Source organism: Pseudidiomarina sp., from assembly GCF_048267825.1.
Classification (GTDB): Bacteria; Pseudomonadota; Gammaproteobacteria; order Enterobacterales; family Alteromonadaceae; genus Pseudidiomarina.
In genome coordinates this window covers 1-84,593 of the sequence record NZ_JBLWWR010000001.1, presented here as the reverse complement: position 1 = coordinate 84,593, position 84,593 = coordinate 1, and the positions used below count along the sequence as shown (strand labels likewise).

Here is an 84,593-nt window from a genome sequence, read left to right as displayed (position 1 = left end):
AGATATAGAACACTTCGGCGGCGGCAGTTTTGCGTTAAACAAATGCCCTTTTGTCGCCCCGCTGAAAGTGATCGATGAGCATGCTCAAGCGCGCTGGAATATTAATTTTGAAGTGATTGAACAGCATCGGCAACAGCTTCTCGCCAATCCAGAATTGCGTGAGCGCTTAATTGCCGCAACCATTCACAGTCGGGAATTTGAGCCGACCAATGACCCCGATCTTATGCTATATAGCGGGGACTTTTTTAGTGATCAAGATCGTTCGAACATGGCCATAATTCGTGCTACCGAACCGAATCAACTGGCCGGCCTAGAGCTTAATTTTGTCGATAAACGTTTACCTGAAATGCTGTTCCGTTTTCGCGCGCGTAATTACCCAGCAACGCTTACTGACAGTGAGCTGCAGCGCTGGCGTACGTTCTGCCAGAATAGACTGATGGAGCCGCCAGGCCGCGCATTAAACGCTGAACAATTTATGCACATACTTGAACAACTGTCACAACAACATGCAAATTCCAGCAAGAATATGCGGTTATTGCAGGACTTGTACCGTTACGTACAAAGTTTGTAGTTTATAACAGAACACCAAAGGGATACGCCCATGAGCCCATCGTCACTGCATTTTGATTACATTGTTGTTGGCGGCGGTACCGCCGGGTGTGTGTTAGCAAATCGACTCACTGAAAACGGGCGCTTTAAAGTGGCGCTATTTGAGGCCGGTGGCGACGGTAAATCGTCTTTTAGCGACATGCCCGGTGGCGTCATTCGATTTATGCATAGTCGCGCGTTTAATTGGCTCTATCGCAGTCAGGACACCCCACCATTACGCAACGGTAAAGGCCTTTATACACCGCGCGGCAAAGGGCTTGGCGGCAGCAGTATGATTAACGCCATGATTTATACGCGCGGAGTGCCCAGCGACTACGAGCACTGGGCAGCAAATAGTTCATCAGACTGGGGTTGGGCGAATGTACTGCAGCGCTTTCGTAAGCTGGAATGCAATCAGCGGGGTGCCAACGCTTTTCATGGCGATAAAGGCCCTCTGCATGTCAGCGATGTGCCAACCTATTTCACCGCCGCCAAAAAGTTTATTGAAGCCGGTGTGGCAGCGGGTATTCCACATAACCCTGACTTCAATGGGGCCACACTGTATGGTGTGGGCGCGTTTCAGTTCACGATATACAACAATGCCCGCTGGAGTGCGCGCAAAGCATTTCTTGATCCAGCACGCGCGCGCCCAAATTTAACGGTGTTTACCAATAGCCTGGTTGAACGCATCACCTTTGAAGGCAACACAGCAACCGGCATCCAGTTTCGCCAAAACGGCAAGGCATACGTGGCGCGAGCGGAACGTGAAGTAATTATTAGTGGCGGCGCAATCAACTCACCGCAACTGTTGATGCTGTCGGGTATCGGCCCTGCCGAGCATTTGCAACAGCATAATATTCAAGTGATAGCGAACAGCCCTGACGTTGGCAAGAACCTGCAAGATCATGTTGATGTGATGGTGCATTATCGCAATCAGCGCAAAGACGGCATTAGCCTAACCCCACTTGGACTGCTCAAAATGGCTGCAGCCTGGTGGCAGTATCGCACCAAGCGTACCGGCCCGCTTGCGGTTTCGCCCGCTGAAGTGGGTGGGTTTCTAAAAAGCAGCCCCGAGCTGGCAGATCCAGATCTACAGCTGCATTTTGTTTCCACGCGGTTTAATGACAGCGGTTGGGACTTGCGCCCAGCTTTTCGTCACGGTTTTGCCTGTCACGTATGTGTATTAAGGCCAAAGGCCCGAGGCGAGTTACTATTAGCCAGCGACAATCCCGCTGAACCGCCGATTTTTCGTTATAACTTTTTAAATAATGAACAGGACCGTGCAGCCCTGCTTTCAGGTGTTCATCAAGTTAGAAAAATAATGCAGCAAGCGCCACTTAAACAGCACAATGGCGGCGAAGTATGGCCAGGCCCCACGCACTCCGACAAAGCGCTTTTGGAGCGAATTGAAAGCAATATTGGTTTGATTTATCACCCCACCAGCACGTGCCGTATGGGTAATGACGCGCACGCTGTGGTTGATGCCAAGCTTCGCGTCAATGGGGTCAGTAGTTTGCGCGTTATCGATGCGTCAATCATGCCGACGGTTTTGAGTGGAAATACGAACGCCCCCACCATGGTAATTGCCGATATTGGCGCCGACTATATTCTAGCCGACGCCGACATATCGAACTAAAAGTACTTAGTGGATAGGCTTACCGAAGCGCGCGAAGAAGCGCGCCAAGGCTGGAATGAGAATCAACGCACCCAGCATGTTCCATAAGAACATGAAGGTAAGCAGAATGCCCATATCCGCTTGGAATTTAATCGGTGAGAAAATCCAAGTTGCAACACCAATCGCTAACGTTAAGCCCGTGAAACCAACCGCTTTACCGGTGCTATCAAGCGCATACTTGTAGCTGTCATTCAAATGCATGCCCTGCGCCAAGCCCTCACGAATTTTGGTGTAAATATAGATACCATAGTCGACACCAATCCCCACACCAAGCGCAATAACAGGCAACGTCGCTACTTTCACACCAATACCGAGCACTGCCATTAGGCCTTGGCTCATTATGGTGGTTAGCATTAACGGTAAAATAATGCAGGTTACGGTGCGAATGCTGCGGAAGGTAATCAAGCACAACACAATAACCACGCCATATACCCACAACAGCATTTTGGTTTGAGCGGCTTCAATCACCGAGTTTGTGGCCGCTTCAATACCTGAGTTACCCGCTGCCATCAACAGCTCTAAACCTTCTTGCTGATATTGCTGATTAAAGGCATTGACCGATGCAACCACTGTTTGCAGCGTTTCTGCTTTATGGTCATTCAAGTAAATGATAATCGGCACCATAGAACAGTCGGGATTAATTAATCCTGGCGGCGTGCGCCCTGTGTTGGCGTTCAGCACATACTGGTTACGATTAAGGCTAAACCATTTAAGGTTACCCTCATTCAAACCAAACGAGCCCATTTTAGCCACGTAAACCACTGATTTTACGTCTTGCACACCCGGTGTGTTTTCCATGTGCCAGGTAAAACGGTCCATAACTTCAAGGTTGTCGTACGCAATGCATTGGCTCGGCGCCGTTTCAGCCATCACCACAAAAATGTCGGTACTGGAGCTGTAGTTATCAACAATAAACTTATTATCCAGATTATAACGGCTATCTGGGCGCAACTCCGGTGCCCCGGCGTCTAAATCACCAATTTTTAATTGCTGGCTATACACAAGCCCCCAGGTAACCCCAACCAATGCCAATATAAGCGCACTGTACGCCCATTTAGGCTGCGAAAAGCGGCTGAAGGTGGTTAGCACAGGATGATTTTGTTCGCGTGCTTTACGGGTGTATTCCGTTCCTTTTGGCGAAATGCCAACATACGACATGATAATGGGCAGCAAACCTAAGTTGGTCAGCACCACCACCGCAACACCAATACTCGCCGCAATTGCGAGCTCTTGTATCACCTCAATATCAATAACCATCAAGGTGGTGAAACCAATGGCATCAGAGATTAAGGCCGTTAAACCCGCAATATATAGCGAACGGAAAGCCAACCGAGTGGCTGCAAATTTGTCATGACCATCAACACGGTTGTTACTGATCGCATTGATGATCTGTACCCCGTGACTAACCCCAATAGCGAACACTAAGAATGGCACCAGCATTGAGTACGGATTAATACCCGAGCCAATCAGCTTAATAATTCCTAACTGCCATACCACAGCGATGATTGAACACGACAACACCGCAAACGCACTGCGCCAGCAGCGGCTGTACCAATAAAGCATCAGTAAGGTAATAACTATCGCGATAAAGAAGAACAAGCCAACTTGATACGCACCTTCAATTAAATCACCAATAACTTTGGCAAAACCGGTGATATGAATTTTAACGTTTTCAGTTTGGTATTTATCCCGAATGTTCTCTTCTAACTTTTGCGAAAACTCCTGATAATTTAGTGCTTCGCCTGTATCTGGATTAATTTCATTCAGCGGTACGAAAATTAGCGCTGACTTAAAGTTGTTGGCGACTAAATTCCCCACTTCACCTGAGCGCAGCACGTTGGTGCGCAGCTTATCCAGTGACTCTTCTGAGGCATCCCAGTTGTCTGGAATAACAGGCCCGCCCACGAAACCCTCTTCGGTTACTTCACTCCAGCGGACATTGGGCGTCCATACACTTTTTAGCCCACTGCGGTTAACACCTGGAATAAAAAACACTTCATCCGTAATTTCTTGCAGTGTTTTTTGGAATTCAGCGGTAAATATATCACCTTCAGTGGTTTCAACTGCAATTCGAACCACGTTGCCTAAGCTGGCCAGGTCTTCCTGATGGGTAAAATAATTCTGAATAAATTCATGCTGGGTTGGAATCATTTTGGTAAAGCTCGCCTCTGGGCGAACCATACTTGCATGCCAAGCTAAAAACGCGGTTGCAACAGCAAATATCACAAACCACAACGGGCGGAAGTTGAAGAGCGCGCGCTCTAACCATACGCTTTTAGTTTCAATAGACTGTTCAGACATCGGCTATTGTTCCTTTGTTATTGTAGTTTGTTGAATTGAGCTAAATTGCGGAATTTCTATCACACCACGCTGCCCCACTACCGTCAAACTGCCATCTTTATTGGTGATCAGGTCCGTTAGTGCAGCACCAGACGCGTGTGTCATATTTTCGATATCACCTTGCTGGTTTACCCAGCCAATCACACCGGCGTTACCAACTAAATAAACGCCGCCAGTCGCAGCATCAACAACGGCATTAATATTCACAGTGTCTTCGAGTTTGATCTGACTGAAGCTTTCACCGTGGTCAGTGCTCATGAAAATATTACCGCGTAAACCTACAATCCAAAGGTTGCCTTGCGCATCCACATGAAGCCCAAAGAACGACCCGTAATACGGCGAATCCAAAGTCTCCCACGTGGTACCTTGGTCGGCGCTACGAAATACCTGACCGCTTTCGCCAGCTAAATACACATAATCATTATCCGCAGCCAGGGCATTAAAATGAAAGCCATCTGGGTTCTCAACGTAATTATCCAGAATGTGCCAGCTGGCACCACCGTCCGTTGAACGAATTAGCGAGCCATAGGCGCCTACTGCTAAAATCACTTGCGAAGATAATGCACGCACATCTAAGAATGGTTTGGTCGGGCCATCTTCTTCGGCAAGTAATGCCATTTCGAGCGCAAACGTAGCATTATCCAAAGCAACGTATAATTCTTCTTCCGCGTCAGCATCAGAACCATCAAGCTCATCTTGCTGTGCAGTTAGTTCTGCCACCAAGTTTTCGAAATGCGTTTTTTGTAATTGAATGTACTCAAAGCCATCAAGTTGCCGCTGCCAGGTTTTGCCGCCATCGGTAGTGGCCGCAATCACACCATGGTGGCCCACGGCCCAACCTTGATTTGCGTCAGCGAAATCGACTGAGGTGAACAGTACACTGGTAGGAACTTCGGCTTGTTGCCAAGGTTGGTCATTGCTATCGCGGTAAATAATTACGCCATAATCGCCAACTGCGATGGTTCTATCGCCAGCGTAGGTAATTTCGGTAAGCACTGTCTTAGGCGCTTTGGTGGCCTGCATTGCTGGTGCATAAATGACTTCATAGTCAGTGACAGTATCGGCTTGTGCGGCCGGCAATAATGCATGCATTGCCGCCCCAACAAATGCCCCAGCATACGCTGTAGCTTTTATCATGGAACCCTCTTGATAATTCTGAGTCTTATAATTGTTTGGTAAATAGTTGCAAATTTCCAATTCGCGATACATGCTATGGAAAAATAACTAGAGGTCAAACCAGCTGCTACCTTACAACGAACCTCGTTCTAACGCTAGTATCAGTTGGGCATTTAAATTTGTTAAGATTTGATGTAGCTTTATTGCGTATAAAGAATGCGTATCTAGAACAACAAGGAAAAGCACAATGAATAAAATGATGCTGAAAGCCGGTATTTTCGCGCTATCTGTGGTGTCAGTGAGTGTCATGGCTAAAGTTAGCCCTGAAGAAGCTGCCCGCCTCGGTAATGACTTGACTCCGGTCGGTGCAGTAAAAGCAGCTAACCAAGACGGTAGTATTCCAGCTTGGGACGGCGGCTATAGCTTGCAAGCAGACGGCGAAGCGCCAGAGCGCCTTGCCGACCCGTTTGCTGACGAACAACCGCTTTACACGATTACTGCGGAAAACGTCTCACAATATCAAGATCTGCTTTCAGCAGGTCAGATGGCCATGTTTGAAAAGTACCCTGAGTACAAAATGCATGTCTATCCAACCCACCGCACAGCGGCTTATCCACAAGAAGTTTATGATGTGATTGCGAAAAACGCAGTTAACGCTGAACTGGTTGCTGGCGGTAATGGTTTATCAAATTTTGATAAGCACATTCCATTCCCTGTGCCAAAAAATGGTTTAGAAGTTATTTGGAACCACGTTACCCGTTATCGTGGTGGCGCAGTGCAACGTTTGGTTAACCAATTCCCAGTGCTTGAAAACGGCGATTTCGTTCCGGTACTTCTGCGCGAGTCATTGGTATTCCCTGAATACCTGAAAACTGGTCGCGAAGCAGCTGACGACAACGTATTGTTTTACTTCTTACAAGAAGTACTGGCACCGTCGCGTTTAACCGGTACCGTACTGTTGGTTCATGAAACAATCGACCAAGTAAAAGAATCACGTCGCGCTTGGCTGTACAACGCAGGTCAACGTCGTGTTCGTAAAGCACCATCAGTAGCGTATGACGGCCCGGGTACAGCTTCAGATGGGTTACGTACCTCTGACGGCCTTGACATGTTTAACGGCGCCCCAGATAAATACAACTGGGAACTGGTTGGTAAAAAAGAAATGCTGATTCCATACAACAACTACAAGTTGATGGATACCGACTTAAGCTATGACGATATCATTGGCCCGGGTCACATGAACCAAGACTACGTGCGTTATGAGAAGCACCGCGTTTGGGAAGTGAAAGGCACCTTGAAAGATGGTGAGCGTCATATCTATGCAACGCGCCACATGTTCATTGACGAAGACACCTGGACAGCATCGGTGATTGACCATTACGACGGTCGCGGTGAGTTATGGCGTGTAGCTGAAGCTTACAACACTCAGTTCTACTATAACGATACCCCGTGGATGGCTGCTGAAGCATTGTATGACCTGAACTCTGGTCGTTACATTCTGCTTGGTCTGGCGAACGAAGAAAGTGAATACATGAACTTCGATATCGAGCCAGAGCGTGGCGACTTCTCTACCGGCGCACTTCGCCGTATGGGTATTCGCTAAGCGTTAATGAAAACCGAATACATAAAAAAAAACCCAGCTTCGGCTGGGTTTTTCTTTTCTAACGCGCAAAAATTACTTACGTTCTAAACGTGCCAGCAAACTGGATGTGTCCCAGCGCGAACCACCCATTTTCTGCACCTCGGCATAAAACTGATCCACGAGTGCCGTCATTGGCATACTTAACCCCTGGCGTTCCGCTTCGCTCAAAGCAATCTTCAAATCTTTACGCATCCAATCAACTGCAAAACCATGCTCATAGTGTTGCGCCCACATGGTGTTATAACGATTTTTCATTTGCCATGAGCCAGCCGCACCCTGACTGATTGCATTAATCAAGGTATCCGGGTCCAAGCCAACTTTACGTGCCAGTTGCAGCCCTTCCGACAAGCCTTGTACCACTCCGGCAATACAAATTTGATTGACCATTTTAGCCAACTGACCATGCCCTGCTGGACCCATATATTCACGGGTTTTGGCGTAGCATGCTAAGGCTTCATCGGCGCGCTCTAAGGCGTCACGATCACCGCCAATCATGGCAGTCAGCACGCCGTTTTCTGCACCCTGCTGGCCACCTGACACCGGCGCGTCAAGAAAACCTATGCCGCGTTCTTTGGCTGCTTCTGCAATTTCCTTTGCAAGCTCTGCCGATGCCGTGGTGTGGTCAACCAAAATGCTGCCGGCTTGCATTGTCGCCAAAACACCGTCATCGCCATAAACAACACTACGTACGTCGTCATCATTGCCAACGCATAACATAACAAGGGATGCGTCCTTGGCAGCTTGAGCTGGCGTAGCGGCAGACTCGCCAGCGAATTCACTGGCCCAGTTTTGGGCTTTGCTTTGGGTACGGTTATACACCGTGGTGGTAAAACCGCCGCGCTGCAAATGACCTGCCATGGGATAGCCCATAACGCCTAAACCAATGAATGCGCATGTCATACTCATGTTACTACTCCCAGTTCGTTCAAAACCTAATCACTAACAGTGCCCTGTTCTGCAGGCACCGTCACATAAATTGCCTCAGTAAGTAGCGAAACGCTTACTGGACCCTGAAAATGAATATCGCCGTCTAGCTCTACCGGATGCTCGCTGTCACCTATAGAAAACTGCTTGGCCGTACTAAATTCGAGTGCTGGTGTTTGCTCAACTTTGTTTTGCACAACCCGCAATAATGCTTTGAGTTGCTGCCAGCGCTGCATTTGGGGAATACCAATGCGGGCGAGTAAACCTATGCTTCGATTCGCATTGGGATGTATCGGTATGCCGCCACCAATATAACGCCCTAACGCCACGATTTGTCCGTCGTCCCAATGCTGCTCATGATGCACCCGCGTGCGGTGATTAAACGAACCGAATAAATAACGCACCAATGCAATTGAATAGCTCAAGCGCCCAGCGCTTTGCTTTAGCCATGCTGGCTGTAAATGCATTAAATCAACACTCAAGCCCGTGCCAACATGGTTTACAAAATAGCAGGTGTTGGCAACGCCTAAACACTCGATAGACGTTGTAATGGGCGTTCGCATTCGCCAGCGCCAGGTGCGTAACCCGTGGTCACGTGCAAAGTCATTCCCGGTACCAACGGGGATAACCGTTAATTTTACCGGTGTTTTAACCACCACGTTTGCGGCAATATTGACGCTGCCATCGCCCCCAATCACCACACATTCATTGGCCGATTTGCAGGCTTGCCGCAGCGATTCAAGATCATGATGACGACTTGCTGAACTAGGCAACACCACCACCGAATTTACATCGTCCTGGCTCAAAAAATAGGCTTCATAGCGCCGTGCAAATCGTCGCGCACGGTTACTTAGTGCATTAAAATAGATAACAATGCTATCAGGCATGCTTAATCTGCCAGTGCAGGTAGCGGCCAATATCAACAAATGGCGACTGCTGGTTATAACGCAGCTCCAGCGCTAATAACTCGTCAAAACGCTGCTGGTCTTCACGGTTACGTAAATAGTCGTGAAAACAGCGCACGCCAGTTTTTTGCGTGACTCGCAAACCAAGCTTTGCCAACCATTGCACCACGTCTGCTGGTGATAACGGTTGCTGCGGACTCATTCGAACCGTCTTTTTAACCTTTAAGTCGGCTTGCACGTAATCAAAATTACCGAAGATAATGTTGGCCAATATTTTGGCATCGCGATTGTAAAACATCAGCGACAACTGCCCTGCCGGGGCCATTAACTGCTTTAACGTAACCAGCGCCTGTTGAGGGTCAGCAAGCCATTCCAACACGGCGTGGCACAACACCACATCAAAACGTTGCTGTAGCAAGTCAGGCAATTGCTGCAAGGGCGCAACATGATACTGGTAATGCGCTGCGAGCCCCTCGCGTTCATGCAAAACTTTTGCTTCCGCCACAATTTCCGGAGAAATATCTGTATGGGTTACGTGACAGCCCGCGCGCGCAAACATCTGTGACAATTGCCCCATGCCTCCGCCCACATCCAGCACGCGCAAAGGTTTATGCTGAGCAGCGTCCAACCATGGCTGTAAATCGCGTTGCAAAACAGCCAAACGCAATTTGCCTTTGTTGGTTGCATAAATATTACGAGAAAACTTTCCAGTTATTCCCTCAAAGCTATGATCGCTCGACATGATGTATTAGGCCGGATTATCGATATCAATAAAATGATGCTGCAGATCAAACCGGTTCGCCAAATGCTCACCCAGGGCTTTTATGCCGTACCGTTCAGTAGCATGATGGCCGGCGGCAAAATACGCTACCCCTTGCTCCTGCGCGCTGTGTGTTGTTTGCTCTGAAATTTCACCGCTAATAAAAGCATCAAAACCAGCGGCTGCGGCTTGATCTATATAGCCCTGCCCGCCGCCTGTGCACCAAGCGACTTTTTGAATCGGTGTGTCACGATCAATGCGTACCGTCAGCGTGCGTTGTAAGCAACTTTCAAGATGTTCGCCCAGTTCACGTGAGCTCATTGGCGAGGCCAGCGTGCACCCCATCACAACGCCTTCCGGTTCAGCTGACAACAGTGCTTGCGGCTTTGGCCAACCAAACAGCTTCGCCAATTGCGCGTTGTTCCCCAATTCCGGGTGTACGTCTAACGGCAAGTGGTAGCCAAACAGATTGATGTCGGCTTTAAGCAAAGCTTGAATACGGCGTTTTTTCATACCGGTAATAACGGCAGGTTCGTTTTTCCAAAAATACCCATGGTGAACCAAAATCGCATCAGCTTTAAGCGCAATTGCTTGGTCAACCAAAGCCTGACTGGCTGTCACACCTGTCACAATGGTTTTGACCTGCTCGCGACCTTCAATTTGCAAACCATTCGGGCAAAAATCACGAATATGGTCTATTTGTAATAAATCACTGAGATAATGTTGTAGCTCTGAACGTTGCACAATGTCCTCGTTTCAGCCTATGAATTTCGATGAATATCGGATGTTTTTAGCATATTTTGCAGACGAATGTTTCACACATTAGACAATATGCTCAAAAAACGGTATAAAAATGGCACACACTAACGTAATAGCTATAGGATAATATCCATGAGCAAACTTGATAAAGACCAAGTGCTTGCTGATTTTACTGCAGCATACCAGCAAGCTCACGGCAAAAAACCGAAAGTTGAAGCGAAAGGCGGCTGGTATAGCGTCGACGGCGGCAAAAATGTACGCCTAGCGCAACTTGCTGAAGAAGCCGAGACATTAGCTGGTGGCAAAGCAGCGAAACCAGCTGCCAAGGCAACCAAAGCGGCAGCTAAGCCTGCAGCAAAAAAAGAAACCAAGAAAGCTGCAGAACCAGCCAAGAAAACACCTGCTAAAAAGCCTGCTGCAAAAGCTGCAAAAGCAAAAGTTAGCAAGAGTGCAAATGGCGGGCTTACTGCAAAAGAATTGTGGCGCCAGCGCTTAAAGCAAGATAGCACGTTATCGCGTCTACCACGCGGCTATGATTAAGCTTTAAAGCCCGTCAAAAGGCCTACAAAAAAGGGAAATAAGCGTGCTTATTTCCCTTTTTCTATTACTGTTACCCGTTACTTCTTGCCAATATATAGGGTTATCTCACCCACTGGCAGGCCGTATTTATACATCTGGGTGCGATTAATCATGTTGTCGGAATCAACCAAATACAACCAATCGTCTAAGTTAACTGCAAAAGGCTCGCCATCGCGCTCAATGATCAGCGTGTAGCTCCAATTCAAAACATTTCCAGCCGTAGTACCTTCAGCCACGCCTTCTACATCACTAGCGCGCCCTTCATAGCTGTTCTCACCGGTTTTGGTGATGTACCAGATGCGCTCCTGCTCGGTACCATCGGCGTAATAAAACTGCTCGTCTAAAATACCCTCGCTACCGTTCCAGGTACCTTTTAAATCCGCATGAAAACGTTGAATAACTTTACCGCTATAGTCTTGCACCATACCGTAAGCAACCAAGTCGCCATTAAAAAATTCTTCAAGTTTTAACTGGGGTTGCTCGCCTTGGTAATCTTCAATTTGGGCTGAACACCCAACTAACAAAGCTACTATGGCAGCAACAAATGCTGTTTTTAATACCATCACGCGGTTCATTATTGTGCTCCTATGAGCGCATTACGCTCATCTTTGAATCGTGAGTTCTCAGACAACCAAATGGCTAAGAAATCATCGGTAAACCGTGCCGATTCAATGGTTCCCAATCGGCCTTCAGGGCCATAAAATTCGGCATGACCAGCATCATTTTCAACCACCGTAATGCAGTCGCCTTCGCGCACATCAGGCCACATATCACGCAATTCATTCAACCATTGCTGATGTGCTTCAGTGTTTTCAATTTTTAAGCGTTGCCATTCTTCCGCGGTGGTATCAACAAGATCATCGGCATCAATGTTACGCAGGTAGCTTAGTTGCAACGCGCGCTGCGCCGCGTCTTGGTAAGCGCCGGTGTCAGTACGAAGTTCGGCATCGTAGACATCCCAAAACCAAACCTTTAAGCGAGTTTCGCCCACCACCTTAAGTTCATCGAACGCAGCAACACTGCATTGGCTCGCGTAAACCGGCTGTATGCTCAATACCGCAACGGTTAGTGCCAACAAAAAGGCTTTAATTTTCATCGTGCCCTCCTTCCGAGTACGACTCCAGACTGCGACTGTGCGACAACGTAGCGTTGCATCAGCACAGCAAAAACGACCATATAAACGGCCCACAACACTGCATAGACAACCCAAAGCAGCCATTCCGCTCGTAATAATTCTGCCGCCCCCAAGCGTATTCCAATTGCATAGGTTAGCGGACCCGAAGCAATACCAAGCAGTGCTGCCCAAACCGGACGCCCAGCTAAATCACTTAACGTGTTCATGAGCATGCCGGCGAAACCCAGCCAGAGCAAAATTAACCACCACGGTAAAAAGCCACCGTTAAAGGTTAATATTCCGACCCCTACCACCGTAGCCTCGAGCGCTAGCCCCAACACCACGAACACCGCGTACAACCGCCAGTTAAAGGCGCTACTGCGTATTGCCAAAGCTACCTGAAGGCAAACCAATAATAGGGTCGCTAGCAGCCATTCAGAGCGCCCTGCTATGGCACTTATCCAAACTAAATCGAATAAAAATAAGCCGATGAGTTTGGGTAGCCACCGTTTAACGCGAGCTGACATTAACGGCATTGCGGCTTCGTCGCCACTAACTGAACCGCTGACACGGCACGTTCAAGAAAACCACCTTCGCAATAACACAGGTAATAGTTCCACATGCGCCCGAAACGCTCGTCATAACCGTGTTGCATCAGTTGCGGATGCGCCTTGTTGAACTTTACCCGCCAATCAGCCAAGGTCTTGGCGTAATCAAAACCAATATCATCGACATGACGAATCACCATATTGGTGTGTTTAGTAAACATTTCGCTCATCATGGTTATTGACGGCAAAAAGCCACCTGGGAAGATGTACTTTTGAATAAAGTCGACTGAGTTGGCGTAGCTCTTCATGCGCTGATCAGCAATGGTAATGGCTTGCAAAGCCATTTTTCCGTCAGGTTTCAACAAACGGTTGCAGGTGCTAAAAAACGTGGCCATGTATTTGCGACCAACCGCTTCTATCATTTCAACCGAAACCAGCTTGTCGTAGGTGCCAGTTAAATCGCGATAGTCGTTCTTTAATAAAGTAATTTTGTCGCCCAAGTTTTCCTGGGCAATAAGCGCCTCAGTGTAACGAAACTGCTCTTCTGAAATAGTTGTGGTCGTCACGTGGCAGCCATAATGCTTGGCCGCAAAAACCGCTAACCCGCCCCAACCTGTACCAATTTCCAACAAATGGTCTTCCGGTTTAAGCTCTAAGCTGTCGCACAGGCGTTTAAGCTTATGCTGCTGTGCCTCGGCTAAATCAGCATCAGCGCGCGGATAAACTGCACTCGAATACTGCAATGACGGGTCTAGAAACGCCCGATATAAGTCGTTACCCAAGTCATAGTGGGCCGAGATATTTTCTTTCGCTTGGCGTTTGCTGTTATTGCGACGCCAATGCTGAAATTTTTGAATCGGTAATAGTAGCCAGCTTAATTTAGCTTCAGCGGCATCAAGTGCAGGCAGGTTGCGCGCGAAAATTTGAATCACATGGGTCAGGTTCGGCGTTGTCCAACTTTCATCCATAAATAATTCAGCTGCACCAATACTGCCGCCGAACAAAAAACGACGATAAAAATCGCGCTTCTGGATGTCAATTTCAGCCTTGATGTTGCTTTTATCGGAGCCAAATTTGCCGACCACCTCGCCGCGCTCTTTCACAATCAAGTAGCCTTCAGTGAGCTTACCTAAAAGCCCGAGCACGATCTTTCGTAATACCTTGTCTACACTTGTTAAGTCGTTCTGCATAACCGCTAATGCATCTTCTTTGTACATGAAGCTAACCCTTATTTTCACTCATCTGGTTTGGGGTGCGCGTACACGGGGGTGCGCTTTAACCACAATCGCAAAGCCTGCCAGTAAATTGCACTGACAGTGCTTAACGTATTTATCGGATACCTTAATAATACGTTGCGAATCGATTTCGAGTTCAATTCAACCCGCGTTAATTTCACAGTCGCACTGAAATGGCGCTTTTCTTTGTGTACGTCTAAGTGAATCATCGCGCGATGATTAGGGGTTTGTTGCGGTGGGATAAGCTGCCAATGGTAGCGCATATCTAAAGGGTTAAACGGCGATACGTGAAACGCCTTGTCATGAACCAAAGCTTCATTTAAATCGAGCGCATAATAATGGCGCTCATTCCAGGGCGTATTGCTAACTTCGGCCAACATGTAGCTGTATGTGTCACTACCTTCCGGTTGCACGAAATAGCAATTAAGTGGGCTAAAATACAATCCAAAAGTGCGCACGGCACCTAAAAAGAATACGCGGCCATGAACAGGCTTGCCGATTCGTTTTGCGATTTCAAGGCGTACCGTTTCGGCAAGGTCGCCTTCGCTGCCGCGTATGTAGTCTTTGCGACGAAACCACAGGGGTGCAAACTTATCCACTGATAACCAGCGACTTTGGCTAGCCACTTGCTCCAGTTCGTCCAAAGCGAACCACCATTGGGTAATGCTGTACTCAAATGCATGTTTTGTGGGCCGATAACGCGCATGATGCACGCGACCACTCAAAATGGCGCTAGCCAACATACCAGTTTACTCCGAAGCGTTTCGCGACATCTACAGCACTGCGCACGCCGTCTTCATGGAAACCGTTGTACCAGTAAGCGCCGGTAAAATGAGTATGATTGTTCCCGCAGATACGCTCACGCTGCGCCCGCGCTTGCATTGACGCAACACTGTAAACGGGATGCGCATAATGGTAGGTGCCAAGCACCTTTTCAGGGCGAATAGCAGTGGTATTATTTAGCGTGACACAGAACACTTCTGGCGCCTCGATACGTTGCAGAATGTTCATATTATAGCTCACCGAACTTGGTCGTGTGCGCGCTTCAGAATCGGTATGCAGTAAATAATTCCAACTAGCCCAAGCCAACTTGGCGCGTGGCAATAAGCGCACGTCAGTATGCAGTACCACTTCGTTCATTTGATAGGGTATTGCGCCCAGTACTGCCCGCTCTTCTGCAGTCGGGTTCGCCAGCAAGGCCAGCGCCTCGTCACTGTGGCACGCAAAAACAACTTCATCAAAATCGTGCAGCGTACCGTCGGCAAACTCAAGTGTTATCGCACCCTCGCGGTCAGTTAATTGGCGATGGACCGCTACAATATTGGCATTGCAGTGAATATGTTCAGCAAATTTCTGCGTTAACGGCTCAATGTATGCGCTTGAACCACCAACAATGGTGTGCCATTGCGGGCGGTCAGCCACGTTCAATAAACCGTGATTGGAGAAGAAGCGCAGGAAAAACCCAAGTGGGAATGCTTCAGCCTCTTGCAAGCTGGCACTCCAAATCGCCGCGACCATTGGCAGAATATAAAGCTCACTCACTTCTTCGGCAATGTTTTGCTCACGCAAGAATTCACCTAAGGTTAGCTCATCAAGGTTAGCCTCAGTTTCGTACGCGAGCTTAGCGGCCTTATTGAAACGCAAAATGCCGTTAATAAGCCGATAGAATTTTGGTGAAAACAGATTTTTACGTTGCGCAAATAAGGTGTTGAGATTGTGGCCGTTGTATTCCAAGCCGCTTTTTGGGTCACGCACACTGAAACTCATTTCAGTATCTTGCCAGGCCACCCCTAACTCACGCATCAGCGCGCGGAAATTAGGATAAGTGCGGTCGTTAAATACAATAAAACCGGTATCAATGGCATAGTCCTTACCATGCACATTAACCGTTACAGTGCGTGTGTGCCCGCCAACATAGTCGTTCTTTTCAAAAACAGTAACCTGATGCTCTTTACTTAACAAATACGCAGATGTTAACCCCGAAATACCTGAGCCGATTATGGCAATATTCATGCAAGAACTACTCCGTTAGAAATTACGTCATGCGCTTGGAAAGCGCCACTTGCCATGCCTGCGGCAGGCGCGACATTAACTTTAAAAACAAACCGAATGTTGTTGGAAAAGTAATATCCGTGGTTTTTTTACGAATTCCCTTACGGATTCGATCAGAGGCAAATTCGACACTGACCCGCATCGGCATTTCAAAATCGTTGGCATCGGTCATTGGCGTTTCGACAAAACCTGGCGACACGGTTTGCACGCAAATGCCACGCGGTTGCAAATCAACCTGTAACGAACGCGCGATATACTGCATTGCCGCTTTTGAACCGCCATAGGCTTCGGCCCGTGTAAACGGCAACAGTCTAGCGGTACTGCCTACCAGCACCAACTGGCTCCCACGTTTTAAGTTCGGCAATAACGCTTCTATGCAGCGCATCATGCCAAATACATTCACGTTAAAAACCCGCTCAAACATTGCCGCTTCAAAACGCTCAATATCCACGTACTCACAAACGCCCGCAGACATGATCACAACGTCAATGTCGGTATAGCTGGATAATGCTTGCATGGTTTGGTCGGCATCGGTCACATCAAGGCGTTGGCCGGCAATCTTATCGGGAAACCGCTGTTCGAGTTCGGCGAGTACATCGGTGTTTCGCCCGCAGGCGATAACGGTGTGCCCTTCGGCGGCATAATCCAATGCAACCTGTTTACCAATACCTGATGTCGCGCCAGTAATTAAAATATTCATGACGATTTTACTCGCGTTTTCACTTTGTTAATCACGAAGCCAATAAATGGCAAGTGTTCATAGAGCATAGCGCCGGCATCGTAATAATCGGTTTGTGACAAAATTTTATCGTTCTCCAGTTTTAAATGACTGGTGCCCGGCACAATAATTTCGCGTCCCTCAGCTAGCTTGGGATGTTTCAATCGCATTTGCCAAGTCACAAAAACATCGTCGCCCTGGCGGGCCCGATCAGCAAAGGCAAAGTGGCAATACTCAACACCCTTAATCGTGTTGCGAAAATATGTTTTGAGATTATCCAGACCGTGCACATGGTGAATTGGGTCAACAAAGCTAACGTCATCACAATACAATGCATCTAACGCATCAATACTCTCGGCGTTTAAATCGTCATAGAGGCGTTCAAGCTGCTCAACAATATCTGCCACACTTGTCATGCTGTTCTCCTGTGCTGCTATTGGTTGTTCACCGAACCGCTATAGCGCTTTGAATGCTGCTAAAAACCGCTCCCTCGCCTGCTTGTGATCGACTATTGGAGTCGGGTAATCGTCGCGCCCTTGCTGTTTCAGCCACGCCGCTGGTGCATGAATCTGTTTGGCTGGACAATCTTTTAATTGCTTCACCCATTTACGGATGTAGCTACCGTCAGGATCAACTTTTTCGCTTTGCAGAGTTGGGTTAAATACGCGGAAATACGGCGCTGCGTCAGTGCCTGTTGAGGCGCTCCATTGCCACCCACCGTTATTTGCAGCAAAGTTGCCATCTATCAGGTTTTGCATAAAAAATTTCTCGCCCCAACGCCAATCAATCAGTAAGTCTTTCACCAAAAAGTGCGCAACAATCATACGCACCCGATTATGCATCCAGCCTTCGTTGGCTAATTGCCGCATGCCTGCATCCACAATTGGATAACCTGTTTCACCGTTACACCACGCCTTAAAAAGCGCTTCGTCCCGGTGCCAGCGCATCGCGTCGGTATGTTGTAAAAATGCTTTACCACGACTTAAGCGTGGCACATGCTGCATCAAGTGCAAATAGAACTCACGCCAAATCAGCTCGTTTAACCATGTATCAGCACCTTTATTGAGGCCTGCAGGAAATTGCGGGCTCATCTCAGCCAATAAACTCACGGCTTGCCATGGTGACAGAAGGCCTAATTCCCAGTACGGAGATAACCTCGATGTACTATCTAAACCCGGAATATCGCGCTCAGCAGCATAGTCCTCAACCCGTGTCGCCAAATAGTCGCGCAGCGCTTGCTGAACCGCTTTTTCACCCACCACCCAGGCACTTGAATCGCGGCGCGGGTAATCGACAACCGGCATTTTAGCTGGCGCAACGGCTGCGCGCTCCGGTAAGGCTTTTGCGCGCGGTATACCGTGTTGGCGCACGTACTCGCGCCAGGCACGCGAAAACGGCGTGAATTTTTGATAGATATTGCCGGTTTGAGTGGTCAAAACGGGCGGAACGACAAGGCTTCCATGATGGCGATGTACCTGAACACCGTGTTCTTCAAGCACGGCAGCTACGGCGCCATCGCGACTTCTTTCATGTTCCGGGTATTCGGCGTTGTAATGCAGTGCGGTTAATTCATGCTTTTGAGCGAAACGTTTCACACTTTTAGCTGCGTTTGCCCACGAATCAATCACTTCAATAGTTAACGAAACACCGTGGGTTGCGGCATCATGCACAAAACTCTCGAGGTGCCGACACAGTAAATCCCATTTTATCGGCGCCCAGTCGTGCGCTTCCATTTGTTGCGGACAAAGTAACAGCAAGGCTGGAATGTCACGCTGTTGCCCGTTGGTTACGCTGGCAGCCGAGACTGCTGGGTTGGCAGTTAACCGCACGTCGTTACGAAACCATACCCCTGCATAATCACTCATAATGCGTACCTCAGCTTTAAATCAGCCGGATACGGATTCAAATAACGCTGGCCTGCCAAATAGCTGTTCGGATACTCACGCAAATAATGCCGCAATAAGGTTAAAGGCGCTAATAACGGTTGCACGCCATCGCGATAATCGAGAATCAACTCACTTAACTCTGCTTTCTGTTGCTTGGTCAGTTCATCGCTAAAGTAGCCCTGAATGTGCTGCAATACATTGGTGTGATTGGCACGCGTTGCAGGTTTACCTAATGCAGCCATGATGGCTTCAATGTATTGCTTGGCAAACGCTTCATTAATCTCGCTTTGCTCAGCCACTACCCTGCCCAAACGCCGATACTCTTGCTGATTATGTGCAAGTAGCAATAACTTCAATTCAGTGTGAAAGCTTAATAAGTCTGATTTTCGCAGTGGTTGCGGCAGTTGCTGCCAAGCATTGAATACAAACACACGCATAATAAAGTTTTCACGCAACGGCGCATCATTCAGCCTGCCGTCTTCTTCTAAAGGCAGTGCAGGATGTAACTCGCGCAAACGTTGCACAAATATACCTTGCGCTTCTTTGCGGGCGTGCCCGGTTTCTGGGTCGTACAGCTTCACCCGTTCCATACCGCAGCTTGGTGACTTTGCACACAACACATACCCACTAATCTGTTTTAGATGCGCATTAGCTTTGTCGGCAAACTGAGCCAAACGCTCAGTAACATCGTCGCCAGTTTTTGGAATGACGGCGCGCACACCATGAGGGTGCTGCTCTAACCGAATGGTTGGCCGCGGTACTGGCAAGCCAATACCAACTTCGGGACACAATTTAACGAATTCAACATGCCGCTCCAGCTCATTTGCGCAAAAGTCTGAACGTTTATGCCCACCATCAAAGCGCACTTGATCACCCAACAAACAAGCACTGATACCAACTTTTATCGCCACCGGTACACTCCTTTTCGGTTGCTGTTATTACCTATAAAACGCCTATAAATCATGATCACTCGCTCTACAGTGATCAAAAATACGAAAAATTGCTACAAAAGTTCACCCTAAATGAATCCATTTAACCGCATGCAGCGTAAGTTCAACAGTGCAAATAACGAGGTAAAATTCAGTATGTCTGATGCGCAGCAAACTATTCCACTGTTTCCTTTGTCCGGCCATGTATTACCCGGCGGAACCATGCGCTTGCGCATTTTTGAGCCGCGCTACGTGCGCATGGTAAAAGAGTCATGCAATGGCACCAACAGCCGACCCATCGGTATGTGTATGTTAAATGATCAAGGTAATACCGGTAGCAATACCCACATACATCCAATCGGTACATCGGTAACCATCGTTGATTTTGAGCAACTCCCTGATGGCTTGCTCGGCATTACTGTAGCCGGCCAGGGCTTATTCCGTATTACCGACATGACGGTGGAAGAAGACGGCTTGCGCGTTGGTCATTTTGAAGACCATCCAGTATGGCCTTCACAACGTCTTAGCAGCGATAGAGCATTTCTGGCGGAACAATTGGTAGAGATTTACAAAACATACCCCGAACTGGCTGTGGATTACACCAGTGAACAGCTGCAGCAAGCCGATTGGGTTTGCTTACGTTGGTTAGAACTTATTCCAGTCAGTGCGCAGACAAAACAAGAATTATTGCAAAGCCCGAGCGTCGATGGCGCATTAACGTTTTTATGCGATTTAGTGGAAGCAAGCCAAGAATAAACAAAATTTGGTGATCCGCTTAAATTTATTACGCGTAAAAGAGAGTAATTGTTGAATATCCCAGTGGGTATAACTTACTATGCAGACAGCAACTGACCTAATAACAAAACGGAACACTATGCCTTCTGCGCAGCCGGACAATCCGGAACATGCTGCCGATTTGCTCGCGAAGATAGCTTCGGAGCAATCACGTGCTGCTTTTAGCGAATTATTTCGTTATTTCGCACCACGTTTGCAAGCTTATGCAACGCGTCAATTCGGTAACGAGCAAACTGCTATGGACTTGGTTCAAGAAACCATGACGAACGTGTGGCATAAAGCGCACTTGTTCAAGCCTGACCGCGGTTCTGCAGCTACCTGGATATTCACCATTGCCCGTAATATCCGCTTTGATTTATTGCGTAAGAACAAACACCGTCAAAACGATTTAAGTGCCGACGATTTATGGCCTGTGTTAGCTGAGCAAAATGATTCGCTTGACGACGACTACGCGCTGGATAACGACTTATTGATGCAGCAACTCGCTGTGTATTGTGAACAGTTACCCAAAGCACAACGGACTGTAATAGAGCTGATTTACGTTGAAGGCAAATCGCAGCAAGAAGTTGCCGATGCCCTTGAAATTCCGTTGGGTACGGTAAAGTCTCGCACCCGTTTAGCATTACAGAAGTTGAAAGAGTTGATAAAGCACGATGATTAAATTCCATCCTTCAGAACAGCACTTAGTGCTCTATGCCGCTGGCGAATTAACCCCTGCCATGTTGATGATGGTTGGAACGCATGTTGATATGTGCGCTCACTGCCAGTCACATGTTCAGGACATCGAAGAACAGATGGCCAGCAAACTGTTTGGTGACAACGAGCAGTTAGCTCGCCGCGCGAGCTTCGACGAGCAGCAAATGTTGCAGGCGATATTTAATTCGCAAGCACCTGCTGCCTCTGTACCAACAGCAGCGAACGACAGCTTATATCTTGAAGGGCAACGCTTTGCGTTACCGCCAACCCTGGCGCGTAACCATCACCATATTGGTGAGTGGAGCCGACTGCCAGGTAAGATATGGCGCGCCCCAGTTCGTGTGGGCGGTGAAGAAATGCTTAACTTCATTTATATGGCTGAGCATGCGTCACTCCCTGAGCATACGCATAAAGGTAATGAAGCGACGCTGGTGGTAAATGGCGTGTTTAACGACGAACATAATGAATACCGCGATGGTGACTTCATGTTATTGGACGGCAGCCACAAACACTCGCCAGCCACGCAAAATGAAGACTGCTTAACCATTGCCGCACTTGAAGGGCCGTTGCATTTCACAACAGGCTTAAGTCGACTGCTCAACCCATTCAGTAGTTTATTCTTTAAATAACTGCCGTTGCTGGAAACGAAAAAGCCGCTCAGATGAGCGGCTTTTTTAGTTAAACATTCGCTTATTCAGCGGTCTTTGCACGACTAACACGCTGCTTCAGCTTCTGACCTGGGCGGAAGGTAACCACCCGGCGCGCAGAAATTGGAATATCTTCACCCGTTTTTGGGTTACGTCCCGGTCGTTGGTTTTTGGTGCGTAACTCAAAGTTACCAAAACCCGAAAGTTTCACCTCTTCCCCGCTTTCCAGAGAACGTCTAATTTCCTCAAAGAAGTTTTCGACCAGATCTTTTGCATCACGTTTATTCAAACCAAATTTCTCGAACAAATGTTCTGCCATTTCTGCTTTGGTCAGCGCCATAGCTTACTCCCTTAGGGTTGCCCCAAATTCAGATGTGAGCATTTCAACCACTGCGGCTACCGCTGCATTGATTTCGTTGTCTTCAAGAGTGCGCTCTGGATGTTGCAGTGTCAACGATAAGGCTAAACTGCGATGCCCATCTGCTACGCCAGCCCCTTGATATACATCGAATAAGTTTAGGTCAACTAAATGATTTACGCCAATATTTTCAATTGCCGCGAGAATTTCGCCTGCAGCAATCGTATCTTTAGCCACAATCGCCAAATCACGGCGAATTGACGGATACTTCGAAATCGGCTGTGCTTGCGGCACGTAGCGCTGTTGTATCGCTGCAAGCTCCATTTCAAACACAAAGGTTCGGCCATTCAAACCAAGCTTTTTCTCAAACTGTGGATGCACAGCACCAATATAACCTACGCGTTTCTCGCCGCGGAAGATAGCCGCCGACTGACCCGGATGAAGTGACGGATGCAAATCTGCAACAAAGCGAAACTCATGCGCCGCACCCGTGAGTGCTAATAAGGCTTCAACGTCACCTTTAATGTCGTAAAAATCTACTGCACGTTCGCCGTCGCTCCAATGCTCGGCGTGAGCTTTACCCGCCCGAATACCGGCAATCATTGGTTGCTGTACCACACCATTCTCGGCTTTTTCATCTGGCAAAAAGCGTAACCCGGTTTCACAAAACGCCAAGCTTTGCTGCTGACGCTTTTGGTTATGTGCGACAGCACTGATAAGACCCGGCCACAGGCTTACTCGCATGGACGACATGTCCACTGAAATTGGAAATGGTAACGTCAACGCTGCCGTTTCATCAAACAACATGGCTTGATGCTTCGGGTCCACAAAACTATAGGTGATTGCTTCCTGATAGCCGCGATCAATCAACGTGTTCTTAAATGTGCTTGCGGTAAGCTGTGCTTCTTGGCGTGGAATCATCCGTAGCTGGGCCGCTGGGGCGGCAGCTTCGATACGGTGATAGCCGTAAATGCGCGCAACTTCTTCAATCAAATCTTCTTCAATGCTGATATCAAAACGGAACGTTGGTACCGTTACATCCCAGCCAGCGTCGGTAACCATCACGGTAAACCCTAAGCGTTGCAGAATTTCAGTCACTTCATTGGCAGCAATATTGATGCCCAACACGCGTGCTAAACGCTCCGCACGCAGGGTCACCTGTGCCGCTTGCGGCAGGTGTTCATCTGATTTTGCTTCAACAATTGGGCCCGCTTCACCACCACAAATATCAAGTAAGAGCGCGGTGGCACGTTCCATTGCCGTACGCTGCAATTCTGGGTCTACACCGCGCTCATAGCGGTGCGATGCGTCGGTGTGCAAACCAAACCGACGCGCCCGGCCAGCAATGCTGTCTGGGTCAAAAAATGCGCTTTCTAAAAATACGTTAGTGGTGGTTTCAGTCACACCACTGCCTTCGCCACCAAAAATACCAGCCATTGCTAAAGCTTTTGCTTCGTCAGCAATGACTAGAACGTCGTTCTGTAAGGTGACTTCGGTGCCGTCTAACAAGGTCAGTTTTTCATTGGCTTCAGCCATACGCACATGCACTGCGCCTTGCAGCTTATCGTTGTCAAACGCGTGCATGGGGTGACCCAGTTCAATCAACACGTAGTTGGTGATATCAACAACTGGGTCAATGCTGCGAATGCCACTGCGGCGTAAACGCTCTTGCAACCACAACGGAGTATCGGCGTTCAAATTAATGTTGCGAACAACACGGCCTAAATAACGTGGGCATGCAGCAGGTGCATCCAGCACTACCGCACGTTGCTCGTCATGGCTAGCGGCTATCGCCTTGATGTCCGGTTCGCTCACTTCTAAACGGTTTAGCACCCCAACTTCGCGGGCAATACCACGCACACCCAAACAGTCAGCGCGGTTTGGCGTTAAATCAACATCCAAAATTACGTCATTCAGGTCTAAATAGTCACGGTAGTCTGCACCCACCGGCGCATCAGCCGGTAGCTCAATGATACCATCGTGATCATCGCTTAAACCCAACTCTGAATTTGAGCACAACATGCCGTGTGAAGGCTGACCACGCAGCTTCGCTTTTTTGATTTTGAAATCACCAGGTAATACTGCGCCCACAGTTGCTACAGCAACTTTGAGGCCTTGGCGGCAATTAGGTGCGCCACAGACAATCGTTACCGGCTCAGCAGTACCTAAGTTTACTTCGGTAACTTGCAGTTTGTCGGCATCAGGGTGCTGCCAACATTTGACAACTTCGCCAACCACCACGCCAGAAAACACTTCAGCGACCGGCTCAATGCCGTCAACTTCAAGACCAGCCATACTCAACTGCTCTGACAACGCAACGCTATCAAGTGCAGGATTGACCCAGGTACGTAACCACTGTTCACTAAATTTCATCTGCTTACCCGGCTTTTAGTTGAATTGTTTCAAGAAACGCACGTCATTTTCAAAAAATGCGCGCAGGTCATTGACGCCATAGCGGAGCATGGTTAAACGCTCAACGCCCATACCAAACGCAAAGCCGGTATACTTTTCGCTATCAATACCAACGGCTTGTAATACACTTGGGTGCACCATACCGCAACCTAAAACTTCCAGCCATTTACCGTCTTTACGGCGTACATCCACTTCTGCCGAAGGCTCAGTGAATGGGAAATAGGATGGACGGAATCGAACTTCGAGCTCTTCTTCAAAGAAGTTGACCAGAAAGTCTTCTAAAATACCCTTCAACTGGGTGAAGCTCACGTCAGTATCAACCATCAAACCTTCCACCTGGTGAAACATGGGGGTATGGGTCTGATCGTAGTCATTACGGTACACGCGGCCCGGCGAGATAATGCGCAGCGGCGGCTGTTCCTTTTGCATGGTACGAATTTGAACGCCTGAGGTCTGCGTTCGTAGCATGGTTGTTGGGGTAAAATAAAATGTGTCGTGATCTGCTCGCGCCGGATGATTGGCCGGAATATTCAATGCATCAAAGTTATGGAAGTCATCTTCCACTTCAGGGCCTTCAACGGTACGGAAACCTAAATCACCAAAGAACGCCTCAATACGCTGAATGGTTTTAGTCACCGGGTGAAAGCCACCTACTTGCGCCCGACGGCCCGGCAGGCTCACATCGATGCGTTCTGCGGCGAGCTTTTGTGCCAGCTCTGCCTGCTTTAATTCATTATTACGCGCGTTGATGAGTTCTTGTACACGCTGCTTTGCATCATTAATTGCTTGGCCAGCGGCAGGACGCTCTTCAGGGCTTAGTTTACCTAGGCTTTTCAACTGTTCTGTAAGTTGACCTTTTTTACCCATGTAATCAACCCGAACTGCATCAAGTTCTTGCGGGGTGGTTGCCGTAGCAACGGCTGCTTCAGCGGCAGCTACAATGTCAGATAACGCCATGATCGTCCTCAGTTATGACCAACGCGGTTTCGCTTTGCTTTCGTCAAGATATCAAAGTGCTCAATGATACCGAAAAAGCATAAAAAAAGGGAGCGATTACGCTCCCTTTTTAAACTTTTCAACTTACTTACAGAGAGCCTTTCGCTTTCTCTACCAAAGCAGCAAAACCGTTTTGGTCATGAACTGCGATGTCAGCAAGAATTTTACGATCGATTTCTACAGATGCTTTTTTCAAGCCATTGATAAAGCGGCTGTATGACAAACCGTTTTGACGCGCTGCAGCGTTGATACGAACAATCCACAATTGACGGAATTGACGTTTCTTCGCACGGCGGTCGCGGTATGCGTACTGACCTGCTTTGATAACTGCTTGCTTCGCTACGCGATAAACACGTGAACGAGCACCATAATAACCTTTCGCCTGCTTCAGGACTTTCTTGTGACGCGCGCGCGCTGTCACACCACGTTTAACTCGTGCCATTTGCTATCTCTCCTTCCCTTACGCGAATGGTAACATACGCTGAACTAAGCCTACGTCAGACACGTGCACCATGCTTTTCGCACGTAGGTGACGTTTCCGCTTCGAGCTCTTTTTGGTCAGGATGTGACGCAAATGAGACTGTTTACATTTAAACCCGCCTGAAGCGGTTTTTTTGAAGCGCTTCGCTGCGCCTCGTTTCGATTTCATTTTCGGCATGAAAATAACTCCGCATTGTTAACAACAAGTGTAACAGGGTGAGTTTGGTTATTGCTGGCAAATTGCCATCACTAACCGCCCTACTTGCAAACCACAGTTACTTCTTAGCAGGGGCCAGAACCATAATCATCTGGCGACCCTCAGCACGTCTTGGGAACGATTCGCAAGTTGAGATTTCGGCTAGGTCATTCTTAATGCGCTCTAGCAGTTCGATACCCAACTCTTGGTGTGCCATTTCCCGGCCACGGAAACGGATAGTGACTTTAGTTTTGTCACCTCCCTCCAGAAAGCGAGTCAGGTTGCGCAGTTTTACCTGATAATCGCCCTCGTCAGTTCCAGGACGGAATTTAACTTCCTTAACCTGGATCTGTTTCTGGTTTTTCTTTTGCTCTTTCGCGTTCTTAGCTTTCTCGTAGAGGAACTTACCATAATCCATCAGACGACAAACTGGTGGCTCCGCATTCGGGCTAATTTCCACCAGATCAACACCAGCAGCTTCCGCTGCCTCAAGAGCTTCTTGAATACTCACGACACCAATCTGTTCAGCTTCAACGCCAATTAATCTTACCTCTTTGACGCGAATATCTTCGTTGATACGATTTTTGTCCGCAGCTTTCTGAGTTCTTTTTCCGCCTTTAATGGTCATTCCTCCAGTCAATTAACTAATCTTGCGGCTGTTTACTTCATCGCTAAGTTCTGCAATAAATTGCTTTAACCCTTTAACACCGTGGTCTTCACCGCGACGAGTACGCACCGCAACCGCTTTGTTCTCGACTTCTTTATCGCCGACAACCAACAAATATGGAACACGTTTTAAAGTGTGCTCGCGGATTTTAAAGCCTATCTTCTCATTTCTCAAGTCAGCAATGGCTCTAAATCCAAGTTTATTCAATTCTTTTACTGTTTCGATAGCATAATCACGCTGATTATCGGTAATATTCATCACCACAACCTGCGTTGGCGCAAGCCACGTTGGGAAATACCCCGCATATTCTTCAATAATAATACCCATGAAGCGTTCAAGCGAGCCCAAAATGGCACGGTGTATCATCACCGGTGTGTGGCGTTCGTTGTCTTCGCCCACATAAGTTGCACCTAATCGGCCTGGCAGCGCAAAATCGAGCTGCACAGTACCACACTGCCATGCACGACCGAGACAATCGTGCAAAGTAAATTCAATCTTCGGACCATAAAAAGCGCCCTCACCCGGCAAATATTCAAATTCAATGCCGTTGTTTTTCAATGCATCAGCTAATGCTTGTTCAGCACGGTCCCATGTCGCGTCGTCACCCAAACGTTTCTCTGGGCGGGTTGACAGCTTCACCACGATGTCTTGGAAACCAAAGGTTTTATAGGTTTCATAGACCATCTTAATACAGCCACTGACTTCTTCTTGCACTTGTGCGTCGGTACAGAACACGTGCGCATCGTCTTGCGTGAAGCCACGCACACGCATCAAGCCATGCAAGGCACCCGAAGGTTCATTACGATGGCACGAACCAAACTCAGCCATACGCAACGGCAAGTCACGGTATGATTTTAAGCCTTGGTTAAATATTTGCACGTGGCCTGGGCAGTTCATCGGCTTAATCGCATACTCACGATTTTCTGACGCCGTAGTAAACATCAGCTCTGAGAATTTTTCCCAGTGACCAGAACGCTCCCACAACACGCGGTCCATCATTAATGGGCCTTTTACTTCTTGGTAGTTGTACTCACGCAGTTTTTCGCGAATAAAACGCTCAAGTTCCAGGAATACAGCCCAACCATTGTTGTGCCAGAACACCATGCCCGGCGCTTCCTCTTGCCAATGGAACAAGTCTTGCGTTTTACCAATTTTACGGTGGTCACGCTTTTCTGCTTCTTCCAAACGCTGCAAATAGGCTTTTAATTGCTTTTTATCGGCCCACGCAGTGCCGTAAACGCGCTGCAACATTTTGTTGTCAGATTTACCGCGCCAATAGGCCCCAGCAACTTTCATAATTTTGAAATGCTGGCAAAAGCGCATGTTTGGTACGTGTGGCCCACGGCACATATCCACGTATTCTTCATGATGGTACAAACCTGGACGATCATCTTTGCTGATATCGTCATCAAGAATTTCAATTTTGTACGGTTCATGGCGGCTGACAAAAGTTTCGCGCGCTTCGGCCCAGCTCACCTTTTTCTTAACCACTTCATATTCAGTTTTTGCCAGCTCGAGCATACGTTTCTCGAGCGCTTGCAAGTCGTCTGCAGTTAACGTGTGTTCCATATCAACATCGTAATAAAAACCGTTGTCGATAACCGGACCAATCGCCATTTTTACATCTGGGAACATTTGCTTCAGCGCATGGCCAAGCAAGTGAGCACACGAGTGACGAATAATGTGAACACCATCGTCATCTTTCGGCGTAATGATCTGAACGGTTGCGTCGTCGGTAATTAAGTCACATGCATCTGCCAGTTCGCCATTAATGCGACCAGCAACTGTTGCTTTGGCCAAACCGGGGCCAATATCCAGAGCAACATCGAGAATAGATACAGGTTTATCAAATGTACGTTTACTACCGTCGGGAAGCGTTACTACAGGCATGAATTTGTCCTTTTCACAGTGGTGGCACCTACCAAGTGTCACTTGTTATTTTAGAAAGGCCACACTATAGCGTATGATGCCCGCCATGGAAAGCCTAGTCACCTCTTTGATTGGTCCAATTGCGGCCCTTACAGCGGCATTATTTTGGGCACTTGCGACGCTACTTTATAGTCAGGCGGGTAGTTTTTTGTCCGCCAGTCAATTGAATTTAGTAAAAGGTGTTATAGCCTGCCCGTTACTGCTGCTTGCTGGCTGGTTCACCGGGCAATTGGTTGCACTTGAAGGCAATACCGCCACTTACCTATTATTAGCCAGTGGCGTTATTGGTATTACCTTGGGTGATACGCTGTATTTTTCCGCATTACGTCGGTTGGGCCCCTGGCACACCATGCTGCTTGAATACCTGGCCCCGCCCTTTGCTGCTTTGCTGGCATGGATATTGTTGTCACAAGGCATGCGTGGCTATGAGATTTTGGCTGCACTGGTGATTATATTCGGGATTTTTGTGGTTATCAGTGAAAAGCCACGCCATGCTGAGCGCGTTGCACTGAGTGTCAGCGGTATAGCAGCAGGTGTGGGCGCCGCGCTCTGTCAGGCGCTTGGCCTCGTTATGTCCTTTCATGCACTGCAAGAGTTTGACATGAACCCGCTCAATGCCGCGTTGTTGCGTCTGTTGGCTGGCACCGTTGCGTTAACAATTGCACTGCTTGTGTTACGTCCGTCATTAATTGGTACTACCCGTGCAGCGCTTCGCCATACGTCCATTCCTTGGCTACTCACCGCCATTGTTATGGGCACTTTCTTGGCTATTTGGTTACAACAAACTGCCATTGCCTATATCAACCCAGGCCTCGCACAAACACTTTTAGCTACTGCACCGCTGTGGTTAATTCCCATTCAGTGGTTACGCGGCCAAGCGCTCTCGGCACGCAGCATTACCGGCGCACTCATTGCTGTGGCCGGAATTTCACTGTTGTTTGGAATTCAATAAGTTAGGCAGGCCTGCGTTAAATCGGCGTCAAATCACAAGCATTTTCTGCAATCTGGGCCATACTCATGGTAACAGTTAACACGCATTGGGAGGCTTATCATGAATGCGGATAAACTCTACGACGCTAGCCTAAGCTGTCCCTATTGTGGGCATCATATACACGTGAGCATCGACGCTTCGGCAGGCGACCAAGATTACCAGGATGAATGCCGCGCTTGCGGCGCTGATATTCATTTACTTGTCAAACTCGACGAAGTGAACGACAAAATATTAGTGCGTGTCGCCAGCGACGACGAAAATTTTTATTAACGTTGCACCACTTCAACGTGCATTGCAGCCAGCCGCTGTAGCAACTGCTTGTGACGAAACAAAGGCCACCATTCGTATAAAAATATTTGTAATGGTTGCCACATTGCCACCCAACAAACAATGAGTAACCCTTCAGAGACGAAGTCTAACGGTTTCGATTGTGGAAAATAATGTTGCAGTGCGTCGCTTGCTCCAAAGCAAACAATTAAAAATAGAATGCCAACTAATAAGCTGAAACGCCCACGCCGCATAAGACGGCTAAACTCTTGGCTTGCGCGCCCTACACTTGCAGTAAAATAGCTCTGTACGGCGTCACTTACTCGCGACTGAGCCCGTTCAATATCAGCAACTTCCGCAACCGTAATATGTAACTTAAATACACCGTCACTTGGGTGTTCTTGCGCCCAACTCAAAATAAATTCTTCTGCTGCTGGGTCAAGGTCGCGCCCAACAAAAGGTGACGGATCAAACGAATTGAAAAGTTGCTCTACGGTGCGTAACTGAAGCTTGATGATATGCTCGTTATTGCCCACACCTTTCTACCCCGCTAATTTAACGCGCTGTACGTTGCCGCAACACACGTTCAACAGTTTCGACAATTGTCATCGTTTGCTGATCGAACTCAAGATTAACTATTTTAGCATGCTCAAGATTGGTTAAGCGCAACGTTTCCGGTATTAAATGTAAGCTAAAACGGTTACTTTCTACCTGTCCAACCGTCAAACTTGCACCGTTTACGCTAATAAAGCCTTTCGGCAACACATAAGCTTGGAACTGCGCAGGAAACTCAATCCATAACGCGAAGTTATCTGCACTTTGTTCACGTTTTACAATTGAGCCCAGCCCATGAATATGGCCTGACACATAATGCCCACCCATTTCATCGCCAACCTTCAATGAACGCTCAAAGTTAACAGTATCACCCACCGCTAACTGGCCGAGATTGGTTAATCGTAGTGTTTCATCAATAATGTCAAAGCTTACCGTGTCTTCAGTAAAAGCAACGACCGTTAAACAACATCCGTTAATTGCTATGCTGGCACCCAATGCAACCTGCTCAAGATGTTTCGGCGCAACCTTCAGGGTTAACTGACGGAAGTTTTCACGATCGTTAAGCTGGGCAACGGTGGCTTGAGTTTGTACAATTCCTGTGAACATTGATTCTTCTTCAAAGGCTGTTGGAATGCGACGAATTGTAACGTTAAACGCCTTATTTGGCTATATAGTCCTGTTTATGGTGAGTGCCTGTAATCCGGCCCCAACAGGCTTACATCAGCTGCACGACTATCAACAGCGTGTCGCCAATACGTTAGCTGTAGAGCCTGTTATTTATAAGCCGTTAACTGCATTGCGCGCGCCAACCGCGCGAGACGTGCAACTCACCATACCAAGGTTGCAGCTGTCACTGCTTGACTCTATGCGCTTGGACACCTGCAAGGCGGGCCAACTGATTGCCGAACGCAATAGCGCCCTTGGCCGGCTTGAAGCTGGCATTATGCGCTACTATAACGACCGTAAGCTGTTAGCTGCGCTCTATGAATGCAGCACTCAGCTGGCCCAAGATAATCCGGATCTAGCGGCACGGGTGCTGGAACAGGCTCAAGCCAAAGCCGAACTTATGCCCATGCTGTTACTGCAGGCTCTAAGCAACGATAAGAGTGTTCGCAACGTTGTATCGATGGCCGACAGGCCGCTGGCAGTTGCCGACAGCAGCATTTTTGCCACGCGAATCGACTCACTCAATACGGTGCTGCGGGTCATCGACACTGATGCGGAACTGCCTACCGAATCTGAGCTTTCGGCAGCGCTTGAGCAACTGGAAAAAGACCGCTACATAGCGCAACTCTGGCGCGCATTGCAGGAAAACCGTAAGTACCTGCAGCAACTCCAACCGTTAGTGGCCGAAATGAGTGCCCCTGCTGGATGTTTGAGTGCTGGGGTGCCCACGCGTGCTCGTGTGTTGCGACAAGTGTTTATCAATAGGTTCTCTGGGCCCGTACAACAACATATTGGCGAACTGACACGACAAAGTCGGCAACTCACCCCATACGTAGAAGCCCTAGCTGTTGCTACCAACGCCGCTGACATATGGCAACAGCATCTGCGACAAATTGGCGCACTCGATGATCAACTGATTGACGCTACCCGTAGCCATGTTGAGTATTGGCAACAATTCTTTGCAGATTGTAATTTTGAACCCGGTGCGTAGGTTAAATGAACCCGCGCGAGCAGTTGGCGATTACTCAGAATTATGATAACTTATTGATAACGATTCTCATTTGTATGTGAGTGTTCAAATCAATCGCTTTGGCTGTAGGAGGCCCTATGAAACTTATTCCGTTACTAACCGCTTTGACCTTTTCTTTAGCTTTAACAGCAGCGCCTGCGCTTGCGAGCGACGATGACAAACGCCCCGATCATTTCAAAGGCAAACCGTCTGAAACCCTTGAGCAAGCATTAGATAACCTGCGTGAATACAATGCCAAATTAACGGAAGTAATGAATGGCGAATTAACACCGCAAAAAATGGCTGAAATTCATCAACTCACCTACACCCTTGAAGTTGCATTGCAACGCTTAGATGACGAAGTGGATGGCCTGAAAGACGTTTTAGAAAACGTGCATAAAGGCTCCGAGCACATGGACTTTGACAAAGTAACGAAGAACGCGAAACAATACCTGGACACATCCAACAAAATCGTGAACTAGTTGTTCTTCGTACAGAGGAAATCATGAGCTTTAAAAGCACAGAGAATTACATCGTGGCCGATGACCTCGGCCTTGCGGTTAATGCCGCTGTTACGCTCGAAAAACCTTTACTGATTAAAGGTGAACCGGGCACGGGTAAAACGCGCCTTGCTGAAGAATTGGCAGAAAGCTTAGGGGTTCCCCTGCTACGCTGGCAAATTAAGTCCACCACCAAAGCCCAACAAGGGCTGTACGAGTATGACGCGGTATCGCGTTTGCGCGACAGCCAGCTTGGTAGCGACAAGGTGCACGACATTGCCAACTACATTAAGCCCGGTAAGCTTTGGCAGGCCTTCACCGCACCTGAGCGGCCGGTATTGTTGATTGACGAAATAGACAAAGCGGATATTGAATTCCCAAATGATCTCTTGCACGAACTCGATCAAATGGAATTTCACGTGTACGAAACCGGCGAGCAAGTGCGCGCCGAACACCGCCCCATTGTCATCATCACGTCAAATAACGAAAAAGAACTTCCCGACGCCTTTTTGCGCCGCTGTTTTTTTCATTACATTAAATTCCCAGAAGCCGAAACCTTGGCACAAATTGTTCAAGTGCATTATCCCGACATTCGCAAGAACCTGCTCAGTACTGCACTCGAGGTTTTCTTTGACTTACGCGGTGTGCCAAATTTAAAGAAAAAACCTTCCACCTCAGAGCTTATTGATTGGCTGAAACTGCTCTTAGCAGAAGACATTAGCCCCGCTGAACTGAACAAGCGTGATGGCTTAATGCCCATGTTTGGTGCCTTGTTAAAGAACGAACAAGACGTGCAGTTAGTTGAAAAGCTTGCCTTTATGTCGCGCCGCAACGCGTAGGTTTTATTATGCTCATCGAGTTTTTTCTGTGTTTACGTAAACACGGACTTAAAACCAGCCTCACCGAGTTACTCGATCTACTGGGTGCGCTTGAACGTGGCCTCGTATTCGCCAGCGTTGATGACTTTTATACCCTAGCCCGCATGGTGTTAGTGAAAGATGAAAGCCAATACGACCGGTTCGACCGAGCCTTTGCCGAGTACTTTGAAGGCGTTGAACAGGTCGATCTGGCGCAAGCGATTCCAGCCGAATGGCTCGAGCGCAGCTTGCAGCGTCAGCTTAGCGATGAAGACAAAGCCAAACTCAAAGCCCTTGGCGGCCTAGATGATTTGCTCAAAACCTTTCGCGAACGCTTAGCTGAGCAGCAGAAGCGCCACGCTGGCGGCAACAAGTGGATAGGTACAGGGGGCAGTTCGCCGTTCGGTGCCTACGGCTACCATCCCGAAGGCATTCGCATTGGCCAGGACGGCAGCAACCAGCGCCGCGCCGTAAAAGTTTGGGACAAACGCGAATTCCGTGATCTGGATGGTGATGCTGAGTTAGCCAACAGAAATGTACAGCTGGCTTTGCGCAAGTTACGAAAGTTCGCCCGCACTGGCGCCACCGAAGAACTTGATCTGAACGCCACCATTCGCGCCACCTCGCAAAAGGCAGGCTTGCTCGATTTGAAATGGCAGCCCGAACGCCATAATGCAGTAAAAGTTCTGCTGCTATTCGACGTGGGCGGCTCAATGGATGATTACATTTACGAGTGCGAACAGCTATTTGGCGCGGCGCGAAATGAATTTAAACACCTCGAGTTTTTCTATTTCCACAACTGTGTGTATGAACACGTTTGGAAAGACAATAGCCGCCGCTACGAAGATAAGTTACCCGTGCTGGAACTGATCAATCGCTATGGCCGCGACTACAAATTGATATTCGTTGGCGACGCAACGATGGGGCCTTACGAAATTGCATACCCTGGCGGCAGCGTGGAGCACTGGAATGAGGAGCCTGGCGCCGTGTGGATGCAACGCTTACTGCATCACTTTTCCGATTCTGTGTGGTTAAACCCGCAGCCCACCAGCCATTGGCGTTACTATCAATCTATTGATCTCATGCAACAGCTAATGAGCCAGCGCATGTACCCGCTAACTCTAGACGGAATTAGCGCAGCGATTACGACGCTGTTGAAAAAATCTGTCGTAGCCGGGGTGCCTGCGCCATCAAACTCTTAAGTGTGTAGTCATTAAGATAGTTGTAGAACACCTCTTTACCACGGGCCACAATGCCTTTTAATTCGCAGGCGGGCAACGCAACACAATATGGATTTTCGCACTCTATCCACTTCTCGTCACCTTCAAGCTGACGAATAACAAACGCCAACGAGATATCTTCGGGGCGTTTTGCTAATAAAAAACCGCCGTTTTTACCGCGGCGTGTTTCAATCAGCTCCAACCGGCCTAAATGGTGCACCACTTTATTCACGTGATTTGCTGATAAACTGAAGGTATCGCATATTTCCCGAATGGTGGCTAATTTCGGCTTTTCATCGCTCTGCTCGGCATCAAAACTTGCCAGATACATGAGTATCCGTAATCCATAATCCGTGTATTTTTTTAATTGCATAACAAGTTCCAAGCTAGGCCGCACAGGCAGTAAGCAGAATCATAAGGTGCATTTCGAACGCATTATAGTACACAAGAATAATCCAATCACTCAATCCTTGATATTCATCAAACATACATTCATAATGCACGTATAAACATACATTAAGGATGTAGGTTATGAACAATTCAAGCTCAGCCAACTCACTTTTAAAACGGGCCAACACGGCAATGGTCGTCTTTTTAGTATTGTTTGTTGTTGTCGCTTACCTTGCATGGGGCCTTGAAGCTCAGTTCCCACTGATGCTGATTGCTGTTTTGCATTTTCTGCAGATATTGCTTGCTGGCTTATTCAAACTTTCCTACGTGGTGCGATTAATAGCGCAGAACCAACTTGGTCAGCCTCTGCGCTAGAATAGCGTTAATAACCTTCCATAGCTGCAAGGCCAATTCCGCCTAGTATGGCCATCAACATGAACAAGACTATCGCGATAACCACCCAGAGCAACATCGCCCGGGCCCAGTTTCGTTTACTTAAAGGTGTTGAATGACTCGATGCCCACACAATTAATAAAATAAGTCCGACTAACGGTATGCCCACTAAAAAAATAGATAGAAACCAGTTTCCGGTACTTGTGTGTTCCGGATTTACATAGGGGGCTGAGACGTTATTTGATGCGGGGGTATTTGATTGTTCCATGGATTTATTCCTGTTTTTATTATGATTTTTAAAGACTTTTCACAATTTTCATTGTGAATTTAAGCATAAGTTACCGGCTCAAATTTGCAAACAAATTAATTTTTGGGTAATTGGCTTGACCAAACTCAAAGAATTCTCGACCTATCAGCATATACTGGCACCCACATACACTTCAGTTGTGGAGGTGATCATGGACGTTGTGCTAACCCATCACCATGATGTACTCGCTGCGCTGCATGCGCCTGAGCAATTTAGTAACAAGGTTTCCTCGCATTTAAATGTTCCCAATGGCATGGACGGCTCCGAGCACCTCGCCTATCGCGCACTCATTGAACCGTTTTTTAGCGCCGCAGTGCTGACACAGTTTCAACCCAAATTACAGGTGGTCATTGACGAGCTGTTCGATAGTATTGCAAGTCATAACATCGTGGAGATATCAGATACTATTGGCCATCAATTTGCGCTACAGGCGCAATGTGCATTTATGGGGTGGCCGGTAGCACTCGAACAACGCTTAACCGCGTGGATGGCTGCGCAGAAAGCGGCAACCGTGGCACAAGATCGCCCTGCACTGCATGCTTTAGCCGCAGAATTTAGTGCTCTTGTTATAAAGCAGCTAGAGCGCGCGCGCCACGGCGAGAACGATCCTCAATCGATCACCGCAAAACTCACGCAGTTGCAACTAAATGGCGAACCGTTGTCAGATGAGTATCTGGTTAGCATTATTCGTAACTGGACCGTCGGCGAGCTGGGGACCATAGCGGCGGCCGTCAGTTCTATTATTGAGTTTTTAGCTGCCAACCCAGTGGTGCAAAAACAGTTACGTAAGGCGCCTGAGCACATTGATCATGCCATTGATGAACTATTGCGTATTGCCGCACCATTGCCAAGCAACCGTCGCCGCACCACATGCCCAGTGACGCTTGGTGATCAACATATCGACAGCGATACTCTGGTACGTATTGATTGGCGCGCAGCCAACCGCGACCCACAGGTATTTGACCAGCCCGAACAGTTTCAATGGCATCGCGACCCATCACTGAATCTACTTTATGGTGCAGGCATTCATGTATGCCCCGGTAAACCATTGGCACAGCTGGAATTACGTTTATTCGCTGAGGCGCTATTGATGCGCGTTCCGCATATTGAATAGATACCAACGATAGGCGTTGACGGAAAAACTCAATAGTGTTTCACTTCTTTAAATTGTTAGGAGTTAAACCATGAGTGATCGCGACAAGTACCTAGCCCAAACCCACACCGTGGAAAACCAGCCGCCGGCGCTTGAAAATTACAACTTGTATGCCGAAGATCACGCTCTGCAAGCCGCTGTAAAACGCGAGGGCGCAGCATGGGCCGAACAAGATATCGCGCGCTTCGGCGCCGAATGTGGCCTACCTGAGCGCATCGCACTGGGATTTGCAGCCAACGCCAATAAACCTTCTCTACAAACTCATGATCGCTTTGGTGAGCGCATTGATCAGGTCGATTTTCACCCCAGTTATCACCAGTTGATGGACATTGCCATCACCGAAGGCCTGCACGCCAGCCCTTGGTCGAAACCTGGCCCTGGCGCCCATGTGGCGCGCGCTGCTAAGTATTACCTGCATACCCAAGTGGAAGCAGCACACGGCTGCCCCATTACCATGACCTTTGCAGCAATTCCGGCGTTGCACCATCAACCCGATTTATTAGAACAATTTGGCGCAAAAATCATGGTACCGCAATACGATGGGCGCAATGTGCCGGATACGATGAAACGTGGCTTAACCATCGGCATGGCTATGACCGAAAAGCAAGGCGGCTCAGACGTACGCACTAACACCACCAAAGCCTATGCAATTGATGCGAGCGGCCCGGGCCAAGCGTATGAACTGGTAGGCCACAAATGGTTTGTTTCAGCCCCCATGTGCGATGCCTTTTTAGTTCTTGCGCAGGCACCCGGCGGTTTGTCGTGCTTCTTATTGCCCCGTTGGCGCCCTGATGGCAGCAAAAATGCCTTACAAATTCAGCAGTTAAAAAATAAGATGGGTAACGTGGCCAATGCCTCCAGCGAATGTGAACTGCGCGGCGCCTTGGCATGGATGGTCGGCGAAGAAGGCCGTGGCGTGCGCACCATCATTGAAATGGTTGCCATGACGCGCTACGACTGCATGATCGGTTCATCAGCGGGCATGCGCCAAGCCACTGTGCAAGCGCTGCACCACGCCCACCACCGCTCAGCATTTGGCGCCCGTTTAAGCGAGCAGCCATTAATGCAAAACGTGTTGGCTGATTTAGCCTTAGAAAGAGAAGCCGCAATGACGCTAACCATGCGCATGGCGCGGGCTATGGACCAGCAAGACAATGAACACGAACGGTTATTGGCACGCATCGCAACGCCAATTGGCAAATACTGGATATGCAAACGTGCACCAAACCACGCCTACGAGGCGATGGAAGCCATTGGTGGTATGGGCGTGATGGAAAATACCATTATGCCGCGCCTATTCCGCGAATCGCCAGTGAATTCGATTTGGGAAGGCAGTGGCAACGTGCAATGTTTAGACATTCTGCGCGCCATTCAAAAAGAGCCCGAAGTACTGGATGCTTACTTTGTTGAGCTTGCCAAAGCAAAAGATGCAAACATACTGTTTGATCGCTTTGTTGAAGCGCTGCAGCACGACTTTCGCAGCATTGCACCAGAACAATGGCAATATCACGCACGCCAATTTGCTGATCGCATGGCTGTCGCCTTGCAAGGTGCGTTATTGCTGCAACACGCGCCAGATTATGTCGCAGAAGCTTTTTGTGCCAGCCGCCTCGCATCGCAGGCTCACTTTAATTACGGTAGCTTGCCCAGTGGACTTGATGTGCGTGCCATTATTAGCCGCGCCACCCCGACTTTATAAAGGACAACCCATGATTATCCCAGCATACGTAGCCCGCAACGCACGTAAGTTTCCAGACTACGAAGCCGTGATTAATACCGGGGTGCGCAGCACTTGGCTTGAGCTTGACCAACACGTTAACGGCTTCGCTGAAGTTCTGGCCAATGACTACAACATTAAGCAGGGTGATCGGGTTTGTTTGGTGCTACCTAATAACTACGCCTTTGTTGTTGCCCATTTTGCCATTCAGCGCCTCGGCGCCATTGTTGCACCCGTAAACGTCAAGCTAACCGCGAACGAACTGGGCTATATATTTGACAATGCCGAGGCCAGCTTAATCATTACCTGCGACCTTACCAGCGCAGGCGCGTTGGCGGCGGCCAAACAAGCTAACATCAATCATTTGGTGATTAACGACATGCCCGCCTTTGTCACAACCAACAGCAGTGGCCGGGCCTTCAACAAACTTGACGAATACGCCATAACCGAATCGGCCACCCTACTTTATACCTCCGGCACCACAGGGCGCCCGAAAGGCGTGTTGTTTGACCACCGCGCACTACTATTTGTGGGCATGATGTTCGCCACCGAAATGAATTACGCCCCAGAAAGCCGATTGCTGTCGCTGATGCCGTTTACCCATTCGGCACCTTTGAACCTCTCGTTGGTAGGCGGCACGCTGATGGGCTGTACCCACATCATAGCGCCAACCTTTACACCTGATTTATTGCTTAATTTGGTGGAGCAAGAAAGCTGCACCCACTTCTTTGGCGCGCCAGTGGCCTATCTACTTACCGCTCAGCACCCGCAAGTGAGCAACTCCAACCTAAGCAGCATGACGCATTGGATATATGGCGGTGGCCCATTGGCCGGTGACCAAGCCCACCGTGTGCAAAAAGCATTTGGCAGCGATCAGTTTTATTGTGTGTACGGCTTAACCGAAGCAGGCCCAACCGGGAGCCTGTTACTGCCCCATGAGCATGCTGACAAAGCAGGTTCAGTTGGCCGTCGCGCGGCAGCCTTTACCGAAATACGTGTGGTTAACGCCGACGGCGATATTGCTGGTGTTGATGAAGCCGGCGAAATACATATTGGCGGCGAAGGCATCATGCGCGAGTACTGGCGCAATCCCGAAGCCACCGCGGAAATATTCACCGCCGATGGGTGGATACGCACCGGCGATATCGGTGTGCGCGACGCCGATGGTTTTTATTGGGTAAAAGACCGCATCAAAGACTTAATTATCACCGGCGGCGTGAACGTGTATCCGCGCGAAGTAGAAGACGCTCTGGCAAGCCATCCTGCGGTGCTTGAAGTGGCGGTTATTGGCGTGCCGCATGATCAATGGGGCGAAAGCGTGAAAGCCTATGTGGTGCTCAACGAGCCATTAGACGAAGACGCCCTACGCACCCATGTGGCCAAGCGCTTGGCCGATTATAAACGCCCGCGGGTGTATCAGTTTGTTAACGAACTGCCACACAACGCCAACGGCAAAGTACTCAAACACCAGTTGCGGTAATTGCTGGGGTTGCACACAAACTAGACACTCGGCACGCGGGCGGCAAAAAACGCTTGCGCCTGCGCGTCGAAATTACTAATATAGCGCCCGTTCCACGCCTGTGGAGCCACTTCCAAAAATGTGCGTCCGTAGCTCAGTTGGTTAGAGCACTACCTTGACATGGTAGGGGTCGGTAGTTCGAGTCTACTCGGACGCACCACTTTTCCAGAATTCATATCCCGATGTAACCATCACTACCCTAGTCGAATTTGTAGTTGACTTAATAAAGCTAACTTGTTCTTATCTAAAGCTTAATTGCATTTATAATAAGGACATTACATGTTGTTTAACAAAAAAGTTGCTCTAGTAGTCACCCTCTCATCGTTCATTATCACACCTTTAGCCTCTGCAAATGAAAACACCGCCCCGAGCTTCGATCATGTTGGTGCAAGTTATGTGAATTACGACATTGCTGACGAATCATTAAGTGGGTTCGGCATTCACGTTGAAAAAGCGTTTAATGAGCACGTATTTTTTAGTGCGAAACATACTGATGTCTCAGAAGAGTTCGCCATTGTCACAAACCAAGGCACGGTAAATACTGAAGTATCAGCGCTGCTGACACACGGTAATCTTGGCTATAAGTTTTTTAACAACGGTTCTACTGTAATGTACGGTAGCGTCGGTTACACACGCGCAAAAGCGTCTGGTTCTGCCACCGATACAACGGGCAGTTTTCTTGGTGAAATAAGCGAAAGTGACTCTGGCATGAACGCTCAATTGGGTCTTCGTTCACGTTTTGCCACAAATATAGAAGTTGATTTTTCGGTACGACATATCGATATTGCAGACGAAACGGATCAAGAGTTGAGCTTTATTGGCCGTTATTACGGACAGCAGAATTTGAGCTTTTTTGCAGGCTATCGTCATTTAGATAGTGATGCGAGCAGCTTTGAATTCGGTGTTAGTTATCATTTCTAAATTTTAAAAGCTCCAGTGCTTAAAGGCGCTGGAGCTTTGCTGTAAAACCACGACGTGTTGGAATGATTGTATCCATTGTCACCCCTCTGACATTCCAACTAATTCATGCATCACGCGTTCTATTTGCTCGCCATTTACCAAATGGTCTCCAAAAATTGCACACAAAGCTTGATCAATAGCCGCCTCCATGACCATGCCGTGGTGAATATGTTGAAACACCATAGATGCAATAGTCTTATATTCTTCCGTGAGGCCATTTTCTTTGCAGCACGTATTCATAGGGTCTGTCTCGTATAGTGCCGCATTGATTACCTCGACACTCATACGCTTCAATTGACGCGACGGACGCGATCCCGTGTAGCCACGTTTATCGAGCGCGGCATGCAGTTTATCAAATTGCAACTGACGACCGCGCACTGCGGTTGAGTTGGCATATGGCAACGTTTGCAGGCGCATGAGTTGATGAATGATTTGGTAGATAGAGGTTGTAGTCATTAATTTTCTTTTTAATTATTTTTCAATGTTTTTTAAACATCACTACTATACCTGACACTAGCGACACTATATGTCGTATATGTTCAGTCGGGAGCGCTCTGTGTGTTATCGCACAGTGAATTGAATTTTATCGGCGTAATCTCAACGATTCAGCCGTTCCAATTGAGTACCTTAGGAATACAAGTCATGACCACAGCTAAACTTCCGAAAGGATTACCTTCATGCCAGCGACGATTATCACGTCCGTGAAAAAACCTATAGCACTTATTGACAGTCATTCACCGAATCAAAACAAACTGCTGTATAGCCTTTCATTAGAAGTACAACAGCGTGTTTTCCCGCATCTTGAAATTATCGAGATGCCTCTGGGTAAAGTGCTTCACGAGTCAGGTGAATTGCTGCGTTACGTATACTTTCCCATCAGTTGCATTGTTACTTTGATACATGTATTGAAAGATGGTGCGTCTACCGAGGTTTCGGTTGTTGGAAACGATGGTTTAGTTGAGGTTTCGTTACTCATGAGTGGCGGAACCACCACCAGCCGAGCCGTGGTGCAGGGTTCCGGCTTTGCCTACCGCTTGGCTACAGAACACATTGAGCTGGAATTTCATCGTCATGGTGAATTGATGTTGTTAGTACTGCGTTATATTCAGACGCTATTAACCCAAATGTCGCAAACTGCCGTTTGTAATAGGCATCACAATATTGAACAGCAATTATGTCGCTGGCTGCTGCTGTCTTTAAATCTCGTCAAAGACAATCACTTAGCCATGACTCAAGCGCTAATCGCTAATACGCTCGGTGTACGCCGCCAAAGTGTCACGGAAGCTGCCAGGCGCCTTCATAAACACGGTGCCATTGATTATAATCGCGGTCATATATGGGTTACAAACCGCCATACAGTGGAACAACTGTGCTGCGAGTGCTACACCGTCGCTAAAACGGAGATCGATCGTTTAATGAACTAATCCCCAAAAGCAATTAACGCGGCATATTCACCAACTGCTTTTGGGTCTTGATTTTATTGCGGGGGTATCAACACTTCGCTAAGCGATAAACTTTTTCAGCTGAATTTTCATACGACTCAACATTTGAAGCGTCGTAAAGATAACAACGTCCGCTTTTATTGCGGAAACTGACACCGTGTTTATCTTCGTGGATAACGTAAGACATCGCCTCTTCTTCGCTGCGCGAACCCGAACTACTGCATTGCACTGGGCCGCATGCAAACCAATAACCGGATGAGTTCTGCCAAGTAATAACAACACCGTTACCCGCTATCGCCGAACCTGAGAAAAACCCAACAACCAAAGCCAAAACTGCAAATCCATGTGAACATTTCATGTCAGTGCTCCTTCGCTCTTCCGCGAAAATTTTAGGAGCATTATGTTTAGTCCAACATTTTGAATTGTGCAATTTTTGTACAGTAATTTATCTATTAATATGTAACTCGCCCAAAATAAAGTTTGACTTAGCTGTGAATAGGCGTACAGTGGCCCTCGTTGGTTAAGAAACAGCAAGTTAAATCTCCTCTACGTCGCATTATTAGCAGTATATCTTCGTCCTGTAGTTTTAAGTTTCATTTTTTACCCCGCATGATCCCGTTCATGGCATTGGCTATGGCGGCTAATTAATTAAAATTTTCAGGATAATATTATGTCTAATACAGTAAATGGCGTTGTAAAGTGGTTTAACGAAGCGAAAGGTTTTGGTTTTATTGAGCAACAAGGTGGCGCAGACGTATTTGCTCACTTTAGCGCAATAGCCAGCACCGGTTTCAAAACCTTAGCCGAAGGCCAACGTGTATCGTTCTCGATCACTCAAGGTCCTAAAGGCCCACAAGCTGAGAACATCGTAGCGATTTAATCGCCGTTGTTAGTTTGATAAAAAGGAGCGTATTCGCTCCTTTTTTTGTGCCTGAAATTCACCTATTCGTCGAGTGAACACTGCATGCAGCGTTCTTTACCGGTAATAAGTTTCGAGATGCCGTTTCGGTTACGCGCGAAATACAAATAGCCTTTATCGGCAAACCATCGAATCAATGGCCAACGTAACATAGCTGTCATCCAACCTCGCCCTACGGCTGACCAAGCGGCATGGGTAACGTCTAACCCATAAATCATTTCGCCATTTGCTTTTTGGCCATGCAAAATACGATTCGCTTCAGCAATATCAACCTGCGGATAACGCTCGGCAAAGTCAGACGCCCAAATATTCTCAAAGCGCAGCTTTTTTTGCTTGTCCTTTGCTTTTAAATGACGCATTTCTTTTACGCAAAGCGGACAACCGCCATCGTAAAACAAAACCAGCTGTGTTGACACAAATACTACCTCGAAGTGATTTAGTGCTCGCTTTAGTATACGCCGTTATTGTTCGCACCGATCACCGATTAACTTTTGACTTTAAGTAGGGTTATTCATAGAATCTGCGCCAGTGTATTTAAGGTATTACTAAACTACGGTAGCAAATGACAATGAAGAAGCTAATTTTCCCTGCATTAATGAGCTGTTACATGGCGCTTTTGATGACCTGTTTGATCACGTGGATAAACACGGGCTTTGACTCAGGTTTTTGGGGACGTTGGTTCACGGCATTTTACATTGCCTGGCCTATCGCTGGGCTGTTAGTTTTGCTTGGTGGCCAACGTATTCGTGCATTAAGCGAAAGACTCGCCCAGAAGTTTTAATAAATAAGGAGAACACTTTGAAATTAACCGTAGATATCAGCAAGTACCCGTTAACAGAAAATTACATTGAGCCAATTCGCGGCTTTATTGATGAACTGGCTAAGTTCGATAAGGTTCATATCATCACCAATACACTCAGCACGCAGCTGTTTGGTGATTACGATGATGTTATGGAAGCACTACAAGTTTGTATTAAATGGTCATTTAATAAATACGGCAAAGTCGTATTTGTTTGCAAGTTCCTTCACGGCGACTTACGTCCAGAATGAGAGACGTGCAGTCCAAGGACTGCACCCTCCTCTTACGCATGATAAACTAACGGCAAGCACGTAATCACCAAGGTTGTTGTTATGCCGTTTCGCCCAGAGCAAAGTTACCAAGAAATCTCCGATCAGCTATTCGCGCCCTGCGAGCCAACAGCAGTGCAGGCGCCGCAGTGGATAGCGTTTAATGAAGTCTTGGCGGCGGAACTCGAACTGCCGGATAATCTCTGGTTGTCCGAACACGGTTTGCAGGTGTTTTCTGGTAATCAAGTGCCCGACTGGGCAAAGCCGGCAGCGCTTGCCTATGCGGGCCATCAATTTGGAAATTTTGTCCCTCAATTAGGCGATGGCCGCGCGCTGCTCTTGAGTGAAGTGGTTGATAAACACCAACAACGCTTCGACATTCAGCTAAAAGGTTCCGGCCGCACGCCATTTTCACGCGGCGGTGACGGCCGCTCACCAATTGGCCCTGTGCTGCGCGAGTACGTGGTCAGTGAAGCTATGCATGCGCTTGGCGTGCCAACAACCCGCGCATTGGCGGCAATCGCCACAGGCGAGCCGGTGCGACGTGAACAAGCCGAACCCGGTGCTATTTTGACCCGTGTCGCTGCCAGTCATCTGCGCGTTGGCACCGCACAGTACGTATTGGCGTTAAAAGACTTTGAGTTGCTAAAGAACTTTGCTGATTATGTGCTACAACGCCATTATCCAGATGCTGTATCAGACGAGCAGCCCTATCTGGCACTACTGCATCAGGTCATGAACAACCAAGCGAAATTAATTGCGAAGTGGATGAGTATTGGTTTTATTCATGGCGTCATGAACACCGACAATATGACACTAAGCGGCGAAACCATTGATTACGGCCCCTGCGCATTTATGGAGGCTTATGATCCGGCCACCAAGTTCAGCTTCATTGACAAACGCGGACGCTACGCATACCAAAATCAGCCCGCTATTGGGCTTTGGAATATTGCACGATTCGCTGAAACTTTGTTGCCGTTGTTAGCAGACGACCCGGATCGAGCTGTCGCCATCGGTACCGCCGAAATTGAAAAATTCCAGGGCGTCTATGAGCAGTATTACTGGCAAAATATGAGCGCCAAGATTGGGTTACCTGTTGAAACCGCACAACCATTGGTTACCCGTTACTTAACACTAATGCAGCAACAACACATTGATTTTACTCTTGGATTTCGTTATCTCGGTGATGCCAACCAGGACCGTTTACAGAAACTATTTAACAACAGCGCAGATTGGCAGGCATGGCATGCAGATTGGCTAACGGCGATTGGTGAGCGCGATATTACAGCGTTGAAAACCAAACTGAATACCGTCAATCCGGCTTACATTCCTCGCAATCACTTGGTGCAGCACGTTATTGAGGCTGCAACCGAGCAGGGCTCATTAATCGAGTTTAACCGATTGAACAAAGCCCTCACTAAGCCCTATTTAGAACGCAGCGAGTTTGCCGACCTCATGCAACCTGCTGCCAAAGAGCAAGCTGTAACGCAAACCTTTTGCGGCACCTAGCCGAGCGAGCAAACACACCACCAGCTAGAAGCCAACCTGTTGGCAATAGCTATTACTTTGCTGCACAACACCATCGCGATAACATTGCTCCAAGTTGTTCAGTGCTGGGTCATGGTAATTAATAAAGCCGTCGTTGAGCCCATTGCGCATCACCGACGAAATTTGGCGCTTACCGTTAAGCCAGATTTCTAATTTCTCACGTCCATCTGAACGATAGGTGGTTTTGATCACCCGCGTGGAACGAGAATTCGGTATCGCTAACAACTGCAGCTCATCTTGCACCCGCTGGCCGTTGTTAAACTGCACCAAACTTGCGCCAACATCGGTGGCAGCCATGGAGCCTGACTTGGCTTGTTGCAGCCAAATACGTTTTAACTCACCGTGCAAACGCCCATCAATGAACTGCCCTTCAACACGACCATACATGTCAGATATTTGTTGGTAGGCGCCCGTACTGAACCGATGCGGATGCGTATAATGTGCCACGAATCGGCCCTGTATTGTTCCGTCCGTGCATTGCCCCTGGCTAACGATAATATCCGCGGCACCATCGTCGTAATCAAAGTTGTGTTTTCGCTGTGCAGTACGTTGCGCGGCATGTTCATCAGCGGTCAATTGAAACAAAATGTAGCTCTTAGTATCGGCATCGAGTACACACGCTTGTTGGCTATTTGGGGTCAACTGCGCGGCAACATTCCCAGCAAGTATTGTGGTGAGCTTAGGCATATAAGAGGCCGCGTTTGCACTAGCTAAGGTTGTATTTGAAGGTGGTTTCAGCCACGAATAAAAACCGACGGCTGGCACGTTCCATGTTCCGCCAGTGACAGACTCAGCGGATGCTGATGAGGCCGCGGTTGTGTTAGCGTCAGGCGTTCTCGAAACAGGTGCTGTGGCAACTTCTCCGAGCGATTCTACCCGCGCATAGTCAGCTGGTGCTTCTACGCGCTTAAGTTGCGCCAAACTTGGAGCTATTTGATGGCAATATGCAGTAACCGGCAGCTGCTTGCCCGCGCGGTAGCATGACGGGGAGTCTTTCAATACGGCACTGGCGAATTCCATCCAGCCATCAATTTGGCCATTCAAGGTATGATAACGCGTATTCGGTCGGCCATTCATCCAACTATTTATTAATGCACGGTTTTGCTCTAAATGCTGAGTTACTGTCACGGATCGTCCGTCGTCATTGCCGGCAACATTCACATGATCACCAACCGGCTTGCCATTGTCATAAACGCCAATATTAAAGTAACGTAGCTCACGCCATGCCCCATTAAAGTTTGACCTATCAATGGTGATAACGCGGGCTTCACCGTGCAGCACACCCTCTTTGAAGTGGCCATCAATACGACCTGTTATTTGGGTTTCGCCAGAGAAAAACTCGGTGCGCGAGTACGAATTATCCGTATACACCGCGCTAACTGGTCCATTTAACTTACCTTGCGCACAATCGCCGGAAAGCACAGTAATCGACTGACCGCGCTGCTCATGTTGCACTAAATCCGCCGTACTCTGACGCACACGGGCAATCGCTTCTGGTGTCATTTGGTGCATAACAAAACTTGAAGTCACGTCGTCGAGCTGGCAAGTCAGGCCATCACTCGCCTGCATCAAGCCATCGATATTTTGCTGCGTAAGTTGTTCTAAATAGGTGAGGTAACTCTGACTTTTGGTGTTGGGGATTTGCCATTTCGGCCCAGTCGCACCCGGTTCGTTATGATGCTTGTCCATCATCTCATTCCATTGGTGCGCTCGGGCGCGGTCCATTGCACGTTCGTGTTCTTCCATCCAACTGCTGCAACCCGTTAGCAAGGAAACGAGTACGGCAATAGATCCTATTTTTACGACTGTCATTGCGTTACCCCTTAAAAATTAAGTTGTTTTAACTTTAGTCGGGATTCAGCATTGATCAAAAATTAACTGACTTTATTCGGCACCTTCGCCGTCAAGGTAATACCAACGCCCATTTTCACGCACGAAATGTGATTGTTCTTCCATGACGCCAATGTCGTCATCAATCTGAAAATAAGCCTTGAAATGCACATAGCCGCTATTGCCATGGGTGCCGGTGGCCAAAATCTGTAGTTGCAGCCATGTTGGATTATCATCGGATAAGTTAAAATCACTCGGCAGACTGCTGGGATGCCACGTGGCACGCAGATATTGCTCGAGGCCTCGGGCATAGGCGCTATAACGCGATCGCATAAGCTCTTCCGGGGTTCGAGCATATTTCGTCCCCGCATGAAATGGTTCACAGCATTTCGCATATTTACCACCACCACACGGGCATTTTTTAGACACCGGCTTAGTCATACGGCCAGCCCTTCTTAGGTTTCACTGGCGGACGGCGCTTTGCACCAGGTTTAGCTGTATTGGGCTTTGCTGTACCGGGCTTGGGCCGACGGCTGCGATGCCCTTCTGGCGCTAAACCAGAGGAACCTTCAATAGACTGCATTAACTGTGACAGCTCTTTCTCGGTTAGATTTCGCCATTGCCCAACCTGCAAATTGCCAAGCCGTATGTTCATAATACGGGTGCGCTCAAGCTTGCGAACCTCATAATCAAAGTATTCGCACATGCGCCGAATTTGCCGATTCATACCTTCAACTAAGGTTAACCGAAACACAAAGGTGGACAGTTGCTCTACTTTGCAGCGTTTGGTCCGCGTGCCCAAAATTGGCACGCCGCTCGCCATGCCTGAGATAAAGTCAGGCGTAATGGGCCGATGCACAGTAACCACATATTCTTTTTCATGCTGATTACCAGCACGAAGAATTTTATTGACCAAATCGCCGTTACTGGTAAGGAAAATCAAACCTTGGGAGTCTTTATCCAACCGCCCAATTGGGAAAATTCGCTCACGGTGACGAACAAAATTAGTGATGTTGTTACGCTCAGCAGAGTCCGTTGTGCACACCACCCCAACCGGTTTGTTCAGCGCAATGAAAACAAACTTTTCTTTGTTCTGCGCTTCAATTAAACGGCCGTTCACCTTCACTTCATCGCCAGCGCCAACTTTATCGCCAACCACGGCAGTACGCCCGTTTAATGTCACCACGCCTTGCTCAATAAAGCGGTCTGCTTCGCGCCGCGAGCAGATACCGCTTTCACTGATGAATTTATTTAACCGAACTGATTCGCGCTCTTGCATCATGGTCCTAGACGTTTAGCTTTGTGGTACACGCACCCAGCCTTCCATGAGAACCCGCGCGCTGCGACTCATAATGGCTTTCGTGACTGTCCATTCACCATTTATTTTTTTCGCTTCTGCGCCAACGCGTAAGGTACCCGAAGGGTGGCCAAACACAACAAAATTACGATCTCCACCACCGGCAGCTAAATTCACCAAGGTTCCAGGAACTGCTGCTGCGGTTGCAATGGCCACGGCTGCTGTGCCCATCATTGCATGGTGTAACTTACCCATCGACATCGCACGCACCAACACGTCTATATCCGATGCATTGACGGGTTTGCCGCTTGAAGACACATAGTCAGCTGGCGGTGCAACAAAAGCAATTTTCGGCGTGTGTTGACGTGCGGCGGCTTCGTCTATGGAGTCAATTAAACCCATTTTAACGGCGCCATGTGCGCGTAACTTTTCAAACATCAACAGCGCATCCGCGTTTTCATTAATTGCACCCTGCAGTTCGGTACCGGTGTATCCGATGTCAGCTGCATTCACAAAAATGGTTGGGATACCTGCATCAATAAAGGTTGCCTGTAGCTTAACTAAGCCTGGCACCTCAAACTCGTCAACCACATTGCCAGTTGGAAACATAGAGCCGCCCTCGCCGTCTTCATCCGACGCGGGGTCCATAAATTCAACTTGCACTTCAGCGGCCGGAAAGGTCACGCCATCCAGTTCAAAATCACCGGTTTCTTGTACTTCACCGTTGGTAATGGGTACATGCACAATAATGGTTTTTTGGATGTTCGCCTGCCAAATGCGCACGACAGCAATACCATTTTCAGGAATGCGAGCAGCGTCAACCAAACCGTTACTGATAGCAAACGAGCCTACCGCAGCGGTTAAATTGCCGCAGTTGCCGCTCCAATCAATAAACGGCTTATCAATAGATACCTGACCAAACAAGTAATCCACATCGTGATCTGCGCGATCGCTGCGCGACAATATCACCGTTTTACTGGTACTTGATGTCGCCCCGCCCATGCCGTCGGTATGCTTGCCGTACGGATCAGGACTGCCGATGACGCGTAACAAGAGTTTGTCACGCGCCGGACCCGCAGTTTGAGCCGCTTGCGGCAGGTCATCTAATTTAAAAAAAACACCTTTTGAAGTGCCGCCACGCATATAGGTGGCGGCGATTTTCAATTGCGGAGGAAACGCCATACTAACTAACCTCACCAGCTAAGAAGTCTTGTGCAAAACGCTGCAAGACGCCACCGGCTGAGTAAATCGACATTTCTTCGGCGGTATCCAAACGGCATTTTACCGGCACTTTGACGGTTTCGCCATTGGCACGATTGATGACCAAGGTTATCTTCGCACCCGGTTGGATATCACCTTCAACATCGTAGGTTTCGCTGCCGTCAATGTTCAGCGTTTTACGTGTTGTGCCGGCTTCGAACTCCAGCGGCAACACGCCCATACCAATTAAATTGGTACGGTGAATGCGCTCGAAACCTTCGGCGACGATACATTCAACACCAGCAAGGCGAACACCTTTCGCTGCCCAGTCACGCGAAGAACCTTGACCATAGTCCGCACCCGCAACAATGATCAGTGGCTGTTTACGTTCCATATAGGTTTCAATAGCTTCCCACATACGCATGGTTTTGCCTTCTGGCTCAACCCGGGCAAGCGAACCTTGAATCACTTCACCCTGTTCGTCACGCACCATTTCGTTAAACAATTTCGGGTTGGCAAACGTAGCACGTTGCGCGGTTAAGTGATCACCACGGTGCGTTGCATACGAATTAAAGTCTTCTTCCGGCAAGCCCATTTTGTGCAGATATTCACCTGCGGCGCTGTCGAGCATAATGGCATTGGACGGCGACAAGTGATCGGTAGTGATATTATCACCTAGCACAGCTAACGGGCGCATACCCTTCAGACTATTCGCTGATGCGAATGAACCTTCCCAATACGGTGGCCGACGAATATAGGTGCTTTGCGGGCGCCATTCATACAGTGGGTTGTTCTTCTCGCCGTAATCCACACTCAAATCAAACATCGGGTCATAAACCGTACGGTACTGCTCTGGTTTCACCGCCGTTTTCACAATCGCGTCAATCTCTTCATCGCTTGGCCAGATATCTTTCAACGTCACTGGGTTGCCATTTTTGTCCAAACCCAACACATCTTTTTCAATATCAAAACGAATCGAACCCGCTATTGCGTAAGCAACAACTAAAGGCGGTGACGCTAAAAATGCCTGTTTGGCGTGCGGATGAATACGGCCATCGAAGTTACGGTTCCCCGAAAGTACTGCAGTGGCGTACAAATCACGCTTAATAATTTCATCTTTAATTTTCGGGTCTAACGCACCACTCATGCCGTTACAGGTCGTACAGGCAAAGCCAACAACGCCAAAACCTAAGGTTTCTAATTCAGGCAATAGTTTGGCATCTTCCAGATACATTTTTACCGTTTTAGAACCCGGCGCCAGTGACGTTTTCACCCATGGTTTGCGGGTTAAACCTAACTTGTTTGCGTTGCGTGCAATCAAGCCTGCCGCAATCATATTGCGCGGGTTACTGGTATTGGTACAGCTGGTTATTGCAGCAATGATCACCGCGCCGTCCGGCATGGTACCGTCGGTAGGTTTATCATAATCGGCAGCAATACCGCGTGAGCTAAGCTCTGAAGCGGGTAATAATGCATGCGGGTTTGATGGTCCGGCCAGGTTACGTTCAACCTTCGACAAATCAAACGTTAGCACGCGTTCGTATTTGGCCCCAATCATGCTGTCAGCCCATAAACCTGTGTGCTTCGCATACTTCTCAACCAGCTCAACCTGCTTATCGTCACGACCGGTTAGTTTCAAATAGTCGATGGTTTGCTGGTCAATGTAGAACATGGCTGCTGTTGCGCCGTATTCCGGTGTCATGTTGGAGATGGTTGCTCTATCACCCACTGACAAGGCGTCAGCGCCAGCACCGTAAAACTCTAAATAGGCACCAACAACGCGCTGTTTTCGCAAGAAATGAGTAATCGCGAGCACTAAATCCGTACTTGTAATACCTGGCTTCAATTTGCCCGTTAATTCAACACCAATGATCTCTGGTAGGCGCATGTACGATGCGCGACCTAGCATGACGCTTTCGGCTTCTAAGCCACCCACGCCCACTGAAATAACGCCCAAGGCATCAACCATTGGTGTGTGGCTATCGGTACCTACACACGTATCTGGGAATGCCACGTTGTCGCGTATTTGCACCACCGGCGACATTTTTTCCAGATTAATTTGGTGCATGATGCCGTTGCCCGGAGGAATCACATCCACGTTTTTAAAGGCTGTTTTGGTCCAATTGATAAAGTGAAACCGGTCGTCATTGCGACGGTCTTCAATTTCGCGGTTCTTTTCGAACGCATCTTTATCAAAACCTGCATGTTCAACCGCCAACGAGTGATCAACGATTAATTGTGTTGGTACGACTGGGTTTACTTTGGCAGGGTCACCGCCTTTATCCGCAATGGCGTCACGCAAACCGGCTAAGTCAACTAAAGCGGTTTGGCCTAAGATGTCATGGCATACTACACGAGCTGGATACCACGGAAAATCAAGGTCATTTCGGCGCTCAATAATTTGCGTCAGGCTAGCAGTTAAATCTTCAGGGTTGCAGCGACGTACAAGCTGCTCCGCTAGAACTTTTGAGGTGTATGGCAGGCCGTCATAAGCACCTGGTTTAATGGCTTCTACCGCGGCACGCGTATCAAAATACTCAAGTGTGGTGCCCGGGAGCTGTTTACGAAATTCAGAATTCATAACTGTCCCCTTCTGTTCATTTACAAAGAGGCACCGAAGCGCCTCTTTCCATCTGCTTAACGGTCTTCTAAAGCAGGTACAGGACGCGGTTCTGGGCCTATATAATCCGCGCTTGGACGAATAATACGATTATTCGCACGTTGCTCTTTAACGTGCGCGGTCCAGCCGCTAACGCGTGACATCACGAAAATTGGCGTAAACAATTTGGTCGGAATGCCCATGTAGTGATACGCCGATGCATGGAAGAAATCCGCATTCGGGAATAACTTCTTCTCGCGCCACATCACTTCTTCACAGCGCACAGAAACGTCATACAAACGGCTGTCACCAAACTCTTTACCAAGCTTCTCAGACCATGCTTTGATGATGTCATTGCGTGGATCAAATTCACGATACACAGCATGACCAAAGCCCATGATTTTTTCTTTACGCTCAAGCATACCCATTAATGTCTGCTCAGCATCGTCGGCGTCTTTCATATTCTCAATCAATTCCATCGCCGCTTCATTTGCGCCGCCATGCAATGGTCCACGTAACGAGCCAATTGCGCCAGTTACACATGAGAAAATATCTGACAACGTTGATGCACAAACACGTGCAGTAAAGGTCGACGCATTGAACTCGTGCTCTGCGTATAAAATCAGTGAGGTATTCATCACGTCAGTGTGTAGCTTAGACGGTGCTTTATCATGCAACAAATGCAAGAAGTGTGCGCCAATTGAATCATCATCAGTTTGCGTTTCAATGCGCTTACCGTCATGACTAAAGCGGTACCAGTACAACAGGATACTTGGGAATGCAGCGAGCATACGCTCAATTTTCGCATCCGCTTGGCTAAAGTCTTCTTCTGGCTCGAGGTTACCTAGGAAAGAGCAGCCAGTACGCATCACGTCCATTGGATGTGCGTCGGCCGGAATACGCTCTAACACGTCTTTCAATGCTTGCGGTAAACCACGTTGTTGCTTCAGGCGTGCTTTGAACTCGGCCAACTGATTTTTGGTTGGTAATTCGCCTTGCGCTAATAGGTACGCAACTTCTTCAAAGCTCACTTTGTCGGCTAGTTCTTTGATGTCATACCCGGAATAGGTTAAACCCGAACCACTTTTACCTACCGTACACAATGCTGTTTCGCCAGCTACTTGTCCGCGTAAACCCGCGCCTGTTAATTTCTTATCCGACATATTAACTCCTTAATTGAAAAGCCGTTGTTCGTTATTCGTTATTCGATCGCTGCGCTTGTCGTTAATGATTTAACGACTAACGATTAACGCATAACGTTTTTTATTTTTTAAATAATTGATCAAGCTTATCTTCAAATGCGTGGTAATTCAGAAAATCGTACAATTCCGCACGCGTTTGCATACTATCGACCACATCTTTTTGATGCCCTTTCGTTAGAATGCTTTCATAAACATTAAGTGCTGCTTTATTCATGGCACGGAACGCGCTCAACGGATACAGCACCAATTCAATGCCGACTTCCGCCAGCTCATCCTTGCTAAATAGTGGCGTGGCACCAAATTCAGTAATGTTGGCAAGTACCGGCACATTCAAGGCATCGGTAAATGCTTTATAGTCTTCCAAGGTGTGCACAGCTTCAGCAAAAATTGCATCAGCGCCAGCTTCAACACAAGCTTGAGCGCGCGCAATTGCAGCGTCCAAACCTTCCTGTTGAAATGCATCGGTGCGCGCCATGATAAAAAACTGATCATCAATACGGGCATCAACTGCAGCTTTAACACGGTCAACCATTTCTACTTGAGAAACAATTTCTTTGTTCGGGCGATGGCCGCAACGTTTTTGCGCAACCTGATCTTCAATATGAAAACCTGCCGCGCCAGCCCGGGTCATTTCTTTTACAGTGCGCGCAATGTTAAACGCTCCACCCCAACCGGTATCTGCATCAACCAATAAAGGTACATCGGTAGCGGCCGTAATACGACGAATGTCTTCACAAACATCGTTCAACGAAGTCATACCTAAGTCAGGCAAGCCGTACGATGCATTGGCAACGCCAGCGCCCGATAAGTATAGCGCTTGGTGACCCACGCGCTCAGCCATCATGGCCGTGTAGGCATTAATTGTACCTACTATTTGCAGAGGCTTGTTGTCGGCAATGGCCTGGCGAAACTTTGCGCCAGCACTATGAATCTGTGTCATGTTACTTCCCCAATTGTTGCAGTTTTAATTCAATATTGCCGCGCGACGCAGCAATGTGACGGCGCATCAACAGATCCGCCAATTCACCATCACGGCTCGCAATGGCATTAATAATTGCTTTGTGCTCATCAAATGCCCGCGACACCCGAGGCCCGTTCATACCCAATTGCACACGATACATGCGCACTAAAAAGTACAGTTCGTCGCACAGCATATTAATCAGATAAGGATTTTTGCTACCCAAGATGATGCGATAATGGAAATCTAAATCACCGGCTTCTTGGTAATAACTCTCACCTTCACGCACGCGTTGCGACGCTAAATGTTGGTCCAACAATTCGCGTAACTGATTAACTTCGTGCTCATCCATGTTTTCAGCAGCTAATCGGCAAGCTAATCCCTCCAGTTCCTCACGGATCTGATACAATGCTTTTAAGCCGTCAGCCGACAAGGTGACAACACGTGCTCCAGCGTTTGGAATGCGTTCAATTAAGTGACAACGCTCTAAGCGTGCCATAGCTTCACGCAATGGCGCTCGGCTTACATCAAATTTGCGCGCAAGTTCAGGTTCACTGATTTTGCTGCCCGCGGCAATTTCGCCCTCGACAATGGCGCGCTGCATTTCAAGCAGTAAGCGGTCGGACGAGGTTACTGGCGAGCGCCACAACGGACTCTGAAGGGTTTCTGTCATAATTGTCGACATGTATAAATGATAATGCGCATTTTACGAGGAATAAAGCCAAATTCCAAGCGCCATTTGGATTTTATTGTCGACAATCAACAAATGAACCACTTGACATTGTCCTACGTAATATAAAAAAACAACTCTAAGGCGCGTATGAACGAGCTGCTTAAAACATTTCTCGATTTTGGCCAGGCAAATCAAGGCGTGGTAATCGGTGATCATAACCTCCCATTAGTTCTGCTTTCGTATTTCGTTGCTTTACTGGGCGTTTACACGTCGTTACTGACGCTCACACGAGCAAACTCTTATCGCCAACCCAAATTTCGTAGGATGTGGATTTTTATAAGCGCGTGCATTGCAGGCATTACGGTTTGGAGTATGCACTTTATCGGCATGATCGCCTTTCAGATCCCGGTCACTATTAAGCATCACGTTGGTATCACACTGGTTTCTGTGCTGCCTGCTATTTTTGCGAATTGGTATGCCTTGGGCACTCAAGTTAAAGTGGATGCCCCGTTTCAGGCTGGCTTGATCAAGACGATTTTCGCTGGCTTAATCTTAGGTCTTGGCATTGGCGCTATGCATTACATTGGCATGGCTGCTATGCAATTTAATGGCGTGCTGCTATACGATGTGCGTTGGTTTGTTAAGTCAATTATTGTCGCGTTGTTGCTTGGCACCATAGCCATGCTCACCTATCGAGCTATGGCCGAGTGGGCTCGGCGCACCGAACTTGAACGATTATTTAGCCGGTTATTGCCAGCCGCAATTATTGCATTGGCCATTAGTGGCATGCATTACACCGCAATGTTTGCGGCGCGTTTTTACGCCACCCCATATAACAGCGGTGGTCATCAGCACGACGATTGGCTAGCCTACACCATTGGTTTCGCGGCCATGCTTGCAGCCATTGCCGCAGTTATCGGCACCTTGGTTGATAAACGTCTATACACTCAGGCTAAATCGCAAAAAGCCGCCGACAAAATAATTCATAATTTGGCAACTCAGGATAGCTTAACGGGCCTGGCGAACAGGCAAATGTTGCTCGATAAGTTACAGCAACTTACCGGTTACCATTTTGCACTGGCAATTTTCGATCTGGATAAATTTAAGGCATTAAACAATACCTACGGTGCCAGCTACGGTGATTTAATGCTGCAGCAAGTCGCAAAACGCTTGCGTAACGTATTTGCCACCGAAACCAACTCATCAAGTTTCGTTTCGCGCCTTGGGGGCAATGAGTTTGCCATCATCCTACCGTGCCCGCATGAAGCGGATGTTGCCGCCTCAGAAAATACAGTTTTGCTACTGATAAAAGATATCCAAATGCAATTGGAACAATCTTATCAGTTGGGTCACTTCACGCATCTTTCTACAGTTTCAGTTGGCATCACACGATTTAGTGCGGGCTCTGATGCTGACACGGTATTAGGACAAGCCAGCTTGGCACTGGCTCACGCAAAAAACGATCATCACCACAGTGGTATTGAAATTTTCCGCACTGAATTTGCCGAGCAGGCAACGCAACGCATTAACTTAGAACACGATCTTCGACTGGCTATCGAGAAACAAGAACTGCAGCTATACGTGCAAGCGCAAGTGAACAGTGACGATCAGGTGGTAGGTGCTGAAGCTCTACTGCGGTGGCCACACCCCAAGCATGGATTCATTTCGCCCGCCGAATTTATTCCGTTAGCCGAAGAAACTGGTTTAATTATTTCCCTGGGTCATCTAATTATTGAACAGGCCTGCGAACTATTAAATAACTGGCAACAGCAACCGCAGACTCAGCAACTTACTCTGGCCGTGAACGTTAGCGGACACCAATTTCAACAACCCGATTTTGTTCAAGGGCTACTCGCGCAAATCAAGTATCACGGTATTCAGCCGCATTTACTGAAGTTAGAAGTAACAGAGAGTGTCATGGTGCACGATGTTGATTTGGTTGCTGAAAAAATGAACGAACTGCAAAGAATCGGGGTGCATTTTGCGATTGATGATTTCGGTACTGGTTACTCGTCAATGGCTTACTTGGCAGAACTTCCATTCGAAACGTTAAAAATCGACTTAAGTTTCATTCGTGACATGCTCACCCAACCGTCCATGGCGTCCATTGTGCGCGCGATGATTCAATTGGCGCATAGTCTTGATTTGAAGATCATCGCTGAAGGTGTCGAAACTCAGGCGCAACGCGACTATTTAGCTGCACATGGCTGCGACCTTTATCAGGGCTACTTATTTGGACGCCCTGCACCAGCCAGCGACTTTCTTAAGAGTCTCAGTTAGTGCCGTACACGCTCACATGAAGCTGATTTTGACCGTCATACTGCACATTAAAGCCAATCGTTGATTTTTCCTTGTTTGCGAATATGTCCGTGGTAACTACGGTTGCAGCACATAGCACCTCGCCGGTTACATAATTGGTTCGCAATGTACTAATATGCTCTATGTGAATCGCTTTGTTTGCCACTGCTCGGGCGCCCACGGCCTGCATAAGTGCTGAACGTGCCTGACTCGTTTCGCAAGCAGGATGTATGTCACCGCAGCCGGCAAGCAAAATACTGTTAGCGCATGCAAATACAACAACTGAACGATTCAATAGAACCTCCGTGACACCCGTAACTCAAGTAAAAGAGGAGTCCCTTCCTGACCACCTTTCCCTGACTTATCTATCGGGAGATAGATAATCTTTTATTAACATTTATTTATGACGATTGACTTCGGGCAAGCATAAGACGCTTCTTGCCGAAACGCAATATAACATTCGCTAACGCAGGTTAATTTAAGTCGTCAGGTTCGATCAGTTCTCTGGATTTTGTTGTTCCAGTTCTTTTAGTGTTGTGCTGGTGAAATCATTATTCAAAAACACGTCGTTAAGAATGGTTTGTTCCATGAAACTGCGGGTGCCTGATTTTGTCGGGAAACGCACAATTAAGTGGATTTCACCGGCGGCGGGTACTGAAATGGTCACGCGAGGATCAGCCGATGGCACATCGATACCACGATGATCACTCATGCGCTGCATGTAACGTCGGGCTTGCTCAACATAATCGGAGCAGTGCCGGTTGGCGGCTTCCAGAAGGGCTTGTTGCGCTGCATGCCAGTTGTCTTCACGCTTAAACGGCACCGTAAATACGTGCAATACAAAGTCATGCGTATAACTTTCGTTGGTAACAGGCTCGGATACAAATAGCGAATTAGGTATTGAGATCATGCGCCCGGTACGCTGATGCGAGTGCTTGCCCGGCCCTACTTCCAATATTGTAGTTGTTAGTAGATTTTGATCGATAACATCACCACGGAAGTCTTTAATTTGTATTCGGTCACCGATACTGAATGCGCTGCCGCTTGATTTAACCAGGCTGCCGGTTAAACACATAATGAGTTCTTTCGTAGCAACGACGAATGCCACAGCAATGGCAACAATTCCGAGCGCCAGTGTGCGCAGCTCTTCTGCCCATATGAGCATTAAACCAACCACCATCAGCAACAACAGTGCATTACGCGTGTGAACAAACCAACGTCGACGCAAATCAGTTGAACGGACACTTTTACGAATAAATTTAGCAAGGATTGCACGCGCGATAACAATCGCGGCAATCAAGATCAGAGTTGAGATAACGGGACGCAGTAATTGCTCCGAAAATTGAAACTCGCTGAACAAATTCGTGAGTGAATCCGTATACATAGTTATATTTGTTCCCTATCTAACACGTGGTAACTCATCATACATCAGATTATCAATTATGATGCCCGCTGCTCGAGTAAATTTGATGTATATGCTATCTTTTATAGCCCAACAAGAGGAGTAACAGTATGTCTCTAAGAAATATTATAGTGAGCAGTTTTATTTCAGCTGGTCTTTTAGTGGGTGTCGCTCATGCTGACACCTGGCAGCTTGACAGTGACAACTCGGAACTCAACTTTGTTTCAGTTAAAAATGATCATGTTGCTGAAGTACATCGTTTTACTGAACTTCAAGGTGAGTGGCAAAACAATACTGTCACCATAGAAATTCCAGTTGTCAGTTTAGACACACAAATTCCCATTCGTAACGAGCGCATGCTTGAGCACCTCTTTAATTCGAATGAATACCCTATTGTAAGCGCTACAGCAACAATTGAAGACACTGTGTTGCTCGACATGCCTGTGGGTGAAACCTTGCCATTATCAGCAGATATGATGGTTTACATTGCTGGCGATTCTGACACGGTAAGCGCGCACATGCAGATAACGCGCCTTAGCGAAGACCGCTTTCTGGCAACCACAACACAGCCGGTCATTATCGACACTCAAGCATTCGGCTTGGTTAGCGGTATTGATAAGTTACGTGAAATTGCTGGCTTAGCACGTATTGATTACAGCGTTCCGGTTACCTTTAGTGTGCAGTTTACCCGTTAATGCAACCCGATTTAACCATTCGGCCAGCACGCGCGGCTGACGTGCCTCTGCTTGAAGCTCTTGAGCGCGAAACTTATGCGCTTGAGGGCTACCCGAGTGCGCTATTTTATCAAGCAATCGCGCAGTGGCCAGAGTTTACTATTGTTGCAACCCAACCGCATCGAGTATTGGGATATTTGTTAGCCGCACCTGGCACCGATAATGAACTTTGGATCATGTCGTTACTGATAGACCAACAGGCTCGCGGTCAAGGTATCGGTGCCCTGTTGGTCAAGCATCTGATAAACCACATCAGTCAACCTGCGAATCAGTTTAAGCACCTCAAACTCAGTGTTTCACCAACTAATCAAGCAGCGATAGCGCTCTATCAAAAGATGGGGTTCTCGAATGAGTGCCAGATTGATAATTTCCTGGGCCCCGGCGAACATCGATTGCTCATGCGTTACTAAGTGTGTTGACCTTGTAAATGCATCTCCCCTATAGTGACCCGACAGACGTTCATAAAAGTTTAATAGGGCACTATCTCAATTGTCGAAGGTTCGGATTAATCCACTCGTTGTTTCAGCAACGCTTTTTACTGCACTAGTCGCTACCCTAACGATTGGTGTGTTGGGCTTGTTAATGAATGCCGTGGTTGAACCGCAAAGTCTATTCGACCAAATGTTGTCCAACAATTCATCCCTTATCTGTATTGCCATAAGCTTTGCTATTGCTGGGCTTTTGTTTAAAAAACGGGTGCTACAATTTATCGGTAGTGGCGTTATTATTGCAGCAGCGCTACAGAGTTTGTTGGTTACAACCAACCTTTACAAAATACTCTTCATGCCGTGGCTAGCCGAACTTGAGGCAGCTATTTACCCCGCCATGATCTTATTATTTATCGTTCTTGGCATCATGCTCGCGTTAAATCCACGGCACCCTATCCAACGCATTTGGTTACGCGTTACGGCAGCACTGGTTACCTTATCGGCAATAGCCATGCTTGCGGCGCATATCAATCCAAACGGCTTCATGTGGTTGGGTCCCCATCCTGATATCACCAGTGTTGCCGCGGTACTCATTCTTATTCTGGGAGTTGGCTACAGCTTACTTGCCCAGCAGGATAATCCAGTTGCGGTGCTGCCAAGTAAGCAAGCGATGCTCATTGGCTTTATCGCGGTCTTTCTTACCAGTTCAGTCTGGTACTTGATGGGTTATTCAAGCCTGAAAAACATTCAAGCTCAAGCCGAAACCGAAGTAACACGACTCGCTTCGGCGCGTGCAACAATGGCCATGGTCAATGTCCAATTAATGGAACGGATGACAGAGCGCTGGGAAGTCGCCGCAGAAAATGAGTTCGATTTTGACCGCCGTGCCGATGTGCGCGCTTACCTACGCGATATTCCGCATTTACTCAGTCTTTCTGCGCTGGATGGGAATAAAGGCACAATTTGGCAAGAACATCGCGCGGATAGTAAAATAGCGAGTTTACAGGTATTGGCTGATCCTGAAGTGCAGCAATGGCTTGAGCAGCACCATATCGACACCCACTTTATTATTCCTGAATTAAACTTTGTACACACTGATCTATCCGCTGTAGCCCTGATGATTCTGCCGATTGCTGATGTCATTGACGACGTGCGCTATTTGATTGCTGTGTTCGACTTAGACACAATGTTGAATCCGGCCACGCGGCTAACTAACGATCAGATAAAAGTGTATACGCGTTTATCGCAACATGCAGAACGTAGCTTCGAAACCAACAAGCCTTCCCATCAAAATGAATTGATTTTAGCCAGTAGTGAACTGCAAATATCTCATGGCCCAAAGCTGGAATTAACCGCAACTTTATATGATTTCTCCGAGCTATCCTGGGCCGCCAACATGCGCACTGCGATTGTTGCGTTAGGGCTACTATTTAGTTTGGCTTTCGTTCTGATGTTTGAGCAAAATAAAGCTTTACGCCATCACAGTCAGCGCATTGCGCTCAGCCAGCGTAAAATTCGTAAACAGCGCCAAGAACTCTCGATTAACGAACAACGCTATAAAAGTTTATTTAGTCACCATCCAGATCCGGTATTTTCACTGGACTGCGACGGGCGCTTTACGCACGTCAATGATGCGTTCTGTCAGCAGTTAGAGGTAACTCGCGAAAATGTTCTAAATATGCATTTCAACGCATTTTTAAGCGATGACCAATTTGCGCGCGTGCAACCTATTTTTGAACAGGTTATCAATAAGTTAAGCAGTCAGAGGTACGATGCGGTTGTCACCACACATACATCCCACACGCCCAAAGTATTTGATATCACCAACTTACCTATTGTTATTGATGGTAACGTGATTGGTACGTTCGGAATTGGTAAAGACATTACACGGGTGCAACAGCAAGCTGAACAATTAGCCTATCAAGCAAACCATGACGGTTTAACGGGTCTGTTTAATCGCGCCGCATTTGAGCGCGAACTCAGCGCCATGCTTACTCAGCAACGGCAATTAAAAGACGATAACCTGCTTGCGGTTCTATTTATCGATTTGGATGGTTTTAAACCCGTTAACGACAGTTTAGGGCTAAAAGTTGGTGACGCTATTTTGCAGCATGTTGCAGCACGGCTTCAGGGCAGCATCAAGGAACCCAACCTATTAGCACGCTTTAGCGGCGATGAATTTGTCATGGCGGCTACCCATTTAACCAGCCAAGAGCAAGTTGAAGGCTTTGTACAGCACATTATGACGTGCATTGACGAGCCATATACCGTTGGTGAACATAAGATTTACTTAACCGCCAGCATTGGTGTTACCTTGTCGAAGCGAACAGTCAAAAATGCCCTGTCATTGATTCAACAAGCTGACATTGCAATGTCTCAAGCTAAGCAACAAGGCCGTAACCACTATCAGTTTTACACTGAGCAGCGAAAATCTATGTCGCAATCAGATATTTTATTGCGCAGCCAATTGCAACAAGCTATCGACGCCGAAAGCCTTAAATTGTATTACCAACCCATCGTTGATTTATCCAATGATAAAATCGTTGCAGTTGAAGCACTTATGCGTTGGACATTGGAAGATGGCACGGCCATTTCACCGGTTGAATTTATTCCTTTAGCCGAGGCAACCGGACAAATCATTCCAGCGGGGCGCTGGGCGTTAAAACAAGCTTGTAAAGATATTCACGAATTGCATAATTTAGGCATAGAACGTGTTGCCGTTAACTTATCCGCGTTGCAATTTCACCGGGCCAACTTCTTTGAACAAGTTGAATCTATCTTAGCTGAAAGCGGCACCAGCACCGATATGATCGAGCTCGAGTTAACCGAAAGTATCTTGATGGAGAACACCTCGAACGCCATCACCGTGCTGGAACGGATGCGTGAAATTGGTATCAGTGTGTCGATTGATGACTTTGGTACGGGTTTCTCCGGGTTAAGCTATCTAAAAACCTTACCAGTAAGAAAATTAAAAATAGACCGCGCCTTCATCAAGGAGCTGTCCGATTCGACAAGTGATCGTGTAATAACCCAAGGCATTATTAATATGGCCCGACAGGTTGGCTTAGAAGTTGTCGCTGAAGGTGTTGAAACGCCGGAGCAGCTTACTCTTTTAAAAGATTTCGGCTGTGGCTTCGGACAAGGCTTTTACTTCGCCCGTCCGATGCCACTTACCGATTTAATCCAGTTCTTAAAATCCCGCGTTTAGCGTAACTGTATTGTTAACTCGACGGTTTTAAATCTTCGTCATGCTGTTCAAGATCCCAAGGTAAACTACCTGGTGATATGTGCATGAACTGCAAATAGTTTTCAAACTGGTTAATCACGTCGTTGATAATGTCATTCGGTTCATAACCGTACAGATCATAAGCCTGACCGCCCTGTCGCAAGAAAACTTCCGCACGATAATATTCCGCGTCTGATTTGTCGCGTTTATCATTTATCGCAAACTGCGGGCGTTGATAGGCGCGCATGCGAACTTCATAGCTGAACTCAACTTCATCTTGACGACGGATAGTAAGTACCGCACGAACGTGATCAGGCTCATAGTCTGCAATCGCGTCCCATTTATTCCCGCCCAACTCTTTCGACACGTCGTTCAAACAGTCCATAACGGTGTGTTCAATGAAGTCGCGAACCTCTTTTTGACGCGGAAAATCAACCACACCCGCCAAACGTTTTTTCCAATACGAAGGCCCGGCATGAACACCGCGCCGATGTGTACGCATCGCGGTTTTCAAGCTGGCATATTGGTGCCCTTCAATGACCAAAGCGCGCCACATACCGAATGCGGCGATCAAAATTATCACCGCGAACGGCAAGGCACTCGCTATTGAAGCAGTCTGTAAGGCACCTAAACCACCGGCCAGTAACAGAACGCCAGCGACCACGCCCTCTGCCGTAGCCCAAAACACACGCTGCCACACGGGCGTTTCTGCGACACCGCCAGAGGCTAACGAATCAATCACCAATGAGCCTGAATCGGATGAGGTTACAAAGAAGGTCACAATCAGGATAACCGTTGCAATGGAAAGGAAGTTGGTCCATGGCAGGCGCTCGTACAACTTAAATAAAGCAATGGCTTCATCGTTTTGAACTTCGCTGATTAGCGCGGTATAGCCTTCATTCATAATGAGACTCAATGCCGTATCACCAAACACACTAAACCAAAAGAATGTAAACATGGTGGGTACGAACATGACGCCAAATACGAACTGGCGAATGGTGCGCCCACGACTTATTTTGGCGATAAACAAACCAACAAACGGCGCCCATGCAATTGTCCAACCAAAGATGAATAGTGTCCAGTTACCAATCCAGTCACTGCGTGAGTAGGCCTGCAGGTTAAACGTACGTTCAACAATGTTATTCAAGTACGAGCCAGTATTCTGAAGAAAGGTTTCGAGTATATGAACCGTTGGGCCCGCGAAGAACACAAAGAACAGCAGCAACAGCACCAACGTCATGTTTACGTAGGACAATCGCTTGATACCCTTATCCAAACCTGCCACAACGGACATGATGGCAAACACCGTAATCACCGCAATAGCAATAATCTGAACCGTGCTGCTTATTGGTATTTCTGGCCACAGATAGTGCAAACCAGCGTTAATCTGGATAACGGAAAGCCCAAGCGTGGTGGCGATACCAAACATGGTACCCAAAATAGCAAAGGTATCTACCGCATGCCCGGCTGGGCCATGTATTTTCTCACCGATAAGCGGATACAAGGTTGACCGCATCGATAAGGGCAAGCCATGACGGAATGAGAAATATGCCAGCACTAAACCAACCAGGCCGTAAATAGCCCAAATATGGAAGCCCCAATGAAAATAAGCAATCTGCATGGCTTGTTTCGCTGAATCGACCGTTTCGGCAGCACCAACAGGTGGGCTAGCATAATGCAGTACGGGCTCTGCAACACCAAAGAATAGCAGCGCGATACCGTAGCCCGCAGAAAATAGCATCGCAAACCAAGCGGGGAAACTGTATTCAGGTTCGGCATGATCAGGCCCTAGTTTTATTCGCCCCCATTTCGATACCGCAACAACGACAATAAAAACGAGGAAAATGGCAACGGCCAACATATAAAACCAACCGAAGTCTTTGGTTATCCAGGCTAAGACCTGACTGAATAACTCCCCTGCTAGTTTAGGGTTGCTTAAAGTACCAATAACAAGTAGCGCAATAACCGCCACGGCGGGAAAGAAAACTGGTGCCAATATGGCGGAGTTCCATTTCGCTTTTTCGCTCGACATGCGTGCTCACTCCTTTATAAATTGTTATTTAACCCTATGCGTTAAGAGGAAAAATTTCAAATCAGCGGCAACTCTGGTAGCCTATTTTCAAATTAATCGGAGCAACTAACCCCATGTTTCACCGCATCGCTGGCCCAGCTGCCGCTGTTTTTGTTTATTTTCTCACGCATTCTATTTTTGCAATGCCCGCTGCAGCTGCCTGGACATTAGCGACAACCGTTTGGGTTGCATGGTGGTGGATTTCTGAAACCATCGCCCTACCCGCTACCTCGCTATTGCCATTCGTATTGTTACCTTTAGGCGGTATTTCCAGTGTGAACGAAGTGTCCGGTGCCCTCGGCAACCCGATAATCTTACTGTTTATGGCCGCCTTCATGTTGGCTAAAGCCGTTGAAATGAGCGGCGTTCACAAACGTATTGCGCTGGGGTTAGTACGAAAACTTGGTAACAGTAGCGCCAGGCGCGTGGTTTTCGCCTTTATGATTGCTACTGCTTTTTTGTCGATGTGGATCTCAAATACTGCTGCGGTTTTAGCCTTACTACCCGTCGCGCTAGCCTTGGCCGACGCCAGTTCTGATCAAAAATTCCAACGCGCACTACTGCTCGGGCTCGCTTATTCGGCTTCGGTTGGCGGTATTGCCACATTAATCGGCACGCCGCCTAATTTAATCTTCGCATCGGTGTATGAAAGTTATACCGGCGTAAGCTTTGGTTTTACCCGCTGGATGCAAGTGGGCCTGCCGCTCGTGGTGGTCGGTATTCCATTAATGGCATGGTGGTTAACCCGCGGCCTTAAAACTCAAGAAATGCTAAAAATAGCCGAAAATGGCCCGATACGCAGCGTTGAAAAGCGCGTACTTTTGGTTTTTGGTACGGTGATTGTGCTGTGGATGACGCGCACCGCGCCATTTGGCGGTTGGTCTGGAGCCTTGTGCTTAGGTGATGTTGGCGACGCCACAGTAGCTTTTATCGGCGTGCTGGCGTTGTTTGTGTGGCACGACCGTGAAGGAACAGCACTGCTTGAGTGGCGTGATGCAGTGAACATTCCTTGGGGCATTCTGTTGCTGTTTGCTGGTGGTATTGCGCTTGCACAAGGCTTTGTCAGTAGTGGTTTAAGCAACATTATCGGCGACGCGCTGGTTGGGCTTGGCGGCCTTCCAACGTGGCTGTTGGTATTCTGCCTGGCTATCTCGGTAAGCCTGTTAACAGAAGTGACCTCGAACACGGCAACAGCAACCTTGCTGATGCCCGTTCTGGCCGCTGCTGCCGGAGCACTTGAGTTGCCACCGGAAATGCTCATGATTCCAGCGGCTATTGCCTGCAGCTGTGCGTTCTGTCTGCCAGTAGCAACACCACCGAACTCAATCGTCTTTGCTGCTGAGCGCATTACCATCAAAACCATGGTGCGTGAAGGCATGATGCTCAACCTGCTCATGGCAGTGGTTACCACCGTGATTGTTATGTTGTTTGTTTAATGCGTTTACGCGTTATCTAAATGCAACACACTCATGTAGGCCGCAATATTTACGTCATACGAGGTGGTTTGCTTTAAATAGTCTGACATAGCTTCTAGCGCATCCGGTTCGCCATGCACCAAATGCACTTGAAGGTCTGGTGGTAGCTTAGAACTCGCTAACCAATCGCCAATTTCTTTGTAATCAGCATGCCCGGAAAGCCCGTCTAAACGGCGAATGCGGGCTTTGACGGGTAACCATTCACCGTGCACTTTAATATGCTCCACACCCTGCTCCATTTTCGCACCGCGCGTACCGCCAGCCTGATGCCCGGAAAATAATACTGTGGCCCGATGATCACCCAACCAATGCTTAAAATGGTGCAAAATACGCCCGCCAGTGGCCATGCCGCTACCGGCGATAATAATGTGAGGCCCTGTTTGTTTGGCGATTGCTTTTGAGTCTTCAACATGTGACGTATAGATAACAGCTTTTTCTGCAGCCTGGCATTGTGCATCTGAAAGCCGATGAAACTCATGATAGTCACCATAAATGTCCGAGGCTTTTATCGCCATAGGGCTATCAAGAAAAATCGGCATTCGCGGCACCTTGCGTTCCGCCATGAGTGTCACCAGCATATGCTGCAACAGTTGCGCTCGCCCCACCGCAAAACTCGGTATCAGCAATACGCCGCCGCCTGCTGCGGTTTCATTCACAACGTCGGCTAGCTGTTCCCAAGGGTCTTCTTCAGTGTGACGACGATCACCATAGGTAGACTCCAGTAATAACACGTCAACCGCGGGCAACGGCGCAGGTGGGTTCATTAATATATCGTGCGGCCTACCAATATCACCACTAAAACCAATACGCGTGCCCTTATGCTCCGCAATAACACTGGCAGCTCCTAAAATATGGCCCACCGGATTAAGATAGAAGGTAATATCACCGATGGTGAATTCTTTATTAAATTCAACGCTTTGAAGTAAATCAAGCGCCGCTACAGCAGTTGCTTCATCGTACAAAGGTTCTGGATTCTCATGTCGGCTGAGTTTATGCCGGTAGTAAAATTTCGCGTCTTCTTCCTGAATTCTTCCGCTGTCTGGCCACAGTAACCCGCACAGTCTGGCCGTTGCATGATGTGTAAACACAGGGCCACGGTATCCATGGCGATACAGCACTGGAATAAATCCCGAATGATCAAGGTGAGCATGTGTCAGAACAATAGCGTCAACATCCTGTATGGCCATGGGTAAAGGCTGCCAATTACGTCGCCGCAACCACTTGTAACCTTGGAATAAACCACAATCCACCAACACCCGCGTGGTATCAGTTTCAAGCAAGTATTTTGATCCTGTTACGGTTTCACAACCGCCTAGAAATGTTAGATGCATGAACAGCTCCTTGTGCTTTGTCCATTAAAGCAGCCAATCGATAGGGAGTAACGCTAACGTACGCATGCTTAAGCGTCGCCACCACGATACGCCGGGTTCCGTGTTATATCGGGTAATTCTTGGGCCTAATCGCTCTTCCCAGTATAGCTGGTCATTCTCATCAAGCTGCACACGGTAGGCGTAATTTGGTATGGTGTTTTCGAAGGCGTGATCAATTTGCTTGGCCAGCGCCTCGTTATGAATGACGAAGCCCAGTTCTGTATTTAGTTCTAGCGACCGAGGATCGAAGTTGAATGAGCCGAAAAATACGCGCTCTTTATCCACGCTGAACGTTTTAGCATGCAAACTTGACGCCGCCCCACCAAATCGCTCTTTACCTTTTAGACGCTGCCGTCGCAGTTTTCGTTCTTGTTTACGCGCCAACGGCGAAACCTTTTGCACCTCATAAATCTTGATACCGGCTTTTAGTAGCGTTTTCCGCCATTTTGCATAGCCTGCATGCACAACGGCTACATCCGTTGCTTCCAGTGCGTTGGTTAAAATCGTGATTGCAACCCCACGTTGAGCCATTGCACACAGCAGTGAAACGCCAGCCTGAGTTGGCACCAAATAAGGTGACACAAGCCGCACGCAATGTTGAGGATTACCGATAACTTGCTGCAACTGGTAACCAAGCAACTGATTTTGTTGTGCAAGCCCCAAGGTTTTATTGGGATTGTCAGTAACCAGCTGCACATCGGCCCAGACAAATTTCATTTGTTGATTTAGAAAATTTTGTACAAAGGGTAATTTGCGTACGGCTTGAATGTAACGCTGCGCATTCGGATCAGATTCTAGTTCACTCGCTCTGTATTCAAGTGCTTCAAGGCTTTGCGGCTTTGAAAGCGTAAATAACTCCGACAATGGCGTCGCTGACACACTATTCCAATAATTTTCAAATTCTACATTCGCATCGTCAACTACCGGACCAATCATCAATGCGTCGAGATCTGCAAAAATCATATCGTCGTGGGCGCCAAAATATTCGTCACCAATATTGCGCCCACCACTAATCAACATCTGCTTATCGGCAATGAATACTTTGTTGTGCATGCGTTTATTAATGCGGGCGAAATCAGCAAGGTAATTGATAAATCGGGGCCAACGAAGGCGCAGCGGGTTGTAAAGTCGAATGTCAATATTGGGGTGGCTTTGCAGCCCAATTAGCGCGGCATCGAGGCCTGCAGTATTATGGTCATCCAGCAGTAATCGTACCTTTACGCCGCGCTTCGCAGCCTCATGCAGTGCCCCAAACAGCAACGTGCCTGTACGATCATTGCGCCAAATATAATATTGAATGTCTAAGCTAAATTGAGCATGACGCGCCATCACCACGCGAGCCGCAAAAGCCTCTCGGGCGTTGATTAACGGCAACACACCACTTTGCTGCGGATGCTGTGCTAACAGTGGCGTGATGACGTCAGAAAAGTGACCTTCTGGCACCTCGGTCATGACTTATCAGTATCTTCCTTGTTGCTATCGTTTTGTTCTGGTTTCTGGTCGTCGGGGCTCAATGCGCCGACGCACAACCGGCAGTCGCCGGTGTCTGCAACAGAGCTTTCAACATAGCGTAGCTTATGCCGTGACCGACCGCGATTGGCAGACACCTGATACACCCGCTGACGTTCTTCTTCAGGCGTTAACTTCGTATCTTTATCATCGGCGTTGCTCATGCTCACTCTCCTAAAGCTTTGGCCCGCTCAGCGCGTTCTGATTCAGTATGTTCAAGAATCCAACCATGTATCTGCTCCTGAACAATCTGAGCGAGTACATTAATATGACCAGGTTCAGCATTTAACGCTGGAATATAGGCGTAGTCTTTACCACCTGCTTCCATAAAGTATTCACGGTTTTCTTCACCGATTTCTTCGATGGTTTCTAAACAATCTGAACTAAACCCTGGGCAAACAACCTGAATACGTTTAATACCCTGCCCCGGCAGGGCCTTCAGAGTTGCATCTGTATAGGGCTGCAACCATTCTTCACGACCAAAACGTGACTGAAAGGTAGTGATGTATTCATGTTTTTGCAAGCCTAACTGTTCGGCAATCAAACGTGACGTTTTGTGGCATTCACAATGGTACGGGTCACCTTCATGCAGGTACCGAAGCGGCACGCCATGATATGAAAGAATCAGCTTCTCCGGCTTGCCTTGGGTTTCCCAGAACTGTTTAATGCTTTGTGCAACCGCTGCGATATACGCAGGGTGATCATGGTAGTGACTGACGAACCGGAAGTCTGGCAACCAGCGGCGTTTATTGAAATCGGCGCTAATTGCATCAAAAGTTGAACCCGTCGTTGCCGCTGAATACTGCGGGTACAGCGGTAATACCACCAGCTTCCGCGCACCCGCATCAAATAGCTCTTGCAAGCCCGACGCAATCGATGGGTTGCCGTAGCGCATGGCGTATTTCACCACCACATCATCGCCATAACGTTCAGCGAGTTTGGCTTGCAATGCTTGCTGCTGATCTTTGGTGTGAAAAAGCAGTGGTGAACCGCGTTCAGTCCACACAGTTTTATAAGCAGCAGCTGAACGACGTGGTCGAATACGCAAAATCACCCCATTCAAAATCAGCCACCAAAGCAACCGTGGTACTTCAACCACACGTGGATCAGATAGAAACTCACGTAAATACCTGCGCAATGCCGATGTTTCTGGGGCGTCTGGTGTACCTAGGTTGGTAATTAAAACACCAATTCTGTCAGTTTGAGCATGGCTAAATTTGGGGCTACCTTGATAGCGCATCGATATCTACTCCATTAATTGACGCCTACTTCAGGGCGTTTACGTCCACAACGTTATCTTATTGCGAATTTCACCAGTTGTGACCCATTCGCGTAACTGATCGGCCATACGTTGACCTTGATCAACGGCTTGTTGCCAATACCTAAAGCGTTCGGCAACACTGAGTTTGGCAAAGTCGGTCCTGTCTGGAATCTTGCCATAGGGCAACGACGCTATAAATTCGGGCGAAGGTGACATTAAGATCACATTCGGCCACTTTGTACCTGTGGTTCGACGCCATTTAAGACTTTTATCGAACCAACCAGGCACCACCTGATGATAAAAATGTGGATAAAGCACCAGGCCATTAACTTGAGATAAATCCACGTCAAAATGATAATCCGTGATACCGCCATCACGATACATACCGGCCGGTGCACCAGGTATATCACGAACCCCTTCGAGCACCATAGGAATAGAACCGGTGGCCAACAACGCAGACTTAAAATTATCAGCGGTTAACGTGGCTTTTAACGTGGGTATATCAACCCAGTTCCTGGCAAACCCCACATCCGAATTAGGATGATGAAAAATAACACGGTCATAAAAATGCCCTAACCAACGCCGATTAACCGCATTCACCGCGGCCGAACCCAATAACCCCGCCAATTGACGCTTTCCATTCACTGCCGATAGCCCGCGACACCGCGTCACTATCCAATGATGGCGAAACTTATCCTGCTCTAATATCTTCGGCACCACATTATCGGGAATGTATTCGTGCAGTAATTTAATTGCTTCGTCAGTAATTTCGCGTACGTCAGGCTTTTCACTGTAGGTTTGTTTGCGATACAAGCGACAAAAAAGGTCACTCGCCGCCACCGGATCAGCTTGCCCCAGGCTCGCAAATCGCCAGGCTCCGGCCGAGGTTCCAAGCATGTCTAAGGGTTGCTTGCGCTGTGCAAAAAAATCGCCAAACAAGTACCGATCAAGCCCCTGCAAGACAAACCACTTTGGGCCACCAGAAGCTCCTAGCAATAAACCTATGTCATCTGCATTTAAGCCATTTTCCTGAACATGAAGCCAAGCTTCACGCCCTGCCTTTATCCTCAACCAATCGGTTGTCATTGTTGTCATAATCCTTGTCGGCATCCGATGTTACATACGTTGAGTATATCGAAAAAGCTACTTCAAGGCAGCTGTTGTCGCCTCGATTGTACCAATCTGATATGCTTGTTCACTACACATTATGAACTTGCAATTGAGAGATAAAATGAAAGTCATTTCCTTTAATATTAATGGCATCCGCGCTCGCCTTCATCAGCTTGAAGCGCTTATCGAAAAACACAATCCTGACGTTATCGGCCTGCAGGAAACCAAAGTTCATGATGAGCAGTTCCCGCTCGCTGATGTGCAAGCCTTGGGCTATCACGTTATTTTTCACGGGCAAAAAGGTCATTACGGCGTTGCATTGTTAAGTAAGAAACCATTGGAAAACCCAACATTTGGCTTCCCCAATGATGGCGAAGAAGCCCAGCGGCGTATGATTATGGGTGATTTTGTTACCGATACCGGTGAACGGATTCGCGTACTTAATGGGTATTTCCCGCAAGGCGAAAGCCGTGACCACCCGTTAAAGTTTCCTGCCAAAGAAAAGTTCTACGCTGATTTAATGCATTACCTGAACAGTGAGCTGGATAGCGACCAACCGGTGATCGTCATGGGTGATGTAAATATTTCCCATCAAGATTGCGATATTGGTATTGGTGAAGACAACGCAAAGCGGTGGTTACGAACTGGTAAATGTAGCTTTTTACCCGAGGAGCGGGTTTGGTTAAATACCCTTCTGGATTGGGGCTTAGTAGATACTTATCGCCAACATCATCCAGAAGTAACGGACAGATTTAGTTGGTTTGACTACCGTTCACGAGGCTTCGATGACAATCGCGGATTACGAATCGATCTAATTCTAGCCACACCAAAGCTTGCTACGCTGTGTACCGACACAGGTATTGATTATGACCTGCGAGGTATTGAAAAACCTTCTGATCATGCGCCAATTTGGAGCACCTTCTCAATTTAATAGCCTCAGCTAACAGCCTTTGCCGCCTGACATTAATGTTCGTCTGGCGGCAATTCCTTCAATGCTTTTCGTAATATCTTACCCAAGTGCATATAAGTAGGCTGCGGGTGCGGCTGAACGTTGAGTTTGGAAGCTAAATCACTATACCAATGCGTGAGGCGCGCATCGAGCTTGGTATTAGCTCGCCGCCCCAACCAAAACCACCCCTGAAATGGCAACGATAATAGAAATAAAGATGTGACCAGAGCTTGGGGAAGCATCACCGTCCCCTGCCATTGCCACTGCACCGCTAAATTAAGCACCGCAATAACAGGCATCCACCGCGCTGCAAATGCAACGGCTGGAATAACGCGTGTTTCTGTCATTGCCGCAACCACCGCGTGCCGTGGCCAAACGTGTGCATAGTGTTGACCGTCTTTCAAAAGCTTCCAAAAGTTCATAAATTCATGACTCGTTGTTCGTTATTCAACCAAGAATTTTTAATCATACTTTTCAATAAGTTACTGACTTCACGGCAGCTAACCCACAGAGTTATCCACATAAATTGTGGAGAATTCACAGCAGCTTTGACACAATGTTTAAATGAACTAAACATACCAAGAGAATTCAAATTTTATGACTATCGCAGTATATGGCATTCCTAATTGTGACACGGTGCGCAAAGCACGCAAATGGCTTGAGCAACAGCACGTTGACTTCACCTTCCACGATGTTCGCGCTACCCCAGTACCGCCAGAAACATTATTTGCCTGGCTTGCACAGTTAGGACAAGATACTGTGATTAACAAGCGCAGTACAGCGTGGCGTCAATTTAGCGAAACTGAACAACAAATTTCAAATGCTGATCAGGCTGTTGCACTGTTGCAACAACATCCGACGTTGATGAAACGGCCTTTATTAGATGTGCATGGCCAATTCATTGCCGGGTTCAATGAAACGAAGTGGCAACATGCTTTGGAGCAACGTTAGTGGAAACTATTGAACTGGCTTGTGAGCTTATCAAACGCCCGTCGGTGACGCCCAACGATGAAGGTTGTCAGCAGTTGCTTGGGGAACGCCTTGCTAAGATAGGTTTTAAACTGGAAAGCATGGTATTTGATGATACCACCAATTTATGGGCACGACGCGGTGACAGTGGCCCCGTTTTTTGCTTTGCTGGCCATACTGATGTTGTTCCTGCAGGTGCCGAACATGCTTGGATCTACCCGCCATTTTCAGCCACCCGCAAAGATGGCTATATTTTTGGCCGCGGCGCAGCCGATATGAAAGGCAGCTTGGCGGCTATGGTTGTTGCCACTGAACGATTTGTTGCGAACAACCCTGAGCATCAAGGCAGTATTGCATTTTTAATTACCAGTGATGAAGAAGGCCCGTTTATCAATGGCACACCAAAAGTTGTGGAAACTCTGGAAGCGCGCCAAGAAAAAATCACTTGGTGCTTAGTTGGCGAACCCTCAAGCACTGCCGAACTTGGCGATGTGGTAAAAATAGGCCGACGCGGAAGCCTTACTGGCGATTTGACGGTATTTGGCATACAGGGCCACGTTGCTTATCCGCATTTAGCTGAAAACCCTGTCCACAACGCGGCACCAGCATTAGCTGAGCTGGCACAACAAAGCTGGGATGACGGCAATAGCTCGTTTCCACCAACCAGTTTTCAAATTTCGAATATTCAGGCTGGCACTGGTGCCGGCAATGTGATTCCGGGTGAATTGCATGTGCAGTTTAATTTTCGGTTTAGCACCGAATCAACCGCGGAACAGCTAAAGCAGCGTGTGGTAACAGTTTTAGACAACCATCAGTTAGATTACTCGGTGCAGTGGAAGCTTAACGGCGAGCCGTTTTTAACCCAGTCTGGCGCTCTGGTAGAGGCAACAGTGAACGCTATTGCCGAGTACACCGGAAGGCTGCCCGAGCTGTCGACTGCTGGGGGAACCTCCGACGGGCGTTTCATTGCCCCCACCGGCGCACAAGTTATTGAGCTGGGCCCGATAAATGCAACCATCCATAAGGTTAACGAATGCGTCAGCGAAGCTGACTTAGAAACGCTAACTCGGGTGTACGAAAAGGTGCTTGAAAACTTATTATGCTAACACCAGCGGAACTGTGCGGTATTGCTAACAGCCATGTAAAACAAGTAACGGGCGAACGCGAAGGTGTATGCCTGCAACCGAGTGTGGCTGACGCCTACCTCGCAATGCGCGAGGCTGCTGCGACCGATGGGATACATCTAGCAATTGCCTCTGCTTTTCGCGATTTTGAACGCCAACGCGCTATCTGGAATCGGAAATTTAATGGCGACGCCCCGTTGTATAACGACCGCGGTGAGTTATTAAACACAACCCAGCTCTCAACCGGTGAAAAAATTGAAGCTATTTTAACCTGGTCAGCGCTACCAGGAGCGAGCCGGCACCATTGGGGAACTGATTTTGATGTGTACGACCCTACCCCTTTCGCTAGAGGTGACAGAAAGCTCCAACTGATTCCGGCTGAATATGAACTCAATGGGCCGTGCTATTCGCTTCATCAGTGGCTGATAAAGTATGCACGTGACTTTGGCTTTTTCTTCCCGTACGCACGCTATCAAGGGGGTGTCGCAGCCGAGCCGTGGCACCTGAGTCATCAAACACTCGCCAGTGAAGCTCAAGCAGCTTTGAACACTAAATTACTCCATCAACTCATCGACCAGCACGATATTGCTGGTAAAGCCTATCTACAAGAGCAGCTTGGTGATATAAAGGCGCGATTCATCGACGCAATTTGCAGCGCTGACATTACCGCAGGTGACATATGGTTTGGTTAATGATTTTACTGGGTGTAGGCATCATTATTGGCAATTTGATGCTACTCAAACATACCGCACATATAAAAATGCCGTCGCTGAAAGATCATCAGCAACGGCACCAAGAGCAAGAAGAAAAAGACAACGATAAATGGTCAGACGATTAAAGCGGCACACCTAAACGTGCAGCCACTTCTTCGTACGCTTCAACCACACCGCCTAAACCTTGACGGAAACGATCTTTATCGAGCTTCTTACGTGTTTCTTTATCCCACAAACGGCATCCGTCTGGGCTAAATTCATCGCCAAGTACAATATTACCGTCGCCATCCACACCAAATTCAAGTTTGAAATCGACCAATAACATACCCGCGTCATCAAACAGCTTGCGCAGCACATCGTTAACTTTAAACGTCAACGCTTTCATTTGTGCTAACTGTTCCGCTGTCGCCCAACCAAAAGAAATCGCTAATGATTCATTGATGAGTGGATCGTGCAGTGCATCATTCTTTAAAAACTGCTCAAACGTTGGCGGATTAAGTGCCTGACCTTCAGTAACACCAAGGCGACGTACCAAAGAACCCGCTGCAAAGTTACGAATCACGCACTCAACCGGAATCATATCCAGTTTTTTAACTAAGGTTTCGGTTTCACTTAACACTTTATCAAGTTGAGTTGGGATACCTGCGGCTTCCAACTTGGCCATAATAAAGTTGTTAAACTTATTATTCACCATACCTTTGCGTTCCAGCTGCTCAACTTTTTCGCCATCAAATGCTGACGTGTCGTTGCGGAACTGAAGAATTAACCGCTCGGGGTCGTCCGTGGTAAACACGGTTTTGGCTTTTCCCCGATATAATTCAGTACGTTTTTCCATGAGCAGCTGTATCTCCGAACAGTTAGCGATTAAAAGTGCGTGTATTATAAGCCACTTTGGGTGCGAATTTCAGCAGCAAAAGGTGCAAAAATTTCCAGTACCTGATCGGCTTCGATAGCTTTATTGTCACGGAATAACGTGATTGACGTGCGGCTACGGTCACCGGTCACTTTCACTTCATAGTCACCGTTAGGTAACGTGAGCTTACCCTCAGAACTATTACCCCAGAATAAGAAGCCCGACTCTTCTGAATTGTACGTTGTATAATAACGTCCAGTTTGCTGGTTAAAGTCATTTACCTCAAACCCAAGCTCTGGCAGCACTTCTTGCATCAGTGCCCACGTATAACTAAAGCTGGCACCGATCATAATGCTGGCGTAGCCATCTTCATCAAAGCCCATATCAATCACTACAGAGCCATCATCGTCGATATCTGCAACGCCTTTCTGTTGCGTAATACCAATTTCGCTGATCACTGTGTTGAGTACTTTTGCAGCGGCTTCACGATCCTGAAAATTTAAATAGTTGGCGCTGATGGTTACATCGTTATTGCTCACGATATCGCGCTCACTGACAGTACTGATCAAGGCTGTAGTCCGGCCATGCTCGGCGGTGTCCAGCGCAATTTTAATTTTCCGGCTAACCGCAATTTCCGTTTCATCTTCGCCATAGGTAAATGAATCCGTCAACCAGTCCGTAACCACAAACTGCTTTTCAACTTGTTGATCAAGACTTACACCGCGAGTACGAAGAGCTTGCAAAACACCCTGCCAAACATATTGTTCAACGTCTGACATGCCTTCTAATTCATCGAAAAATACCCGAACCTGGGTTTCATTTTCTTCAACCCGACTGCCTTCCGCCACCGGCCATACCAGCGTTGGCGCTAAAATAGGTACATTTTTACCAATCGGCGCTTCTTTCTCAGCATCCGGTATCGCATAACGGTTCGTTAACGCAGGTAATTGCTTATTTGGCGCAGGTTGAATTTGAGTAACTGTTTGTAACTTCGTGTAGTCGAACTTACCTTCAGCTTGCTCTTTGGGCGTAAAACTACAAGCACTAACCAGCACTGTTGTGGCACCAGCTAGTACAATTAAATTAAATTTCATTATGACTCCGCTCTAGATTAAACCTGCTTGTTTTAATGTTTGTTCGATGTGTTGTTGCTGCGGAAGTTCCGGCTCAAGCATCGGTAATCGATAAATAGCTTCTAATTTCCCCATCAGAGCGAGTGCCCATTTCACCGGAATTGGATTGGATTGCACGAACATAGCTTCGTGAATACTGGCTATTTCAGCATCAAGTGCTTTCGCAGTAGCCGCATCCCCAGCGGTTGCTGCAGCCACCATAGCTTTCATTTTTTCGGGAACAACGTTGGCAGTTACACTAATCACACCGTGACCACCTTGCAGCATGAACTCGCAACCGGTGGGGTCATCCCCGCTCAGTAAAATAAAATCGTCGCCGCATAGTTTTTTTAACTGAATAATCCGTGAAACTTCGCCAGTGGCTTCTTTGATACCGACAATATTTGGTATTTCGGCCAGCTCTGCGACTTGCTCGGGTAAAATATCCGACGCCGTTCGTCCCGGCACGTTGTACAACAATTGCGGCAAATCAGATGCTTCCGCGCACGCTCTGTAATGCGCCATCAGTCCGCGTTGCGAAGGCTTATTGTAGTACGGGTTTACGTTGAGAAAGCCTTGTATCGGAAGTGTGCTCATACGCTCTGTCAAAAACACCGCTTCAGCAGTCGCGTTCGATCCATTACCGGCAATCACACCAATACGACCCGCAGCGATTTCTGCAACTGCAGACACCACCATAATATGCTCGTCGTGACTCATTGTTGCCGACTCACCCGTGGTTCCCATCGCCACAATTGCATCAGTACCAGCTTCACAATGCCAGTTTACCAACGCCTCAAGCGCGTTAAAGTCGACATTGCCTTGTTGGGTAAAGGGTGTCACTAACGCGACAATACTACCTGTTAACATACTGCCCCCAAAATTAATCTCTGTTCCAATGGTACTTTTACCGTCCGGCAATGACAAGGCTGTCAGTATCTTTGCTTCCAACCAACGCTTCTTTTATGATGGCTGCCTTGTAGTTATTTATTCACACGCGTTGTATGGAGCGATTATGAATACATTAAAAGCTGGCGATAAAGCACCACAATTTACTCTACCCGATGCCAATAATAACGACGTGGCATTGGCGACCTTATTGCAACAAGGCCGAGTACTCGTTTATTTCTACCCTAAAGCAATGACGCCTGGTTGCACGGTACAAGCGCAACAGCTGCGTGATCATCAACAGCAATTGCGTGACCACGGTGTTCAAGTTGTCGGTATAAGCACCGACGAACCTAAGCGCCTCGCTAAATTTACAGAACGTGACCAACTCAATTTCACCTTATTAGGCGACGTTGATCATCAAGTCGCTGAAGCTTTTGGTGTCTGGGGCCTCAAAAAATTCATGGGCCGCGAATATGATGGCTTGCACCGCATCAGCTTTTTAATTAACCAAGACGGCAGCATTGCCCACGTATTCGACAAATTTAAGACCAAAGACCACCATCAGGTGGTGCTTGATTATCTAGCACAAGCTTAATCTGTTATTTATTGTGGTTCCGTTGGTGTAGGTGGTAACTCGGGTTTAGACGATAAAGCTGTAAATACAGCCTTGACCAAACTTGCCAACGGAATCGCAAAAAACACGCCCCAAAACCCCCAAATACCGCCAAACACCAGAACTGCCGCAATGATATACACCGGATTCAAATTCACGACTTCAGAAAACAATAATGGCACTAAGAGGTTGCCATCCAACGCTTGAATGATTAAATAAACGATCATTACCCAGGCGAACATCCCCGTCCAACCGAATTGAAATAACGCCACCAAAAACACTGGAATGGTCACCACCGCAGCGCCAATGTACGGAATAAGTACTGAAAAACCAACCAAGACCGCCAACAACACCGCATAGCGCAAATCAAAGAAAGCGAAACATAAGTAGGTAAACACCCCAACCACAAACACTTCAACAGCTTTGCCGCGAATGTAGTTCATTATTTGCATATTCATTTCGTCGCTGACTTGAGAAATCAAACGTCGGTTGGTTGGCAGAATTCGGTTTAAGTGCTGCAACAATTGGCGCTTGTCCTTCAACATGAAAAACACCAAAAGCGGCACAATAATCAAATAAATCAGTAAGGCCATAATGCCAATTATGCGGCTAAGCGACTGGCTTAAGATGTTTTCGCCAAATACCAGGGCGCGGTCTGTGGTCGTTTGAATAAAGTGGTTTATATTGTCCTGGCTGATGTATTCAGGAAACATTTCGGGCAAGCGATTCAGCAGTACCTTCACCTGCGCAAACATTTGTGGCAACTCAGCTACCAAAGCTACCGACTGCTGCCATATAACCGGCATTAGGAACAACATTAACACCACAATAAGCGCCACAAAACTGAGGAAGGCGATGCCTACTGCACTGAGCCGCGGCAAGCCAGCCCGGACCATACGTTGCACAGGCCACTCCAACAAGTAGGCCAGTACCAAGGCGACTAAAATAGGTGCCAAAATATCGCTAAATAAAATAATTAGCGCGAAAGTCAGAAGTAACAATAAAAACAACGTTACCGCATCAGGATCTGAAAATTTGCGGTTGTACCATTGTTTTAAGTAATCAAACATACTCGGCAGCTCCAAGAAGTTGGGTAAAAACATTGCATGCTACCCATAGATACCACATCATAGCTTTGAACGTAGAAGAGTTACAGTATTGCACCACTAAAACGGGAACCTTTTCACAATTTTATACTCATAGCATCAGGTTATTTAGGCGCGAACGATGAAGCAGTTATTGGGAAAATTTGCCGCAGTTGCACTCGGTGTGAGTATTGCACTGAGTTCAAGCAGTTATGCTCAGGAACGCTTACCAGAAATTGGTACAGCCGGCGCCTCGGTCATGACCATTGAACGCGAGCGCATTTATGGTGATATGTACATGCGTCAATTGCGTGCCATGGCACCACTCATTAATGATCCGGTGCTTGACGAATACTTAGGCGACCTTGGCTCGCGTATGGTTCGTGAAGCTGATGGTGTGCGTTTCCCATTTAACTTTTTTTGGGTTAACCAGAGTGAAATCAATGCCTTTGCGTTCTTTGGCGGTTACGTTGGTGTCCATACCGGTCTAATTTCTGAGGCTCGCACCGAATCTGAACTTGCCGCAGTGCTTGCGCATGAAGTTGCGCACGTATCGCAACGGCATCTTGTGCGTAATATGGAACGCATGTCGAACGCCTCCCCCACCACCATGGCTGCAATGCTCGGTGCCGTTATTCTTGCTGTGATTAATCCTCAGCTCGGTATGGCCGCACTAACAGGCACCATGGGGGTTTCAAAACAGATGCAAATTAATTACACCCGCCAGTTTGAGCAAGAAGCGGACCGCGTCGGTCTGAGCATTCTGGCGCGTTCCGGCTTTGACCCGATGGGTTCGCCCGACTTTTTCGGTCGTTTGACCGAAAAATACCGCTACATGTCGCGCCCACCTGAAATTTTACTCACCCACCCCTACAGTGAAAATCGATTGGCCGATATGCGTACCCGTGCAGAGTCGATGCCAACCCCTGTAGTGCGTGACCCAACGTCGTTTTTGTTAGCAAAATATCGAATTGAAGCGCGTTATATCAAGTCGCTTAGTGAAGTTGAACTGCGCCGGCAAATTGATGAAGCCGAAAGTCCGCTTATCAAGAAAGCAGCCCAGTATGCGCTCGCTATTGTACTGCTCGATAACCGACGCGCTGAAGAAGCTGAGAAAGTCCTTGCGCCATTGTTACGGGCTGAGCCACTCAATACATTTTATATCGATGTACAAACCGATGTGTTACTGGCGCAATCGCGTAACGACGACGCCTTGGCACTGCTTGAAAATGCTTATATACGTCAGCCAAACGAGCAAACCATTACAATCAACTTTGCCAATGCTGCAGTGGAAAGTAAGAAATACGACTTAGCGATTGCTTTATTGCGTGATTATTTACAAAAAAATGATAACCACGTTCTCGCACTCGATCTGCTTGGAACGGCATACCGACTAAACGGGAATATTAGTGCTATGCATGAAACCCAAGCTGAACTGGCAGCCTTGCACGGCGCCTTTGATCAGGCCATTGACCACCTGCACAAAGCGCACAAGCAAAGTAGCCTTGAACTCGAGCGGCGCCGGTTACAAGCGCGCATTGAGCAGCTCATGTCACAAAAGCAACTGTTACAGAGCTTAAATTCTTAGCTGAGCTTCAATTCGCTTCCATTACTGTTCACGTTGGGTTGCTGTTGCTAAGCTCGATAACGTTTGCTCGCCGAGCAACGGGCCTTTCACTTCACCTGCAGGCGTTATTACATAGGTTGCTGGTAACATATTTGGCTGTGGGAAAGGTAGCGCGGGCAACGGCTCGTTTTGAATCAGCGGAAATTGTATCTGATAGTCTTCGCGAAGCTTGGCTAATGCGGCGTTATCTAAACCATCAAAACTAACCCCGAACAACTTAACCTTGTCGCCATATTCCGCGTGGAATTCATTCAGCTCAGGTAGCTCCCGTAAACACGGCGCACACCATTCCGCAAAATAGTTCACCACCACATAGTTACCTTGCAGTTGTTTCCACGAATGAGCACCGGCAGTATCTGTATGGAAATCTGGCGCAGGCTGACAACCACTGACAAAAGCTACTGAAGCAAGTAAAACAACTGGCAAAAATCGACAACGCATAGACTTTCCCTTAAGCTATTGCTTTATTTTCTGGAGGATTCTAAGCCATGGCATCGGTAACTATTTACCACAACCCACGCTGCTCAAAAAGCCGCCAAACATTACAGTTACTGGAACAACACAACATTCAACCAACCATTGTTGAATACCTGAAATCGCCACCTAGTTTGACAGAATTACAAACCTTGGTAAAACAGTTAGGCTTTGTTTCTGCGCGAGAATTGATCCGCTCCAAAGAAGAAGCTTATAAAGCGCTGGACTTAGCCAATGAAACGGATGAAAGCGAGCTACTGCAGGCCATGGTCGATAATCCAAAGTTAATTGAACGTCCTATTGTTGTGGTTGGTGATCAAGCACGCTTGGGCCGCCCGCCCGAGGCTGTACTTGAGATTATCGAAGCATGACGCCTAAAGTTTTAATCCTCTATTACAGCCGTAATGGCGCTACACAGCAGTTGGCGGACGCTATAGCCACTGGCGTGCAACAAGCGCAAGGCGATGCTCTATTGAGAACTGTATCCGGTGGTGGTGAACCAGCAAGCAGTCGTGACCTAAACATTGAAGTGGATGACCTCACCCTTTGTGATGGTTTGATTATGGGTAGTCCGGTGCGCTTCGGGCACATGGCCAGTGGTCTGCAACAATTTTGGGAACAAACCAGTGCCACGTGGCTGAAGGGGCAATTGCAAGGTAAGCCTGCTGCAGTATTTACATCAGGTAGCAGCATGCACAGCGGCCAAGAATCAACCTTGTTGGCAATGGGTGTGCCTTTACTGCATCACGGTATGATGTTGTGCGGTATCCCCTACACTGAACCCGCTATTCAGCAAACCACAACGGGCGGTTCACCCTATGGCGCAAGCCATGTCGAACATGGGCAAGGTAATAAATTGAGTACGCACGAATATCAGGCGGCGGTGGCACTTGGCAAGCGCGTAACATACGCTGCGCGCGCATTAATTATTGAACGCGAGCAAGGAAATTTATGAACCCGGAACAGTCCACCAAGAACATTCGATTTTTAGCGTTAGCAAGCTACATTGGTTTGTTAGTTCTTATGATTATCTGGCAAGTTTGGTGTCAAACTGACAGTGAATTCAGTCTAGGCTTTCGCATTGGTTTGTGGATTGTGCCATTACTTTTTGCA

The 84,593-nt window shown here is 47.8% G+C and carries 89 protein-coding genes, 1 tRNA gene and 1 pseudogene; 39 read left to right on the top strand and 52 right to left on the bottom strand.

What is annotated here, in order from left to right:
• Both ACN0UN_RS00455 and ACN0UN_RS00450 read left to right on the top strand, forming a co-directional pair.
• A pseudogene (locus ACN0UN_RS00455) lies at positions 1–571 on the top strand (exodeoxyribonuclease I); the annotation flags it as partial.
• 30 nt (positions 572–601) lie between these two features.
• A complete protein-coding gene (locus ACN0UN_RS00450) occupies positions 602–2,224 on the top strand; it encodes a GMC family oxidoreductase (RefSeq protein WP_417658228.1) in 1,623 nt (540 codons plus the stop codon).
• Between the two features lie 6 nt (positions 2,225–2,230).
• Here ACN0UN_RS00450 and ACN0UN_RS00445 read toward each other — a convergent pair whose 3' ends face one another.
• Together ACN0UN_RS00445 and ACN0UN_RS00440 are read right to left on the bottom strand one after the other, a co-directional pair.
• Positions 2,231–4,564 carry an efflux RND transporter permease subunit gene (locus ACN0UN_RS00445; RefSeq protein WP_417658227.1) on the bottom strand — a complete coding sequence of 778 codons (2,334 nt, stop codon included), beginning with the start codon at positions 4,562–4,564 and terminating at the stop codon, positions 2,231–2,233.
• 3 nt (positions 4,565–4,567) lie between these two features.
• The gene (locus ACN0UN_RS00440; protein WP_417658226.1) at positions 4,568–5,740 is read right to left on the bottom strand and encodes a WD40/YVTN/BNR-like repeat-containing protein; all 1,173 of its coding nucleotides are present in this window, start codon (positions 5,738–5,740) and stop codon (positions 4,568–4,570) included.
• A 226-nt stretch (positions 5,741–5,966) separates the two neighbouring features.
• Here ACN0UN_RS00440 and ACN0UN_RS00435 point away from each other — a divergent pair, with 226 nt between their 5' ends.
• Complete coding sequence (locus ACN0UN_RS00435) at positions 5,967–7,322, top strand: DUF1329 domain-containing protein (RefSeq protein WP_417658225.1); 1,356 nt, start codon at positions 5,967–5,969, stop codon at positions 7,320–7,322.
• 72 nt (positions 7,323–7,394) lie between these two features.
• Here ACN0UN_RS00435 and ACN0UN_RS00430 read toward each other — a convergent pair whose 3' ends face one another.
• From ACN0UN_RS00430 to ACN0UN_RS00415, 4 genes are read right to left on the bottom strand one after another with little or no spacing between them, the layout of a single operon-like run.
• Positions 7,395–8,267 carry an NAD(P)-dependent oxidoreductase gene (locus ACN0UN_RS00430; protein ID WP_417658224.1) on the bottom strand — a complete coding sequence of 291 codons (873 nt, stop codon included), beginning with the start codon at positions 8,265–8,267 and terminating at the stop codon, positions 7,395–7,397.
• 26 nt (positions 8,268–8,293) lie between these two features.
• Positions 8,294–9,172 carry a diacylglycerol/lipid kinase family protein gene (locus ACN0UN_RS00425; protein WP_417658223.1) on the bottom strand — a complete coding sequence of 293 codons (879 nt, stop codon included), beginning with the start codon at positions 9,170–9,172 and terminating at the stop codon, positions 8,294–8,296.
• A complete protein-coding gene (locus ACN0UN_RS00420; protein ID WP_417658222.1) occupies positions 9,165–9,932 on the bottom strand; it encodes a methyltransferase domain-containing protein in 768 nt (255 codons plus the stop codon). The genes ACN0UN_RS00425 and ACN0UN_RS00420 overlap by 8 nt, the downstream gene beginning before the upstream one ends.
• A gap of 6 nt (positions 9,933–9,938) precedes the next feature.
• Positions 9,939–10,694, bottom strand: coding sequence for a Nif3-like dinuclear metal center hexameric protein (locus tag ACN0UN_RS00415; protein ID WP_417658221.1), 756 nt, complete (start codon positions 10,692–10,694; stop codon positions 9,939–9,941).
• Positions 10,695–10,841: 147 nt separating this feature from the next.
• Between ACN0UN_RS00415 and ACN0UN_RS00410 the strand changes: the two genes are divergently transcribed.
• On the top strand, positions 10,842–11,249 hold the full coding sequence (locus ACN0UN_RS00410; protein WP_417658220.1) for a hypothetical protein: 408 nt from the start codon (positions 10,842–10,844) through the stop codon (positions 11,247–11,249).
• A 77-nt stretch (positions 11,250–11,326) separates the two neighbouring features.
• Here the strand turns inward: ACN0UN_RS00410 and ACN0UN_RS00405 are convergent, their stop codons facing one another.
• Genes ACN0UN_RS00405 through ACN0UN_RS00360 form a run of 10 tightly spaced genes read right to left on the bottom strand, consistent with a single transcriptional unit; the run spans position 11,327 to position 19,752 of the window.
• Entirely contained in the window at positions 11,327–11,863 is a 537-nt protein-coding gene (locus tag ACN0UN_RS00405) for a DUF3833 domain-containing protein (RefSeq protein WP_417658219.1), read from the bottom strand.
• Positions 11,863–12,384 carry a chalcone isomerase family protein gene (locus ACN0UN_RS00400; protein WP_417658218.1) on the bottom strand — a complete coding sequence of 174 codons (522 nt, stop codon included), beginning with the start codon at positions 12,382–12,384 and terminating at the stop codon, positions 11,863–11,865. The genes ACN0UN_RS00405 and ACN0UN_RS00400 overlap by 1 nt, the downstream gene beginning before the upstream one ends.
• Positions 12,381–12,938 (bottom strand): DUF2878 domain-containing protein, encoded by a 558-nt coding sequence (locus ACN0UN_RS00395; RefSeq protein WP_417658217.1) that lies wholly within the window; start codon positions 12,936–12,938, stop codon positions 12,381–12,383. Before ACN0UN_RS00395 ends, ACN0UN_RS00400 begins: the two co-directional genes overlap by 4 nt.
• Positions 12,929–14,167 (bottom strand): class I SAM-dependent methyltransferase, encoded by a 1,239-nt coding sequence (locus ACN0UN_RS00390; RefSeq protein WP_417658216.1) that lies wholly within the window; start codon positions 14,165–14,167, stop codon positions 12,929–12,931. The genes ACN0UN_RS00395 and ACN0UN_RS00390 overlap by 10 nt, the downstream gene beginning before the upstream one ends.
• 17 nt (positions 14,168–14,184) lie before the next feature.
• Positions 14,185–14,928, bottom strand: a complete 744-nt coding sequence (locus ACN0UN_RS00385; RefSeq protein ID WP_417658215.1) for a DUF1365 domain-containing protein — start codon at positions 14,926–14,928, stop codon at positions 14,185–14,187.
• A complete protein-coding gene (locus ACN0UN_RS00380; RefSeq protein ID WP_417658214.1) occupies positions 14,918–16,198 on the bottom strand; it encodes an NAD(P)/FAD-dependent oxidoreductase in 1,281 nt (426 codons plus the stop codon). The genes ACN0UN_RS00385 and ACN0UN_RS00380 overlap by 11 nt, the downstream gene beginning before the upstream one ends.
• 22 nt (positions 16,199–16,220) lie before the next feature.
• Positions 16,221–16,937: an SDR family NAD(P)-dependent oxidoreductase gene (locus ACN0UN_RS00375; RefSeq protein WP_417658213.1), complete on the bottom strand. Its 717-nt coding sequence runs from the start codon at positions 16,935–16,937 to the stop codon at positions 16,221–16,223.
• Positions 16,934–17,371 carry a nuclear transport factor 2 family protein gene (locus ACN0UN_RS00370; protein ID WP_417658212.1) on the bottom strand — a complete coding sequence of 146 codons (438 nt, stop codon included), beginning with the start codon at positions 17,369–17,371 and terminating at the stop codon, positions 16,934–16,936. Before ACN0UN_RS00370 ends, ACN0UN_RS00375 begins: the two co-directional genes overlap by 4 nt.
• A gap of 39 nt (positions 17,372–17,410) precedes the next feature.
• Positions 17,411–18,820 carry a deoxyribodipyrimidine photo-lyase gene (gene phrB / locus ACN0UN_RS00365; RefSeq protein ID WP_417658211.1) on the bottom strand — a complete coding sequence of 470 codons (1,410 nt, stop codon included), beginning with the start codon at positions 18,818–18,820 and terminating at the stop codon, positions 17,411–17,413.
• A complete protein-coding gene (locus ACN0UN_RS00360; protein WP_417658210.1) occupies positions 18,817–19,752 on the bottom strand; it encodes a YbgA family protein in 936 nt (311 codons plus the stop codon). Before ACN0UN_RS00360 ends, phrB begins: the two co-directional genes overlap by 4 nt.
• Before the next feature lie 111 nt (positions 19,753–19,863).
• On the opposite strand from ACN0UN_RS00360, the gene ACN0UN_RS00355 reads away from it, so the two are divergent.
• From ACN0UN_RS00355 to ACN0UN_RS00345, 3 genes are all read left to right on the top strand, one after another.
• A complete protein-coding gene (locus ACN0UN_RS00355; protein ID WP_417658209.1) occupies positions 19,864–20,526 on the top strand; it encodes an LON peptidase substrate-binding domain-containing protein in 663 nt (220 codons plus the stop codon).
• A 118-nt stretch (positions 20,527–20,644) separates the two neighbouring features.
• A complete protein-coding gene (locus ACN0UN_RS00350) occupies positions 20,645–21,226 on the top strand; it encodes a sigma-70 family RNA polymerase sigma factor (RefSeq protein ID WP_246013874.1) in 582 nt (193 codons plus the stop codon).
• Positions 21,219–21,890: a ChrR family anti-sigma-E factor gene (locus ACN0UN_RS00345; RefSeq protein WP_417658208.1), complete on the top strand. Its 672-nt coding sequence runs from the start codon at positions 21,219–21,221 to the stop codon at positions 21,888–21,890. Before ACN0UN_RS00350 ends, ACN0UN_RS00345 begins: the two co-directional genes overlap by 8 nt.
• Positions 21,891–21,951: 61 nt before the next feature.
• Here the strand turns inward: ACN0UN_RS00345 and ACN0UN_RS00340 are convergent, their stop codons facing one another.
• The 7 genes from ACN0UN_RS00340 to thrS all read right to left on the bottom strand — a co-directional run bounded on the left by ACN0UN_RS00340 (position 21,952) and on the right by thrS (position 28,907).
• The gene (locus tag ACN0UN_RS00340; RefSeq protein ID WP_417658207.1) at positions 21,952–22,248 is read right to left on the bottom strand and encodes an integration host factor subunit alpha; all 297 of its coding nucleotides are present in this window, start codon (positions 22,246–22,248) and stop codon (positions 21,952–21,954) included.
• Positions 22,249–22,251: 3 nt separating this feature from the next.
• On the bottom strand, positions 22,252–24,639 hold the full coding sequence (gene pheT / locus ACN0UN_RS00335) for a phenylalanine--tRNA ligase subunit beta (protein WP_417658206.1): 2,388 nt from the start codon (positions 24,637–24,639) through the stop codon (positions 22,252–22,254).
• A 15-nt stretch (positions 24,640–24,654) separates the two neighbouring features.
• The gene (gene pheS / locus ACN0UN_RS00330; RefSeq protein WP_128351416.1) at positions 24,655–25,635 is read right to left on the bottom strand and encodes a phenylalanine--tRNA ligase subunit alpha; all 981 of its coding nucleotides are present in this window, start codon (positions 25,633–25,635) and stop codon (positions 24,655–24,657) included.
• A 127-nt stretch (positions 25,636–25,762) separates the two neighbouring features.
• Complete coding sequence (rplT, locus tag ACN0UN_RS00325) at positions 25,763–26,116, bottom strand: 50S ribosomal protein L20 (protein WP_128351415.1); 354 nt, start codon at positions 26,114–26,116, stop codon at positions 25,763–25,765.
• 18 nt (positions 26,117–26,134) lie between these two features.
• Positions 26,135–26,332 carry a 50S ribosomal protein L35 gene (rpmI, locus tag ACN0UN_RS00320; RefSeq protein ID WP_128351414.1) on the bottom strand — a complete coding sequence of 66 codons (198 nt, stop codon included), beginning with the start codon at positions 26,330–26,332 and terminating at the stop codon, positions 26,135–26,137.
• 97 nt (positions 26,333–26,429) lie between these two features.
• Positions 26,430–26,978 carry a translation initiation factor IF-3 gene (infC, locus tag ACN0UN_RS00315; RefSeq protein ID WP_281277713.1) on the bottom strand — a complete coding sequence of 183 codons (549 nt, stop codon included), beginning with the start codon at positions 26,976–26,978 and terminating at the stop codon, positions 26,430–26,432.
• A gap of 12 nt (positions 26,979–26,990) precedes the next feature.
• The gene (gene thrS, locus ACN0UN_RS00310) at positions 26,991–28,907 is read right to left on the bottom strand and encodes a threonine--tRNA ligase (RefSeq protein ID WP_417658205.1); all 1,917 of its coding nucleotides are present in this window, start codon (positions 28,905–28,907) and stop codon (positions 26,991–26,993) included.
• 85 nt (positions 28,908–28,992) lie between these two features.
• Between thrS and ACN0UN_RS00305 the strand changes: the two genes are divergently transcribed.
• A complete protein-coding gene (locus ACN0UN_RS00305; protein WP_417658204.1) occupies positions 28,993–29,898 on the top strand; it encodes a DMT family transporter in 906 nt (301 codons plus the stop codon).
• Between the two features lie 99 nt (positions 29,899–29,997).
• Positions 29,998–30,207 carry a CPXCG motif-containing cysteine-rich protein gene (locus tag ACN0UN_RS00300; RefSeq protein WP_128351411.1) on the top strand — a complete coding sequence of 70 codons (210 nt, stop codon included), beginning with the start codon at positions 29,998–30,000 and terminating at the stop codon, positions 30,205–30,207.
• Here the strand turns inward: ACN0UN_RS00300 and ACN0UN_RS00295 are convergent.
• Together ACN0UN_RS00295 and ACN0UN_RS00290 are read right to left on the bottom strand one after the other, a co-directional pair.
• Positions 30,204–30,740 (bottom strand): hypothetical protein, encoded by a 537-nt coding sequence (locus ACN0UN_RS00295; protein WP_417658203.1) that lies wholly within the window; start codon positions 30,738–30,740, stop codon positions 30,204–30,206. The genes ACN0UN_RS00300 and ACN0UN_RS00295 overlap by 4 nt on opposite strands.
• Positions 30,741–30,759: 19 nt before the next feature.
• Entirely contained in the window at positions 30,760–31,365 is a 606-nt protein-coding gene (locus ACN0UN_RS00290; protein ID WP_417658202.1) for a riboflavin synthase subunit alpha, read from the bottom strand.
• Between the two features lie 25 nt (positions 31,366–31,390).
• On the opposite strand from ACN0UN_RS00290, the gene ACN0UN_RS00285 reads away from it, so the two are divergent.
• The 4 genes from ACN0UN_RS00285 to ACN0UN_RS00270 all read left to right on the top strand — a co-directional run bounded on the left by ACN0UN_RS00285 (position 31,391) and on the right by ACN0UN_RS00270 (position 34,993).
• A complete protein-coding gene (locus tag ACN0UN_RS00285) occupies positions 31,391–32,416 on the top strand; it encodes a DUF3080 family protein (RefSeq protein ID WP_417658201.1) in 1,026 nt (341 codons plus the stop codon).
• A gap of 116 nt (positions 32,417–32,532) precedes the next feature.
• Entirely contained in the window at positions 32,533–32,916 is a 384-nt protein-coding gene (locus ACN0UN_RS00280; protein WP_417658200.1) for a DUF6746 family protein, read from the top strand.
• 23 nt (positions 32,917–32,939) lie between these two features.
• Entirely contained in the window at positions 32,940–33,773 is an 834-nt protein-coding gene (locus ACN0UN_RS00275) for an AAA family ATPase (protein ID WP_417658199.1), read from the top strand.
• A gap of 8 nt (positions 33,774–33,781) precedes the next feature.
• Complete coding sequence (locus ACN0UN_RS00270) at positions 33,782–34,993, top strand: vWA domain-containing protein (RefSeq protein WP_417658198.1); 1,212 nt, start codon at positions 33,782–33,784, stop codon at positions 34,991–34,993.
• On the opposite strand, the gene ACN0UN_RS00265 is transcribed toward ACN0UN_RS00270, so the two are convergent.
• Positions 34,935–35,384 carry an RrF2 family transcriptional regulator gene (locus ACN0UN_RS00265; protein ID WP_417658197.1) on the bottom strand — a complete coding sequence of 150 codons (450 nt, stop codon included), beginning with the start codon at positions 35,382–35,384 and terminating at the stop codon, positions 34,935–34,937. The two genes, ACN0UN_RS00270 and ACN0UN_RS00265, sit on opposite strands and share 59 nt — an antisense overlap.
• Before the next feature lie 158 nt (positions 35,385–35,542).
• Here ACN0UN_RS00265 and ACN0UN_RS00260 point away from each other — a divergent pair, with 158 nt between their 5' ends.
• Positions 35,543–35,776, top strand: coding sequence for a hypothetical protein (locus ACN0UN_RS00260; RefSeq protein ID WP_417658196.1), 234 nt, complete (start codon positions 35,543–35,545; stop codon positions 35,774–35,776).
• Between the two features lie 7 nt (positions 35,777–35,783).
• On the opposite strand, the gene ACN0UN_RS00255 is transcribed toward ACN0UN_RS00260, so the two are convergent.
• Entirely contained in the window at positions 35,784–36,062 is a 279-nt protein-coding gene (locus tag ACN0UN_RS00255; protein ID WP_417658195.1) for a hypothetical protein, read from the bottom strand.
• Between the two features lie 190 nt (positions 36,063–36,252).
• Between ACN0UN_RS00255 and ACN0UN_RS00250 the strand changes: the two genes are divergently transcribed.
• From ACN0UN_RS00250 to ACN0UN_RS00230, 5 genes are all read left to right on the top strand, one after another.
• The gene (locus ACN0UN_RS00250) at positions 36,253–37,215 is read left to right on the top strand and encodes a cytochrome P450 (protein WP_417658194.1); all 963 of its coding nucleotides are present in this window, start codon (positions 36,253–36,255) and stop codon (positions 37,213–37,215) included.
• Between the two features lie 70 nt (positions 37,216–37,285).
• Positions 37,286–38,953: an isovaleryl-CoA dehydrogenase gene (locus ACN0UN_RS00245; RefSeq protein WP_417658193.1), complete on the top strand. Its 1,668-nt coding sequence runs from the start codon at positions 37,286–37,288 to the stop codon at positions 38,951–38,953.
• 10 nt (positions 38,954–38,963) lie between these two features.
• Positions 38,964–40,451, top strand: coding sequence for a class I adenylate-forming enzyme family protein (locus ACN0UN_RS00240; protein WP_417658192.1), 1,488 nt, complete (start codon positions 38,964–38,966; stop codon positions 40,449–40,451).
• A 122-nt stretch (positions 40,452–40,573) separates the two neighbouring features.
• Positions 40,574–40,650, top strand: a tRNA-Val gene (locus ACN0UN_RS00235).
• Positions 40,651–40,769: 119 nt separating this feature from the next.
• A complete protein-coding gene (locus tag ACN0UN_RS00230; RefSeq protein ID WP_417658191.1) occupies positions 40,770–41,411 on the top strand; it encodes an outer membrane beta-barrel protein in 642 nt (213 codons plus the stop codon).
• Positions 41,412–41,489: 78 nt separating this feature from the next.
• Here the strand turns inward: ACN0UN_RS00230 and ACN0UN_RS00225 are convergent, their stop codons facing one another.
• Entirely contained in the window at positions 41,490–41,906 is a 417-nt protein-coding gene (locus ACN0UN_RS00225; protein WP_417658190.1) for a hypothetical protein, read from the bottom strand.
• 221 nt (positions 41,907–42,127) lie between these two features.
• On the opposite strand from ACN0UN_RS00225, the gene ACN0UN_RS00220 reads away from it, so the two are divergent.
• On the top strand, positions 42,128–42,874 hold the full coding sequence (locus tag ACN0UN_RS00220) for a Crp/Fnr family transcriptional regulator (protein ID WP_417658189.1): 747 nt from the start codon (positions 42,128–42,130) through the stop codon (positions 42,872–42,874).
• Between the two features lie 67 nt (positions 42,875–42,941).
• Here the strand turns inward: ACN0UN_RS00220 and ACN0UN_RS00215 are convergent, their stop codons facing one another.
• Positions 42,942–43,250, bottom strand: a complete 309-nt coding sequence (locus ACN0UN_RS00215; protein ID WP_417658188.1) for a hypothetical protein — start codon at positions 43,248–43,250, stop codon at positions 42,942–42,944.
• 312 nt (positions 43,251–43,562) lie between these two features.
• On the opposite strand from ACN0UN_RS00215, the gene ACN0UN_RS00210 reads away from it, so the two are divergent.
• A complete protein-coding gene (locus tag ACN0UN_RS00210) occupies positions 43,563–43,772 on the top strand; it encodes a cold-shock protein (RefSeq protein ID WP_128351799.1) in 210 nt (69 codons plus the stop codon).
• Positions 43,773–43,834: 62 nt separating this feature from the next.
• On the opposite strand, the gene ACN0UN_RS00205 is transcribed toward ACN0UN_RS00210, so the two are convergent.
• A complete protein-coding gene (locus tag ACN0UN_RS00205) occupies positions 43,835–44,227 on the bottom strand; it encodes a thiol-disulfide oxidoreductase DCC family protein (protein ID WP_417658187.1) in 393 nt (130 codons plus the stop codon).
• 146 nt (positions 44,228–44,373) lie between these two features.
• On the opposite strand from ACN0UN_RS00205, the gene ACN0UN_RS00200 reads away from it, so the two are divergent.
• The 3 genes from ACN0UN_RS00200 to ACN0UN_RS00190 all read left to right on the top strand — a co-directional run bounded on the left by ACN0UN_RS00200 (position 44,374) and on the right by ACN0UN_RS00190 (position 46,388).
• Positions 44,374–44,592: a DUF2798 domain-containing protein gene (locus ACN0UN_RS00200; RefSeq protein ID WP_417658186.1), complete on the top strand. Its 219-nt coding sequence runs from the start codon at positions 44,374–44,376 to the stop codon at positions 44,590–44,592.
• 17 nt (positions 44,593–44,609) lie between these two features.
• Complete coding sequence (locus tag ACN0UN_RS00195; protein WP_417658185.1) at positions 44,610–44,861, top strand: YkoF family thiamine/hydroxymethylpyrimidine-binding protein; 252 nt, start codon at positions 44,610–44,612, stop codon at positions 44,859–44,861.
• A gap of 81 nt (positions 44,862–44,942) precedes the next feature.
• Positions 44,943–46,388: a protein adenylyltransferase SelO gene (locus tag ACN0UN_RS00190; RefSeq protein ID WP_417658184.1), complete on the top strand. Its 1,446-nt coding sequence runs from the start codon at positions 44,943–44,945 to the stop codon at positions 46,386–46,388.
• 24 nt (positions 46,389–46,412) lie between these two features.
• On the opposite strand, the gene ACN0UN_RS00185 is transcribed toward ACN0UN_RS00190, so the two are convergent.
• From ACN0UN_RS00185 to ACN0UN_RS00150, 8 genes are all read right to left on the bottom strand, one after another.
• Positions 46,413–48,239, bottom strand: coding sequence for a hypothetical protein (locus ACN0UN_RS00185; protein ID WP_417658183.1), 1,827 nt, complete (start codon positions 48,237–48,239; stop codon positions 46,413–46,415).
• Positions 48,240–48,311: 72 nt separating this feature from the next.
• Positions 48,312–48,698: a YchJ family protein gene (locus ACN0UN_RS00180; protein WP_417658182.1), complete on the bottom strand. Its 387-nt coding sequence runs from the start codon at positions 48,696–48,698 to the stop codon at positions 48,312–48,314.
• Positions 48,691–49,539 (bottom strand): 23S rRNA pseudouridine(2604) synthase RluF, encoded by an 849-nt coding sequence (gene rluF, locus ACN0UN_RS00175; RefSeq protein ID WP_417658181.1) that lies wholly within the window; start codon positions 49,537–49,539, stop codon positions 48,691–48,693. Before rluF ends, ACN0UN_RS00180 begins: the two co-directional genes overlap by 8 nt.
• 12 nt (positions 49,540–49,551) lie before the next feature.
• On the bottom strand, positions 49,552–50,736 hold the full coding sequence (gene prpF, locus ACN0UN_RS00170; protein WP_417658180.1) for a 2-methylaconitate cis-trans isomerase PrpF: 1,185 nt from the start codon (positions 50,734–50,736) through the stop codon (positions 49,552–49,554).
• A 1-nt stretch (position 50,737) separates the two neighbouring features.
• Positions 50,738–53,335: a Fe/S-dependent 2-methylisocitrate dehydratase AcnD gene (gene acnD, locus ACN0UN_RS00165; protein WP_417658179.1), complete on the bottom strand. Its 2,598-nt coding sequence runs from the start codon at positions 53,333–53,335 to the stop codon at positions 50,738–50,740.
• 56 nt (positions 53,336–53,391) lie between these two features.
• Entirely contained in the window at positions 53,392–54,516 is a 1,125-nt protein-coding gene (prpC, locus tag ACN0UN_RS00160) for a bifunctional 2-methylcitrate synthase/citrate synthase (protein ID WP_417658178.1), read from the bottom strand.
• Between the two features lie 100 nt (positions 54,517–54,616).
• On the bottom strand, positions 54,617–55,495 hold the full coding sequence (gene prpB, locus ACN0UN_RS00155; protein ID WP_417658177.1) for a methylisocitrate lyase: 879 nt from the start codon (positions 55,493–55,495) through the stop codon (positions 54,617–54,619).
• Between the two features lies 1 nt (position 55,496).
• A complete protein-coding gene (locus tag ACN0UN_RS00150; protein WP_417658176.1) occupies positions 55,497–56,186 on the bottom strand; it encodes a GntR family transcriptional regulator in 690 nt (229 codons plus the stop codon).
• A 147-nt stretch (positions 56,187–56,333) separates the two neighbouring features.
• Here ACN0UN_RS00150 and ACN0UN_RS00145 point away from each other — a divergent pair, with 147 nt between their 5' ends.
• Positions 56,334–58,466: a putative bifunctional diguanylate cyclase/phosphodiesterase gene (locus ACN0UN_RS00145; protein WP_417658175.1), complete on the top strand. Its 2,133-nt coding sequence runs from the start codon at positions 56,334–56,336 to the stop codon at positions 58,464–58,466.
• Here ACN0UN_RS00145 and ACN0UN_RS00140 read toward each other — a convergent pair.
• Positions 58,459–58,779, bottom strand: coding sequence for a hypothetical protein (locus ACN0UN_RS00140; protein WP_417658174.1), 321 nt, complete (start codon positions 58,777–58,779; stop codon positions 58,459–58,461). The two genes, ACN0UN_RS00145 and ACN0UN_RS00140, sit on opposite strands and share 8 nt — an antisense overlap.
• Before the next feature lie 201 nt (positions 58,780–58,980).
• Positions 58,981–59,868, bottom strand: a complete 888-nt coding sequence (locus tag ACN0UN_RS00135; RefSeq protein ID WP_417658173.1) for a mechanosensitive ion channel domain-containing protein — start codon at positions 59,866–59,868, stop codon at positions 58,981–58,983.
• 128 nt (positions 59,869–59,996) lie between these two features.
• On the opposite strand from ACN0UN_RS00135, the gene ACN0UN_RS00130 reads away from it, so the two are divergent.
• The 3 genes from ACN0UN_RS00130 to ACN0UN_RS00120 all read left to right on the top strand — a co-directional run bounded on the left by ACN0UN_RS00130 (position 59,997) and on the right by ACN0UN_RS00120 (position 64,256).
• The gene (locus ACN0UN_RS00130; RefSeq protein WP_417658172.1) at positions 59,997–60,581 is read left to right on the top strand and encodes a YceI family protein; all 585 of its coding nucleotides are present in this window, start codon (positions 59,997–59,999) and stop codon (positions 60,579–60,581) included.
• Positions 60,581–61,030: a GNAT family N-acetyltransferase gene (locus ACN0UN_RS00125; RefSeq protein ID WP_417658171.1), complete on the top strand. Its 450-nt coding sequence runs from the start codon at positions 60,581–60,583 to the stop codon at positions 61,028–61,030. The genes ACN0UN_RS00130 and ACN0UN_RS00125 overlap by 1 nt, the downstream gene beginning before the upstream one ends.
• 79 nt (positions 61,031–61,109) lie before the next feature.
• Entirely contained in the window at positions 61,110–64,256 is a 3,147-nt protein-coding gene (locus ACN0UN_RS00120; RefSeq protein WP_417658170.1) for an EAL domain-containing protein, read from the top strand.
• Positions 64,257–64,269: 13 nt separating this feature from the next.
• On the opposite strand, the gene ACN0UN_RS00115 is transcribed toward ACN0UN_RS00120, so the two are convergent.
• Complete coding sequence (locus ACN0UN_RS00115; protein WP_417658169.1) at positions 64,270–66,306, bottom strand: BCCT family transporter; 2,037 nt, start codon at positions 66,304–66,306, stop codon at positions 64,270–64,272.
• A 113-nt stretch (positions 66,307–66,419) separates the two neighbouring features.
• Between ACN0UN_RS00115 and ACN0UN_RS00110 the strand changes: the two genes are divergently transcribed.
• A complete protein-coding gene (locus ACN0UN_RS00110; protein ID WP_417658168.1) occupies positions 66,420–67,781 on the top strand; it encodes an SLC13 family permease in 1,362 nt (453 codons plus the stop codon).
• Between the two features lie 5 nt (positions 67,782–67,786).
• Here ACN0UN_RS00110 and ACN0UN_RS00105 read toward each other — a convergent pair whose 3' ends face one another.
• From ACN0UN_RS00105 to ACN0UN_RS00085, 5 genes are read right to left on the bottom strand one after another with little or no spacing between them, the layout of a single operon-like run.
• Positions 67,787–69,151 (bottom strand): MBL fold metallo-hydrolase RNA specificity domain-containing protein, encoded by a 1,365-nt coding sequence (locus ACN0UN_RS00105; protein WP_417658167.1) that lies wholly within the window; start codon positions 69,149–69,151, stop codon positions 67,787–67,789.
• Between the two features lie 24 nt (positions 69,152–69,175).
• Positions 69,176–70,642: a phospholipase D family protein gene (locus ACN0UN_RS00100; protein ID WP_417658166.1), complete on the bottom strand. Its 1,467-nt coding sequence runs from the start codon at positions 70,640–70,642 to the stop codon at positions 69,176–69,178.
• On the bottom strand, positions 70,639–70,863 hold the full coding sequence (locus ACN0UN_RS00095; protein ID WP_417658165.1) for a hypothetical protein: 225 nt from the start codon (positions 70,861–70,863) through the stop codon (positions 70,639–70,641). The genes ACN0UN_RS00100 and ACN0UN_RS00095 overlap by 4 nt, the downstream gene beginning before the upstream one ends.
• Before the next feature lie 2 nt (positions 70,864–70,865).
• Entirely contained in the window at positions 70,866–71,939 is a 1,074-nt protein-coding gene (gene hemH, locus ACN0UN_RS00090; protein WP_417658164.1) for a ferrochelatase, read from the bottom strand.
• Positions 71,940–71,978: 39 nt separating this feature from the next.
• On the bottom strand, positions 71,979–73,046 hold the full coding sequence (locus ACN0UN_RS00085; protein ID WP_417658163.1) for an alpha/beta hydrolase: 1,068 nt from the start codon (positions 73,044–73,046) through the stop codon (positions 71,979–71,981).
• Between the two features lie 145 nt (positions 73,047–73,191).
• On the opposite strand from ACN0UN_RS00085, the gene xthA reads away from it, so the two are divergent.
• Positions 73,192–74,001 (top strand): exodeoxyribonuclease III, encoded by an 810-nt coding sequence (gene xthA / locus ACN0UN_RS00080; protein WP_417658162.1) that lies wholly within the window; start codon positions 73,192–73,194, stop codon positions 73,999–74,001.
• Positions 74,002–74,033: 32 nt separating this feature from the next.
• Here the strand turns inward: xthA and yfbV are convergent, their stop codons facing one another.
• On the bottom strand, positions 74,034–74,441 hold the full coding sequence (yfbV, locus tag ACN0UN_RS00075) for a terminus macrodomain insulation protein YfbV (RefSeq protein WP_417658161.1): 408 nt from the start codon (positions 74,439–74,441) through the stop codon (positions 74,034–74,036).
• Positions 74,442–74,616: 175 nt separating this feature from the next.
• Between yfbV and ACN0UN_RS00070 the strand changes: the two genes are divergently transcribed.
• From ACN0UN_RS00070 to ACN0UN_RS00055, 4 genes are read left to right on the top strand one after another with little or no spacing between them, the layout of a single operon-like run.
• The gene (locus ACN0UN_RS00070; protein WP_417658160.1) at positions 74,617–74,970 is read left to right on the top strand and encodes a Spx/MgsR family RNA polymerase-binding regulatory protein; all 354 of its coding nucleotides are present in this window, start codon (positions 74,617–74,619) and stop codon (positions 74,968–74,970) included.
• Positions 74,970–76,094: a succinyl-diaminopimelate desuccinylase gene (gene dapE / locus ACN0UN_RS00065; RefSeq protein WP_417658159.1), complete on the top strand. Its 1,125-nt coding sequence runs from the start codon at positions 74,970–74,972 to the stop codon at positions 76,092–76,094. The genes ACN0UN_RS00070 and dapE overlap by 1 nt, the downstream gene beginning before the upstream one ends.
• Complete coding sequence (locus ACN0UN_RS00060) at positions 76,088–76,804, top strand: M15 family metallopeptidase (RefSeq protein WP_417658158.1); 717 nt, start codon at positions 76,088–76,090, stop codon at positions 76,802–76,804. Before dapE ends, ACN0UN_RS00060 begins: the two co-directional genes overlap by 7 nt.
• Positions 76,792–76,950: a DUF2897 family protein gene (locus tag ACN0UN_RS00055; RefSeq protein WP_417658157.1), complete on the top strand. Its 159-nt coding sequence runs from the start codon at positions 76,792–76,794 to the stop codon at positions 76,948–76,950. The genes ACN0UN_RS00060 and ACN0UN_RS00055 overlap by 13 nt, the downstream gene beginning before the upstream one ends.
• Here ACN0UN_RS00055 and purC read toward each other — a convergent pair.
• The 3 genes from purC to dapA are packed head-to-tail and all read right to left on the bottom strand — an operon-like array spanning position 76,947 to position 79,660.
• Positions 76,947–77,660, bottom strand: a complete 714-nt coding sequence (gene purC, locus ACN0UN_RS00050) for a phosphoribosylaminoimidazolesuccinocarboxamide synthase (protein WP_417658156.1) — start codon at positions 77,658–77,660, stop codon at positions 76,947–76,949. The two genes, ACN0UN_RS00055 and purC, sit on opposite strands and share 4 nt — an antisense overlap.
• A 44-nt stretch (positions 77,661–77,704) precedes the next feature.
• Positions 77,705–78,772, bottom strand: coding sequence for an outer membrane protein assembly factor BamC (bamC, locus tag ACN0UN_RS00045; RefSeq protein ID WP_417658155.1), 1,068 nt, complete (start codon positions 78,770–78,772; stop codon positions 77,705–77,707).
• Between the two features lie 12 nt (positions 78,773–78,784).
• Positions 78,785–79,660 (bottom strand): 4-hydroxy-tetrahydrodipicolinate synthase, encoded by an 876-nt coding sequence (gene dapA / locus ACN0UN_RS00040; protein WP_417658154.1) that lies wholly within the window; start codon positions 79,658–79,660, stop codon positions 78,785–78,787.
• Positions 79,661–79,805: 145 nt separating this feature from the next.
• Here dapA and bcp point away from each other — a divergent pair, with 145 nt between their 5' ends.
• Positions 79,806–80,276 carry a thioredoxin-dependent thiol peroxidase gene (gene bcp / locus ACN0UN_RS00035; RefSeq protein ID WP_417658153.1) on the top strand — a complete coding sequence of 157 codons (471 nt, stop codon included), beginning with the start codon at positions 79,806–79,808 and terminating at the stop codon, positions 80,274–80,276.
• A gap of 8 nt (positions 80,277–80,284) precedes the next feature.
• On the opposite strand, the gene ACN0UN_RS00030 is transcribed toward bcp, so the two are convergent.
• Positions 80,285–81,364: an AI-2E family transporter gene (locus ACN0UN_RS00030; RefSeq protein WP_417658152.1), complete on the bottom strand. Its 1,080-nt coding sequence runs from the start codon at positions 81,362–81,364 to the stop codon at positions 80,285–80,287.
• Between the two features lie 157 nt (positions 81,365–81,521).
• Between ACN0UN_RS00030 and ACN0UN_RS00025 the strand changes: the two genes are divergently transcribed.
• The gene (locus ACN0UN_RS00025; protein WP_417658151.1) at positions 81,522–82,967 is read left to right on the top strand and encodes a M48 family metalloprotease; all 1,446 of its coding nucleotides are present in this window, start codon (positions 81,522–81,524) and stop codon (positions 82,965–82,967) included.
• A 21-nt stretch (positions 82,968–82,988) separates the two neighbouring features.
• On the opposite strand, the gene ACN0UN_RS00020 is transcribed toward ACN0UN_RS00025, so the two are convergent.
• Positions 82,989–83,447 (bottom strand): TlpA family protein disulfide reductase, encoded by a 459-nt coding sequence (locus tag ACN0UN_RS00020; RefSeq protein WP_417658150.1) that lies wholly within the window; start codon positions 83,445–83,447, stop codon positions 82,989–82,991.
• 47 nt (positions 83,448–83,494) lie between these two features.
• Here ACN0UN_RS00020 and arsC point away from each other — a divergent pair, with 47 nt between their 5' ends.
• The 3 genes from arsC to ACN0UN_RS00005 all read left to right on the top strand — a co-directional run.
• Positions 83,495–83,851: an arsenate reductase (glutaredoxin) gene (gene arsC, locus ACN0UN_RS00015; RefSeq protein WP_417658149.1), complete on the top strand. Its 357-nt coding sequence runs from the start codon at positions 83,495–83,497 to the stop codon at positions 83,849–83,851.
• Positions 83,848–84,435, top strand: coding sequence for a flavodoxin family protein (locus ACN0UN_RS00010; protein WP_417658148.1), 588 nt, complete (start codon positions 83,848–83,850; stop codon positions 84,433–84,435). Before arsC ends, ACN0UN_RS00010 begins: the two co-directional genes overlap by 4 nt.
• Positions 84,432–84,593: DUF2069 domain-containing protein (locus ACN0UN_RS00005; protein ID WP_417658636.1), on the top strand; the 162-nt coding region annotated here is incomplete at its 3' end. The genes ACN0UN_RS00010 and ACN0UN_RS00005, both read left to right, overlap by 4 nt.

What these genes read in the sequence shown, in the direction of transcription:
- ACN0UN_RS00145 (WP_417658175.1), top strand. Translation starts at nt 56,334, where the DNA reads ATGAACGAGCTGCTTAAAACATTTCTCGATTTTGGCCAGGCAAATCAA.
- ACN0UN_RS00180 (WP_417658182.1), bottom strand. Translation starts at nt 48,698, where the DNA reads ATGACTAAGCCGGTGTCTAAAAAATGCCCGTGTGGTGGTGGTAAATAT.
- ACN0UN_RS00280 (WP_417658200.1), top strand. Translation starts at nt 32,533, where the DNA reads ATGAAACTTATTCCGTTACTAACCGCTTTGACCTTTTCTTTAGCTTTA.
- ACN0UN_RS00150 (WP_417658176.1), bottom strand. Translation starts at nt 56,186, where the DNA reads ATGACAGAAACCCTTCAGAGTCCGTTGTGGCGCTCGCCAGTAACCTCG.
- prpC (WP_417658178.1), bottom strand. Translation starts at nt 54,516, where the DNA reads ATGTCGGATAAGAAATTAACAGGCGCGGGTTTACGCGGACAAGTAGCT.
- ACN0UN_RS00385 (WP_417658215.1), bottom strand. Translation starts at nt 14,928, where the DNA reads ATGTTGGCTAGCGCCATTTTGAGTGGTCGCGTGCATCATGCGCGTTAT.
- thrS (WP_417658205.1), bottom strand. Translation starts at nt 28,907, where the DNA reads ATGCCTGTAGTAACGCTTCCCGACGGTAGTAAACGTACATTTGATAAA.
- ACN0UN_RS00350 (WP_246013874.1), top strand. Translation starts at nt 20,645, where the DNA reads ATGCCTTCTGCGCAGCCGGACAATCCGGAACATGCTGCCGATTTGCTC.
- ACN0UN_RS00395 (WP_417658217.1), bottom strand. Translation starts at nt 12,938, where the DNA reads ATGCCGTTAATGTCAGCTCGCGTTAAACGGTGGCTACCCAAACTCATC.
- ACN0UN_RS00255 (WP_417658195.1), bottom strand. Translation starts at nt 36,062, where the DNA reads ATGGAACAATCAAATACCCCCGCATCAAATAACGTCTCAGCCCCCTAT.
- infC (WP_281277713.1), bottom strand. Translation starts at nt 26,978, where the DNA reads ATGACCATTAAAGGCGGAAAAAGAACTCAGAAAGCTGCGGACAAAAAT.
- ACN0UN_RS00095 (WP_417658165.1), bottom strand. Translation starts at nt 70,863, where the DNA reads ATGAGCAACGCCGATGATAAAGATACGAAGTTAACGCCTGAAGAAGAA.
- ACN0UN_RS00425 (WP_417658223.1), bottom strand. Translation starts at nt 9,172, where the DNA reads ATGCCTGATAGCATTGTTATCTATTTTAATGCACTAAGTAACCGTGCG.
- ACN0UN_RS00060 (WP_417658158.1), top strand. Translation starts at nt 76,088, where the DNA reads ATGCTAACACCAGCGGAACTGTGCGGTATTGCTAACAGCCATGTAAAA.
- pheT (WP_417658206.1), bottom strand. Translation starts at nt 24,639, where the DNA reads ATGAAATTTAGTGAACAGTGGTTACGTACCTGGGTCAATCCTGCACTT.
- ACN0UN_RS00275 (WP_417658199.1), top strand. Translation starts at nt 32,940, where the DNA reads ATGAGCTTTAAAAGCACAGAGAATTACATCGTGGCCGATGACCTCGGC.
- ACN0UN_RS00405 (WP_417658219.1), bottom strand. Translation starts at nt 11,863, where the DNA reads ATGAACCGCGTGATGGTATTAAAAACAGCATTTGTTGCTGCCATAGTA.
- ACN0UN_RS00450 (WP_417658228.1), top strand. Translation starts at nt 602, where the DNA reads ATGAGCCCATCGTCACTGCATTTTGATTACATTGTTGTTGGCGGCGGT.
- ACN0UN_RS00285 (WP_417658201.1), top strand. Translation starts at nt 31,391, where the DNA reads ATGCGACGAATTGTAACGTTAAACGCCTTATTTGGCTATATAGTCCTG.
- dapA (WP_417658154.1), bottom strand. Translation starts at nt 79,660, where the DNA reads ATGTTAACAGGTAGTATTGTCGCGTTAGTGACACCCTTTACCCAACAA.
- ACN0UN_RS00265 (WP_417658197.1), bottom strand. Translation starts at nt 35,384, where the DNA reads ATGCAATTAAAAAAATACACGGATTATGGATTACGGATACTCATGTAT.
- ACN0UN_RS00025 (WP_417658151.1), top strand. Translation starts at nt 81,522, where the DNA reads ATGAAGCAGTTATTGGGAAAATTTGCCGCAGTTGCACTCGGTGTGAGT.
- ACN0UN_RS00440 (WP_417658226.1), bottom strand. Translation starts at nt 5,740, where the DNA reads ATGATAAAAGCTACAGCGTATGCTGGGGCATTTGTTGGGGCGGCAATG.
- pheS (WP_128351416.1), bottom strand. Translation starts at nt 25,635, where the DNA reads ATGGCGTTATCTGACATTGTAGCTGCCGCTGAAGCAGCCGTTGCTACG.
- ACN0UN_RS00030 (WP_417658152.1), bottom strand. Translation starts at nt 81,364, where the DNA reads ATGTTTGATTACTTAAAACAATGGTACAACCGCAAATTTTCAGATCCT.
- ACN0UN_RS00345 (WP_417658208.1), top strand. Translation starts at nt 21,219, where the DNA reads ATGATTAAATTCCATCCTTCAGAACAGCACTTAGTGCTCTATGCCGCT.
- rpmI (WP_128351414.1), bottom strand. Translation starts at nt 26,332, where the DNA reads ATGCCGAAAATGAAATCGAAACGAGGCGCAGCGAAGCGCTTCAAAAAA.
- ACN0UN_RS00210 (WP_128351799.1), top strand. Translation starts at nt 43,563, where the DNA reads ATGTCTAATACAGTAAATGGCGTTGTAAAGTGGTTTAACGAAGCGAAA.
- ACN0UN_RS00215 (WP_417658188.1), bottom strand. Translation starts at nt 43,250, where the DNA reads ATGAAATGTTCACATGGATTTGCAGTTTTGGCTTTGGTTGTTGGGTTT.
- ACN0UN_RS00100 (WP_417658166.1), bottom strand. Translation starts at nt 70,642, where the DNA reads ATGACCGAGGTGCCAGAAGGTCACTTTTCTGACGTCATCACGCCACTG.
- yfbV (WP_417658161.1), bottom strand. Translation starts at nt 74,441, where the DNA reads ATGAACTTTTGGAAGCTTTTGAAAGACGGTCAACACTATGCACACGTT.
- ACN0UN_RS00375 (WP_417658213.1), bottom strand. Translation starts at nt 16,937, where the DNA reads ATGAATATTTTAATTACTGGCGCGACATCAGGTATTGGTAAACAGGTT.
- ACN0UN_RS00355 (WP_417658209.1), top strand. Translation starts at nt 19,864, where the DNA reads ATGAATCCATTTAACCGCATGCAGCGTAAGTTCAACAGTGCAAATAAC.
- ACN0UN_RS00240 (WP_417658192.1), top strand. Translation starts at nt 38,964, where the DNA reads ATGATTATCCCAGCATACGTAGCCCGCAACGCACGTAAGTTTCCAGAC.
- ACN0UN_RS00370 (WP_417658212.1), bottom strand. Translation starts at nt 17,371, where the DNA reads ATGACAAGTGTGGCAGATATTGTTGAGCAGCTTGAACGCCTCTATGAC.
- ACN0UN_RS00245 (WP_417658193.1), top strand. Translation starts at nt 37,286, where the DNA reads ATGAGTGATCGCGACAAGTACCTAGCCCAAACCCACACCGTGGAAAAC.
- ACN0UN_RS00420 (WP_417658222.1), bottom strand. Translation starts at nt 9,932, where the DNA reads ATGTCGAGCGATCATAGCTTTGAGGGAATAACTGGAAAGTTTTCTCGT.
- ACN0UN_RS00430 (WP_417658224.1), bottom strand. Translation starts at nt 8,267, where the DNA reads ATGAGTATGACATGCGCATTCATTGGTTTAGGCGTTATGGGCTATCCC.
- ACN0UN_RS00225 (WP_417658190.1), bottom strand. Translation starts at nt 41,906, where the DNA reads ATGACTACAACCTCTATCTACCAAATCATTCATCAACTCATGCGCCTG.
- ACN0UN_RS00110 (WP_417658168.1), top strand. Translation starts at nt 66,420, where the DNA reads ATGTTTCACCGCATCGCTGGCCCAGCTGCCGCTGTTTTTGTTTATTTT.
- ACN0UN_RS00055 (WP_417658157.1), top strand. Translation starts at nt 76,792, where the DNA reads ATGGTTTGGTTAATGATTTTACTGGGTGTAGGCATCATTATTGGCAAT.
- ACN0UN_RS00185 (WP_417658183.1), bottom strand. Translation starts at nt 48,239, where the DNA reads ATGACAGTCGTAAAAATAGGATCTATTGCCGTACTCGTTTCCTTGCTA.
- ACN0UN_RS00190 (WP_417658184.1), top strand. Translation starts at nt 44,943, where the DNA reads ATGCCGTTTCGCCCAGAGCAAAGTTACCAAGAAATCTCCGATCAGCTA.
- hemH (WP_417658164.1), bottom strand. Translation starts at nt 71,939, where the DNA reads ATGCGCTATCAAGGTAGCCCCAAATTTAGCCATGCTCAAACTGACAGA.
- ACN0UN_RS00410 (WP_417658220.1), top strand. Translation starts at nt 10,842, where the DNA reads ATGAGCAAACTTGATAAAGACCAAGTGCTTGCTGATTTTACTGCAGCA.
- phrB (WP_417658211.1), bottom strand. Translation starts at nt 18,820, where the DNA reads ATGAGTGATTATGCAGGGGTATGGTTTCGTAACGACGTGCGGTTAACT.
- ACN0UN_RS00020 (WP_417658150.1), bottom strand. Translation starts at nt 83,447, where the DNA reads ATGCGTTGTCGATTTTTGCCAGTTGTTTTACTTGCTTCAGTAGCTTTT.
- ACN0UN_RS00230 (WP_417658191.1), top strand. Translation starts at nt 40,770, where the DNA reads ATGTTGTTTAACAAAAAAGTTGCTCTAGTAGTCACCCTCTCATCGTTC.
- ACN0UN_RS00305 (WP_417658204.1), top strand. Translation starts at nt 28,993, where the DNA reads ATGGAAAGCCTAGTCACCTCTTTGATTGGTCCAATTGCGGCCCTTACA.
- ACN0UN_RS00200 (WP_417658186.1), top strand. Translation starts at nt 44,374, where the DNA reads ATGACAATGAAGAAGCTAATTTTCCCTGCATTAATGAGCTGTTACATG.
- ACN0UN_RS00340 (WP_417658207.1), bottom strand. Translation starts at nt 22,248, where the DNA reads ATGGCGCTGACCAAAGCAGAAATGGCAGAACATTTGTTCGAGAAATTT.
- ACN0UN_RS00445 (WP_417658227.1), bottom strand. Translation starts at nt 4,564, where the DNA reads ATGTCTGAACAGTCTATTGAAACTAAAAGCGTATGGTTAGAGCGCGCG.
- xthA (WP_417658162.1), top strand. Translation starts at nt 73,192, where the DNA reads ATGAAAGTCATTTCCTTTAATATTAATGGCATCCGCGCTCGCCTTCAT.
- ACN0UN_RS00435 (WP_417658225.1), top strand. Translation starts at nt 5,967, where the DNA reads ATGAATAAAATGATGCTGAAAGCCGGTATTTTCGCGCTATCTGTGGTG.
- rplT (WP_128351415.1), bottom strand. Translation starts at nt 26,116, where the DNA reads ATGGCACGAGTTAAACGTGGTGTGACAGCGCGCGCGCGTCACAAGAAA.
- ACN0UN_RS00085 (WP_417658163.1), bottom strand. Translation starts at nt 73,046, where the DNA reads ATGACAACCGATTGGTTGAGGATAAAGGCAGGGCGTGAAGCTTGGCTT.
- ACN0UN_RS00290 (WP_417658202.1), bottom strand. Translation starts at nt 31,365, where the DNA reads ATGTTCACAGGAATTGTACAAACTCAAGCCACCGTTGCCCAGCTTAAC.
- ACN0UN_RS00220 (WP_417658189.1), top strand. Translation starts at nt 42,128, where the DNA reads ATGCCAGCGACGATTATCACGTCCGTGAAAAAACCTATAGCACTTATT.
- rluF (WP_417658181.1), bottom strand. Translation starts at nt 49,539, where the DNA reads ATGATGCAAGAGCGCGAATCAGTTCGGTTAAATAAATTCATCAGTGAA.
- ACN0UN_RS00115 (WP_417658169.1), bottom strand. Translation starts at nt 66,306, where the DNA reads ATGTCGAGCGAAAAAGCGAAATGGAACTCCGCCATATTGGCACCAGTT.
- ACN0UN_RS00070 (WP_417658160.1), top strand. Translation starts at nt 74,617, where the DNA reads ATGACTATCGCAGTATATGGCATTCCTAATTGTGACACGGTGCGCAAA.
- arsC (WP_417658149.1), top strand. Translation starts at nt 83,495, where the DNA reads ATGGCATCGGTAACTATTTACCACAACCCACGCTGCTCAAAAAGCCGC.
- ACN0UN_RS00260 (WP_417658196.1), top strand. Translation starts at nt 35,543, where the DNA reads ATGAACAATTCAAGCTCAGCCAACTCACTTTTAAAACGGGCCAACACG.
- ACN0UN_RS00400 (WP_417658218.1), bottom strand. Translation starts at nt 12,384, where the DNA reads ATGAAAATTAAAGCCTTTTTGTTGGCACTAACCGTTGCGGTATTGAGC.
- bcp (WP_417658153.1), top strand. Translation starts at nt 79,806, where the DNA reads ATGAATACATTAAAAGCTGGCGATAAAGCACCACAATTTACTCTACCC.
- prpF (WP_417658180.1), bottom strand. Translation starts at nt 50,736, where the DNA reads ATGGCGTTTCCTCCGCAATTGAAAATCGCCGCCACCTATATGCGTGGC.
- ACN0UN_RS00270 (WP_417658198.1), top strand. Translation starts at nt 33,782, where the DNA reads ATGCTCATCGAGTTTTTTCTGTGTTTACGTAAACACGGACTTAAAACC.
- ACN0UN_RS00010 (WP_417658148.1), top strand. Translation starts at nt 83,848, where the DNA reads ATGACGCCTAAAGTTTTAATCCTCTATTACAGCCGTAATGGCGCTACA.
- purC (WP_417658156.1), bottom strand. Translation starts at nt 77,660, where the DNA reads ATGGAAAAACGTACTGAATTATATCGGGGAAAAGCCAAAACCGTGTTT.
- ACN0UN_RS00300 (WP_128351411.1), top strand. Translation starts at nt 29,998, where the DNA reads ATGAATGCGGATAAACTCTACGACGCTAGCCTAAGCTGTCCCTATTGT.
- prpB (WP_417658177.1), bottom strand. Translation starts at nt 55,495, where the DNA reads ATGACACAGATTCATAGTGCTGGCGCAAAGTTTCGCCAGGCCATTGCC.
- ACN0UN_RS00250 (WP_417658194.1), top strand. Translation starts at nt 36,253, where the DNA reads ATGGACGTTGTGCTAACCCATCACCATGATGTACTCGCTGCGCTGCAT.
- bamC (WP_417658155.1), bottom strand. Translation starts at nt 78,772, where the DNA reads ATGAAATTTAATTTAATTGTACTAGCTGGTGCCACAACAGTGCTGGTT.
- ACN0UN_RS00380 (WP_417658214.1), bottom strand. Translation starts at nt 16,198, where the DNA reads ATGAATATTGCCATAATCGGCTCAGGTATTTCGGGGTTAACATCTGCG.
- ACN0UN_RS00125 (WP_417658171.1), top strand. Translation starts at nt 60,581, where the DNA reads ATGCAACCCGATTTAACCATTCGGCCAGCACGCGCGGCTGACGTGCCT.
- ACN0UN_RS00135 (WP_417658173.1), bottom strand. Translation starts at nt 59,868, where the DNA reads ATGTATACGGATTCACTCACGAATTTGTTCAGCGAGTTTCAATTTTCG.
- ACN0UN_RS00130 (WP_417658172.1), top strand. Translation starts at nt 59,997, where the DNA reads ATGTCTCTAAGAAATATTATAGTGAGCAGTTTTATTTCAGCTGGTCTT.
- ACN0UN_RS00390 (WP_417658216.1), bottom strand. Translation starts at nt 14,167, where the DNA reads ATGTACAAAGAAGATGCATTAGCGGTTATGCAGAACGACTTAACAAGT.
- acnD (WP_417658179.1), bottom strand. Translation starts at nt 53,335, where the DNA reads ATGAATTCTGAATTTCGTAAACAGCTCCCGGGCACCACACTTGAGTAT.
- ACN0UN_RS00105 (WP_417658167.1), bottom strand. Translation starts at nt 69,151, where the DNA reads ATGCATCTAACATTTCTAGGCGGTTGTGAAACCGTAACAGGATCAAAA.